This is a genomic window from Peribacillus sp. NPDC097198 (assembly GCF_044762055.1).
GTDB lineage: Bacteria > Bacillota > Bacilli > Bacillales > DSM-1321 > Peribacillus.
The window spans coordinates 343,276-458,618 of the sequence record NZ_JBIWDO010000002.1; the positions used below are offsets into that span (position 1 = coordinate 343,276).

Here is a 115,343-nt window from a genome sequence, read left to right on the forward strand (position 1 = left end):
ACAGAAGACAAGTGATTTACAAGAAAGATAAAAAAGGATATCGGTCGGCGCACGCTATGTGAAAGGAAAGGAGTGGAAATCATTGAAGCAACGGCATGTAAAGACCATGTACATATGCTCGTGAGCATCCCACCAAAAATAAGTGTAACTTCATTTGTGGGTTATTTAAAGGGAAAAGTAGTTTGAATATATTTGACTGTCATACGAATTTGAAATACAGGTATGGAAACCGAAAGTTTTGGTGTACGGGATTGTAGATACAGTTGGACGAAACAAAAAGGTATAGAAGAATACATACGGAACCAGATACAAGATGATATAGTCGCAGATCCGTTCACAGGTGAAGAGATACAGAAAAAGAAAAGGAAGTGAGTGGAAGGCCTTTTAAGGTCTGGCCAGTAAAAGTAGTACGATCAGGGGCCCTTTAGGGCCTGGTCAGTAATAAAGGCTTTCAGCCGCAGAGAAAACCACCCATTATCACGGGTGGACGTTATTATTGGAACATTATTCTTGAGTATATCCGAAAATATTCGAGATTTCTAAAAAACTCTTCCGCAAATATTTACTTAAAGGCTTTTCGGGATGATTTGGCCTTTCTTCTTGATTGAAGAGAGGTTTTTTGCTTTTAACTTTTAACTTTTAGAGTAAGCAGATTGTATAAACCCTCTGGTAGGATGGGTTGTAAAGGGTTAATAGCAGAAATTATCAATGTCCCATATAACTTTTCTTTACAAGGGAATAATAAGCAGTATAATTAAAATATAAAGGTCAAAGTTGGTCAAACATCATAAGCATTCTTTTGGAAACAATGAATGGGAGGTTTTAAGATGGATTTTAATACGATGACGGAAAGAACCCAGCAGGCATTTATAAGTGGGCAGGAGCTGGCCAAGGATAGGGAAAACCCGGAACTTACCGAGCTTCATCTATTAAAAGCCCTGATGACACAAGATGAAAGCCTACTCATTAGAATTTTGTCGGAAACGAATCAATCGCTCAGTCATTTCGATACGGAGCTGAATAAAGAAATAAATAAGTTGCCTCAAGTGAGCGGAAGCACCTCTCAAGTTTATATGTCGAATTCCCTTCAGAATGTGCTGTTGGCAGCTGAAAAGGAAATGAAGAGCTGGGAGGATGAGTATCTATCAGTTGAGCATATTTTGCTTGCTTTGTTAAAAGAAGATAAACCGAACATAAGAAAGCTATTTGCGGACTATGGGATTGACTATGGGAAAGCAAAGCAAATTATCCAAACGATAAGGGGGAATCAGAGAGTGACTAGTCAAAATCCGGAAAACACATATGAAGTTTTAAAAAAATATGGAAGAGATCTTGTTGCTGAAGTGAAGGCGGGGAATGTGGATCCTGTCATTGGCCGTGATACGGAGATCCGGAATGTCATCCGTATTTTGTCACGTAAGACAAAAAATAACCCCGTATTGATTGGGGAACCTGGTGTTGGTAAAACGGCCATTGTCGAAGGCCTGGCCCAACGAATTGTCCGAAAAGATGTACCGGAAGGGCTTAAAGATAAAACGGTGTTTTCGCTTGATATGAGTGCGTTGGTTGCCGGGGCTAAGTTTCGCGGTGAATTTGAGGAACGACTGAAAGCGGTTCTGAATGAAGTGAAAAAGAGCGATGGGAACATCCTATTATTCATCGATGAATTGCATACCATTGTCGGTGCTGGTAAAACGGAAGGGGCAATGGATGCCGGAAATATGCTGAAGCCAATGTTAGCGCGTGGTGAATTGCATTGCATTGGTGCAACCACACTTGACGAATATCGTAAGTATATTGAGAAGGATCCCGCTCTTGAACGGCGTTTCCAGCAAGTGCTCGTTCCAGAGCCAGACGTAGAAGATACCATTTCCATTTTGCGTGGTCTGAAGGAAAGGTTCGAGGTCCATCATGGGGTCAGAATACATGATCGATCCATTGTGGCAGCAGCTGTTCTATCAAATCGCTATATCACGGAACGCTTCTTACCGGATAAAGCAATAGACCTTGTGGATGAGGCTTGTGCAATGATCCGGATGGAAATCGACTCGATGCCAGCGGAACTTGATGCGATTACGCGGAAAGTCATGACGTTGGAGATAGAGGAAGCCGCCCTTAAAAACGAAGAGGATGCTCAAAGCAAAGCAAGATTGGAGGTACTCCAAAAAGAACTTTCGGAATTGCAGGATCAGGCTACCAGTATGAAAGCCAAATGGCAAATGGAGAAATCGTCCCTTCAAAAAGTCCAGGATCAGAGGGAAGAACTTGAAAAGTTAAAGCATGAGCTGGAACAGGCGGAAAATGACTATGACCTGAACCGTGCAGCTGAACTTCGACATGGGAAGATTCCACAGCTTCAAAAGGATTTGGAGGCCATGGAAGAAGAGGTGGAAAATGGGAAGCAGGAATCCCGTTTGCTCCGCCAAGAAGTGACCGAGGAAGAAATTGCCTCAATCGTTGCTAGATGGACGGGTATTCCGGTAAGTAAGTTAGTGGAAAGCGAAAGGGATAAATTGCTTCGTCTTTCGGATATTCTTCATGAACGGGTAATCGGTCAAGGGGAAGCGGTGGAACTTGTATCGGATGCTGTTTTACGGGCTAGAGCCGGGATCAAGGATCCAAACAGACCAATAGGTTCCTTTATTTTCCTTGGACCGACAGGGGTCGGTAAAACAGAATTGGTCAAAGCGTTGGCAGAGACGCTATTCGATAGTGATGAACATATGATACGGATTGATATGTCTGAGTACATGGAGAAACATTCCGTTTCCCGTTTGGTCGGGGCGCCTCCCGGATATGTAGGGTTTGAGGAAGGCGGTCAGTTGACGGAAGCGATTAGGCGAAATCCGTACTCGGTCGTGTTACTTGATGAAATCGAAAAGGCTCACCCGGAAGTCTTCAATATTTTATTGCAAATGCTCGACGATGGCAGGATCACGGACTCTCAAGGTAGAACGATCAACTGTAAAAACACGGTGATCATTATGACTTCCAATATCGGTTCACATTTCTTGCTTCAGTCCAATCGAGAAGATGGAGCCATTGAAGAAGGAATAAAAGAGCAGGTCTTCACGGAGTTAAGAGGACATTTCCGTCCTGAATTTCTAAATCGTGTGGATGATATCGTTCTGTTCAAGCCACTCACAAAACAAGAGATTGTCGGTATTGTTGAAAAGATGATTCAACAGTTGCAAGTAAGGTTGACTGAACAAGATATCACGCTTGGTGTGACGGATGCCGCTAAGGAATTTATTGCTGAACAAGGGTATGACCCAGTATACGGAGCAAGGCCATTGAAACGTTTTATCCAAAAGCATCTGGAAACGATGATTGCCCGTAAAATTATATCGGGGACGATTGGTGATCATGGAAGTATGACGATAGATTATGACCAAGAGGGATTGGTTTTGAGGTAAATGTAAGCAGTTAGTTTAGAAAATAGCTGAAAACGGTATATGAAAGAGGACATCCTAAAAGGATGTCCTCTTTTGCTTCTTAATGTTGATGTGAGTCTTTTGATGGCCCTTCAGGCATAACAGCAGGGATGATACAAACTAGAACAGCCGTAATAAGTCCTAAAATTGTTCCCTGTGTAGCATCGTATGAAACTCCGATCATGGAAGAAACAACATATACAAGCATATGCACTAATACGAATGTCCAAAGAATTGTCCAAGCATAACGCATCGAATTTCACCTCATTCCACTACAGTCTTTTTTATCTTACCATAATTAATATACAGTTAAAACGGCTTTTTCATAATAACTGATAAATAATTCATCGTTGCCCTTTCATGTCTTTTGAACGACGGGCGATATCAGTCACGAATCCAGCAGGCATGATTCCTGAAAATTAATGGAGAAAAGTAATTTAAGACTCGAAGATAGGCGTCCCCCCTTACCCTTTTGATATCTCGACATAAATTAACTAATAGTAATATTCCTAAAAGGAGTTAGTTTAGATGGAACAGAGAACTTTTCAAATCGAAGACCAATGGAATATCGTCTATTATCCAGAACAACCCAGTGGATTTTCCGTCATGGTAATTGGGGACCGAAGTTCTTTTGTAGATAAGGACAGTAGCTTTTGGCTTCAGCATCCGGGTAGGTTACGTATATTAGAATATTTGAAACAAACCGGTTACACCCTTTTTTCCTCGAATTTTTACGGGGCGAACTGGGGGAGCCCCAAAGCTCTTGATCTTTCGTTGAAGTTATATATCCTCTTTATGAAAAATGAAATAGTCAATCGGAAAATCCATGTTCTTGCAGAGGGGACAGGAGCCCTGCTGGCATTGAGACTAATGAAAGAGATGGGAAGCCAAATCCGTTCGGTTGTCCTCATTGACCCGATTTTATCTTTGAAGGTTCAAATGGAAAAAGAAAAGGATAATAAGTTCTTTTATAAAAAGTGGCTATCGGAAATAGCCGCAGCATATGAGGTAGATCCAGCTGATATGGAGAAAGAAATTTTGGATTCCAATGTGCAGGCATTCACGGAGCATATACCGGTGAAGGTGATTCTTGTTTTCGGCAGTTTTCGAAAAGAACAAGCCTCATTTTATCGGAGGATTCAGAGAACCAGGAAAGACCATTTGCAGTTAACCTATTTGCTAGCAGAAAAACGGTATAAAATCCCTTATCAAATCCAGAAGTTTTTTCATGAAAATGAAGAGTCTTTATGAGAATGGATATATTTTCGCGGTACTTTGCATACGATACAGCATCCGAAAAAACTTGCGGTGACGGATAAGCGAGCCATTGCATAAGGGGAGGCTGTATTTATGGGGACATATATTGTTGTTGGGGCTTATCAATTTGTAGGTTTTCATGTGACACAATATTTGTTGGGGCAGGGGGAAGAGGTAATCGGAATTGATTGGGAGGATACAAAGACCAATCAATATATTATAGAAGAAAAGGAGCTAGAAATAGGGCGTAACGCCAACTTTACTTATCTGCCAATTAATAAACTTCGGTTATTGGATGTTTCCGAGCCATTCACCATTCTATTATCTTTTTATGATAGTAGAAGAGGGAAAACGGCTTTAAAGGATCTTCATATAAATGATATTGTTTCTTTTCTTGAAAAATGCAAGAAAAACGGTCATGGTAATAGCCTGAAAATTGTGGTGCTCCTTCCAATCGATGCTGATACGGAAGGATTTCAGACTGTATTAAACGCTTGTGAAGGCTTCGATTCAGTCAAAACAGTATATTTACCGACGATATATGGTCCTTGGCAACCAGCAACCATGGGATTTGAAGCGGGTATCAGCCAACTAGAGCAATCAACTATCCAAGCTACACTCGCTTCAGAATACAGGGAGGATGCGCTTTTTATAGCCGATTTCATCGAGGGTCTTGAACAGCTCCTTTCTTCCACTGATAGAAGCCTTCACCTCAAAAGCAGCATTGACGACCACTGGAATACATGTGCCAAGCTCATTTTTAAACAAGAGGTGATCGACTCACTTCCCCCACAATCTCCAATCAAGGCAACGAAAGGAACCGTATATGAAGTGCCTAATAAAACGAGTCCAGAGGAAGGCATCTCCTTGCAAATCGAGCAGAATAAACGGTTAAACCTCCTTACAAAGTGGAGGATGCGCGATAAGAAGGACTAAACATTATCCAGGAGTGCCCAATGTGTGGAATTAATCAAGAAAGTCATAAAGTGAAGGGGGAACTCATACCTTTGTACCTGGGAATTGTTCTGTACTTTCAAGATGGCATATAGCATGAAGAATATTCATTCAGGCAAGTTTCGGCTTTACGAATGGACTTTGGGGAATTATGATAAGAATGAACCTGATTTTTGGTTTATGGGATACCCATTTGTAGAATCACGTTCCAAGTGTCATCAAAGGATACTAATGGTGCATTCAAAATGACCAAGTATGGTAAGGAGGCAAAAAAATGAGTTCAGATAAAACCCTTGAATTTATGGGGATTGCTATGAAGTACTTCCCGGAAGCAAAAGCAAAGTTAGAGGCAAGCGGGATTCCATTTTCAATGGACATGGCAGAGCCATTCATGGATTTATTTAAGAAAGTGATGCAAGAAGCTTATGACCTTGGCAAACAAGATGCCCAACGTTAAGTAAGAGAAGGCTGTCCGGATAATCGGGCAGCCTTCTGTTTATTCTTCTTTTTTCAGCATCTTTGAAATGATGGGGTTCACTTTCTGGATGGTAGGCTTAAATTGATCGTACAAACCCACTAATGTCTCTACGCTTGCCATCAATTGCATATAATCAATCTGGGTCTCTTCTTTCTCCGGTTCTTCTTCGGGCTCGTTGTTATGCGTGCCAAACATCATTTTGGAAAAGGGATCGTCCTGGTTCCTTCGATTGTTGCGATTAAAAATATCCATTGTGATTCCTCCCTTCTTTTACTATAATGTATGCACGCTTGCGTCCTTGGATTAGGCCCTTGTCCGACTTAAGATGCAGATTAATTAGACTTTCAAACTGATAGCTCTTGCAAGAAAGCGTATTTTTCTATAAAATTAGTACCAGGTAATAATAGATGATAATAATAACTCATTAAAATATAAGGGGTTGGCTGAAATGAATGCTGGTATATTAGGGCTTGGTCGTTACTTACCCGAGAAAATCGTCACAAATGCGGACTTAGAGAAAGTCATGGATACGTCGGACGAGTGGATTCGTACTCGGACAGGTATCGAACAAAGAAGAATAGCCAATGATGAAACAGAAACTTCCGATATGGCTTATGGCGCAGCAAAAGCTGCTTTAGATAATGCAGGCATTTCAGCTGAGGATATAGATTTAATCCTTGTCGCAACTGTTACACCCGATCGGCCTTTTCCTTCCATCGCTTGTATGATCCAGGAAATGTTGGGTGCGAAGAAAGCAGCTGCAATGGATGTTAGTGCAGCATGTGCTGGCTTCATGTATGCTATGATTACGGCGCAGCAATTTATTAAGACAGGTGCTTACAAGCATGTATTGATTGTTGGGGTTGAGAAACTATCCAAGATCACTAACTGGGATGATCGCAATACCGCTGTCCTTTTTGGGGATGGAGCTGGGGCTGCTGTCGTGGGACCTGTATCAGAAGGCAGGGGAATTCTTTCTTTTGAATTAGGTGCAGATGGATCTGGTGCTAAGCATCTATTCCAAGATGGGGAATTCATCACGATGAATGGACGAGAAGTATTTAAATTTGCTGTCCGTCAAATGGGAGAATCCAGCCTGAATGTATTGGATAAAGCAGGATTGACCAAAGAGGATGTGGATTTACTAATCCCACATCAAGCCAATATTCGAATTATGGAGGCTTCAAGAGAACGTTTGGGCCTACCCGTTGAAAAAATGACAAAGACCGTTCATAAATATGGGAATACTTCATCAGCTTCCATACCAATTGCTCTTGTGGAAGAAATGGAAGCAGGTAGAATCAAAGAAGATGACTTGCTCGTCATGGTTGGTTTTGGTGGAGGACTCACGTGGGGAGCTATTGCCCTTAGATGGGGAAAATGAAAATAAAAGAAATATTTGAGTAAAGGAAGGAGCCATTGTAATGACGAATCGTCGTGTTGTTGTAACAGGGATTGGAGCTATTTCTCCAGTTGGAAATGATGCAGAAACTGGATGGAAGAATATAATTGAGGGGAAATCAGGGATTGGGCCATTAACTCGTCTTAATGCTGATGATTTTCCTGCTAAAGTGGCTGCAGAAATAAAGGACTTTGATATCGAAACATATATTAATCGTAAAGAAGCACGCAAAATGGATCGTTTTACGCATTATGCGATTGCCGCTTCAGTCATGGCTTTAAATGACAGTAAATTAGAAATAACGGATGAAAATGCAACGCGGGTAGGAGTCTGGATCGGTTCTGGAATCGGTGGGCTTGAGACACTTGAAACCCAGCACGAAAATTTCTTGAACAGGGGCTATAAGCGGGTTAGTCCATTTTTCGTACCCATGATGATACCAGATATGGCAGCGGGCCAGGTATCCATTTTACTGGGCGCTAAAGGGATCAACTCTTGCACCGTGACGGCTTGTGCAACGGGAACGAATTCCATCGGTGATGCATTTAAGGCCATTCAGCGTGGAGATGCCGATGCCATGATTACTGGTGGTGCAGAAGCGCCGATTACAAAAATGGCAGTTGCAGGATTCTGTGCGAACACAGCTCTATCCACCAATCCAGATCCTAATACGGCGAGCCGCCCATTTGATGCTAACCGTGATGGATTTGTCATCGGGGAAGGAGCAGGTGTGATCATTCTTGAGGAGTTAGAACATGCGTTAAACCGCGGAGCGTATATTTATGCTGAAATAGCTGGATACGGAACGACCGGAGATGCTTTTCATATTACGGCTCCAGCGCCTGGTGGAGAAGGTGGGGCAAGGGCAATGAAAATTGCGATTGAAGATGCAGGGTTAACACCGGAAGACATCCAATATGTTAATGCCCATGGTACAAGCACACCTTACAATGATAAATATGAAACGATGGCGGTCAAAGAAGTATTTGGGGAGCATGCTTCTAAACTAGCATTAAGCTCTACCAAATCAATGACAGGCCATATGCTGGGTGCAGCAGGTGGTATAGAGGCCATCTTTACGATTCAAGCAATCAGGGATAGCATCTTGCCCCCTACCATCAATATAGAAACACCGGATCCTGAGTGTGACTTGGACTATGTGCCAAATCAAGCAAGGGAATGTGAAATTAAGGCAGCTATCAGTAATTCATTAGGATTTGGCGGTCATAACGCCACTATCCTATTCAAGAAATATCAATAATCAAGAGTAATGAAGAGGAAGAGCAAATCTTGGGATTTGCTCTTTTTATGTTGGGAATAAGTAATGGGAATGATGTATCACTAAGCATTTTTGGAACATACAATAAAAGAGGATGAAGTAGTGGGGGCGAAACGGATGGGAGTTATTTCAACTAATGAGTGGATGGAAAAGGATTTTGACCATCCGGTTAAGATGATGGAGAAGTTGAAAGGGGAATTCTATGAACAGGTTAAAGAAGACATGATCTACCGCCATTTACAAAACCATGGAATGTACCTGCCCAATCCAAAAACGAAAAAAACCTTCGATGAACTGAAACAAAAAAATGTATGGCTCAAAACACAAAGTTTATTTACAACTTATAAGAAATTATGGGGGGGACCCGATATCCCCATTTATATCTTTCCTCTCGTAGCCTCTGGAAGGAAGCAACCGAATGAGAGTAAATCAGGATTGGCCTTTAAAGATAAATTATTTCTTTTTTACGATATCGATATAACCGAAAAAGAGATGGAAGCAGTGCTGATTCACGAATACCATCACGTCTGCCGTTTGCACCATTTAAAAAAGGCGGAAGAAAACTATACCCTACTCGATACAATGATCATGGAAGGACTCGCCGAGAGGACAGTCGGTAAGTATTTAGGAACGAAATACCTGGCAAAATGGACACAATTATATTCAGAAGAAAAGCTCCAGCATTTTTGGGACAGCTATCTAGTAGAAAACCTGAACAAGAAACGCACGGATCCGCTACATGATGCCCTTCTTCTGGGAAAAAAAGGGTATCCGGAGATGTTGGGGTATTGCAGTGGTTTTCATTTAGTGAAACAATTCAAAAATTTCTCCGTCAAAAAATCCTTTGCTATCCAATCTGAAGAATTCATAACAGAAAAGAGTTAATTTATACGTGGTTTATTTCAAAATCTGTTTTCTGAAATAGGAATAAATTGTATGGTTCCTGCCTATACTGATTGACAAACAGAAATTTGTTTAAGTGAGGGATGGATAATGTTATATCTTCATGATGTATGGGTTAACTGGTTTGAAGGAGAGGAAAATGGTTATAATATTTGTCATTTTCATGAATGGAGGAAGGATGATGGCATTGAACTGCTAGATCAAGTTCCTCTGATGAAAGTTTCAACAACTTTGTTTCACTACATAGAAAATGACCTATCTGAATTACCGAAGGCATTACTGAACGATGTCTACCAAAAAGCATATGCAAGGAAAAATCATGAACGCATTCAGCTTGACTACTGTTTTGTCGTGACCGATGGACATGGAATACTTGCTGTGGATACAATAGGCTACCATATTCCCATCCGGAAAAGCAGAATTATTCCTCGGCAGGAACAAATTGTTTATGACATGATCGAAAATCACGAAGAAATGGATTATACTTTTACGGAAAATCCTGAAAGCGAGAAAGAATATCATATTCTGTCTCCATCGCCCTTATTTATGAATGGATTGACAAGAAAAGAAAGGCAATTGAAACAGCTCCTTTTCATGGCCATGGATCAGTTATTCACAGCAAAGAATACGGCTGAAATTCGATACTGGTATACTGAATGGGCTCCTGAGAAATATGAGAGCATTCAGGATATGGACTTTCAGATAGCGTGGCTTGAGTTATATGAGGAAATGAAAACAGGTTGGTCTGAAAAACACCTTCAGCTATGTGAAAATTTAGTGAAAGGGCAACCCTTTTTCGAAAAACTTTGGCAAGTAGAAGCCGGCGATAGTCCATCCATATTATAGGTTCACAAAAAAAGACGATCCGTTGCGGATCGTCTTTTTCCATTATCTTTTTCTTCCAAGTCCCATGCCGTTGTACATTTTTCTAATCATCTTATTGGCTTCGATATTTGCCTTCTCTGCCCCACGATCTAAAATTTCATCAAGTTCAGGGGAATCGATCAAGCTATAGTAACGCTCTTGAATGGGTAGAATCTCTCCTAGTACCACTTGAGCTAAATCACCTTTAAAGTCGCCATATCCTTTTCCTGCATACATCTCTTCAATTTCAGCGTAAGTTTTTCCACTGAAGATGGAGTAGATGGACATTAAGTTCGATACGCCCGCTTTATTTTCTTTATCATAACGAACGATGCCTTCAGAATCAGTTACTGCACTCTTAATGTTTTTCTCGATTTGTTTAGGATCGTCAAGTAGAGCAATCGTAGCTTTTTTATTAGGGTCGGATTTACTCATTTTCTTAGTCGGTTCTTGAAGCGACATTATTCGCGCTCCTGCCTTTGGAAGGCTGATTTCTGGTATTTTAAAGATATCGTTGTACCTATTATTGAATCGCTCAGCTAAATCTCGCGTTAATTCCAAGTGTTGTCTTTGATCTTCCCCAACAGGAACAACATCTGTATTGTACAGGAGAATATCTGCAGCCATCAGTGGCGGGTAGGTAAGAAGTGCAGAAGAAACGCCTTCCTTGCCGGCTGATTTATCTTTAAATTGGGTCATTCTCTCAAGTTCGCCAATATAAGCGATGCTTTGCAAAATCCAGCCTGCCTGGGCATGCGCGGGAACCTCTGATTGAATGAAGATCGTATTCTTTTCAGGGTCAATGCCGATTGCCAAATATAAGGCAGCGAGTGTTTTAATGTTTTTTCTTAATTTAAGTCGATCCTGCGGAACTGTAATTGCATGTTGGTCAACGATACAAAAGAAACAGTCATATTCATCCTGTAAGTTAACAAATTGCTTCATTGCTCCGATATAATTTCCTAATGTAACAGAACCAGATGGCTGAATGCCAGAGAAAATCCTTTTCAACTGCTAGTCACTCCTCTAAATACGTTTAATTAACTAATTGGATATTCGCTCTTCATTATTGTAAGGATAAATAGGGAAGTAATCCACTTCCTGTACAGCAAGTGTAAGAGAGCTCATTTATGTCTTGCAAGGCAGTACTCGCCAGGGAATGTCTACCTAGAGATACGAATTTTCCACTATACCTGTATTTTAGCATTTATTCTTAAGAAATGTAATCCAAACAGCATGCCCTTATTACAACTAATATATACGATGGGGTAAAAAAAGAAGGATTCGTAACTTATTGATTTTTAACCATCAATGGGGAATCGATTTTAGGGTAGGATAATGATATAGGAGATTGTTACACACCATTTTTTTTAAAAAAGTTTATTTTATAGGAATAAAGTTTTGCTGTTGTGGTATTAAACAAAAGAGTCTGTTGTAGATTTGAAGGGCGAATGAGGTGAAGATGTGAAATCGTTAAGTAAATGTATAGTGGCAGGAATGTGTTTGTTTTTGGTTCAGCAACCGGTCCATGCTGAGGATTTGGAACAAGCAAGAACTGTGGCGCTTGAGCAGAAAGAACTACCAAAGTTGGCCCCTAGATTCGTATATGATTCTGGATTGAAGTTTGATTATCCTGATGCAGTACGAGGGCTTTATGTTACAGGACATGTAGCTGGTGGAAACAAGTTAAATGAACTCATACAATATGTGGACGAAACCGATTTGAATGCAATGGTCATCGATATTAAGGATGACAGGGGGAATGTTACCTATAAACCGGAAGACAAGGATTCCCCTTATTCGAATATTGGAAAGGATTACATAAGGAAACCGGTGGACATGTTAAAAAAGCTTGAGGATAAGAAGATTTATCCGATTGCCCGTGTCGTCGTTTTCAAGGATACCCTTCTTGCAAAGGAAAAACCACAATGGTCGTTTAAAGATGGCGATAAGGTCTGGAAGAATGGACGTGGTGAATCTTTCGTGAATCCATTCCTGAAAGAGGTATGGGATTATAACGTGGGGATTGCCATAGAAGCTGCGAAGATGGGATTCAAAGAAATTCAATTCGACTATGTCCGTTTTCCTGAAGGGTTCGAGAATAAAGAGGATGACCTAAAATATGATATGGGAGAGTATGAAAAAGGCAATAAGACCCATACTGAAAAACGGGTACAGGCCGTAACCGACTTTGTGGCCTACGCAAAAAAACAATTAGAGCCATATGGTGTGGAAGTATCAGTCGATATTTTTGGCTATGCCGCTACATTACCTGAAGCTCCTGGTATTGGGCAAAATTTCTCCAAGATTTCTGAAAATGTAGATGTCATCTCTTCGATGATTTATCCAAGTCACTGGACGTCCTATTTCGGAATCGAAAAGCCGGATTTAAAACCGTATGAACTTGTTCGGGAATATGCAAAATTGGAGAACAAGAAATTGAAGGAACTAGAAACGCCGCCTACCTCTAGACCGTGGATTCAGGACTTCACTGCTTCATACTTGGGTGAGGGGAATTATCAAAAGTATGGTAAGGAACAAGTGGAAGCCCAAATTAAAGCGTTAAATGATAACGGAATTGATGAATATCTATTATGGAATGCTGCAAACCGCTATACAAAAGGGGTAGACTACACCCCATAAACCATCAGATGACCGATATGTACACAAGCGGTCATCTGGACTCCCGAAGAATCATCGCTTATGTTTCTTCCCGCCGACTTGATTCCATCCCGACTGAATTCGTTTCGATTGATTGAAAATGTGGGAATGAGTTTTACCACCAAACCACTTTTCCCCAATGGCATTCGTCAGGACACCATTTATGGCTGTGATCCCAATTACGCAGACAGCAACTAAAATTAAATCTATAAGGTAAGTAAGCATGGATACCCCCCTCAATAATTTCAATTTATTTACAGTCTATTGTAAACGATAAGCAAAAGCGTGGAAAGATAAAATTTGAAGAGGAGATGAAATCGTGAATTGGTATGATAAACTAAATCAATATTTTCCAATTGAAGAAATGAAGTCAAAAGAACATATAGAAATTTTATTGAAGGATAAACAAGACATCTATAAAAAGGATGAAGGGCCTGACCATGTTCTACTATATGTGGAAGGTAAGGAATTTATTTTCGTCGATTATTTATTCGTCGGTAAAAATGCCCGGGGTCAAGGCCTTGGAAAGAAATTGATTCATCAATTGCAAGAAAAACAAAAGACCATTTTCCTTGAAGTCGAGCCAGTGCAGGAAAATGACGTGGACACGTCAAAACGATTAAGATTTTATCAAAGAGAAGGCTTTTTACATGCTTCTTCTATCGCCTATAATAGAAAATCGTTGGCTACTGAAGAAGATACGCCGATGGAAATCCTTTATTGGCCGGCACATGATGCTGTTAAAGAAGAAGATGTATTCAATTATATGAAAAAGATTTACTCTGAAATTCATACGCATAAAGATAAGCATCTATATGGAAAATCGTATCAATCAGTAGACGAAGTATTGAATATAGAAACAGAAGTGGAAAGTGATAGGGTTTAAAAAGATATGAAATGACACAGGAGCCGACTAAATTCGTCGGCTCTTTTATATCGTGGTGCGGAATGCATATTTATTTTCCGTCCCTGTAAATGATGATTTGTATGGAGCATGCATTTAATTTAATTGATTTAAGCAGTCAAAAGGAGGGTTTTTAAGAAGGAAGAAGGAATTAAAGGATACTTAAAGAAATTATAAATGATAATCACTAGTTTATAGCTAAAAAAAGGGGGTAAATAAAAAGTAATGAGCAAATGAAAAAAATAAAGGGAAAATGAGGGGCAATTTGCAACTTAAATGAGAATAATAGGTGCATATTTTCAATTAGAAAATAGCGTTGTAATGTATTACATAAAAAAACGAAGTGCCTATAGTACAGATGAAATAGGAAGTTATAAAGGATAGTTTCAATTTTGAAAAAGGGTATTCATTTTAAATGAATTAGTGTATAATTAATTAAAAGAAATGCTTATTTAAAATTATTTCAAATTAGAATCGTAGTTGTGAATGATAATAGATTTCCCCTCATAGATCACCGATTCTATATTTAGGGAGTGTGGGTAAACATGGTAACATTATATACATCCCCAAGTTGTACGTCATGCAGAAAAGCAAAAGCATGGTTAGAGGAACATGAGATTGGTTATACAGAAAGAAATATTTTCTCGGAACCTCTTTCAATAGAGGAAATCAAAGAAATTCTACGTATGACGGAAGATGGTACGGATGAAATCATCTCAACCAGATCAAAAACGTTTCAAAAGTTAAATGTTAACTTAGAGAGCTTGCCTCTACAAGAGTTATATAAATTGATTAAAGAAAACCCTGGTTTGCTAAGACGCCCGATTATCCTTGATGAGAAGCGTCTTCAAGTTGGGTATAACGAAGATGAGATTCGTCGTTTCTTACCACGGAAAGTACGTACGTTCCAATTGCTAGAAGCACAACGTATGGTAAATTAATGAATAAGTGTTTTCCAAGCTCTGCTGAGAATAGTGCAGAGCTTTTTGTTTATACATATATCTTTTTCTTGGGGCGACAAGGCTCTTGTGACAATGGTCAGGGCGGGATTGGATAAATAAAGCATGTAAATAACCATTAACTGTATACAATATAGAATATGAATGAAATACGGCACCGTCTTCGTGAAAGTTGCATATGAACGATTTTTTTTATAAAATGAATGGAATATTAGGCAAACAATTGTTTTTATGATATTGATGTTTTTTATTTCCCTTCTTCAAGGTTTTGTCATAAAATGAGGTAAAATAGTCTGTTTTAATGTAGCATGATTTACAGTATGAACTTTTGGGTAAAGAGCTTTTAAGAGCAATTTTCGCTTGGGGGTTATTATCCCTTCAAAATGAGAAAGGAAGGGAGAGGGGAATCATGGAAATCGAACGTATTAATGATGATACAGTAAAATTTTATATATCCTATATAGATATCGAGGAAAGAGGCTTCGACCGGGAAGAAATTTGGTATAGCCGTGAGAGAAGTGAAGAACTTTTTTGGGAAATGATGGATGAAGTGCATCAGGAAGAGGAATTCATGATTGAAGGTCCGTTATGGATTCAAGTTCAAGCATTGGAAAAAGGCTTGGAAGTCTTGGTCACAAAAGCCCAACTTGCCAAAGATGGTCAGAAACTTGAGTTGCCTCTATCGGATGATAAGTTAAAAGAGTTAAGTGTAACAGACAAAGTAGATACGCTTCTTGATCAACACTTTGAAGGTAAAGATGAAGAGAGCACCATGACATTTGAAGATGGGATGATTGAATTCATCACAATATTCGAGGATTTTGAAGATGTCATTTCTTTAAGCAAGCGTTCTGGTTTGGATACCTGGACAACGAAGCTTTATGCTTATCAAAATAAATATTATCTATATATTGAATTTTCCGAAGCTGAAATTGACGAGGAAGAAATTGATAATGTCTTAAGTCTATTGTTGGAATACAGCGAGGAATCCCCAATAACGGTACACATGCTTGAAGAATACGGAAAAGTAGTCATAGAAAATGATGTACTCTCCACAGTAGATAAATATTTCGCATAATATTTTTTAGGCCGATTTCTTAGAAATCGGTTTTTTTTACCCTTGATAAGTCATGCACCTCAACAGAAGCTTTTACGTGCACCTGCGTTTTGTAATTGGAGGTAGTCATAAATGAACGGGAAGGTTGGTTTAAGTTTTCTAGTACTTGTACTCATGTTAGGTAGCCCATGGTATCTCCTACTGGAAGAAGTGGGGGTTAGGGGGTATCTAAGTCTGTTGTTGGCCCTTTCGTTGGTGATCATTGGATTTAATATTTTCATCGAAAATCGTCATCCCATTCAAACGATCACATGGATCATTGCATTTGGGGCTTTTCCTGTTATCGGGTTCATCTTTTATTTGTTGTTTGGCGGGAATTTTCGAAAAGAGAGAAAGTTTCGTAGGAAGTATTTTTTGGATAAGCATGAGTTCCTTAAACGCGGCACGGAAGTAGATACCTGGGAAAAACGGGGAGTGAAGTTGCGTCATCGAAGGTTATTTTCCCTCGCTGAAAAGCTTGGAAACAGTTCCATTTCGTTTGCATCGAAAACCCGAATACTAACAAATGGAAAAGAGACGTATGCTAGTATCCTGAAGCAACTGAGGAAAGCTAAACACCATATTCATTTGGAATATTATATTGTACGGGATGATGACAGTGGTTGCACTTTGAAGGATATCTTGATCCAAAAGGCAAAAGAAGGGGTGCGGGTACGCTTTTTATATGATGCGGTGGGATGTTGGTCCCTGGCCCGCCCTTATATTGATGAAATGAGGGATTCAGGCGTAGAGATTGTTCCCTTTGGACCCATCCATCTTCCTTTCATAAATAGTACGTTCAATTTTCGGAATCATCGAAAAATGATCATTGTCGATGGGACCATTGGTTTTATCGGTGGCCTTAATATTGGCGATGAATATTTGGGGCTTAATGCGAATTACGGGTCTTGGCGTGATACTCACCTTTTGGTAGAAGGTGAAGCGGTCCGAACGCTACAGCTCATCTTTTCACAGGATTGGTACTATAGTACAAACCAAAGCTATTTGTCGGATGCCTATATTGGTACAAGTCAGCCAGTTTTGCAGGACCTTGGTGGCGTACAAATGATAGCCGGTGGTCCTGATTGTGAATGGACGGTTATTAAGAACCTTTTTTTCAGCATGATAAATTCGGCGGAAAAGTCCATCTGGATTGCATCTCCCTATTTCGTCCCTGATGAGGATATTTTTCAGGCATTGAAGGTGGCGGGCCTGAGTGGATTGGATGTGCGAATACTGGTCCCGAGGAACCCAGATAAGTGGATTGTATTCCATGCTTCAAGAACGTACTTTTCTGAGCTCTTGGAAGCAGGGGTCAGGATATTTCAATATAATGAGGGCTTCATGCATAGCAAGATTGTCATAGTGGATAACGAATTGGCTTCAATTGGCAGCGCTAATATCGATATGAGGAGCTTTCATTTGAATTTCGAAGTCAATGCCTTCCTTTACCGTACAGAGAGTACACAGACGCTAGTAGATGATTATTTGAAGGATCTAAAGGTATCACAGGAAATACAGTTGAAAGTATTTTCCAATCGCAACTTTGGTCTGAAAGTTTTGGAATCCACTTGCAGACTATTGTCACCGCTCCTATGATGATCCATTTATGCCATCACGGCATTTTTTTTATTTTAAAGGAATTTTCCAGGCCAAGGGAGAATGGATATAGTAGGAGGGGAGGAGAAATATGCTTAGTGCAATGAAAGAGGATGGGACATGGATCACCCTTCCTGAAAAACTGACGGGAAACCAGCTCCTGGCAATGAAGGCATCAACAGGATATTTCTGTCCCTGCTGTAAAACAGAAGTGATGATCAAAGCCGGAATGATAAAAATCCCTCATTTTGCCCACAAGAATAATACTTCGTGTCATGCTTCATCGGAACCTGAATCCACTTATCATTTAATGGGAAAAAGAAACCTGTATCAATGGTTGGTATCACATAAGTTTCATGCGAAGTTAGAAGCCTATATTCCCGCAATCAAGAGAAGGACGGATATATTGCTGACAATCGATGATCAGCGCTACGCGATAGAATTCCAGTGCTCCATCATTTCCGAGGCTGACTTCCATGAACGGACAAGAGCCTATCAAAGTGTGAAAATCAAACCCATTTGGATCATGGGCGCCAAGCAATTGAAACGAAAGAGTAAATATGAATTCAGCCTATCTGCCTTTCAGTGGCTATTTGTCAGTGGTACCTATCAGCATCCATTTCTGTGGATGTATTGTCCTGAATCTCATCAACTATCCGCATTGAAAAACATGACCCCTTTCTCAAAAAGAAGCGTTTTGGCAGAACTGACCACCGCCCCTTTAAATCTTCTATCCCCCAATCAAATGACACCTCGATATTGTAATGCCTTTCCTTTTTTGATGGCTTGGAGAAAGAAACGGAAAAGCTGGTGCCTCCACCGGGTAAGAACAGCAAAAAGGAGTGATCCTTTCTTTTATGGCCTCTATACCCATCACCTTTCTCCTGCAACGATTCCCATAGAAATCGGTGTTCCAATTCAAGGCATGCACCTAATCGAGACACCGGCAATCGAATGGCAAGCTTGGCTATACATGGATGTGTTTCAAAAGAAAAAAATCGGGGAAAAAATTGAAATGAATGAAGTGCTCGGTCATTTCAATAGACGAATCAAGCTGGGGAATATCAGGCAGCGCCCTTTACCACTTATCAAGGAGAAAGATGTGGGAAACCCTGTAAGAAAGTATATTCAGTTATTAGAAAAGCTGGGATATTTAAAAGAGTGGAAAGAAGGAATCTTTACGGTTACCACTCCGTTTACTGTGCCGATTACAAGTGATCAAAGTGAGGCTTTAGAAAGAATTTTCTATCAACAGAGCAAGATTATGATAGAAAAGGCATATATCCATTATAATGAGTTATAACCACTCTATTCCTTTTGACTGGGTTGTAGCAGGATTATGATGGTGAACGCAGAATAGTATGGAGTAAGAGAAGTATCGTTTTGCATGGGAAATGCAAATGGCTCAGGAAGTAAATAAGTCGTACATGCCCTGGTAAAGATAAGGGTAATAAGGGTAAGTTTTATTAGAATGGAGAGGAATTTATTATGACACAGGAAACTAAAGTGAACACATTACCTTCAAGAAGTGAGATTCCGGCTGAAGATACATGGAGACTTGAGGATATATATGCGACGGAGGAAGATTGGGAAGCAGCCTTCAAAGATGTAAAAGAACAGCTGTTGAAAGCGGAAGCATATAAAGGAACATTGGGTGAAAGCGCTGAAAAGCTATTTGCGGCACTTCAATTCCAAGATGAAGTATTTGAAAAGATGGGTAAAGTGTATGCGTATTCACATATGCGTAACGACCAGGATACAACGAATCCCTTTTATCAAGGAATGGAAGACAGGGCGAAGGCACTGTATGCTCAGGCTGCCGCAGCCTTCTCATATATCGTTCCAGAACTGTTAAGCATTGATGAAAACAAAGTCCAGGAATTTTTGGAGGAAAAAGAAGAACTAAAGTTATATAAACATTCTTTGGAGGAAATCAACCTACAGAGACCGCATATTTTAAATGCAGAACAGGAGTCATTACTGGCTCAGGCCTCCGAAGTACTCGATAATTCCGGCAATATCTTCAGCATGTTGAATAATGCGGATTTGAAGTTCCCCGTTATTAAAGATGAAGAGGGCAATGAAGTGGAAATCACTCATGGAAGGTATATTCGTTTCCTTGAGAGCGAAGACCGCCGTGTCCGTCAAGACGCATTTAAAGGCATATACAGCAAGTATGGAGAGTTCCGTAATACATTTGCTTCTACCTTATCAGGTGAAGTGAAGAATCATAACTTCAACGCAACAGTACGTAAATATGAATCCGCGCGCCAGGCGGCATTAAGTAATAATAATATTCCAGAAAGTGTATACGATAACCTCGTTCAAACGGTCAATGACAATTTGCCATTGTTACATCGTTATCTCGACTTACGCAAAAAGGTTCTCGAGTTAGACGAGCTTCATATGTATGATTTATTCGCTCCGCTCGTAAAAGAAGTGAAGATGGAAGTGACGTATGATGAGGCGAAGGAATATGTACTTAAAGGACTTGCCCCACTTGGAGAAGACTATATAAATGTCTTAAAGGAAGGGTTTGAGAATCGCTGGGTGGATGTACAAGAGAATGTAGGGAAAAGAAGCGGGGCCTATTCCTCTGGAACATATGGAACCAATCCGTATATTTTAATGAATTGGCAGAATAACGTGAATAACCTATTCACCCTTGTTCATGAATTTGGTCATTCGGTTCATAGCTACTATACCCGTAAACACCAACCGTATCCTTATGGGAATTATTCGATTTTTGTAGCGGAGGTTGCTTCTACTTGTAACGAAAACCTGTTGAACGATTACTTGCTGAATACGATAGATGATGAAAAGAAACGTATCTATTTATTAAATCATTACTTAGAAGGCTTCCGTGGTACACTGTTCCGTCAAACGATGTTTGCCGAGTTCGAACATACCATCCATAAAAAGGCACAGAATGGGGAAGCGTTAACCGCTGATATGTTGACAAAGGAATATTATGAACTTAACAAGAAATATTTTGGAGAGAATGTAGTGATTGATGAGGAAATCGGTCTTGAATGGGCACGTATTCCACACTTCTACTATAATTACTATGTTTATCAATATGCGACAGGAATTAGTGCAGCTACTGCTCTAAGTAAACAGATTCTCACAGAAGGAGAACCAGCTGTCAAACGATATTTGGAATTCTTGAAATCAGGAAGTTCAGATTATCCGATTGAGGTATTAAAAAAGGCGGGCGTCGACATGACGAAGGCTGAGCCTGTACAAGAAGCGTTGAACGTATTCGAAGAAAAGTTAAATGAATTGGAACAGCTTTTAACAAAATAAATGGCAAAAGAGCCAACCGCCTAAAGAAAAGTCGGTTGGCTCTTTTATGTATGTTGCTATAGACCTTTAAATCGATTTCTCTGATTGAAGCTATGAAGAATAATGAAAAAAACAAAAAACAAGATGGGGGAAGTGACATACAAAGGAATGAGCTGCATGATTCCAAGTAGTTGGATGAATAAGGAGCTGATCAGGAGGATAAGTAAAATCGTACTTCTCAAAACTAGCACCTCCGCTAAATGGAATGGAAAGATGTCGGTACACTTTCTTTAAATAATATGTTTTGAAGAAAGAGGTTATTCGGAGAATATGACAATAATGTGAAATGAAGCACAATCTACTTGCACTGTTTAGATGAAATCTGATATAGTACAGATATAGAAGTTATCACATCCAACTTATACCCCTTTGTTGATTCGTGAAATTTCTCCCATCCCCTTATTCGTATAAATAGATAAAAGCCCGGCAAATTTCGCGATTTGCCGGGCTTTTATCTATTTATCAAACTCTAGAAAAGTGAGTAAGGAAAAATAAAAGAAAATGAACTTGGCTATAGAATGAAACGAGATTCATTCTCGAAAAATTTGAATTATTCACTTGTGAACAATTTGTGAAATAAGACACAAAGTAGTTGAAAGTGGGTCGCTCACCTGGTATATTACTGACATGAAGTAATTCACATCTAAACTTATACCCCTTTGTTTGATCGTGAAGATTTCTCCCATCCCCTATTGTTCGTATTAATAGATAAGAAAACCCGGTAAATTCCCCAATTTACCGGGTTTTCTTGTTGTTGGATAACTTCATTCGGTAATTTGGAAAATGGTGGATGAAAGACCGACGGAAAAAAAGTGAACAAAATGTGAAATTATGCACAAAGTGATTGAAATATGGTCTAGCTATCTGCTATATTACTAACATGAAGTAATCACACCAAACTTATACCCCTTTGTTTGATCGTGAAATTTCTCCATCCCCTTTGTTCGTATAAATATACAGAAAACCGGTGAATTCCCCAATTCACCGGTTTTCTTGTATTTAAATGGAGGAAGAAGCTATTTCTTCCGAATTCATAAAAGAAAAAGTGAACATATTGTGAACTTATGCACAAATCAGTTGATGAAATGATGGGAAATCTGTTATAGTACTAAATGAAGTGAATCACATCTAAACTTATACCCCTTTGTTTGATCGTGTAAATTTCCCATCCCCTTTTGTTCAAATATATGAATAAAAAGACAAAGCCCGGCAAATTCCCCAATTTGCCGGGCTTTTTGTGTAGATGAGAGGGGGCGTTCGATAAGACCGTCATTTCGTCGGCTTTTCGGTGTACCTCCAAAATGTTCCGTACTTAGCAGGTATTTTTTCTGCCACTTGTTTTAAAACGAGCTTTTTCATTTCCAGCTCCACGGTACTTTTACTCATATTATAGACCGTTTCAATTTCTTTGGTGGCAACTAGTTTAAAACAACGTATAAACTCCTCGAGAGAAGGTGGCTCAGCTGGGTCTGGGAGACCATTTAAGATGTCCCTCAATATCTGAACGTATACCTCATAGGAATATACCCCAGAAACCTTAATTCCTTCTTCCTCAATATTTTGATTGAAGAATACGAGTGAAGGAATTTCAGTGACCTCCATTTCACTTGTGATTTTCAAGTCACATTGAAAGCCTTTGGATGCACTGGAGGAGTTCATGTCATGAAGAAATTCTTCTACATCCAACCCTACGCTTTGAGCACATTCGGTCAGTACCTTGATATTGGAAATATCCTTTTTTCCAATGAAAACGTATTCTTGAAGCTGCCTTAAGAAACGAATGGCTAGTTTTCTACCCTGTAATTCGGCCGCTTTAATGGCTATGGATGCAGCGTAGGGAGAGGAAATGGGATTTTCGGTCCATAAGCTTCCATCACAAGACATTCCAGAACGGCTGGCTGTCTTTTCCCAAACTTGGGCGATGTTTTCGAAGTTTTTATGATTGCCGATATTTAGTGAATTAATCTTTCCACTTAAAACATGACGTAGGCTGAATAACTGGCCATATTCCACCTGCAATTTTCTTATGATTGGTTCAAGGCCCCAGCATTCAGGGCAAAGTGGATCAACAAAAACATAGATTTCTAATGGTTTCTTTCCTACATCATAACAATGTTGTGTTTTTATCCAATCGGAAATATTGAAAACTGGTTTTTGTGTGCTCAACTGTCTTCTCCTTTCCCGTCTATACCGGATGTATTGATCATATGCTGTGCTGTCAAATAGAGGCGATGGTAGAAAAATTCGCGAATTTCACCTTCAAGACCAATTTCGTCCATAGCGTGATACATGCAGGAAAGCCATGCTTTTGCACGATCTGGTGTAATTTCAAAAGGTATATGTCGAGCCCGCAACATAGGGTGACCGTGTTCCGAGGTGTATAAGGAAGGCCCCCCTAAATATTGCGTCATGAATTGTTTTTGTTTACGGACTGTCTCTGATAAATCGTCAGGAAAAATCGGTTTCAGTTCCGGATGTTGACTAACGTTGGAGTAAAATGCATCAATTAACTTGTGTAATTGTCCCTCTCCAATTAATTCATATGGTGTAGGGTTCTCTTTCGTCATGTTGATTACTCCTTTAAAAGAAAGATGTTTGATATTTAATCATATTTTAACAATCGCTTACTCATATAACAAATATCTAGCTTCAATAATACTTCCCCATAATGTTTTTTCACAAATGGAGGAGGGGAATTTTGCAGTTGTTCAAGCTGTTTTCGAAAAGATATCAACGATAAAAATAGCCGACCCAGAAGAAGGGTCGGCTAATGATTTCAGCTCATAAAGTTATTGAACACTTTCTGAACATAATTTTGAGTTTCGGAAAAAGGCGGTATGCCGTTGTATTTATCGACGTTACCCGGTCCGGCATTATAGGCTGCAAGGGCCATTTGGACATCCCCGTTATAACGGGAGAGCATCTGGCTTAAGTATTTACTCCCACCCATGATATTTTGCCTGGGATCGGTTATGTCTTCTACTCCCAGACTTCTTGCGGTCGCAGGCATCAACTGCATGAGCCCTGCTGCCCCAGCGTAGCTTGTCGCTGATGGGTTAAAATTGGATTCCTGTTTAATCACTGACTTAATCAATTTTTCCGGAAGGTTATATAGAGTCGCGGCCTCGCTGATCATATCATCAAAGTTCGTGACCGTCTCGCTTGTCTTTTTTTCTGGGAGAGCGGTTGTCAACGGGTTGTTGAGTGAATGTATCGTGTTGGATTGAAGGATGGACTTTGCCTCAGTTTCTACGTTAGACAGAAGGGACCCCAATGATTGCGATGTGTTTTCCAAAGTATCGCTTGACATGAGTCCCGTCAGCATTTCCTGAAACATTGATCGCGACGAGGATGTATTCGTGATAGTGCCTGTCGAGAATTGTTGTATGGCTTGCAAATCCATCAATGTCCTAAAGTCCTGAACTTTCAAATGTACCACCTCCATATCTATTTTTGGTCGGATTTAATCACTGAATTTCGCCCGATAGAATCTCTTTACTTTATTTTCGGTTTTCCGTACCGGAATTTGAAGTGATTCTAGAAGTTTAAAAAACTTTTTTTGCCCATCGGCCCGATCCGTCACTTCATATTCGAGCTCATAATCCTCATGTCCCAAATATGAGCTATGATCTAAAACAAGCAAACCTCCCTGGAATGGGAATTCTGAACGGTCCGTTTGTAAAGTGCCAAAACATGTGAAATCCTCTGGAATTAGATTGTTTTCTATAATCAGGTCATGGACAGGGCCTTCAGGGAAAATTCCTTCTTTTAAGAAGGAATTTGCGATATCCTTCGTGATCGCTTGATTGGTTTCCAATAGACCCTCGCTTGCGGGTTGCTTCAAGGTTAACTCATACTGGCCATTTTTCTCCCGTATACGGAGGGCTGAGTTCTGACCTTTCAATTGAAATTTTGCTGTATCAAAATAGTGATTTTGCTGAGTTTTGAAGGTTGATGAATGTACTTGAAAATGGTCCAAAAGCTGTTTGAATTCTTTTTCATTCAAAAGGTTCTTAAATTCAATTTCGATATGTTGATCCATGGTTTATCCCTCTCCAAGCTGTTATTTTAGTTTAATCATATAAGAACCATTCGAGCTGTCAAATCGAATGAATATTTTTTCATTATCATACTTGAATATTTAGGAATCAATTGCCGAATATGATAAAATATAAACATTGAGCATATAAATTAGTTCAGTATACAGCAACATCAAAATTATACATATTTTTCACTATACATATCCTTGGGGAGAAGCAGTGGTAAGAACTGCTGGAGGAACTCATACAGATGATTCGAATCGTTCTGCCCATACCAGATTTGAACAGGCGTTTCGAAAGAAGTGGGTGGTGTGGCAATGGAAAGTTGGGACGATTTCTTAGCGCCTTATATACAGGCCGTTGAGGAATTAAAAGTTAAATTAAAAGGCTTAAGAAAACAATTTGAGAGAGAGAATATTCATTCTCCCATAGAGTTCGTAACGGGTAGGGTGAAGCCGATTGACAGCATCTTGAACAAGGCTAGTCAGAAGGGTATTCCCATCGATAAGTTTGGGGCTGAGATACAAGATATCGCCGGACTTAGGATGATGTGTCAGTTCGTCGATGATATTGAACAGGTCGTAGGACTCCTGAGGAGCCGGAATGATTTTGAGATTGTAGAGGAAAGAAATTATATTTCCCATAAAAAAGCAAGTGGCTACCGTTCCTATCATGTTGTCATTCGCTATCCTGTCCAGACCATTCATGGTGAGAAAAACATATTGGCCGAGATTCAAATCAGAACCTTGGCTATGAACTTTTGGGCAACCATTGAACACTCTTTAAATTATAAATATCAAGGGGCTTTCCCCGAAGATATCCAATTACGATTGAAACGTGCTGCAGAGGCTGCGTTCCTGCTTGATGCGGAAATGTCACAAATCCGTACTGAAATACAGGAGGCACAGCGTCTTTTTTCAAGGAAAAAGGATTCCTGAAAGTGGTAAAGATAAAGACGGAAGAATTCAAACAGAGTTAGGTGGTATTGTATGAAATTTGCGATTACTTCAAAGGGAGATGCAAAATCTAATACGTTAATGCAAAGGATGAGGACGTATCTCCAAGACTTTCAATTGGAATATGATGAAGATCAGCCGGATATCGTCATTTCGGTCGGCGGTGATGGTACGCTGTTATATGCTTTTCATCGATATAAGAATCGGCTCGATAAGACGGCCTTTGTCGGTGTGCATACGGGGCACCTCGGATTTTATGCGGATTGGACTCCCGATGAAATAGAGAAACTAGTGATTGCTTTAGCAAAGACTCCTTTTCAAGTCGTCGAATATCCTCTGTTGGAAACGATTGTGCGCTATCAGCATGGTGGACGGGAAGCAAGATTCTTATCATTAAATGAATCAACGGTCAAAAGCGTCGAAGGGACATTGGTCATGGATGTAGAGATACGTGGTCAGCACTTCGAAACATTCCGTGGGGATGGACTATGCATTGCCACTCCTTCTGGAAGCACCGCTTATAATAAAGCGCTGGGAGGGGCCATCGTCCACCCTTCGATAGATGCAATTCAAATAACGGAATTGGCGTCGATTAATAACCGGGTGTTCAGGACGGTTGGATCTCCACTTTTACTGCCTGCGCATCATACGTGCATGTTCAGGCCAGTCAATGCTGTCAATTTTCAAATCACGATTGATCATCTGACTCTACTACAAGAAGATGTGAAATCCATTCAATGTCGGGTGGCGGATGAAAAGATCCGTTTTGCAAGATTCCGGCCGTTTCCTTTCTGGAAAAGGGTCCATGATTCATTCATTGCCAATTAAGGAGATTATATTACCTCATGTCTAATCAAAAATTTTCTTTAAGTTGGGCGGTTTCTGAAGAGGATTCTGGCTCTTTATTGAGAGACTTTCTCGGCAAATGCGATATCTCAAAACGGGCATTAACGGATATTAAATTTAAAGGCGGTTCCATCATGGTCAATGGTCTTGAGGTGACAGTGAGGGAGCGCATAAAAACTGGTGATGGCATCACCGTCATTTTTCCACCGGAAGAGGGAAGCGAGGGGCTATTACCTGAAGATATTCCCCTTCAAATCCGTTATGAAGACGATTATGTATTAGTCGTAGTCAAGCCTCAATCCATGAACACCATCCCTTCCCGTGAACATCCGAATGGGAGCCTTGCAAATGGATTAGCTGGTTACTATAAAAAGAGGGATATACAGGCAACGATCCATATCGTTACTAGACTTGACCGCGATACCTCGGGATTGGTCTTGATTGCGAAGCATAGGCATATCCACCATCTTTTAAGTGAACAGCAAAAGTTGGGGCAAGTTAAACGGCGCTATCAAGCGGTAGCTGAGGGTCAAATCGAGGGCCCCGTTGGAAAAGTAGAGGTACCCATCGGTCGGAAATCGACAAGTATTATTGAACGTGAAGTACGGGAAGACGGCCGTTATGCTTGTACACTCTTTGAAGTACAAGCCCACACAGAAGATCATACGTTCCTTAAGCTGGAACTTCTGACAGGCAGGACACATCAAATAAGGGTGCACATGGCCCATATTGGACACCCGCTTGCAGGCGATGATCTGTATGGCGGCCACAGGGATAGGATTGACCGTCAGGCTCTTCATTGCTATGAATTGAAGTTCCTGCATCCCTTTACAAAAAAGGTATTGAAGTTTCAGGAAAACCTACCCCTGGATATGTTGGTTCTTCTAGAAAAGAATTAGTATGAAAAAACTCAAACCCAAAAAAACTCACCAAAACCGGCGAGTTTTTTTGGTTATTTAGAAGAGGACCTGAATTTATCTGCTACATAGGGTAAAGAAGAGGGAACGCTCTGCAATTCCATTTCCGGGTAGCGAAGGGCAGTGAGCTTCCCACCAAAAACGCACCCGGTATCAATGTTGTAGGTGCGATTGACACAGATGGCTTCAGGAACGGGAGTATGGCCATACACAATCCACGCTTTCCCTTTATAGGATTGGGCCCAGTCCCTTCTGACAGGGGAACCGTCAGGATGCTTGGCCCCATTGATATCGCCATAAAGGACAAAGGTTTTTACCGTGCTGCCATATTGACCGATTAAATCGTGACGGATGCCTGCATGAGCTATAATTAAACGGCCTTCATCGATTAATTGATATAGGGGAGATTGTTCATATAAATCCATGAACTGTTTACGGATTTTCTTCTGTTCACGGTTATTCAACGCCTGGTACTCCGCTACAGTTGTCTCCAGTCCGTGAGATACCTGTACCTTATTTCCTGAAAAATACCGATACAGTTTATTACAGTGATTTCCTGGTGCATAAAGCGCAATTTTTTTGTTGATGACCAATTCGTAAACGACTTCAATAACACGGAGTGATTCAGGACCACGGTCAGTCAAATCACCCACAAATCCTAATATTCTCCCGTGGGGATGGACTGGAATTCCGCTTTCCCAGCCATAGCCCATATTCAACGTCAATTCCTTAAATTCAGTGAAGCAACCGTGTATGTCTCCGATGATATCAATCTTCATACTACACGTCCTTTGTTTGTTTTATTTATATTTATGGTATTAGTATAGTATTATTTCAAAAAATAATATATTAAGTACAAAATAAAAAAATGTTTGGGAGGTGTAACCTTGGAAGAGAAGATGGAAAGAGAAATTAATAAACAGAATAGAGACCTTTTGGTTAACGCACTTAAACATGAAAATCTGGATCAGTTCCGTATAGAGTTCCTTGATATGCATCCTTATGATCAGGCCCAATTTTATACGAGTTTAAAGGAAGAGTACCGGCCAGTATTGTATCGCTACTTATCACCGGAAGAAATGGCGGACCTTTTTGAAAATATAGAAATAGATGAAGAAGAATACGAAAACCTTCTAGCTGAAATGGATCCTTCCTATGCAGCCGATATGCTTTCCCATATGTACGCAGATGATGCGGCCGATGTCCTGAACGAAATCAACGATGAGCAAGCCGTTAGCTATTTGACGATCATGGATGATGAAGCGGCTAGTGAGATTCAAGAACTGCTGCATTATGAAGAGTCGACTGCCGGAAGTATAATGACCACCGAGTTCATTGCAATTGAAGCAAACGAAACGGCGCGTTCGGCCATGCAGATTTTAAAACGGGAAGCCCCGCAAGCAGAGACGATTTATTATGTGTTTGTTACGGACCAAGATAAAAAGTTACTTGGCGTGTTATCACTGCGGACATTAATCATTGCGGATGAAGATGCTTTGATTGGTGATTTGATGGATGAACGGGTCGTTTCCGTCCCTGTCTCAGAGGACCAGGAAGAAGTGGCGCGTAAAATTAGGGATTATAATTTTCTAGCCGTGCCGGTTGTGGATTTTCAGAACCATCTATTAGGGATTATAACCGTCGATGATATCATTGATGTCATGGACGAAGAAGCATCGGATGATTACTCCAAATTAGCAGGTGTATCCGACCTTGACCATGTAGATAAAAGTGCTTTTTCAGCTGCGAAAAAGCGATTGCCGTGGTTGGTCATCCTTTTATTTCTAGGTTTATTGACTGCGAGTCTGATCGGGAGGTTTGAAGAGACGCTTAGCCAAAAAGCCATCCTTGCCGTTTTCATCCCCTTGATTGGCGGGATGGCCGGAAATACGGGGACACAGGCTCTTGCTGTCGCGATTCGAGGAATTGCGACAGGTGATTTGGAAGAGGAAAGTAAATGGAAACTGATCATCCGAGAGGCTGGGACGGGGTTTATTACCGGTTTGACTTGTGGAATCGTTATAACGGGTATTGTCTACTTTTGGAAACACGATTTCATGTTAGGGTTATTGGTCGGCATTTCGATCTTCATTACCTTGATTGTGGCGACGCTAGCCGGATCGTTGGTCCCGTTGCTCATGCATAAAATGAAAATTGACCCTGCCGTTGCATCTGGTCCTTTCATTACAACCATTAATGATATCATCAGTATTCTCATCTATTTCGGATTGGCCACTTTATTGATGGGGTATTTATTGTAAGCGAAGGATTCGACTTTCGCTTACATTTTCAGTAGGTTAGAAAACGGTATTTTTCTTTCTTATTATTTGTTATAATGGAAATTAGTATCAGGTACTAATAACTTGTATTAATTTTAGGAGGATCATATACACATGACTTTTTCATTAGAAGGAAAAACGTTCGTCATCATGGGTGTCGCCAACAAAAGAAGCATCGCTTGGGGAGTGGCCCGTTCCTTACATAAAGCGGGTGCCAAGCTGATTTTTACATATGGGAAAGAACGTACAGAAAAAAGTGTCAAGGAGTTGTCTTCCACTTTGGAGGGCGAACCTTCAATCATCCTGCAATGCGATGTAACAAAGGATGAAGATATCGAGAAGTGCTTTGCTTCCATTAAGGAGAAGGTGGGAGTCATTCATGGTGTCGCTCATTGTGTGGCATTTGCTAATAAAGAAGAGCTAGATGGTGATTTTGTCAATACTAGCCGTGAAGGATTCTTGCTTGCACACAATATTAGTTCCTTCTCGTTAACGGCTGTGGCTAAGGCGGCGAAAGAAATCATGCCAGAAGGTGGAAGCATTGTCACCATGACCTATCTTGGTGGCGAAAGAGTCATGCCGAATTATAATGTGATGGGTGTGGCTAAGGCGTCACTTGAAGCCAACGTACGGTATTTATCAAGTGATCTTGGTAAGGATAATATTCGTGTCAATGCCATATCTGCAGGGCCAATTCGCACCCTTTCCGCCAAAGGCGTTCGTGACTTCAACACCATCTTGAAGAAAATCGAAGAAGAAGCACCGCTCCGTCGTACAACTACTCCGGAGGAAGTCGGGGACACTGCCGTTTTCCTATTCAGTGACATGTCACGCGGAATCACAGGGGAAAATATCCATGTGGATTCAGGTTACCATATTATTGGATGAGGAATAGGGGGCCTCAATAGACAATCTCGTCATTGATGCCCCCATATTGCCAGGATGCTTTCATGTATAAGCATTCTGGCTTTTTATTTTCTTATGTTTTCGACAACGATAACCTTTTATCGGTCCATATGCCCCTTATCCTTTTGGTCTTCAAAAATTGGAGTCAATTTATCCTTCCCGGTATTTTGTAGGTTCACTTCGATCTTTATCGATTTAATCGTGTCATCTTCTAATGGAATTTCTCCGTCTTTTTGAATTTCCTTCCACTTTTTAATGTCTTTTCGATAAAGGGTTTCAGAAAGTCTGAATAGATCGACTTTCTTTTCTTTTGCATATTTATAGGTGTATTTGATTTCCTTTTTGAGAATACGCTTTAATTCTCTTTCATATTCCTTAGGTGATGAATCCACCTTCATCGTCTCGATGCTCGATTTAAGTTTCATCTTGATGTGAAACCGTACCTTTCCATCCTTCTCTATAACCGGTTTCATTTTAACCTTTTTTTCGTAAACAATGACAGAAGTGTCCTGCCTGGTCCCCGGGAAAAGTGTAACACTATCGCGAACAAAGTTCTTATTTACCAGTCTTGCCCCTTTCATAGCACGAGTAGGAAAAATGGTTTTAATCTTATTTTCTGAAATGACTGCAATGCTATCCAACAGCAAGTCTTTCTTTTTTTCTTTCTGGCCGCTCCATTGTTTTGTCACTTTCATTCGGGGAATGGAAACAAAATAAGCTGGTTCGTCCATTTCAATGATAAGTTCCCTCAAGTTTATGGGTGGTATAAATGAGCTTTGCTTATAGTTCCCCTCGGGATCGCTTAATTTAGAAAAAGCCAGGGAAATATTTTCGATAGGAGCAACCAGCATTGCTTCTTTAACTGATTCCTTGGTCATATAAAAGAAAATGCGGTAACGCGTTTCACGATAGCGGTCCAGAAAATCCACTGTCTTTTTGAATCCCCCTGCATTAAGGGCTTCATCAGAAAAAATGACAAACGAAAGATGACCCCAATAAATGCGACGATCTGACGTATGATATAAATCGAAAATGGCTTCTTCCAGTGTATCCCCGGTTCCAGTTCCAACATCACTCGCATTTTGTGAACTTGGATCGCCACCCGCTTCGGTTTTAGCCAATCCCTGTAAGTTGATGATTTGAAGGTAAACGACGACCTTGCCGTCCTTATAATCGACTCCAACCCCATGGGCATATACAAGCCGTTCCGGTTCATTCGAATCCCAACACCCAGAAAGAAAGATGATAAGCACCAGTAATGGGATGAACTTGTACTTCATTTTTTTTCATCATCCCCTTTCCTCGTGGAGTCTTTTGGCGCAATGACGGTAGGCCTTCTTTTATCGAAAGTGGGGGGAACTCTAAAAAGGGTTTTAAATATATTGGTTGGACTTAAGTTAGCGGTCACTTCCAAGTAAGGGACCCCTAATATTCGGATATTACTCACGTATGCACATAAAAATAGAGCAAGAAGGAAAAAAGCGAACAGACCTAAAAAGGACGCAGAAGCAATCGAGAGAAGCCGGACCAAACTGATGACCCCTATGATGGATTGGTTAACGAGCGTGAAGGTGGCTACCGCTGAGCCTGCAATCACGACCAGCATGGCGGGGCTTGTCAATCCAGATCGGATTGCAGCATCTCCGATAATTAAGGCGCCGAGGACACTTAATGTTGGACCAATCGAACTTGGAAGGCGCATGCCGGCTTCCTTGAAGATTTCAAATACGATGACCATGGTTATGGCTTCGAGTGCAGTGGGAAGCGGTAATCCCCGCCTCGATTCAACGACAGTGGCAAGAAGGATCAAGGGAAGCTGATCTTGATGAAACGTAGTTAAGGCAACCCAAAAACCCGGTAAAAGCGCAGCAACAAAGATTCCGAAGATACGAAGTCCTCTTTCAAAGGTGGCGTAGGTTGATGTATATTCATTATCTTCTGAGGTCTTTAAGATAATAAAAAGGTTGATAGGAGTGATCATGGTATAAGCAATCCCATCGATGAGCAACAATATCCTCCCTTTTAATAGGCACTGTACCGCAAAATCAGGCTTTCCTGAATAGTGATGCCTCGGAAAAAGGATAGCAGGTTTTTCCTCGATCAATTCCATGAATTGATTCCCACTATAAATTCCGTCGACATCAAGTGATTCGATTTTCTTGGAAAGTTGATCCACCATCTCGGGATTAGAAATATCATCCATATATAAAAGAGCTACTTTGGTCAAGGTACGTCTGCCTACTTCAAAATGCTTCACACTTAAGGAATTGGTGCGCATCCGCTTCCTGATCAAAGCGACATTGACTGATAAATCCTCTATGAAATTATCCCGAGGTCCTTTAATGGTAACTTCAGCTGATGTCTCCTCGGGACTACGTTGTGGACGGTTCGCTATATTGGAAGATAATAATCGATTCGTACCTAATACATGGATGATCAATTTTCCCGAGTATATCTCGGCAAATAGTTGTTCCGTTGTCGTCAATTCTGTTAACTGTGGGAGGTGAAGGGAGGATTTTAAGTCCTCGACCGTAATCTTTCCTTTTTTATATTTCTGGAAAAAAAGAGTCAACCTCTCGAACACAAGATTATTCAATAATTCATTGTCGATCAACCCTTCACAGCCAATTAATGTGACTTTAACAGGGGCATCATCACGATAGAAAGCGTTTTGAAAAAAAACATCCTCAGAATTTCGGAAAACCTCTTTCAAATATTCTTCATCTGTACGAAGAGGCTCTTTGGTAACCGAGTCTTGCTTAATCGGTTTGGATGCTTGCTTTTCCTTTTTGTTGAACATCGGATTTGGTCCTCCTTTTTCGGCGATTTTTGAAAAAAACGAAAAGGCTCAATAGAATGGACACCGCTAAAAAGTAATAGAAAGTTCCAGGCATGATAAATGTTTTAATGATGAAATATAAATCGATATCACTGATTCTATATAAATTAGAAATGATCAAGACCAGGGAAAAAATGATGAGTAGAATCGTTTTATTCCGCTTCTTTTTAATGGAAAGGACTTCGATGGATAGAAATAGTAAAAAGGAGACCCTTATAAAAGCACCGGTTAACCATTGATAAATCGACAGAAAGTCAAGGTGCTCGATGAAGCGGCCCAATGTGACCAACCCCCATTGCTCAAATGCAGGATATTTTTGTCTGGCAGCTTCCTTCGGTCCAAACTCGGTAATCGATCCGATAAGCGGTCCCAGTATGAGTAAAGTAAGGATTAAGGCATTGAAGAAAAACACCTTATATTTTAACGGTCCATGAACTTTTTGCTGCATGAACAGAAGCGCCATCAATTCTATCAATCCGGATAAAGGATAGATGATACCGGAAAAAACGGGTTTCCACCCATGTTCCAGCACCGGTCTCAAAAGTGTATAGTCCTTGAATTGAATATTGGTGAAGGCGACAAACAATCCGAATGCAATGACTGCAGTCAATACGAAGGTATTCACGATGGCGATCGTTTGTATGTTTGTATTTGCGAGAAAAAAACATAATCCCGTGAATAGGATGATTTCAATGAAGGGAGGGGTAACCGGTAAGTAGGATACCTTGGTCCATACCACCATCTCTTTCAATGAGACTGCCGCTAATATGACGAAGAGCATGCTTAGGGAAATCGCTAGTACCTTCCCAGGCAGCTTGCCAATGTTCATTTCGACCCATTTGAAAACATTTTCATGTGCCGTGGCTTTGTGAATAAAGTACAAAAGCACACACCAACCCACAATGAGAAAAAAGGAAATAAGGACAGTGATCCACCCATCCCGTTTTGCAGCCGGTAATAAATGAGGGAGGATTGTCACATGATTCTTTAAACCGACAGCAGTCATTATGATCAAAGATAGTTGTACAGTTGAAATTTTCCCGTTTTTTCTCATCTTTGTTTACTCCTTTACTATCATTCTTCGTTTAGTTATCTCCATTTCATTCCGGAATATCCAATAGTGGACGTTTCTCCTTTTTTGGAAGAAGGTTACTTACCGAGCATAAAAAACGGAGTGCTTCATATAGATGATACATAGAGCAGATAAAAGCCTGTAGTGTGAAAAATCGGTGGGAACCCCTTTGAAATCCATTGTTGAATGAGTGAAGGAGGGAAAGTTATGGACGTGAAAAAGCGTCTGTCTTTTACCAATGGGGTGCAAACAGTATGTGAGCCTCCGGTCAAACAGATAAACCCTACCAGTAAGAGACTAGATGGTTCCTATAATACGGAGGAATTGCTGGAATTATTGGGGAGACTGCCTGCTTTTGCGCCTAAACCTGTTTGTAAGTTCACCATTAATGGCCGCACTCTATTCGGAAAGTTGGAACAAAAACAGGAATCCAGTCTTTTTATCAGGCATCATTTTGGTAAAGAGGTCGTCAAATACCATATAGAGCAGCTTCAATCCGTGGTTATCTTGAAATATTAGGAGGATTTGCATGTCAGAAAATAAAAATGATAAAAAATCAAAACCTTTACTATATGTCGATCAAGTAGAAGTGAAGGCCCAAAGAGGGAACATGCAAAGTGATTACCGGACAAAAAGAAAAAAGAAAGAAGTGTCAGCAGAGCCTGGAGTAGTCGAAGATGACCGAAAGACTCAAAAAATAGAAAAGATAAAACAGGAGTTCGGTGTGTACGAGGCAATGAAGGAAATTGAATCGGAACTGAGTGAAATAAAAAAAATAACGGACCAATACGTACCTGAACCAGAACAAGAACATGCGCCCGTAGAGACTAATGAGGAAATTCCTATAGATCTTGAACCAGAAAAGAAAAAAACCAAAAGGAAGAAAAAGGTGGAGAAGGTTTCGACAACTGACCTCATAACACGCCTTTCCCAACATAAAGGATACCCAAAACCAGTTTGTGAAGCAGTTATCCATGGTGAAACGGTTAGGTTTCAAGTCATGGGGATGAGGGGGGAGTCGGTAAAGATCAAAAGGGGGAACCATATCCGGTTCGTCAGATTGCCGGATATAATGAATGCTACTATTATTGAAGAGTCCAATTAGTGAAGGAGCAAAATATACATGTTTCTCTCGCAGTCTGATTTGACAATCGTGCTTCTATTAGGTCTAGCTTCATTTAGGCTTACTCGATTAATCGTTTTTGATAAAATAACCGAACCTTTGCGTCGTCCATTCTTTAAAGAAATTGAAGAAAAAGGTGAAGATGGGACGGCTGAAGTTTACCTAGTTCCAAAAGAAAAGGGATTGAGTGGTTGGATTGGTCAATTGCTTAGTTGTTTTTGGTGTGTAGGTGTGTGGTCCAGCCTCTTTCTGGTCATCCTTTATCTTGAGCATGTGTTCATGGGGCAAGTATTGATCTTGGTCCTTGCCGTTGCTGCAGTCGGTTCCATAATTGAAGTGATTATCAGTAAAATTATGGATATTTGACGGAGTACAACTTGTCTTTTTTATCATATAGTATGGTATAGATGATAAAGGAGGGTCACAAATGAATTATAAACAGAATCCATGGCAGTATGCTGCGAAACCAATCAAAAAAGATCAGCCTGTCAAAATTAAAAAAGATTGTGGCTGTAATAAAAGCAAAAAAAACAAAGCCTATTAAATAAACGGAACCCTTCCTCTTTGGAAGGGTTTCTTTTATTTCCTAATCCTACCATTCATAAAAAATGGGATAAACAAGAAGATAATAATAGAACGTTAAATTAGGATGTGATTCTATGTTCAGAAAACGGAGAATTTTATATGTTAGCTGGATGTCTCTAGCAGTCATTATGCTCCTATTAACTGGCTGCAGCAGTAAAGATGATGGGAAAACAGAAGGATTGGCTTTAATCAAGCGAACGAATCCGGAACCGATGGATATCATTCACGGAGAAGATGAAGAAGATGAAAAAGGACTCATTACGAAAGTTAAGGAGATGGTAAGTGATGAAGACGAAATTTATGATGTGATCGTTGTCAAAAATGGTAAGAAAATCCTCGTGGCTTATAAAGTAAAGCATCTACAGCGTTTTCATATGAAAAAAATCGATAAAAACGTGACAAAAAAATTGGAAGACAAGTATCCAAAGTATAAATTTATCATTTCCAGCGATTATAAAATCTTTTTGGAGTCAGTAAGGTTGGATGAATTGCTTAAGGAAAAAGATGTACCAGAAAAGAAAGCGAAAAAGAAATTCAAAGAAATAGTTGAGCTTCATAAGGAATTAATATAAGAAGGCGAGGTTTCAAAGTATGAGCGGAAAGGAAAAGACGACCCCACAGCAAGATGAATATAAACAGCTTCAAGGCAAGCACGAGATTAAAAGGCCTGTCTTGACCAATTGTCTAAAAGCTTTTTTGGTAGGCGGTATTTTCTGCATAGTGGGACAAGCCATTTCTTATTTCTATATTTACTTCTTTAATTTCACGGAGCAGACGGCCGGGAGCCCAACCACTGCAACCATGGTATTTCTTGCTCTTTTAATGACGGGCTTCGGATTTTATGACCGGATTGGGCAATTTGCTGGAGCTGGTAGTGCCGTACCTGTTACTGGCTTCGGTAACGCGGTCATCTCAGCGGCCATCGAGCATCGTACGGAAGGATTCGTCCTTGGTGTGGGTTCCAATATGTTTAAATTGGCGGGATCGGTCATTCTATTTGGTGTATTTTCCGCTTTCGTCGTGGCTTTAATCAAAACGATTATTCAGATGATAGGGGGTTAATCGATGCTAAAGGGGAGACAAACTTGGACGTTCGCTAATAAACCAATCATTTTAAGTACGGGTGTAACGGGCGGACCTTTTGAAGCAAATGGTGAAATTCCGGGTGACTTTGACATTCTGTACAGCGACCTGTGGATGGAGCAGGATTCGTATGAAAAGGCCCATCGTCATTTGATGGAAAAATCAGTGGAGATTGCCCTGCAAAAAGGGGGAATTGAAAAGGAACAAGTGCAATTTTTTCTGGCAGGGGATTTAATCAACCAGATTACACCCACCAGTCTGGCAGCTAGAACCAATGGGATTCCGTACTTCGGTTTGTTCGGTGCTTGTTCTACATCGATGGAAGGTCTTGCCCTGGCAGCCTTCATCACCAATTACGGTGGGGCTAACTATGTGCTGACAGGGGCGTCTAGTCATAATGCAGCCGTCGAAAAACAATTCCGTTATCCAACAGAGTATGGGGGACAGAAACCACCTACTGCTCAGTGGACGATAACCGGTGCGGGGGTAGCTTTGGTGACTCCAAATGGTACGAGGCAGGAGGCATACCCTCATGTTGTTTCCGCTACCATTGGAAGAGTCATTGACATGGGGTTGAAGGATCCTTTCAATATGGGGGGGGCAATGGCACCCGCTGCCGTAGATACGATTATCGCTCATTTCAGAGACACGGGTCTTACCCCTGACCATTATGACTTGATTGTCACTGGTGATTTAGGGCAGATAGGAAGGTCCACGGCGTTGGATCTTTTGAAGGAAAAAGGATGTAGGATCAACCAGGAAAAATTCAAAGACTGTGGATTGATCATTTATAAAAAGGATCAGCCTGTTTTAGCTGGTGGAAGTGGTGCCGGTTGTTCCGCAGCCGTGTTATACGGTCATTTATTAAATGAAATGAGTCAGGGGAAATATAAACGGATATTATTGATTGCAACAGGGGCATTATTGTCACCGTTAACGTATCAGCAAAAAGAATCGATTCCGTGTATTGCCCATGCGGTGGCCATTGAGTATGGGACAAATACATGAAAAAGGAGAGATTAGGATGTTAGCAATGTTTTTTTGGGCCTTTGTCATCGGAGGCTTGATTTGTGTAATCGGCCAGCTTTTATTCGATTTGGCTAAGCTAACCCCGGCACATACACTAAGCTTATTCGTTGTAATAGGAGCCATACTGGGAGGCTTCGAGTTATATGAACCGCTTGTAGACTTTGCAGGGGCAGGGGCGACTATTCCCATTGTTTCCTTTGGGAATTCCCTGGTGAACGGAGCCATGTTGGAAGCAGAAAAACATGGAATCGTCGGTGTCCTTACAGGAATGTTTGAAATCACAAGTTCGGGTATCTCAGCAGCTATCATCTTTGGATTTATCGGTGCTTTGGTGTTTAAACCGAAAGGATGAACCATTCATAAGAAATAGGCATGACGATTAGGACATGGCCTATACATATTGTCCCACCTTACATATATTATCAGTGAGCTCAATTTGAGAGCGAGGTGATTGTAATATGTTTGGTTATGGTGGCTACGGATGTGGTGGTTGCAATGAAGGCTATGGCTATGGATATGGAGGCGAAGCATACGGTGGCGGCGGATTTGGCGCTGGATCCACGTTCGTTTTGATCGTAGTATTGTTTATCCTATTAGTTATTGTCGGGGCTTCTTTCTGTTAGTGTAATTGGAATAGGCTGTATTTGCCTATTCCTTTTTTTATTGATTTTTATGGACCTTGCACATATCCCTCATCCTTCCATAAGATAGATACAGAAAAGGAGGGGCTTAGGCATGGATAATAATTTGTTTAAAAACATAGAAGGAAAAACGGGTGTAAACATGAAGGATGTTATGGAATTGGCAAACTCACTACAGGGTGCCAATTTTAAAGATGAAACGACTGTCAGGAATGTAATTAAAAGGGTATCTCAAATAGCCAATAAACCAGTCAACAAGGAAATGGAAGACAAAATCGTACATTCTATCGTTGCTGAGGGAAATAAACTGGATTTCGGGACAATTTCCAATATGATGAATAAAAAATAGTAAGCGAAACAGGAGCCTGCAGTATTGCAGGCTCCTGTCTGTTTCCCTGGATATCTTTAAAGATTCAAGAACCTGGATGGGTGGGCCGTCCTTCCACGTCTCGTTTGCGGGACAGAGATATAAAGATTCTTTTTGGCCCGGGTCGCCGCCACATAAAGCAATCTCCTTTCCTCTTCAAGAGGACCAAGTTCACCCTTACGATACGAATCCAATGCAAAGTCATGGGGAAGGCTGCCATCAACCGCAGCCAGAATATAAACAGATTGATATTCAAGGCCTTTAGAGCGGTGAATCGTCGTGAGCTGAATGGCATCTTTAAAGTGCTTGGATAGCTGTTTCACTTCCTGAACCATGGCAGTCATATGATCGACATGGTCGAGGAAGGAAGCGACTGTGGGAAACCGATTAGCCGCTACTTTCAAATCACGAATATCATCCGAACCTTTTTCCAAGTTGGCTTCATTTCCCCTTTTCTTTACATACTCTTGATAGCCCAAATCCTTCTCGATGACTTCTAAAGCCACGAGCGGGGACATGGTCTTTATAGAACGGATTTGTGCCGGTATTGCTTTTAACTTACGTTCTTGAAAGGCATGTCCCGTTTTTACAAAAGCAAAAGCATCGATAAAGTCACAATCTTGCAAGATCGTCTGGGCTTTTAGCTCCTGTAGGACACTCTGCTTTAAAAACAAGGAAGAAAGGACGTCAGAAGCGGCCTTGCTATCCTGAGGGTTCAGGCTTAAGCGCATGAATGCAAGCATGCCATGGATGACCCGCCGTTGATAAAAAGAATCCGCATCCTTTTCGATCACGAAGGGAAGGTTGGAAGATGCCAGTCTTTCAAAAATGGCACGCGACATCGTATGGGTCCTGTAAAGGATGGCGAAGTCACCAGGATTGGCACCCTTGGCTATTTTTTCTTGTATATCGGTCACGATCATCGTCGCTTCGAGCTCTTCATCATGCGGATAGAATAACACAGCTGGATTGCCTTGATTATGTTGTGCCCGCATCGATTTATCCATCCGATGCTGATTTCGTTTTATCATTCTATTTGCCGTAGCAACAATCTCATGGGAAGAACGGTAATTTTCGGTCAACTTCACGACTTGCGAACCAGGGAAGTCATGGTTGAAATTCAGGATATATTTTGGATCACTCCCACGGAATGAATAGATGGCTTGATCGTCATCACCAACTGCACAAACATTTTTTGTTTCCGCTGAAAGGAGTTTTATCAACTCATATTGAACTTTATTAATATCCTGAAACTCGTCCACTAAAAAATAGCGGAACCGTTGTTGATATTTAAATAACAAGTCAGGGTGGCTCTTCAAAAATACGTAGCAACCTACCAACATATCATCGAAATCATATTTACTTGTTTGTTCTTTATATGCTTCATACTTTTTATAAAGGAATAGACAGGATTTCTCCCAATCATCATTCGGTTTGACATCGTCAGGAAAAATCAATGAGTTTTTCCAGAGGCCGATTTGCTGAAGTGCCTGATCATAGGCAAATTCCTTTTCATCAAGCTCCAACTCCCGACCGGCCTGCTTCAATATTTTTTCTTTTTCCCAATTCCACTTCAACAGGAAGTCCCGTTGCCACTTTGCAGGCTCATGAAAAATCAGGATTTTATAAAAGATGCTGTGGAAGGTGCCACTAACAATTTGAGAGACGAGGGAAGGGGACATATAAGGGTAGCTGATTAGCCGCTGCTGCATCTCCTTTGCGGATTTCGCTGTAAAGGTTACAAGCATAATGCTTTTAGGATTTATTTTTTCTACAGTTAGCATATAGGCAGTCCTTACCGTCAATACTCTGGTTTTACCGCTTCCAGCCCCGGATAAAACAAGGACGGGACCTTCTATCGTTTTTACTGCTTTTAACTGTTCGTCATCAAGCATGATCCCTTTTTCAGATAGTTCCTGAAAGTAAGGGTCCAAAAGTTCTGTGCGGACGGAAGGTTTATCCAAATAGGGAGGATTGCCTGTAATGGTCCGACTTTTCAAAAATGGTTCGATAACAGTCTTCGTTTCGGTAATGGTACGTGATTTAGGAATTCTGAATCCGTTTTGTTCCATGTATTCTAAAGGTTTAGTTTCAGGTTTTGATATAGGATTTGGCATTTCACAAGCAGGTCGTGAAGGGTCACTGTGATAAAAGTAAGGTGTTTCATGAATGCCAATGAATAATTTCACTGGATTATCACATATGACACAAGAGAGCTGATCACGTTTTCCTTTTTCAAAGAGTGTCTGCAGCTCACTAGCCGAAACAGTAAGTAGATGTACGATTTCATTTCCCGATTTTGCTTGATTCATATAAATGGATACCTCAAATCTATTAAAAATATCGGCAATCTCCATTTTACCAGAGAAATAGAAAAAAAGAATCCGGAAAAGATGTTTCGTTTCATTCTGGATTGGGTATGTAAAGGACAAGAGAACCTATATAGTGAGGAGGGTTAATGATGGGATACATAGCGCCAGTAACGCAATTCGAATACATTCAATACGCAAACCGGACAGTAGAAGCGGAGAGAAAGCCAAGAATCGTTGATGGAACGACACCCATTCAGCCAATTCGTTTTGACCAAGTGCTGGAAGACGAAACGAAGCGGTCGGAAAAATTTGACCATGTCACGAATATGAATCAGGACAGATCACCTGGAGCAGGTGCGTATAAGAATCATTTACTAATGAGGGCCCAAGAGGAAATCACGGCCGAAATGACAGGAAAAGGAGGATATGTAAACGAAATGGTCTAAAGCTTCAATAGAAATACAAAAGGACACATTTATGTGTCCTTTTTGTGTTCACTCTTAAAGAACGTCTAATTCTACAATTAGAGCTAATAATAATTGTAGTAACAATTGAATGTTAACGGCGATTTGAGCATCGGTTGTAGTAATTTCGATATCACGGCTGTTTTCAACAATTGTTTTTTGACGTGTAATTTGTTTAACATTAGAAGATTGAATCAACTCTTGAGTAATGCGGTCGGCTTGGTCAGAGTCTGCAATGGAAATGCTGACGATGACAGCGATGGCTGCTTGGATTGCCGTCTGTAAAGAAAGGGCCGCTTTAACATCTGTAGAGATTACTCTTACATTACAAGAATCTTTAATGTAAACAAGCTCTTCAGATAGTTGGAGTTGCGAATTATCCTGTTTAGCTTCTTGTTCAATTTCGTTTGCAGATTCTTCACAGAATGATGTTAGGGGATGGTTGGTGTTATTGTCTAGAGCCGACCATGATCTTTCAGAATGTTTTGTTGTATTGCAATTGTTGCTATGATATACATTTTGGTTCATGTCGTTTTTTCCTCCTTAGGGTTTAATTCCCTATTAAAATATGCTATGCATGTAAATTTGGTTGGACGAATAAATCAATTCATTCGTTTATTTTCAAATATTTTTTTGAAGAGTTTGTGCGAACGGATGAAGCATCATGGAATGAAGTGTTCATAATGAATGGTAAAGAAGCAAGGTCCAGTCTGCGCTTCATACCGAAAAGAGCGTAATTGAATAGGAGGAATGTTAGTTATTTGTCTTTGATATCGGAATAACTAGTGTGGTGAGAATTTGTGACGGGATTCACATCGTTTTCTGTAATGCTTTTCTCTTGATTGATAAGCATTTCAGATTGTTTCTGTAAAAACTGTATGGTCTCTTTTAAGTGACTTCTTTCTTTATCACTCAAATCAACTTTATCCTTTTTGACACCGTGCTTTCTCAAAGTCCTTGAAACGAGTAGTTCCATTAACCTTTTTTGAGATTCATCCATGTTGAATCCATTGTTACTCATAAAATTTCCCTCCTTCTTGCTTTCTATATATAGACTATGTTTATTTGTGAATATTGACATAGAATGGGAAGGGATTTTTACGAGAATGGTATATATAAAAAAACGCTGTCCCCTGTGGAAATTCCAAGGGAACAGCGTTTTTATTAGGAAATCTTTTTTTTCATCGTTTTATGGGGAATCCCTGCATCCATAAATTCCTCGGAAATGATTTCATACCCTAATTTCGAGTAAAAGGGGATGGCATGTAATTGAGCATCGAGCTTCAATTGAGAGATGTCATGAGAAATCGCAAATTCTTCAATGGCATTCATGATCAGGGCACCAGCCCCAGTTTTACGGGAGTTAGAGAGTACACAGATGCGCTGGACCTTACCGATCCCGTCAATGATTCGAAATCTCCCCGCACCAATAGGCTGCTCTTCATCGTTATATAAAACAAAGTGGGTGGAGTCTTCTTCATATTGGTCAATCTCTTCTTCAAGTGGGACATGTTGTTCCTCTACAAACACTCTTTTTCTTATGGTGTAAGCATATCCACGTTCTTGCTCGTTTTCAACAATTTTTACAAACACGAAATTATTCAGCTCCTAAACGAAATGTTTCATATACAGTCCATGTTCCATCTTCCAATTGATACAATAAATGAATTCTTTTGACATCTTCTTCATGGCTTACATCAAGCATGCTTAATTGACCTAAAACATCCGAATGTTCGTTATCAGATAGATCTTGTGCAATCGTTATATGTGGAACGAAAGCATGTTCTGTTTCATTTTTGAAGAAATTCTCATCATGAAGCATTTCGTGTAAGTCTTCAAGTTCCTTTGACAGCTCCACTTTAAAATAAATGGTGTTGCTGACGGGTTGGAAGGATTTCGCTTTCGTCACATTTAAGGAGAAAGGCTGGAACTTCCGTGCAATGTCTTTCAAGCGTTCTGCGATTGCTGAAATTTCCGTTTCAGTCGCTTCAAACGGTTGTTTAAGTGTGAGATGTGGTGGAATGAATGCGTACTTTGTGTCATACCGTTTCCGGTAGGAGTTTGCTAAATCTTGAAGTTTTTTTGAAGGGAAAATTGCAACACCATATTTCATATTGTTACCTCCTAAGATTATAATTTAATTTTTCGAAAACTCTAGTCCAAATGCATTTTTTAACCATTCTAACCGAGATTAAAACATTTCCAGAAGGGCCCTTTTTAAGTCTGCCTGCCAAAACTTCCACGTATGATTCCCTTCAAATTCTTCATAGAAGCAAGGGAATCCTTTTTGTTTTAACAATTGATGCAGTTCCCGGTTGGGTTCTATGAAATTTGCCCGGTTCCCATCTGTAGTGGGAACGTCAGTCTCTTCGGTTCCAATCACATGATACAGTTCGAGGAGATGAGGATTCTCAAAACTACGGACAGCATTCATCACTTCTTCATTGGCAAGCGGAGACTGCATGATGCATTTACCGAATGTATGTGGATATTTAAGTGCAGCGAGCAGGGAAACCGTGCCACCAAGAGAATCCCCCATTAATGCCCGGCCATGTCCCATTTGATAGGTTGGGAATTCCTCATCTAAAAATGGAACAAGTTCATGGGCCAGAAATCGTATGTAGGCTTCGTGCTGTTCACCATCAGGATGATATTTCCGTCTACGGTCAAACCGATCTTTATAGGGAATGCCGACGATTATAATATTCTCAATCTCGCCATTTCCTAAAAGTTCATCAGTCACACGACCTATTCGACCCATTTGAAAATAATCTCGACCATCTTGAGCTATGACAAGCGTATATTTATAAAGTGGTGAAAAATTAGCCGGTAAATATACAAGTAGCTCTAATTCCTCAGATAACGCCTCACTTCTAAACATATATTCTTTTATCGTGCCTTTGCGTAAACTCATTTACCGCACCTCTATGAATTTATAATGAAAATAATGTTCTTAGTTATTTTAGCATAGCCATCCTTCTTTTTCCTGTCTGAAGGATATAGAAAAGTGATTTTTCTTTTATTTTCCAAATATTTAGAATGTTTAATGGTATAATGGAAAGATATCAAAAAAAGGGGAGGCAGATAAAATGGCAGATGTACGCGTCCATAGCAGGGAAGTTACAAGAGCGGCTAAACAAACATTACTAGATCGTGGTGTAAGTGTGGAGGCTATTGCAGAGATTGTCTTTGAACTACAATTCCCTTATAAAGCTGATTTGAAATTAGAGGAATGTATTAGAAGTGTTGAAAGGGTGCTTTTAAAGAGAGAAATTCAACATGCCATTTTAGTTGGTGTTGAACTTGATCGACTGGCAGAACAAAAGAAGCTATCGGAACCGCTTCAATCCATTGTCGAATCGGATGAAGGTCTGTTTGGAGTGGATGAAACGATTGCCTTTGGTGCCGTACTTGGTTATGGAAGCATTGCCGTGACAACCTTTGGACATTTGGATAAGAATAAAATAGGCGTCATTCACGAATTGGATAAGAAGCAAGAGGGAGTCGTGCATACCTTCCTCGATGATATTGTTGCAAGCATTGCAGCAAGCGCTGCCTCAAGATTGGCACACCGTCTAAGAGATGATGAAGAATCTTTAACTGAACAAGAAAAGGATATACAGGAAGAAGAGGAATTAATCGGATAAGTTTGGAACAATCAATGATGCGTTAGGTAGTAATCGGGATTATCCTGACCTATCATACCTGGACTTAATAAGGCGGGCAGAGAGGATGTTTTCTATTTTAAACGTTCGTTTTGTCCGCCGAAGAAAGCAAAAGGCACGGATATAACCTGAATATACTTCAAGAACTTCAATTCTGCGCTGTGTAATCTTTCCATTTTCAGATAGGTAAATGATTTCTAAAGGAACCTTTTCATCCATATGTTTCCGAATGATATATTTCATTCCGCTGGCCTCCGTTTCTATCTTTCTTGTTTATATTATATGCGAACATGCGTTTGTTATGCAAGAAAATAAAGAACGTTTGTTCTTGTCTTGTTCCATATCTTTTATTTAAAGGCAAACGCTAAACTTTTTTTAAATAATTCGTTGACTTTTGTCGAAAAGAACTTATAATAAATTATGTACTTAAGTAACAGAGCAAGCCAACTATTACATACGACTTGTTAGCTCAGTGGGAGAGCACTTCCTTGACAGGGAAGGGGTCGTGGGTTCGAATCCCTCACAGGTCATCCAACGGCGTAAGCATTGTACAATCAATGTTTTCGCCGTTTTTTATTATGGTTTTACTGGATGATCCTGAGAAACATATAGGATTCTTTTTAGAGTTCTACTGGTGGGGATGAGCTCCTCTTTCCTTCATTAATGGTGAACCGGGGAATGTAGCCATAACTAAATATTGAAAAGTGTGGTTATTGGAATAAATGGCAGGTTATAAATAAGTGTAAATCGTTGTTTTTCGCTTATATGAAGCATAGAATGAAATATCTAACGATCAATGTGTACAAAAAGAAATGAAATGTTTGTTCTTTTTTCTAAAATTTTTAATGGGAGTTTGTATAAATGAGTAAACAAATTTTTTTAGATCTTCAGGGAATTGTACATCCAAGTAATGTGAGAATGAATGAACCGCTACATCAATATACGTTTACAAAAACAGGTGGCAAGGCAGATTTCTTCGTAATGCCTACAAACTATCAAGAAGTCCAAGCGATATATCTTTATGCGCTTAACAACCATTTACCCTTAACCATCGTGGGGAATGGTTCTAATATGATTATTAAAGATGGGGGCATACGCGGTATCGTCATGACCCTTATTGATATAGCAAGCATGGAATTGGAGGGTAATAAGCTCACCGTTCAAAGTGGTGCTGCTATCATTCAAGCCTCCCGATACGCGTTACAAAATAGTCTAACTGGTTTAGAGTTTGCTTGCGGGATCCCCGGTTCTGTTGGAGGGGCTTTATATATGAATGCAGGGGCATATGGTGGAGAAGTTTCAGATGTACTACAGGAAGCCCTGGTCATCACCCGTTCTGGAGAATTGCAGACTTTGAAAAAGGATGAATTAGAACTGGGCTATCGTTCTAGCCGTTTTTCAAAAGAAAAACTACTGGTATTAGAAGCTACCTTCTTATTAAGAAAGGGAGAATACGAAGACATTAAAAGTAAAATGGATGATTTTACTTTTCAGAGGGAATCTAAACAACCGCTTGAATTTCCGTCTTGTGGAAGTGTCTTCAAACGTCCGCCTGGACACTTTGCAGGTAAATTAATCCAGGATAGCGGGTTGCAAGGGAAGCAAATCGGTGGAGCTCAAGTTTCCACTAAACATGCTGGCTTTATCGTAAATGTTGGTTCCGCGACAGCCACCGATTATTTGGAACTCATTCAATATGTTCAAGACACCGTTAAAAGTAAATTTGACGTGGAGCTTGAAACCGAAGTGAAAATAATTGGAGAAGACTAATATCCTAAAAAAGACTTTCATCAGAAAGTCTTTTTTTCTTTGTTATCAGATCCTTTGATAAAAAGGTACTAATTATAGAACGAAATGATATGTATTGATAAAGATAAAAGTGTACGAGTTACCAAAAGGGGGAAGTATACCTTTAAGTTAAGGGGAACAAGTTATAGAAGGAGAGGGATATATGTGCTTAGAAGGAAAGAAAGTAATCAGTCTTGTGCATCATGATTTCGAGGATTTGGAGCTTTGGTATCCGATTTTAAGATTGAGGGAAGAAGGGGCCATCGTCCATCTTGCCGGAGAAAAGGCAAATGAGACGTATATTGGTAAATATGGTGTGCCAGCCGATTCAGATTTTGATTATGGCAGCATCAAAGCGGAAGACTATGATGCGATTCTTGTTCCAGGAGGCTGGGCACCTGATAAGATTCGTCGGTTTCCTGAAGTAATTTCTCTGATTCAGAGTATGGAAGAAAGCAAGAAGCCGATTGGCCAAATATGCCATGCGGGTTGGGTCTTGGTTTCGGCAGGAATTTTGCAAGGGAAGAAGGTGACAAGTACGCCCGGAATCAAAGATGATATGGAGAATGCCGGGGCACATTGGATGGACGAACCTGTTGTGGTGGACGGAAACCTGGTATCGAGCAGACGTCCACCGGATCTTCCCGATTATTTACGGGAATTGATTCGGGTAATTGAAGAGAAATGAAACAAAAAAGTGGTTTTTCCTGAGGGAGAAATCACTTTTTGTTTCATATAAACTTATTAATTTATGTGATTCAAATTTGTTTTCAAGAAATTTTCGATTACATGGGCCGATACCCCTAATGAAGGGGAATAGGAAGATAAATCAGAAAAGCTGATATGCAATTTTTCTTGATTGAACTGGAGGGCATGGCTTTCAACTACCTTCACTATGGAATCCCTTAACCAGTCCTTGGCCATAGCTAGGCGGTTTCCGATAATAATCTGCTGAGGGTTGAAGGTATTGGAAATATTGCTAATGCCAATCCCAAGATATTGTCCAATTTCTTTGAAAAGGTCACGGATTCCATCATTATGGCTTGCCTGATCAACCAATGATTCAAGCGTGGTTTCTTCCAACTGGAAAAGTGATGATGCCCGTTCAATCAATGCTTTTTCGGATGCGTATAATTCCCAGCAACCCTTGCTTCCACATTTGCAGGGCTTTCCATGAACGTCAATGATCATGTGGCCCATTTCTCCGGAAAATCCATTCGCTCCGCGGTACAGTTCATTTTGCAGGATAATGCCGACCCCAATGCCCATACCCGCGCTTACGTAAACAAGATGTTCATGGCCTTTGCCGGCGCCAAATTTCTTTTCTCCATAGGCCCCGGCATTTGCTTCGTTTTCTATGATGACAGGGAGACCAAACTCTTCTTCCATGTCTTTTTTTAGGCCAACATTCTTCCAACCTAAGTTCGGAGCAAGCAAAATTTCCCCTTTGTTATTAACGATTCCAGGAATACCAATTCCGATTCCTACCACTCCGTAATAGCTTTCGGGGGCAGTTTTTATTAAAGATTGAATCATTTCTTTCATACGATCAAAAGTTTCTTGGTAGTTTGCATTATTCGTATTCCTACTAATTTCCCCTATAACGTCACCATTGAGATCAGTAAGTATACCTAACATATAATTTACTCCAAGATCTATTCCAATCGAGTAGCCGGCCTTTTCTTGAAACAACAACAGGACTGGACGTCTTCCACCGCTAGACTCTCCTGGCCCTGATTCAATGCAAAGATTAGCTTCCAATAATTCATTGACGAGAGAAGAAACAGTCCCCTTAGTGAGTCCGAGATGCTGAGAGATATCTGCCCGAGATATCGGTGCACGTTTCAGGATAGTTTCTAAAATGGCCTGCTTGTTATTCACTTTCATTAGTTGTTGGCTCCAGGTCATCTTTCTACCTCCTCTAATAATAATTCATTTTAGGTAAGTTTTATTATAACAAAAAAAAGTCAAAACACTTAGTATATTCATTAGACAAACTAAGTTATTGCTGGTATTATATTTTTATAAATAATGGAAGCGATTCCAATTTGATTCTATTTAAGGAGGAAATACAACTATGGGTTATTTTGAAACAATCAGTCAAGTAAAGTTCGAAGGTTCAGAATCTTCAAATCAATTTGCCTTTAAATATTACAATCCGGAAGAAATGATTAACGGAAAGACGATGGAAGAGTTTTTACGCTTTGCCGTTTCGTACTGGCATACATTCACTGCAGATGGTACAGATCCATTTGGACAACCAACAATGCTCCGTCCATATAATAAATTTACGGGAATGGACCTAGCAAAGGCACGTGTGGAAGCTTCCTTTGAATTTTTTGAAAAAATGGACGTTCCATTCTTCTGTTTCCATGATGTCGACGTCGCTCCTGAAGGAGACACATTGAGGGAGACAAATAAGAACATGGATGAAATTGTGGCCATGATCAAGGAATACTTGAAGACTAGCAAGACGAAATTACTTTGGAATACGGCGAATATGTTCTCTAATCCTCGCTGGGTTCACGGTGCAGCAACTTCACCGAATGCGGATGTATTTGCCTATGCGGCTGCGAAAGTGAAGAAAGGATTGGAAGTAGGGAAGGAGTTAGGTTCAGAAAATTATGTATTCTGGGGCGGACGTGAAGGCTACGATACGCTTCTTAATACGAATATGAAGTTAGAACTGGATAACTTGGCCCGCTTCTTCCATATGGCCCTGGATTACTCCAAAGAGATTGGTTTCGATGCCCAGTTCTTGATTGAACCAAAACCAAAGGAACCGACGAAGCACCAATATGACTTCGATGTCGCAACGAGTCTTGCTTTTCTACAGACGTATGGCTTGAAGGATCATTTCAAATTCAATATCGAGGCAAACCATGCAATATTGGCAGGCCATACATTCGAACATGAATTGCATGTTGCCCGTACTCACGGGATGCTTGGTTCCGTCGATGCAAACCAAGGGGATACGTTGCTTGGATGGGATACGGATGAATTCCCGACTGACTTGTATTCAACGACGTTGGCGATGTACGAAATCCTTAAAAACGAGGGTCTTGGAACAGGCGGTCTGAATTTTGATGCGAAAGTAAGACGGGGATCTTTCGATTACGAAGATTTATTCCATGCGCATATTGCTGGAATGGATAGCTTTGCGATTGGTACTAAGGTTGCGAAAAAGTTACTTGAAGACAAAGTATTGGAAGATTTCATTGCGGATCGTTACAGCAGTTACACCGCCGGAATCGGCTTGGAAATTGTTGAAGGGAAAACAGATTTTCGTAAGTTGGAAGACTATGCACTTGGTCTTGATGAAATCCAAAATAAATCGGGCAGACAAGAATACTTAAAAGGCATATTGAACAAATACATTCTTAAAGCAATTGCAGAATAAAAGGTGAATGGAGGGAGGAACTAGCATACGATTTATGATTGGATTCATGTATAGTCATATCTTCTAATTCAAGTAGAGGGGGTTATGGAGAAGGAGTTTAATTGGTGAAAGAAAAGAAACTGCTGGAATTACCTTGGCTTTTTTCTTTTACGGGTTTATTCTAACTCTATGAAACTATGAAAAAAAATCGTAACTCACTTTATATTTTTTCACTTACACTAGTAGCGGCACTTGGTGGATTGCTATTTGGATATGATACGGCTGTAATATCCGGGGCGGAAAAATCCCTAGAAGCCTACTTCATTACGAGTTTAGGTCTCGGGTCTTTAGCCCACGGGGCAACGACCTCAAGTGCATTGATTGGGTGTATCATCGGAGGTTTGCTGTCCGGGATGATCTCAAGTAGACTCGGGCGTAAGAATTCATTAATCCTAGCTTCTCTGTTATTCTTTTTTTCTGCTTTAGGGTCCGCTTATCCGGAGTTTTTATTTTTCACAAAAGGCGAACCGACGCTAGCGTTATTGCTCACGTTTAACCTATATCGGATTATAGGCGGTATTGGAGTGGGTTTGGCTTCAGCAATCGTCCCTATGTATATAGGGGAGATTGCTCCTGCTGATATCCGAGGTAAATTGGTATCCTTTAATCAATTTGCCATCATTCTTGGGATGTTAGTCGTGTACTTCGTTAACTGGGCCATCGCTAATGGGCAATCAGTAGAATGGATCAATGACATCGGTTGGAGATACATGTTCGCTTCGGAAGCAATTCCGGCTCTATTGTTTGGTCTGCTCCTGATATTTGTTCCAGAAACACCACGATATCTTGCGTTGAAACATCAAAATGATAAAGCACTGGCAATATTAACAAAGATTAATGGAGCTGTTGAGGCAAAGTCCATTTTTAATGATATTAAACAAACGGTGAATGTATCCAGTGGGAAATTATTATCTTACGGTAAACTAGTAATCGTCATAGGCATTCTCCTATCTGTTTTCCAACAATTTGTCGGCATTAATGTTGCTTTGTATTATGCTCCGCGCATTTTTGAAAGCATGGGAGCAGGAAAAGATGCTTCGATGATGCAAACCATCATTATGGGAATTGTAAACGTTATCTTTACTGTTATTGCCATCATGAACGTGGATAAATGGGGACGAAAACCATTACTCGTAGTCGGTTCCATAGGAATGGCCATAGGAATGTTTGGAGTAGCAGGAATGGCGTACGCCAATGTGATTGGGATTAGCACGTTAGTATTCATTATTGTATATACGGCTTCATTCATGATGTCGTGGGGACCTATTTGCTGGGTATTGATTTCAGAAATATTCCCGAACAAAATTCGAGGCCAGGCCGTTGCCATCGCTGTTGCAGCCCAATGGATCGCCAATTACTTAATATCTGCCACATATCCTATGATGATGGAGTACAGTGGTGCTTTAACATATGGGTTCTATGGTTTAATGAGTGTTCTTTCGGCCATTTTCGTATGGAAGTTCATACCGGAAACGAAAGGAAAGACGTTGGAGGATATGGAAAATATCTGGACGAAATCGGCTTGACAATAAAGAATACGTTTCATTATGATGTGCTGGGTCCCAAAAGGATTTCCAGCACATTTTTCTAAATTGAATAGAGGATGGTGGAACATGAAATATGTCATCGGCGTGGATTTAGGGACGAGTGCGGTAAAGGTTTTATTGATGAATCAACAAGGAAAGGTGTGCGACGAGATTTCAAAGTCATACCCCCTCATACAGGTACAACCAGGGTTCAATGAACAAGATCCCAAGGGATGGGTTGATAAGACGACAGAAGCGCTCAGTGAGTTAGTCAGGAAATTCGATGGGGACACAAATGACATTGAAGGAATTAGTTTTTCCGGGCAAATGCACGGTCTTGTTTTATTGGACCAAGAAGGGAATGTCCTTCGAAATGCGATTCTATGGAATGATACAAGAACAACGGAACAATGCCGTCAAATTTATGAATGTATTGGCGAGAAAAGGCTATTGGAAATCACAAAAAATCAGGCGCTTGAAGGATTTACCCTACCGAAATTGCTTTGGGTCAAGCAATATGAACCGGAAATCTATCATCAAGCAGATGTCTTCCTGCTACCAAAAGACTATGTTCGTTATGCGATGACAGGAAAAATACATAGTGAATATTCCGATGCTGCTGGAACTCTTCTAATGGATGTGGCAAAAAAACAATGGAGCGGTGAAATGCGTGAACTTGTCGGTGTCGACGTAACACTATGTCCGCCTTTGGTAGAATCGAGTGAGTGTGTCGGAGAAATCACAGGAGACTTTTCAGTCCAAACGGGTTTGGCGAAAAAAACAAAAGTGTTTGCCGGAGGGGCCGACAATGCATGTGGTGCAATCGGGTCGGGCATCCTTTCCGTGGGGAAAACGCTTTGCAGTATCGGTACTTCTGGTGTGGTTCTCTCCTATGAAGAAAAGAATGACCGTGATTTTGGAGGAAAAGTTCATTATTTTAATCATGGTGAAGAAAATACTTTTTACACAATGGGTGTGACCTTATCTGCAGGGCATAGCTTAAGCTGGTTTAAGGATACTTTTGCAAGTGGGGAAGAATTCGATACGGTTCTGAAGGGTGTTGCTAACGTTCCAATAGGGGCAAATGGTCTATTATTTACCCCATATATATCTGGCGAGAGGACACCATATCCCGATGCGACCATTCGTGGAAGCTTTATTGGCATGGATTCTTCTCATAAGCGAATTGATTTTGCTAGGGCTGTCCTTGAAGGCATTACTTTCTCTTTGAATGAATCCATCGACATATTCAGAAAAAACGGGAAGTTGATCGATACGGTCATATCCATTGGTGGAGGAGCAAAAAATGAAACGTGGCTACAAATGCAGGCTGATGTTTTCAATGCGACGATCGTTAAATTATCAAGTGAACAGGGCCCGGCAGTTGGTGCTGCAATGCTTGCTGCATATGGTAGCGGCTGGTATGATTCGTTGCAAGCATGTGCAGAGGTATTTATTTCAGAAGAAAAGTCCTATAAGCCGATAACGGCTAATGTCGAAAAGTATGCCTTGCTATTTGATGTGTACAAAAAGGTATATAATCAGACAAAGGAACTGAATGAAGAGCTGAAGATTTTCCGCAATCATTAGTCCAGAATGAGCGAACGAGGTCAATTCTTCCAGGAAGAGGTATTCTTTCGCTTTATATAGAAGAAAAAATGAATAATCCTGAAAGAAGTAGCTGTCATTTGATAGCTACTTCTTTTTATGTGAAAGGATGGATATGTTTACATGGTATTGAAGCATCTTCCTACCCCCATACTACTATGGAAAATGAATACCGGAGGTCTGTCTTGAGAAAGATTTGGGGAATTTTCATAGATGATATAAAAAGTATTTATAAAAATTTATTTGTGTGTATCGTTATTATTTTTCTTATGTTGATCCCTTCCATTTACGCTTGGTTTAATATTGTTGCTTCTTGGGACCCATACGCAAATACGGGAGGAATCCTCGTAGGGGTTGCCAATAACGATAGGGGAGCGGAGTTGAATGGTGAATCGATAAATATAGGAGAAGAAGTGGTGCAAGGGTTAAAGGGAAATTCAGACCTTGGCTGGAGATTCACGACGGAGGATGAAGCCATTTCAAAAGTGAAGAATGGGGATTACTACGCATCTATCATCATTCCAGAAAACTTCTCTGAGCATATAGCGACCATCATGACGGAGGATCCCATCAAGGCCGAAATCGATTATTACGTAAACGAAAAAATCAATAGCATCGCACCGAAAATGACGGCGGCAGGAGCCAATAGCATTGTGGACAATGTCAGCAAAAGCTTCGTTAAAACGGCCAGTGGAAGTATACTCTCCATTTTTAATGAACTGGGAATCACGTTGCAAAACGAGCTTCCGACGATCCAAAAAATGAAGAATATGGTGTACGTTTTAGAAGGGGAGTTGCCTGAGCTTGAACAAAGTATTAACACAGTCCATAAGCATGTGACTAAAGCTGAGGACATAATTGTAAAGGTCAACGATAGTCTGAAAGCGGTAGAAAATATTACATCACAAAAAGAACAAATGGTATCCAATGTTTCCGTTTATGTTGATTCAGCCCAAGCGGCTTTTCATGCCATTAATCCACTCCTAGAAGATGACCTTGCAATAGTAAGGAGTGATAATGAATCGGTTATAGGAATAGCCGACCGATTGAAGGAGCAAGGTTTAACCGACGATGAAGTATATGAACTGACAGAAGAAGGAAGAAGTAGACTGAAAAAGGATAGGTACTTATTAGAAAGTATCTATAATCTATTGGTGAGGGTCAATCAGTTCAATGGGAAAAACGTGTTACAACAAGAGATATATTCCGTAAATGAGTTGCGCGAAAATACGTCAAACCAACTGCAGGCATTGAATGAACAAGCCTTTGATTCACTTACTGGTCATGGGGAAAGCAACCTTAGTGTATTGAACGAACTGCAAACCGATTATCAAGAAGATACAGGGGTGAAATTTGAAAAGCTAGGGAATGAAGCACATGCACTTTTAGAAAAAGTGGAAATGACACTGGAGGAAGGGGGACAAGCCCTTCCTGAGGTTAAAGCACTATTGGGAGAGAGCAATCAAACCTTATTATCACGGATAGAGGAAATCGATAGGTTACAGAATAACTTTCCAGAGGTTGAGAACAAAATCCGAGGGCTTGCTAATAAAATGAGAGAGATAGACAAGAGTTATAATATCGAGGATGTCATTCGTTTTTTGCGAAATGATATTGAGAAAGAAAGTGACTTTTTTTCAGAACCCGTCCTTCTTAATCAACATAGTCTTTTCCCAATTCCTAACTACGGTTCGGCGATGTCGCCATTCTTCACAGCTCTTTCGCTTTGGGTAGGGGGGACAGTATTAATCTCGATACTGAGCGTGGATATTTCTCAACAAATGTATAGTCCATATCAGATATATATAGGAAGGTACATAATTTTCTTAATTATTGGATGCATGCAGGCATTAATCGTATCCATAGGGAATCTTCTTCTTCTCGAAGTATATGTTGCAGATAAATGGGAGTATGTCTTGTTTTCTGTATTGATTAGTGCAGTATTTACATTACTTGTATACACATTTGTATCCGTTCTTGGAAATGTAGGCAAAGGGATCAGCGTGATTTTGATGGTCCTTCAAATTTCAAGTTCCGGTGGGACCTTCCCCATTCAAGTGACACCGCCTTTTTTTCAACATATCAATCCTTTCTTGCCATTTACCTATGCCGTTAGCTTACTTCGTGAAGCTGTCGGTGGAATCACTTGGACTACTGCTACAAAAGATATTCTGGTGTTGTTACTCTTTATCTTGATTACCCTTTTATTGGGTGTGATCCTGAAGAAGCCTTTTCACCGTCGAACACAAAAAATGAAAGATAAATTATATCGAAGCAGACTTTTTTAAATCATCCTTTGCATATGAAATAAAGAAAAGGTTTCTGGACGCAGGAACCTTTTTTTGTATACATAGGCAGTGGATTATTATTTTAAAATAGTCGATTTACCTATAGGGGAAGTTGTTTTTCCTTGTTCATCATATGAAAAAATAGATTTTACTAAAATATGTAGTATTGTAGTATATCTCCATAATTTGGTGGGAGGCAACAAAATACAAAAAAGTTAGAATTCTTGCATTTTTATAGTTGACAAAAACGATTGGATTAATCATTATTAAGGAATAATGTATAGTCAATTAGTGTGATTTAAAAGTGGGGTGTCTTCAGTGTATTTAACAGTAGACGGAATTGAAAAAAGCTTTATGAATGAAAAGAAAGAAAGTATAAAGGTACTCGATGATATCAATATAGAGGTTGAAAAGGGAAGCTTTGTTTCAATCGTTGGGCCATCAGGTTGTGGAAAATCGACCCTTCTTTATTTAATAGCCGGTCTCGATAAAGCAGATTCAGGCGACATCCGGGTGGCTGGAAAAAAGGTTTCGAAGCCGGGACCCGAACGAGTGGTTGTGTTTCAAGAAGCAGGATTATTTCCCTGGTTGACGGTGCTTGAAAATGTCACGTACGGGTTGAAGTTGAAGAAAATGCCTAAAGAAAAAGCGAAAGAAAAGGCGTTGGATATTTTAAAAATGGTTCATCTTAGTCGCTATGTAGACTCCTATCCACATCAGCTTTCAGGTGGAATGAAGCAGAGAGTCGCCATTGCCAGGGCACTTGTGATGGAACCGGATATTCTATTGATGGATGAGCCATTTTCTGCACTTGATGAGCAGACGAGAATGGTATTGCATAAAGAGTTACTTGAAATCTGGAGAAAAACAAAAGTGACAATCTTTTTTGTCACGCATAATATTCGTGAAGCGGTTCAGCTTTCGGAGAAAATCGTAGTTTTTGCAACCCGACCGGGAAAAATCAAAGAGACGATTTCCGTTCCTTCCATGAAAGATGGGGTCATGCCGGATAGTGTGACGTTGAACACCGAACAAAGGGTATTATCGATTTTACAGGAGGAAATTGAAAAAGTGCTGAAGGAGGAAATGGGGAATGATTACAGCTTTAAGACGAATCATATTCATCGCGATGATAGCGGGGATATGGGAAGTCACATCTAGATTATCAAGCCTTCCGGATTTCATGTTTCCTAGCCTGACTCAGGTCCTTGAAACCCTGTTTAATGGAATAGTGAGTGGACAAATCACCGAAGCTGTCGGAAAGAGCATGGGACGCATCTTGATTGGGTTCACCATCGCCATCATTATCGGTCTTATTTTAGGATACTTCATTTGGCGTTATAAGCTTGTAGAAGATACGCTTGGTTTTGTTGTAACAGCCTTACAATCGATACCAAGTATCGTATGGTTCCCGTTAGCGATCATCTGGTTTGGCTTGAATGATTTTTCCATCCTTTTTATCGTTACCATCGGCGCGACCTGGACGATGACAGTCAATGCAACAAGCGGGTTCAAAAATGTGCCCCAGCTATATCAAAGAGTGGCTAAAACTTATGGTTCAAGCGGATTTCATTTCTTGAGAACCGTGATTCTGCCCGCATCTGTCCCACAAATCATTTCTGGTCTTCGAATCGCTTGGGCATTCTCTTGGCGTGCATTAATGGCAGGTGAGTTACTCGGAGGAGGCGGAGGTCTCGGGCAGCTTCTGGAAATGGGAAGATCGCTCGGTCAAATGGACCTGGTTATTTCCGTCATGATCATCATTGCGATTATTGGAACCATTGTGGATAACGTTGTTTTCTCCCGCTTGGAACGTAATGTTCAAGTTAAATGGGGAGTTAATCAAAGGTAGGTTAATAAAATAATAGGTTAAGAGGAGAGAGACAGATGCTGAAAAAATCATTATTTACTCTTATTATGTCCGTATTGTTAATTGGGATAGTAAGTGGTTGCACAGAATCTTCGAATAACGAAGAAGGAAAAGATTCAGAAAAACAAACCGTGAATATCGGGTATTTCCCTAACTTGACTCATAGTGCAACAATCATTGCGCTTGAAAAGGGCTACTTTAAAGAAGAATTCGGTGAAGATGTAACCATTAAAACGAAAACAGTGGCCAACGGTGGGCTATTTATGGAAGCGATGGCTACGAAAGCTATCGATGTCGGAACAACCGGTCCTGGTCCGTTACTTAACTTTTACGTGAAAAATCCGGAATACCACTTAATTTCCGGGGCTGTAAACGGTGGAGCAGTTCTTGTGTCAGGTGAAAGCAGTAAAATTTCGGATTTAAAAGATCTGGACGGTAAAAAAGTTGCGATTCCTGTCATCGGAAGCACACAGGATGTCATGCTTAGAAAGGCCCTTAAAGATGTTGGCCTTAAACCGACTACAAATGGTGGTACAGTGGAGTTATTTGCATCAGCACCTGCTGACACAGCAGCACTTTTTGTCCAAAAAACAGTGGATGCAGCTGCTACTCAGGAACCTTGGGGATACGTTTTGGAAAATCAAGCAAACGGGAAGCTATTGCTTAACTGGGATGAATTTGCTTGGGGCAAAGATTCACCAAACACAGTGGTGGCTGCAAGCCAGAAGTTCTTAGATAAAAAAGGTCTTTCCACTGCCTATTTGAAAGCCCACAAAAAAGCGGTTGATTTCATCCAAAACAATCCGGAAGAAAGCCAAGATCTAGTCATTAAGCATCTTAAGGACTTGACTGGAAAAGAATTAAGCAAGGAAGAGGTGGCCGCTGCCTTTTCACGCTTGGAAGTGACAACGAATGTTAATGAGGACGTCATTCAGGAAATGGCTGATATTAGTAAAGAGGCTGGATACATTCCTAGCGCCGATATTAAAGGGATGATCGATTTATCGACTCTTGAAGAAGTATCGAAATAAAAACATAACGCCCGGGCCATATGGCTCGGGCGTTTCTCTTACGCTTCTTTCACCAACCAACTCAGGGACAAACTTGGTTCAAAGCGTGTATGACCTGATCAACTGCCTCCCAAGTAGGGATGTTCGCTCCGGACGCAAAGGGATGCCCTCCCCCATTAAACATGCGTGCAACTGAATCAATCGGGGTGTTTCGTGAACGGATCCTGACCCGGATTTCTTCGGGATATTCTATGAAGAACACCCAAATCCTCACTCCTTTTAACCCGGAAAGAGTATTAATTAAATTCGAGGCTTCGGTCCGGTCTATATCATACTTGCTTAACATCTCCTCAGTCATGACGAAGTAGGCTACCCCTTTATCGGTCCTCTTATAGCTCATCATAATATCCCTTTGAAGATGGGAAGAATGCTTGGTTTTTATATTCAAGAAGTTGTGGATTCTTTCTGGCTGAAAATTATACGACCGTAATATCGATGCGATTTCTAAAGTCCCGGGAGATATTTTGCCTTTTTGAAAATTACCGGTATCACCAATGATGCCGGTATAAAAGGCACGGGCAGCTTCTTTGTTTAATTTAAGGTCATCAGGGAAACCCAAACATAGGTCAACAAGCATCTCACTTGCTGAGCTGAAAGAAGGATCCACCCACGAAGGATCGCCGAAGGACTCTTGATCGGGATGATGATCGATCTTAATCAACCTTTTCCCCATTTTGTATCGTGAATCACTAATGCGTGAAAGATTAGCGGTATCGCACACAACCACTAATGCATCTCTATAAACATCATCGGGTATAACATCCATCCTTCCAATGAATTGGAGCCGACCTACTTCTTCTCCCACTGCATGAACAACCTTGGATGGATATGAGTGCTTTATCACGTGTAGAAGTCCGATTTGAGACCCCAGTGCATCCGGGTCTGGATTAAGATGGCGGTGAATGATGATCGTTGAATATTGCTTGATGGTTTCAACGATTTCTTTCTTTATATCGTCCACTGTTAAATCCCCCTTACCATTAATGGACTTGTCGAACTAAGCGTTTATATCTTTAAATTTTATAGACAGAAGGGGAAAGAAGCAAGGCCAGAGCTTCATTCTCCATACCTTTAGTGTAAATGGGAGGAGAACAACAATCATGATAAATTTGCGAACGATCAATATCCATAAAGTGAATTTAATTATTGCAAAATTCAAATAACTATTTTATACTTAATTTACCAAACCGATGACAGCGACTTACCTTGCTGCATGGCCGGCTTGTTTTAAATGAGTATTTATAAAATTGACTTTGTTCACTTGATCTTCCTTTGTCGGAAGACAAGCCATGGATAAGAGTCAGTGAAACGTTCAATGTAATCACATTGTTTGTTTTACTGGCTCTTTTTGTATATTTCAACAATGGGAAAGGGGTGAAGGGATGAAAGGGGCCTTGGAAGGAATAAGGATTATTGACGTCTCCCGTGTATTGGCGGGACCGTTTTGTTCGATGATTCTTGGTGATTTGGGAGCGGAAGTTATTAAAGTGGAACATCATGAATCAGGAGATGAAACGAGAGGATGGGGTCCGCCTTTCGCTGAGGGAGAAAGCGCTTACTATTTATGTGCCAATCGCAACAAAGAAAGTATGACATTGAATTTAAAGTCTGAACAGGGGAAAGAAATTTTTCGTAAGCTAGTATCGACAGGAGATATTGTCGTTCAAAACTTCAAGGCAGGCACGCTGGAAAAAATGGGTGTGGGATATGAACAATTAAAAGAAGTGAATCCTCATTTGATTATGGCATCAATTACAGGATTCGGATTAACCGGTCCTAATAAAGATTTACCTGGCTATGATTATATCATTCAAGCGATGAGCGGCCTGATGAGCATCACGGGCGAGAGTGATGGAAGCCCCATGAAAGTGGGGGTGGCGATAGCTGATGTCCTGACAGGGTTATATACCTGTATTGGAATTTTATCAGCCCTGCATCATCGGAATAATACGGGTGAAGGTCAGGAAATCGACATTGCATTGATGGATTGTCAAGTCGCTTCCTTAGTGAATGTCGCCAGCAACTATTTGTTCAATGATATATCTCCTAAGCGAATGGGAAATCAACATCCCAATATCGTCCCTTATCAAGTTTTCCATGCAAGTGATGGGGAACTAGTCGTTGCTGTAGGGAATGATGAGCAATTTAAGAGATTCACGACGGTTTTAGGAAGGCCGGAATTGGCGAATCATGAACCTTTTATGCACAATAAAGATCGTTTGCAGAATAAAGAGGAATTAATACCGATTATAGAAGCTTTATTAAAAAGCAAGACGAAGAATGAGTGGAAAACGCAATTGGATATAGCCGGGATCCCTAATGGCCCTATTCAAACCATTGCCGAAATGTTCGAGGATCCTCAAATACAGGCAAGGGAAATGTTAGTGGAGATGGAACACCCAAAAGTTGACAACCTTAGAATGACTGGGTCGCCTTTAAAACTTTCAAAAACACCGGTCACGATGAGAAAGCATCCACCGCTGTATGGGGAGCATACAGAATCCATTTTAGCCGAATTGGGGTATAACCCGGAAGACATAACCAAATTCAAACAAAATAAAATTATTTAGGAGGAATTTAGATGATGCATTTCGAATTAACAGAAGAACAGAAAAGTGTAAAAAAAGTGGTAAGGAAATTTGTTGATAAGGAAATCATTCCATATATTCAAGAATGGGACCGACAAGGAGAGTTTCAACCACATATTTTAAAGAGATTGGCTGAATTGCAATTGATGGGTGTGTGCATTCCTGAAGAATATGGCGGAGTCGGCATGGATTATAATACACTCGCCATCGTGTGTGAGGAATTGGAGCGTGGCGACACGGCTTACCGGACTGCGGTGTCCGTACATACCGGGTTAAATAGCATGACACTTTTGCAGTGGGGAACCGAAGAACAAAAACAGAAGTATTTAGTGCCACAAGCAAAAGGCACGAAGATTGGTGCTTTCGGCCTCACTGAGCCTAATGCTGGGTCAGACGTTGCAGCCATGAAATCAACGGCTAAACGAGATGGTGATTATTACATTTTAAATGGATCAAAAACATGGATTTCTCTTTGCGATTATGCGGACCATTTCCTCATTTTTGCGAAAACGGATCATGACCTAGGCTCCAAAGGAATTACGGCATTTATCGTTGAGCGTACGTTTGATGGCGTTGAATCGAAAGCAATCAAAGGAAAGCTAGGGATTCGTGCCGGTAATACAGGTGAAGTCTTTTTAACGGATGTTAAAGTTCCGGTTGCCAATAGATTGGGCGAAGAAGGGGAAGGGTTTAAAATTTCCATGTCTGCCTTGGACAATGGACGGTTTACGGTAGCTGCCGGCGCAGTAGGCCTGATTGGCGCAAGTCTGGAAGCGAGCTTAAAGTATTGCCATGAGCGCAGTACATTTGGTAAAGAGATTGGGAGACATCAGCTTGTACAACAGATGATAGCCAAAATGTCGGCGAATTTAGAGATTGCAAGATTGTTGGTCTTTAAAGCAGGGACTTTAAAAAATCAAGGAAAGCGAAATACACAAGAAACGTCACTTGCTAAATGGATTTCATGTGATGCAGCAAATGAAGCGGCGAATGATGCGGTGCAGATCCATGGAGCCTATGGTTATTCAGATGAATATCCGGTGGAACGGTTCCTAAGGAATTCAAAAGCTCCGGTCATTTATGAAGGAACACGAGAAATCCATACGGTCATGCAAGGAGAATATGCATTGGGGTACAGACAGGATAAAGAACTTCGCAAGCAATTGCCTGCATGGCCATTTGAGCAGGTTTCTGTCCATTAATTACTAATAAGGAGATCAGATGATGAACACATATTTTATTGCAGGGCATGCTAAACTCCCACAAGGTATGGCGGCAAGAAATCTCTATGATTCCATCACGATCACGGTAGAACTGGACCTTAAATACGGCGTAATTGTCGATGCCTCCTGTACGCTTGCTACAGAACATGGTAGGGAATTCATCCGCCAGTTACTTCGTGGTTATTGTTTAAATGATGGAATTGACGAATTGATTGAACGCGTGCAATTGTATTATCGAGGGAAGGCAGGTCAAGCCATTCAAGCAGGTCTGAAAGATGTCTATGGTCAGTTCGAATTGATCTCCATTAAATAAGGAATGAGATGGGTTTTCCAGGTTAAGAATCTGGTAAATCCATCTTTTTTTAATGTAAGGGGTATGGCATTCAACGTTTAGGTTCATGCCTTCACTCAGCTACATATAAAACATTCAGGGAGCTCTAAGAATATGTAAAAAGAGGTGATAAAAAATCTATCACCTTTCAAAAATAAAATGGGTCTCAATGACCTGACATTACTTCTGATTAATTGCCTGTAATCAGAATTTCCATTTCCAGTTCTTGTGGAAATCGAAAGAACCTTTGCCATGGAATCTGCGGTTCCTAGTGGAACGACGATTTCTGCTAGAACGACGGTTAGAGCGGCAAGTAGAACGGTTCCGGCTAGAACGACGTGTAGAGCGGCAAGTAGAACGGTTCCGGCTAGAACGACGGTTAGAGCGGCAAGTAGAACGATTTCTGCTAGAACGACGTGTAGAGCGGCAAGTAGAACGATTCCGGCTAGTGCGACGTTGAGTGCTGCAAGTAGAGCGATTCCGGCTAGTGCGACGTTGAGTGCTGCAAGTAGAGCGATTCCGGCTAGTGCGACGTTGAGTGCTGCAAGTAGAGCGATTCCGGCTAGTACGACGACGAGTACCACAAGTAGAGCGGTTCCGGCTAGTGCGGCGTTGGGTACCACGTGTTGAACGTCTAGTACTACGCTTTTTATTATTTTTCTTGTTTTTCTTATTCTTCTTCCGTGATGACCGGTTTTTTGAACGTGGGTCTTGGAATAGGAATTCATCTAACCCAAACGAATTCACCATTTCCACCGCTTTTTGAATTTCTTTAAATTTAGTTGACATACATTCATTCCCCCTTTTCACTAGCTAAAATATGCGGCTTGTACGAAAAGTGCTTATGGTAAACACACATATTTCCAAAATAAATTGATGGCTTTAGTGGCATCCTTCGTTTTTTTTCATAAAGTAAAATGAAAATGAAAGGGAAGGTTTTAATGAATACTGACAAGAATCTACCGGTTTACCATCTTTTTATTCCCCCTGTAAACTTAATCGAGCTTCGTAGGGATATTTGGAGTAATGACCCCGTCCCTGCAAAATTATCGATAGAAAAGAAAAAATTGGATGTCGATATCGTTTATCGTGGCTCCCACATCCGGGGTTTCCGGAAGAAGTCCTATCATGTGGCTTTTTATAAACCGAGTATGTACCGAAAGGCTAAAGAAGTTCATCTGAATGCTGAATATAAGGATAAATCTCTGCTGAGGAATAAACTATCTTTAGACTTTTTCGCAGATATCGGAACTTTATCACCGAGGTCCCAATTCGTTTTCCTTAATCTTAATGGAAAGGATGAAGGGATTTATTTAGAATTGGAATCTGTGGATGAACATTACTTGAGGAACAGCAATTTGCCTGAAGGATCCATTTTTTATGCAGTGGATGGCGATGCTAATTTTTCATTGATGAGTGATTTGGATAAGGAAGTTAAGAAATCCCTGGATATCGGGTATGAAAGAAAATGTGGGACAGCTCAGGATGATTTGTACTTACACGAGCTAATCATAAAAATCAATACGATACCAAGAGCGGATTTTGAGAAGGAAATTGGAAAGTACGTCAATGTAGAAAAGTATCTCCGCTGGTTGGCAGGTGTCGTTTTTACACAGAATTACGATGGATTTGTCCATAATTATGCTTTATACCGGAATGGAGAAACGGGACTTTTCGAAATCATCCCTTGGGATTACGATGCGACATGGGGCAGGGATGTAAATGGTAAAGTGATGGAAGAAGATTATGTTGGAATCAGAGGCTTCAATACATTGACCGCAAGAATTCTTGATATAGCTGCATTCCGTAAACGGTATCAAAGTCTTCTAAAAGAGATTATGAATAACCAGTTTAACGTGAGGTATATGGAACCCATCATTCATGAAATGCATAGCTTGATCAAACCGTATATGCCAAGAGATAGATATGTCCGGGACAATATCGAGGCATTTGAGAATGAACCTAATTTTATTTTAAAATATATAGAGGCTCGGGCAAAATATATTCGTAGTCAATTGCATAAGTTAGATTAAATGAATAGTGTGAATTCGTTGGGGTTAGGCAAGGTTATTTTCCACCTTCCATTCTTACAGCAAGTGGAATGGTAACGTATTTATTAAAATAGCAGGAACACTGAAAAATCAGTATTCCTGCTATTTTTTTCATTTGCATTTCTATCCACTTACGGCTATGTTTGATAGAAAGATATAATCTTAAGTGATGAAGGATGGGAATAGTTTGAACAATGAAAGCCGTATACCGGCGTATATATATACTTTTACGTGCACTCCAGACGAACGTTCATTATGTAATATGGAAACGCGTTCGCTCTTTGGTTGTAAGACCGAAGTCAATATTTTAAAAAGTGACATCAAAATTGATCCGAGCAGAAGTCCTTTTATCAAGGGACGTGTCGATATTATGTACGAAGGGGAAAGCATATCTGAAATCGTTGAACAGGTAAAGCAACTTCCAATTACCGATTCAACATTTAAAGTCCTATTCATTAAAATAAATGATTTGAATATAGAAGACAAAATTGATTATGATGGACAACGTGCCATTGAGAGGGAAATTGGCTGGCATATCCAGAGTAAGGCAGATGTGCGCAATCCAGATCAAACTTATGGGATTGTGCCATTCGAAGGACGTTGGTACTTTGGGGAATTCGTCAAACCCGAACCGGTTTGGTTACATCATTTGAAGAAGCCCCGTGAGTATTCAACGGCACTTAGTACCCGGGTCGCAAGAGCGATTGCCAATATTGCCGTACCACATCCAGAGGGGGTAAAAGCCATTGATCCATGTTGCGGAATAGGGACGGTATTGGTGGAAGCATTATCCATGGGAATCGATATTGTTGGTCGTGACATCAACCCTCTAGTTACGGATGGGTCTAGGGAAAATATTGCTTACTTCGGACTGGAAGGCGATGTAACAACAGGACCGATTTCAGAGGTTACGGAACACTATGACGCAGCCATCATAGATATGCCGTATAATCTTTATACACATGCTACGCCGGAAGACCAACTTTCGATTCTTAAACATGCTCGTCGTTTTGCGGACAAGGTGGTTGTAGTAACCATCGATACGATGGATGATATGATTCATGAAGCGGGCTTTGAAATTGCGGATCGTTGTCTAGCGAAAAAAGGTGTATTTTCTAGGCAAATTGTGGTGTGTGTATAAAAGCCTCGTTGGATATGTAGAAGTATCCCTAATCAAGTTGTCTATTAAAGTTAATAGATAAGAAAGGAAGAGTGGTGCATACTCTTCCTTTTTTATATGTCTGTTATTCCTTAGCCATCAATCGAAAACGACCGAAATCATCGTGCTTATCGGCTGTTTTGTGTGAAGCAAATCCTTGCGTTCGATGGCATAGCCTCTAGGTTGCCAAGACCGGATGACCAGGATATTACCCTTATCTAGCGGTATAGTGAATCACATTTCCACTAGAGTATTTGTCGATTTTTCCTTGGTACTCCAAGTAATCTAAATGTCCGATGATCTCCGACATGACAAGTGGGAACTCTTTTAAATATTTTTCTTTGTAATAGTTTTTTGCTAACTCATTCCCTGTTGTTATTCCAGCTTCAATTAAAGCGAGGATTTTCTTGGATTTTGTTTCAATGTTACGGAGCCTTTTTTCTATTAATGGACCTGCTTGATGGATGATGTTTCCGTGTCCAGGGTAAAGGATATCCACCCCTAATGCCAAACAGCGCTCCAACGATTCAATATGGTCTACTAGAGTCCGCATCCTTTGGCCGTTTTCATCGGGCTCCACCAATGCATTGCTAGAGATATGTTCAATTAATAAGTCTCCAGCAAGAAGTCGGTTCTCGCTTTTATCAAGAAAGGCAATTTGGTCTGGTGCATGACCGGGAAAATGAATCACTTCGAGATTTAATAATTGGTTTTCCTTAATCTCGATGATTTCACTATTGATTTTTTGATCTTTGTTATTATTGACGGCATTGAATAAATAGGCCACTTGTTTATCTCCAAGTTCCCCACAGCCCATCTGAACGTAAAGTCGTTTATAGAACTCAATCCTCATGCTAAGAAAATCCGGATCTCGCTTTAACCTTGGTATGGATTTAGAGTGAGCATAAACAGGAATCGGGTGAGGCTCAGTGATACGGTTAACGAGTCCCACGTGATCCCCGTGATGATGGGTCAGGAGAATCTCTGTAATATCTTCAAGCTTTAGGCTATTTTCCTCTAATGTGTGTTGTAAAGCGTCCCAACAAACATCATCATTCATGCCAGCATCCACCAGCGTAAGGGACTCATTCTGTTCCACTAAATAAAAGTTTATACTTTTCAATGCGAGTGCACTTGGCGCTATAACTGGGTGAATCTTAAGTGTTGACCGGTTTTTCATGAGCATCCCTTGTTCCCCCTGAAATGAATGAACTTTTGGAAGGAAGGTTTATTCATTTATGCTGTATCAATGAATCACTCAAGCTTATAAATGAATGAACGATCCTTAAAGTTCAATTTATTAATAAACGATAGTTATACCTTTAGCTTACTATTTGTTTTATTTAAAGTAAATTCTGAAAAATGAAACATTTATATTATAATAGCAAGATAATTTTCCTGAATCGCTTATCGTACTGGTGGATTTTTTCTATAACTAAATTTACCTTTTTTATATTTTTATGTAAATTAATCTTCTCGCCATGCAAGTTTTAGTATATGGTTAATTTAACAGATTGGATGGGCATTATTCCATGTAAACTAAAAGGTGATAATCGGAATGACAGAAGAAATGAGGGCATGTATGGATCAAGATAAACAAAGGCTCAGTATTGCGGCTGCAAGACTATACTATGAATCGGATTATAGTCAACAAGAGATTTGTGCACGCCTTGGCGTGTCGCGACCAACGGTTTCTAGGTTGTTGCAATATGCGAAGGAGCAGGGCTACGTAAGTATACACATTAAAGACCCGTTAGAAGATGTGGACGAACTCTCAAAACAGTTAAAGGAACGGTATGGATTGGATCATGTAAGCGTTTCATATTCCCCACTTAATGAGTATGAGGAGATAACTAAGCATATCGGGCGGACTGCCGCCGAATTTTTACACAAAATCGTAAAAGACGGAGATATCATCGGCATTACCTGGGGTACCACATTGTTTTCAGTGGCCTCACAACTTAAAAGCAAGCGAGTGAAAGGTGTAGAAGTAGTTCAGCTAAAAGGCGGTGTAAGCCATTCGTATAGCCTTACTTACGCGGCTGAAGTTGCCAATCTATTTGCCGAAGCTTATTATACGGTCACCCGCTATTTACCTTTACCTGTTATTTTCGATAAGCCAGAACTTAAGCAGATGGTTGAGGAAGATCGGCATATAGAACGGATCATCGAAATGGGTAGACAAGCGAATATTGCATTATTTACGGTCGGTACGGTCAGAGATGATGCTTTACTTTTTAAACTTGGTTATTTAAGTGAAGGGGAGAAAGCTGATCTCCAACGTACGGCCGTAGGTGATATTTGTTCTCGTTTTTTTGATGAAGAGGGGAACATCTGTAATGAAGTTATTAATAGCCGCACGGTGGGCATTGATTTAGAAGAATTGCAAAAGAAAGAAAGAAGCATTTTAGTTGCTGGAGGCGAAGATAAGATCAAAGCCATCCAGGCAGCGTTAGTGGGAAAATATGCTAATACCCTCATTACAGATCAATTCACGGCTAAAGCTCTATTAGAGTGTTAAAAGAAAGAATATATGGTTGGCGCCTAAAAAGCGCTGACCTTATTTTTTTATGTCTATAAACATTTAGTTGAATAGGTTGTAAAAATATTTGAACAAAATTTCAAATTAAAATTTACATATGTTCCACACCGTGGTATTATTCGGTTGTGAAAGCGCTTTTCTTATTGAAAAATCAAAAAAGATAAAAAATTATAGTGAAAAATAATAGGATAAGGGGCCGTTAAAAATGAATAAGGCTAAATTAATTGACCATACACTACTGAAAGCTGACGCAACTGAAAAGGAGATTGTTAGATTAGCAGAAGAAGCCAAGGAATACGGTTTTGCTTCCGTTTGCGTGAATCCACAATGGGTGTCACTTGCAGCGAAAGAATTAAAGGGAAGTGACGTAAAAGTTTGTACAGTCATTGGATTTCCTTTAGGCGCGTCTACTACAGCAGTAAAAGTATTCGAAACGCAAGACGCTATTTCAAACGGCGCAGAAGAAGTAGATATGGTAATCAATATTGGCCTCTTGAAAGCTGGTAATGATGATGCAGTTGAAGCTGATATGAAAGCGGTTGCTAATGCTGCACATGGAAAAGCTCTTCTGAAAGTGATTATTGAAACATGCTTATTGACAGAAGAGGAAAAGGTCCGTGCATGTCAACTGGTCGTTAATGCGGGAGCTGATTATGTTAAAACATCCACCGGACTTTCTACGGGAGGTGCCACTGTCGAAGATGTAATGTTAATGAGAAAGGTCGTTGGACCGAATTTAGGTGTAAAGGCATCTGGAGGAATTCGGGATAAAAACGATTTAGAAAAGATGGCTAAGGCGGGAGCTACTCGTATTGGCGCGAGCTCAGGTGTCAAAATCATGCAGGGGGAAGCCGTTAATGGAGGCTATTAATTTAGATAGCTAGTCCCTCGTTTGAAAACCGAATGCAATTGGACTCATTAGTGGGTAAATATCAGTAGGGGTTCTTACTTGAATAAGGAGATTACAAAAATGGCAAAGACAAAAATAATTCAACTGTCGGATGGATACCTTAATCGGACTCCTATTCTACAATTCATTCTCTTATCCACATTATTTTCCATGTGGGCAGTGGCAGCTAGTTTGAATGATATATTAATTACTCAGTTCAAAAGTGTGTTCGAATTAAGTGATTTCGCTAGTGCTTTAGTACAGAGTGCTTTTTATGGAGGCTATTTCTTGGTAGCCATTCCAGCTTCGATGGTTATTAAGAAGACGAACTATAAGTTTGCCATCATAACAGGATTATGCTTCTATATCATTGGATGTTCTTTATTCTTCCCAGCGTCGCACTTGGCGACATATACTATGTTCTTGTTTGCACTTTTTGCTATTGCAATCGGTTTAGGTTTCCTTGAAACGGCAGCCAATACCTATAGTTCCATGATAGGTCCCAAGCAATATGCGACGCTCCGCCTGAATATTAGCCAAACGTTTTATCCCGTTGGATCTATTTTAGGGATTTTGCTAGGAAAATATCTAGTTTTCCAGGAAGGCGAAAGTCTTCATGTTCAAATGTCCAAAATGTCTCCTGCAGAAGCACAGGCTTTTGGAATCGAGATGTTACAGCATACACTAGAACCATATAAATATATGATTTTCATACTAATCGGAGTGCTGGTGATATTCCTCTTCACTAAATTTCCAACATGCAAACCGGAAAAAGTCGAACAAAATGGCACTAAACCGGCTCCAAATATCCTAAAAGCGTTGAAGCACCTGGCTGGAAATAAACGATTCCGAAATGGAATCATCGCAGAATTTTTATATGTGGGAATGCAAACCACGGTTTGGGCTTTCACGATCAGGTTAGCCTTACATCTAAATCCACATATCAATGAAAGAACTGCTTCAAACTTTATGATTTATAGTTTTATAGGATTTTTCATTGGGAAATTCATTGCAAACTTTTTGATTGCTAGATTTTCGTCTTCTAAAATCTTGGTCATTTATGCAGTTTTCGGATCAGCTTTATTGGCTTACGTGGCAGTCGTGCCGAATATGACTGCTGTATATGCGGCAATCGTTGTTAGTATGCTTTTTGGACCATGTTGGGCCACGATTTATGCAGAAACTCTAGCTGTAGTTGATAAGCAATATACTGAAGTGGCGGGTGCCATCTTAGTAATGTCCATTGTAGGGGGAGCCGTTATACCGGCTCTTCAAGGGTTAGTGTCAGACACTTTGGGATCAATGCAATATGCGTTTGTCGTATCCATGCTATGTTTTGTGTATATAGGCATTTACTTTTATCGAGAAATGAAAAGGTCTGCAAACATGAAAAAGGATGCAGAACAAACAAGCGAATTAATTTCTTGAAAATTAGGTTCAAGCTTTGCTTATGTCCTCAATTATATCGGCAATCATTTTTGACAAAACCAGTAAGCATAATAAGAAAAGAGGCAGGGGGCCCTGGAATGAACTCTGGATGTAACAGGGTTTCCTAAGGGGACCCTGTTAGCTGTTATTCGAAGGAAGGAAGGAAGGAAGGATAAGTATGGTAGGAACGATTGAACTACAAAGAGGATTCTTCAAAGAAAACCCTACAGTATTTTTTAGAAGTACCGAGTTTACTGTTACTTTATTTCGTTATCCATCTGGAGTTGAAGCGATAGAAGTGACAAATTCCCGTGGGAAAATGGTGGTTCTTCCTTATTTAGGTCAAAATGTTTGGGACTTAGTTTTTGATGGAATTGAACTGAAGATGAAAAATATGTTCACTCAACCGAAACAAGTAGATGAAATTGTCGATACATATGGATGTTTTGCTTTTCATTCCGGTTTGATTAGCAATGGCTGTCCAGGACCTGAGGATGATCATGTCTTACATGGTGAGATGGCCTGCGCGAATATGGACCATGCCTGGCTGGAGGTTACGGAAAATAGTGTGAAAATTGGTGGATCGACAGAATACATAAAAGGGTTTGGCCATCATTATATCGCTAAGCCAAGCGTCAAGATGATTGCTGGGGAAGCCAACATCGAAATGGGCATGTACGTGAAAAACTTATCTGGCACAGACATGCCTCTACAATACATGTGCCATACCAACTACGCCTACCTGGATCATGCAGTAATGAAGCAAAACATTCCTAATAGTGCGTTTGAGTTACGTGCCTCCATCCCTGACCATGTGAAACCTACTGAAAAGTGGTTGGACTTTAATAAAGAAATCCGTGTAGGCAAGGAACCTATATCGATTTTGGACCGTCCAGATATGTATGACCCGGAAATTGTTTTCTTTATGGATGGATTGAGTAAGCATCAGAAAGAAGCAAGTTTTGAAATGACTTCGCCGGAAGGAACTACTTTTTTCACCACGTTCTCTACGGATGAATTTAATTATGCGACAAGATGGTTACTGTTTAATGAGGACCAGCAGGTAGGAGCATTTGTATTGCCCGCTACATGCCGGCCTGAAGGGTTTTTGGCAGCCCAAGATTCAGGAAGCTTAATTAAGTTGGCCTCAGGTGAGGAAAGATCATTTACAATTGTAACTGGAAAGAAATAAGGAGGAAATAGAATATGGATATAGCAGTTATCGGATCCAATATGGTGGATTTAATTTCATACATTGACCAAATGCCAAAAGAAGGGGAAACCCTCGAGGCACCAAGTTTCGAAATTGGGTGTGGTGGAAAAGGAGCCAACCAGGCAGTGGCCGCAGCCAAAATGGGCTCTAAGGTCATGATGCTTACTAAAGTCGGAGATGATCTATTTGCAGATAATACGATTAGCAATCTAGAACGTTATGGAATAGATACTGAATTTACAAGTAAGGTCCCGGGAACATCAAGTGGTGTGGCACCGATATTTGTGGACCCACAATCGAGGAACCGGATATTAATCATCAAAGGAGCAAATGAATATCTTGTACCCGAGGATATCGACAACGCGGGGGAAAAGCTGAAAAAGTGTTCCTTAATCATTCTTCAATTGGAGATCCCCTTACCAGCTGTTTATCGTGCCATTGACTTCGGTAAGGAGAATAATATACCGGTTATATTGAATCCTGCTCCTGCCTCAAAAGAGTTGAATTTTGATTACGTTTGCAAGTGCGATTTCTTCATTCCTAATGAAACGGAACTGGAGATTTTAACCCAGATGCCAGTAGAAACGGATCAACAAGTGCAGGAGGCAGCTTTAACCCTTATCGAGCAAGGGGTGAAAAATGTTATTGTGACACTTGGAAGCCGTGGGGTGATGTGGGTTACAAAAGAAAAAGTGGAACGGATCGATGCATATGAAGTCGCCGCCATTGACACTACTGGAGCCGGAGATTCATTCATCGGATGCTTCGCCCACTTCTTTGTCAAAAATGGAGATATCCTTCACGCCATCAAGATGGCCACTGGGTTTTCTGCCTTGAGCGTAACAAAACGCGGAACGCAATCCTCTTATCCAGATCAAGACCAGTTAAAGGGATTTTTTGAGAAACAGGTTTGAATATCATAGTATTAGGGGTGCTTCCACAATTGTTGGAACACCCCTTTTTACGTTCGTGTGGAACGAGATGGGTAGAGATAAGATAAGTATAAATGAATAGGTTGAGAAGGAGATTAATGTTCAATTATCGAAATTGTAGATATGTAAGTAAAAAGTACATAACTATCAATCTGTAAGTAGGAGGGCTATTTGTGAAACCTAAAGTGTATATAACGAGAAAATTGCCAGACCAAATCGTGAATGGCCTAAGTGGAAATTTTGAGGTAACGATGTGGCAAGATGAAACGACTCCGGTTCCTAGGGAGGTCCTGGAAAAAGAGATAGTGGGGGTTGACGGTCTATTTTGCTTGTTGACGGAACAAATCGATGAATCCTTGATGGAGAAGGCGGCCAACCTAAAAATCATTGCGAACATGGCTGTGGGGTATAACAATATTGATTTACAAAGCGCGACAGATAAAGGAATCATGGTGACGAATACACCGGGGGTTTTGACGGAAACGACAGCGGACTTAACTTTTGCCTTGCTGCTTGCAACGGCCAGAAGATTGGTAGAGGCGACAGGTTATCTCAAAAGTGGTCAATGGAAAACATGGTCCCCGATGCAGTTGACTGGACAGGATGTACATGGCGCAACGATAGGAATCATCGGATTGGGAAGGATCGGTAAAGCCCTGGCGAAAAGGGCAAAAGGATTTGATATGAATCTTGTATACTATAATCGTAGCCGTAAACTTGAAGAAGAAAAAGAGTTGGGAATCGAGTTTGTATCACTTGAAGAGCTCCTTAAGATTTCGGATTTTGTCTGTGTCATGGTGCCACTCACTTCCCAAACTAGCTATATGATCGGTGCCGAGCAATTAGCCTTAATGAAAAAGACGGCCGTACTCATCAACACGGCAAGGGGCGATATCGTCGATGAAAGGGCATTGTACCAGGCTTTGGTAAACCAAGAAATTTGGGCTGCCGGCTTGGATGTATTTGAAGAAGAACCGGTTCCTTTAGATCACCCTCTCTTGACCCTACCTAATGTGGTGACACTCCCACATATCGGCAGCGCCAGCATCGCCACGAGAATGAAAATGGCAAGCCTTGCTGCAGAAAACTTGATGGCAGGCCTGACGGGCGCCCTTCCTGGCAATCTAGTGAATCCGGAACTAACAAGTGTGCAAAAAGGGAGAGGACATTCATAATGGAATTGAAAGAAACCATATATACTAGCAATAAAATGCCGACAACAAAAAAACTATGGATGGCACTTATGCTCGGTTCTTTTGCGGCAATCGGGCCTCTGTCACTTGATATGTATTTGCCTGGTCTACCAACACTTGCAGATGATCTGCAAAGCAGTACGTCTTTGGCTCAGCTCAGTTTGACCGCTTGTTTACTAGGATTGGCATTAGGACAAATATATTTAGGCCCCCTGAGTGATGCGAAGGGGAGACGGACCCCGTTAATCATCTCTTTGTCGATTTATAGTGTGTCTTCTCTGCTATGCGCCTTTGCTCCCTCCATTGAAATGCTTTTATTATTACGGTTCATCCAGGGAGCTGCAGGTGCTGGGGGAATTGTCATTTCCCGGGCCATTGTCCGCGATCTTTTTTCTGGTACGGATTTGACCAAATTCTTTTCCATGTTAATGCTTGTGAATGGGGCGGCACCGATTTTGGCACCGGTTTTAGGAGGGCAACTGCTACAATTTACATCTTGGCGGGGAGTTTTCATCGTCATTTTTGCTCTAAGTGTTATTATGGTTGCCGCTGCTTTTTGGGGGATAGAGGAAACACTCACACCAGACCTACGAAGTACAGGGGGCATAACCAATACAATACGTACATTCGGTGATTTACTGAAAAATCGTGTGTTTATGGGATATGCACTTTCTCAAGGGTTTGTAACGGCGGCTATGTTTGCTTATATCTCAGGTTCACCTTTTGTACTTCAAAATATCTATGGTATTTCTCCGCAAACATTCAGCCTGATCTTTGCGATGAATGGGATAGGGATCATTATTGCATCCCAGACAACTGGCAGACTGGCTGGGAAGATAAAAGAAGAAAAACTCCTACAAATAGGGTTGGGCCTTGCGTTATTTGGCGGGATTATTCTGCTCATGTCCATCATTCTGGGAGTTGGAATTGCGGGAATTTTAATTGCTTTATTTCTATCTGTCTCGAGTGTCGGGATCGTGGGAACGACAAGTTTCGCATTAGCTATGCAGGACCAGGGGAAAACGGCAGGGAGTGCCTCGGCTTTAATCGGTCTTCTGCCTTTCGTACTAGGTTCGCTCATGGCCCCTTTGGTGGGGATTGGTGGAGGTGATTCACCTCTGCCGATGGGAATCGTGATGGTAAGTTGTCATGTTATTGCCATGTCCTCTTATCTATTTATCGCCCGAGGCGGTTTGAGAAAAGCTGTTGCATAAGGAAAGTGGCCAACCCATTATAGGAAAAGTTCAAAGTAAGAGGGGTGGCTCTTTAAGAAAACAGGAAAAGCAATCCCACTCTCTTATGTATAATTTCTATTGGCAGGGAACAAAAAAGTTCAACTGAAAACTTTGCCCAATCTTTTTTAATTTAGTAAGAAGAGGCAGAAGTGTGGTCAAATCATACACTTCTGCCTCTTCTCAAGTCTTTAGATTCTTATAAGAGCGATTCAGCTCCGTCAATATACACTTCAGTCCCGGTAACGTGGGAGGACATGTCCGATGCAAGGAACAAAACAAGGTCTCCTGCTTGTTCAATCGTTCCGGCTTTCTTTGCAAGTGGTTGAGAACCTTCGGGATACTCAATCGGTATTTTGATTTTTTCCAAGTTTTCATCTTCAGGATAGGTATTGTCGTCGATGTTGGTGTCGATGGAGCCTGGGCAGATGATATTCACGCGTATTTTGTACTTGGCCAATTCAAGTGCAGCCATCTTGCCGAAAGCGACCTGACCGGCTTTTGATGAGCTGTATGCGGAAAAACCAAAGTTCTTGAAAAAACGGTTTCCGTTAATGGAACTGTTAATGGTGATGCTGCCGCCTGTTTCCTTCATATAGGGAATGGCGTATTTTATGGTTAGGAAGGTTCCTTTCAAGTTGATGTTGAGTGTTTGGTCCCAATCTTCCGGCTTAATATCTTCAATGGGGGCAATTACCCCGTTAATACCAGCATTGGCAAACACAAAATCAATTTTTCCAAAATGCTCGAAGGCGGCCTGGAAAGCCTTCTCAACCTGTTCGGGTTGGGAAACATCCGTTTTGATGATTAAAGCTTCTCGTCCGAGGTTTTCGACTTCTTCCTTGACCTTTTCGGCATTTTCAACTGTGCGGTCAAAAAAAACGATGTTTGCACCGTTTTCCGCAAGTTTAATGGCGGCACCCCGGCCAATTCCGGATCCTCCGCCGGTAATGATGGCGACTTTATTCTTCATCAATTCTGTCATTGATTTCACACGCTCCTTTTTAATGTACTTCCCATGAGGGAGTATGTAGAAACATCAAGTCAGTAGTAATAGGAAAAGTATAAAGGAAAATAGATTGAAAAATCCAATATAAACCAAATTTTTTAGCGTTTTTCTTTATTTTTTTGCAAAGTCTGGTTATATTGAGGACAAAGTCTGTTAATTAAAAGGAGAATCTAACGAATGATACGTTATGGGATTATTGGTACAAATTGGATTACAGAGCGTTTTTTGAATGCGGCAAAACACGTGGAAGGCTTTTCATTAAATGCGGTCTATTCGCGCACAGAAGAAAAGGCCAGGGATTTTGCAGATAAGTATGGAGTTAAACATACATTTACAGACTTGGAGGAGATGGCGAGCAGTTCCGAGATTGATGCGGTCTATATAGCCAGTCCCAATTCTCACCATAGTCGCCAGGCAGTCATGTTTTTACAGCAAAAGAAACATGTCTTATGTGAAAAACCATTGGCTTCGAACGCCGAAGAAGTGAGGGAAATGATACAGGCGGCACAGCAAAACGAAGTGCTGCTCATGGAAGCGATGAAATCAACGATCATGCCAAGTTTTGAAAGCCTAAAGGAAAACATCCATAAAATTGGTGAGGTTCGCCGTTACCAAGGAAGTTACTGTCAATATTCTTCCCGGTACGATTCGTATAAATCAGGTACCATATTGAATGCATTCAACCCTGAGTTTTCAAGCGGCTCTTTAATGGATTTAGGTATTTATGCCGTTTATCCGCTTGTCGTTCTATTCGGTAAACCGAATAAGATCCAGGCATCTGGAACATTACTAGAGTCAGGAGTTGACGGTCAGGGTACCATCCTCCTTTCATACAACGACATGGAAGCCATCGTGATGTTTTCCAAGATCACTGAATCGACTCAACCTTCAGAAATACAGGGAGAAGCAGGTACCATCCTCATCGACAAAATTTCCAGTCCGAACGAAGTGGATATTTGCTACCGTGATGGAACAAGGGAGAGTCTCTCGGTTAAACAGGAGTTCCCTCCGATGTATTATGAAGCGAAGGAGTTTGTAGAATTGATCCAGCAGGGGAAAACGGAATCGGATAAGAATACATTTGCCCATTCGTTATGGTCGATGGAAATCATGGATGAAGCTAGAAAACAGATGGGTGTCATTTTTCCCTCAGACCGAAGATAAGCATTTTATTAGACATGATTCGGCAAAAAGCGTATAAATGGATGTTACAGAATGCCTATTTTTGGGTAGATTTTTAGTACATAGAAATTTCAGATGTTGGAGGAATTAATATGAAATGCAAGATTAATCGAAATGCAGCAAAGGTCTTACAAAAGATGTTGAGTAGCGAAGAAGCGGAAGGGAAAATGATTCGGGTGTATATCACGCATATGCACGGCGATCATGCCCACTATGAGATGAAGCTTGATGTTCCGACGGAGCATGATGAAATTGTCAAGACGGATAAGGATATCGATATACTGCTGGATTCACGTGAAGAATTCTTGGACGGAGTATGGATTAAATATTTTTATGTGCCAGAAGAAGGTTTCGAAATAACCAATCCTTCGAAAGAACCTCATGGCCATCACCATCATTAAAAATTAGGGGGAATTAGGCATGACAGAATTATACGAAAAGCTTTTTCAACCATATAAATTCTCTTCTGGGGTCGAAGTGAAAAACCGTATCATGCTGGCACCGATGACGCATTATTCTTCAGATGACCAAGGATACGTGACGGAAGAGGAATTAGCTTATTATGCAGAGCGTTCGGCAGGAGTGGGTACGGTAATCACAGCATGTGCCTATGTAATTGCAGGTGGAAAAGGATTCCCTGGCCAATTCAGTGCTGATGATGATGCATTCATTCCATCACTCCGAAAAGTGGCAGAAACCATTCAAGGCAAAGGGGCCAAAGCCATTTTACAAATTTATCATGGAGGTCGCCAAAGTCCGCCGGATTTATTACCAGATAATCAACCTGTTTCTGCAAGCAGCGTTGCTTCAAGCGAGGGTGCACCTGTTCCTCGTGAAATGACGGAAGATGAAATTCAAGAAGTGATTAAAGCGTTTGGAGAGGCAACGAGAAGAGCCATCGAAGCAGGATTTGATGGTGTCGAGATTCATGGGGCGAATACATATTTACTTCAGCAGTTCTTCTCTCCTCATTCCAACCGTCGCACAGATAAATGGGGGGGAACGCTTGGAAAACGTATGATTTTCCCACTTTCCATTGTTAATGAAGTAGAAAAGACTGTGGAAGAGCATGCGAAACATCCGTTTGTCATCGGCTACCGCATTTCTCCGGAAGAGGGTAGCGAGCCTGGCATCACTTTGGATGATACGCTTCAATTCGTAGACCGGCTTGCGAATCAAAACCTGGACTACATCCATGTATCGGTAGGCCATTTCTGGAATGGCTCATTCCGTGAGAGTGATAGAACGGAATCGAGAATCGTTAAAATATATGAAAAAGTGGGCAATCGGATTCCAGTAATCGGAGTAGGGGCCCTTCATACACCTGAAGAAGTGGCGGAGGCCATGGAAACGGGCGTTCCTTTTATTGCACTTGGCAGGGAGCTGCTTATGGAACCGTACTGGATTGAAAAAATCAAGGCCGGTAAAGAAAAGGAAATACGCACGACACTTTCGAAGAAGGATCAAGATGAATTGGTCATTCCAGATCCCCTTTGGGAAAAATTAATCAATGTAAAAGGCTGGCTTCCAGTCGTGGATTGAGTATGAATAATAAATGAGCCCGTCCTTTGTTAAGGACGGGTATTTTTTTGGAAATTTATCTATCGATTGTAACCGATGAATGAGAATGAGAGCTTCTCTTCTTTTTTCTAAACATAAGCAAACCAATGATATAAATGATGAGAAAAGCTATTAAAATAATATCCGTCATTCGTATCGTGGCAACATCTGATACAATTCGACCGGTATATTGCAAAAGGTTATGGAGGAAGTGAAAGATGATCGGAATGATGATCGATTGAGTTTGAATGACGAGTAAAGCTAAGACGAGACCTATTAGTAATGCATAGAACACTTGTATGAAAATAGAAAAGGATGGATTTTGAAATGCCTGGGCAAAGTGCCCAATCCCGAAGAATAAACTTGAAATGATGATGGCCTTGATCTCTCCCTTTGGTAGGAGGATCTTCAGCATCAAGCCACGAAAAACGGATTCCTCGACAAAGGCATTTGTCATAATCCCCAAACTTAATAAGACTAGATAAGAAAAGGATTGAATGGACACTCCTTCGTTGAAGATGACAAGAAGGATTAAAAAGAAGAGCAAGGGCGTATATAAAACCCATTCCCGGACGGATAGCTTCCGGAGTGAATGAAAATAAAAGGTGCCCCATCGATTCTTTATCGTAAAATAAAAAATCAAGAGGAGTGCTAGCGGAATGAAGCCCATAAAAGGCGCAATGGGGTTACTCATCTTTGTTATTTCAGTGATGGCAGCCCCTGTTGAAACGAAAAGCAAAGTGATGATTTCAAGTCCGATAAGAGTTAAATAAGGTCGTTTGAACGTCATTTCATTTTTCATTATATAAGTCATCATCTCCCCTGGTTTGTGTTAAATATTCGTTGCTCGATTGGATTAATCCTGCTACCTTTCAGGCTGAAGATTAACATACAAGGCGCAGAAAGAAATCAGCTTATTTCTTTTGCGCCTCTTTTATTCGCATCTCTACCATCGTTACTCAATACGAAGACGACAAGCCCTTTCATTTGTCCAGTTTTTGTTTCAGGTATATGGACTCGCATTCTATCTTCCTAAAACTCATTAATAGGTCGGGCACCTAATTTACTAGTGTAGAGGGATGGTCCTATTTTGTAATCAAAACGTAATGAATTGTAAAGAATTGTTTACAATGTAAGTAATGTACAGTTTTACGTTTTACTATATAATATGGGAACATGGTTCGAAACCATGAATAAACCCGACAAAGGAGATTACATATGAGAGTTACTTCTTACAATCTATCAAATCCTCAAAGGTTTACCGTGAAAAGAAAACTCCCCTTACACTTTTTCTTTTTCTAAGATGTAAGGCGACTACGTCGCTACCCCAAAATATGTACACCTACTTTTTTTCAATAACCGTTTTCAATAGAGTGCGACTAAAAAGATGAAGGATGTGAGGGTGAATTTATGATGAAGGATAGTAGATTCCAAGGATACAACATGAAAGGATTTCAAAAAGACCTGACAGCAGGCCTGGTAGTGGGAGTGGTAGCCATTCCCCTTGGACTAGCTTTTTCCATTGCATCCGGAGTGGAGCCCATATATGGCTTGTATACGACGATCATTGCAGGAATTCTCATTTCGCTTTTGGGTGGGTCTAAGTACCAAATTGGTGGGCCGACTGGAGCCTTTGTTCCATTACTATTTGGAATCGTCATGCAATACGGTTACGAAAGTCTTCTCATTGCCGGGTTTTTAGCCGGGATTATGTTGGTGGTGATGGGACTGCTTAAATTAGGGAATATGATGAAATTCATTCCCCGCCCCGTTATCATTGGTTTTACGACAGGCATTGCGATCATCATCTTTTCCGGCCAAATTGCTAACTTCTTAGGCATGAAGGTGGAAAAGCATGAAACGTTTTTAGCTAATATGAAAGAATTGGTGGTTAAAGCAGATACGATAAATGTCTATAGCATAGGTGTGGCACTAATATGCTTTATTGTGATCCTGTTAGCACCGAAAGTACTTCCACGAGTACCAGGACCTCTTCTTGGATTACTTGTTTCCACAGTGGTAGCCTTCTATTTCTTCCCTAGTAAGGTGGCTACGATTGGATCAACATATGGAGCGATTCCAAGAGGTTTCCCTGAATTTAAAGTGCCAGAGCTTTCGGTGGAAATCATTATCAACCTTCTCCCAGTGGCGATTACAATCGCATTATTAGGTGGAATTGAATCATTGTTATCGGCAACCGTGGCAGATAACATGGGTGGATCAAAACACGATAGCAATAAGGAATTAGTCGGTCAAGGCATAGCCAACATCGCTACACCATTCTTTGGCGGAATCCCGGCTACAGGTGCTATTGCCAGAACGGCCACGAATATTAAGACTGGGGCCGTGTCACCAATGTCAGGGATTATCCATGGAATCGTGGTCTTGATGGTCCTGCTCGTCTTATCTCCTTATGCCACACATATTCCTTTAGCCAGCATGGCGCCAATCCTCATGTTTGTCGCTTGGAACATGAGTGAACGGAAGGAATTTGCCCATGTCTTAAAAACAAGGTCGGCTGATTCTGTTGTACTGTTTGTGACATTTCTTGTCACTGTTTTAACGGATTTAATCATGGGTGTCGGTATCGGTTTATTGATTGCCTTCATCACCTTTATCATTAAGATGAGCCACTCATTAAAAATCAGGGAAAGAAGTCACGAAGTTTATCCGGAAATTATTCCAACGACTGCAAGCTCGGATTCAAGAATCGATGTTTACAATTTGGAAGGCCCCTTATTCTTTGGATCCATTGATGTACTGGAATCTAATATTTTGGAAAATTTGGATAATAAGACGGGCGTTTTAGTATTGAGCATGCGAAGGGTATCCTATATGGATACGTCAGCCGAGGCCGCTCTGCTGGCCATTGTCAATCGAATAAGGAAATATAAAGGGAAATTAGTCATCTCCGGAATTCAGCAACAACCTAAGGAGTTGCTAATAAGTACCGGGTTATATCATAAAATAGAAAAACAGCATTTCTTTAAATCCAAGGAAGAAGCTTTATATTTTGCCAAGCAATATGTAAATGTCAAATCAGATCAAGTAGTCTTATAGATGTAACCCTAAAGTCATCCTTTCGGCTTTTTATGGTATAGTTACCGTAATGAGAGATTATAAAAGAAGGTGACTGTCTGGATGGATTTATATCGGATTGGCCAGCTTGCTGAACTAGCTAATGTATCAAGGAGAACCATAGACTATTATACACAATTGGGATTGCTCACCTATGAGAAGACTGGATCGAGGTATCGATATTATACGAAGGATGCGCTCAATCGACTTAGTATGATCGATCGATATAAAGAGCAAAACATGCCGTTGACCGAAATCAAGGAGCGGCTGCAGATCTGGTCCGACAAACCTGTGGATTCGGGAGAGGTACTAGCAAAAGTCGATAAGATTTCTTTAAACCTGAAAGAACTGGAGCGGGAAGTTCTTGAATTAAAGCCACTCTTGGAAAAGCTGGATGAACAGCAACTGAAGTTTGCTGTTCATCAGCTCTCCCTAAGAGGCGGATCTTTGATTAGTATCATGAACGCGCTTACATGAACAAGAGTTTTTCCTCATTCAAAAAAGACCACTTTGGTCTTTTTTTTATTTTTTCCGTAGCTTGTAAGAGTAATAAAAACTTTTTTTCGGCAAAGGGGAAGGAGATAGGGGAATGGGAAAAGAAGAACTATAATATATAGATTCAGAAAGGGTGAGTGGATGATTGGTTCAATTGTAACGACGGCAAAAGGGCACCTTCAAGGAACCGTAGAAAATGGTGTAGGCGTTTGGAAAGGCGTCAGGTATGCGAGAGCTCCAATCGACGAATTGCGTTTTCGCTCCCCGGAGCCTGTTGAAAGATGGAACGGTGTCCTGGATGCAGTCAATTTCGGCGCTGTGCCACCACAACCGTTGGAAAGGGCAGCCAGGATGGGGATGACAGGCAGTGAAGAAATGGATGAGGATTGTTTATTCCTGAATATCTGGTCTCCTAATGCTGATGATCGGAAGCGCCCGGTCATGGTTTGGATTCCAGGTGGAGCATATATTACGGGATCGGGTTCGATTGATATGTACAACGGTCATGTGTTAGCCAAAACAGGAGATGTAGTGGTTGTAAGCATCAATTATCGGTTAGGTGCTTTAGGATATTTGGATTTTACGGAGTGGAATCATGAGGAGGAACTCTTTGATTCCAACCTAGGTTTACGTGACCAAGTCGCTGCGTTGAAATGGATAAAAGAGAATATTGTAGCATTTGGAGGAGACCCGGAGAATGTTACGGTATTTGGTGAATCGGCTGGTGGCAATGCCGTTACGACTTTACTCACAGTACCTTCTGCAAGAGGGCTTTTTAAACAGGCCATTGCCCAAAGTCCTGCTCCTACTTCAGTTTACGGAAAAGGTTTTGCACGACAGTTCAGTAAGAAATTTCTCGATATTCTCGGGATTGAAGAGAATGAAGTCGATGTGTTAAAAACACTTCCCGTCCAGAAAATCGTTACAGCTTCATATGAATTATTACAGCAAAACTCTCAAGATCTCCCTGGCTCGCTTTCTTTTGGTCCAGTCGTTGATGGTGACTTTTTACCTGACTATCCATTGGAAGCCATTCGTTCAGGAGCCACTGCTGGCATTCCCCTTCTTATTGGTACAAATAAAGATGAAGCGACTTTATTTGACCAAATGGATCCCCCGTTAATTCCGACAACCGAAGAAATGATTCATAAGATGTTCGAAAATACAGATCCTGAAGCGGAGGAGCGAATCACCAACGCTTACCTAACCTTCCCTAATAAAGAGCCTACCCTAGGCTTGGGGCGTGATGCGACTTTTCATATGCCTTCGGTTTGGTATGCAGAGGCATACAGCCGTCAGGAGAAAACATGGATGTACCGCTTCGATTACCAAACCCCCTCTTTAAAGTTTAGCAAACTAGGGGCGACGCATGGGATGGAGATTTTATATGTTTTCCAGACTTTCGATTCTATAGTTGGAAAACGGATTACTGCCTTTGGCGCTAAGCGTGCTGCCTTGAAATTATCTCGACGGATGCAAGGTAACTGGATTAACTTTGCGAAATATGGGAATCCCAATCCGCCGGAGGGAGAAGTCTGGCCGAAGTATGACGAAACGAATCATTATACGATGATTTTTGATAAAAGGGATTATATAGAAAAGGATCCCAATAGGGTTCACCGGTTGGTTTGGGAGGGTGTAAGAATATATAAATGAAAGAAAACCAGCATGGAAGAAACGGAGGAAAATAAACATGGATACATATCATTTTCAGCCAACGAAAGAGTTTGCAGGAAAATTGGACCAATGTGATGCCTTAGCCATTTATCGGAAGGAATTTCACTTGACTCCCGGGACCATCTATATGGACGGAAATTCATTGGGACTATTATCGAAGCGGGCGGAAAAAAGTCTTTTGAATTCATTGGAAGACTGGAAGAGATATGGAATCGAGGGATGGACGGAAGGTGATAACCCTTGGTTTTATTTCTCTGAGAGATTGGGAGAGTTGAGTGCCCCTTTGGTGGGGGCGTCAGGTGATGAAGTAATTATGAGTGGCTCGACGACAGGGAACCTTCATCAGCTGGTGGCAACTTTCTTTGAACCGAAGGAAGGACGGAACAAGATATTGGCCGATGAGCTGACGTTTCCGAGTGATATTTATGCGCTTCAAAGCCAGCTTTTGCTACACGGGCTTGATCCGGAAACACATTTAGTGCAGGTGAAAAGCCGTGATGGTAAACTTCTTATGGAAGACGATATCATTGCCGCGATGTCAGAGGAAGTAGCCTTGGTCGTGTTGCCAACGGTTTTGTACCGCAGCGGACAGATTCTGGATATGAAACGATTAACAAAGGAAGCGCACACTAGAGGAATCATCATTGGGTTTGATGGGTGTCATTCAGTGGGTGCTGTTCCACACCAATTTGACGAGTGGGAGGTCGACTTTGCATTTTGGTGTAATTATAAACATTTGAATGGAGGACCGGGAAGTGTTGCAGGCTTATATGTCAATCGAAAACATTTCGATAAAAGGCCAGGGTTGACTGGATGGTTCGGGTCAAAAAAGGATGAACAGTTCGACATGAAACACTCATTCTCCAAGGCTGATTCAGCAGGGGCCTTTCAGATCGGAACGCCACATATATTAAGTATGGCTCCACTAGTCGGTTCGCTTGAAATGTTTGCCGAAGTGGGTATCGAACAGATTCGTACAAAATCTTTGCTTTTGACACAATATTTTATGGACTTGATTGACTCTGAACTTATGGAGTATGGGTTTTCATTCGGGAACCCTCGAGATGATTTTCGAAGGGGGGCTCATATTATCCTTGAGCACCCAGAAGCAGCACGGATATGTAAAGCGTTGAAGAATGAGGGCGTCATTCCGGATTACCGCGAACCGGATATGATCCGGCTTGCACCTGTCTCCCTCTATACCTCCTATCAGGAAGTATGGGAAACGGTCCAGGCACTAAAAAAAATCATGCAAGGGAAGTTATATGAGAGTTATGAAAATATACGGGGAATCATTGCCTAGTTTGGAAAAGAAACATGGAAAATAATAAATTGAAAAGAGAGTTATCAACCAATCAAATCACGATGATCGCAATGGGATGTGCGATTGGGACCGGCTTGTTTTTAGGGAGCGGTCTAGCGATATCGATAGCCGGTCCAAGCGTATTGATTAGCTATGCTGTCGGTGCGTTCGTTGTTTTGTTATTAATGGGATGCTTGGCGGAAATAACGGTCGCTTATCCAACTTCCGGATCCTTTGGGACGATTGCCGAGAAGTACATCAGTCCACTTGCAGGCTTTCTTGTCCGATATTCCTACTGGATAGCCAATGTCCTTGCCATTGGGGTCGAAGTCAGTGCAATCGCTGTTTATATGAAATACTGGTTTCCTGATGTACCAGGGAGTGTGTGGATTTTTCTTTTTGCCGCCTTACTCATCTATGTAAATGCAACCAGTGTCAATACTTTCGGGAATTTTGAATATGTATTTTCCTTGATTAAAGTCAGCGCCATCGTCATTTTCATCTTACTGGGAGCTTATGTTTTGATTGGTGCCGAACCAGCCTCGGGAATGGGGATGGAGAACTATGTGAATGCAGGGGGGTTCATGCCTTTTGGTTTTTGGGGATTATGGGTGGCTGTTTTCATTTCTCTCTTCAGCTTTTTAGGGACAGAAATGATTGCAGTGACTGCAGGAGAAGCCAAAGATCCTGATATCGCTGTACCACGAGCCTTGAAGGCAACCGTTTTCAGGCTGTCGACTTTTTACGTACTGACAATCGGCATCATGTTGATGATCGTTCCATGGCAGGAAGCGGGCGTTGAAGTGAGCCCATTCGTGAAGGTCATGGAAATATTAAATATCCCGGGAGCCTCCGGAATCATGAATTTTATCATTTTGACGGCAGCTTTATCAGCAATGAATAGTCAGCTGTATGCTTCCACAAGAATGATCTTTTCACTATCCGAACAAAGGCAGGCACCGCCTTTCTTTAAGAAAGTGAGTCGAAAAGGAGTACCGGTCCGCGCCTTGCTCATCTCCACATTGGGTATTTTTCTGGCTGCGGGGATAAAGGTCATTCTTCCCGATACATCTTATGCATTCATGATGGGGATATCGATGTTCGGGGCCATTTTCACTTGGTTCATGGTGTTCATCTCCCATCTGTTTTTCAGGCGAAACTGGGAAAGAACAGGGGGGCGGAAATTACCTGTCAAAATGTACGGTTATCCTTATTTAACGATACTTGGAGCGGTTTTTCTATTGGCCTTAACGGTAACAACCTGGTTTACCGAACCCTTTAAAATCGTTTTGCAGTTCGGTATTCCTTGGTTGATCTTTCTATGGCTCACATACATGTTGATGATGAGAGTAAAAAGAAGATAAAGGGAGTGACGCATGCATGGATAAGGAATCAATCGAAGAAAGTCGCTTGGAAGAAGGAATGGTAACGAATTTTGAAAAAGAGATGTCCTACGGTGACTATCTGAATTTGGACCAAGTATTATCGAGTCAGAGGTTGCTTTCCGGTCATCATGACGAAATGCTGTTTATCGTTATCCATCAAACCAGCGAGTTATGGATGAAATTGATTCTTCATGAATTGACTGCGGCTACGGAGCATATCACGGAAGGAAGATTGGAACCTTCCTTCAAGATGCTATCACGGATTTCGAGAGTTCAACAGCAGCTCGTTCAGTCATGGAATGTGCTCTCGACCTTGACCCCATCCGACTATATGGAGTTCCGGGATAAACTCGGAAACTCATCGGGCTTCCAATCCTTTCAAAACCGAATGATTGAAAGTGCAATGGGACAAAAAAACAAGCCAATCTTGGCCGTGTTTCGTCATCAGCCTGACCTTTATGAATCCCTGGTGTCCGAGTTGAATAAGCCCAGTATTTACGATGCGGCAATTGGAGCCTTGGCCGCGAGGGGGTTTCCTATTGAAGAATCGATGTTGAACAGAGATTGGTCAGAACCTTATGTGGAAAACGAGAGTGTCGAGAAAGCCTGGCTTGCGGTGTACAGGGATGTACATCAATATTGGGATCTATATGAATTGGCTGAAAAACTGGTGGATATCGGCAGTCAACAGCAGTTCTGGAGATTCAACCATATGAGCACGGTGGAGCGGATTATAGGACAGAGAATGGGAACTGGAGGTTCTACTGGCGTGAACTATTTAAAGAAGGTCGTGAATCAGCCATTTTTCCCCGAACTCTGGACACTTCGGACAAAATTGTGAACGAAATGATTGGAGAGGTAACGATGCATAAATGGAAAGATATTTCTCAGCCGCTTAATGAAAATACGCCATATTGGCCAGGAGATACACCATATTCCTATCGCTTGAATGCTGAGATAGCCAGGGGATCTTCCGTAAATGTTGGCGAAATTCGCATGAGTACACATTTAGGTACACATATTGACGCACCTTTTCATTTTGATGAAGAAGGAAAGAAAATCCTGGAGCTGGACTTGGATTTATATATCGGGGAAGCACTTGTCGTCCAGGTCGATGTCGATAGAAGTATTGGGATAGAAGCTTTAGTTGACATCGAATTGAATGGGATCGAGAGATTATTGCTGGCAACGGGGAAGTGGAAGGACCTCAGCCAATTCCCTGATGCAATTCCGGCAATCGAACCGGACTTAGCCTCCTTCTTAGCTGAAAAAGGGGTGAAATTGCTCGGATTGGATTTGCCTTCCGTCGATTATCTAGACAGTAAAGAATTACCTGCTCACCATGCCCTGGCAAGTTGCGGGATTCACATTCTTGAAGGCCTTGTTCTTCAAGGCGTAGAACCGGGTCTGTATGATTTGGCCGCACTGCCACTCGCTTTGGAGAAGGGGGATGGCAGTCCGGTCAGAGCGGTGTTGAAACGAAAGGATTAAGTGAGGAGAGATAAGGATGAGCAAAATCGGTATTTATGGATCTTCCTTCGATCCTATTACGAATGTACACTTATGGACGGCATCGACCATTGCGCATCGAGCCAAGCTTGATAAAGTCATTTTTTTACCATGTGCCAATAATCGGATTGATAAACAGATGAAAACAAGCAATGAGCACCGCTGGAATATGCTAAGTCTCGCCATCAAGGAAAATCCGTTATTTGAAGTGAGTGATTATGAAATATATGAACGAGCAGGAATCAGCAAACAGTATACATGGTATACGATGGAGTACTTTAAAGCGCAGTATCCGAAGGATGAGGTATATTTCATCATGGGGGCCGATTTGCTTCAAGATATGGATAATCAGGAATTACCGGTGCATCTTCGCTGGAAATTCAGAGAAAAATTGATTGCGAATCATAAATTCATTATCATGGCCCGAGAAGGAATAGATATGCTCAAGGTCATCTCCAAAAGCCCTTTACTGAGAAATTATGATAATGGCAATACATTTCACCTAATTGATAAAGGTCTTTCCATGGAAATCAGTTCAACATATATAAGAGACGAGTTCAGCATGGGCGGAGAGCCAAGATATTTACTGCCAGATGTTTGTTATCAGTATATTGTAGATCATGGACTCTATAAAACAACTCAAAATGTTTAAGGAAGGGGCCCAATCACTTAGGTGATGTGGGCTCTTTCCTTTTTTTATTTAACTCGTGTGATTTAGATTGAAAATGAAATTTAATCAGAATATTATAAAAAGTTGAAGCGGTGCTAAACGTAATAGTATAGGGCTTTTGGAAGGGAGCATTCTTAACGGGAATGCTTAAAACGGTCTGGAAGACAAAAAACACAGTTGACAACTTGGGATACTTTGCTTTAAGGTAGGGATACGTAAAAAAGAAAACAGAATATTTGCTGATCAGAAAACTGAAGGCATACTATTTCCTAACTTTAAATGAGGAAGTAGTATGCCTATTTTGTTTAAAGAAAGTTAAAAACAGGGGGAAAGATTATGAAAAGGTTATTGGCGTTTTCAAGTTTGGTTTTAGCATTTGGGGTGCTAGCCGGTTGTAGTTCCGAAAAGACTGAAGGAAAAGAAGGAAAGCCTAAATCCGTAGAATTACTGAACGTGTCCTATGACCCGACCCGTGAGTTGTACCAAGAATATAATAAAGCATTCGCGAAACATTGGAAGGAAGAATCAGGTCAAGATGTTACGATTCAGCAATCGCACGGAGGCTCTGGTAAGCAAGGAAGAGCGGTCATTGACGGATTGGAAGCAGATGTCGTGACGCTTGCATTGGCTTATGACATCGATGCCATCAATGAAGCCAGTAACCTTTTGGAAAAAGATTGGCAAACGCGCCTGCCGGAAAATTCAACACCTTACACGTCGACCATTGTATTCCTAGTAAAAAAGGATAATCCGAAAGGCATCAAAGATTGGGATGACTTAATCAAAAAGGATGTTTCCGTCATTACTCCAAACCCAAAAACAAGCGGGGGGGCAAGGTGGAATTATTTGGCCGCATGGGCATTTGCCGAGAAGAAGTTCAATGATGATGAAGCGAAAGTAAAAGAGTTCATGAAAAAACTTTATCAAAATGTGGAAGTGTTGGACTCCGGTGCTAGGGGTGCCACGACTACATTTGTGGAAAGAGAAATCGGTGACGTACTAATTGCTTGGGAAAACGAAGCGTATTTAACGCTTGAGGAATTCGGCGATGATAAATATGAAATCGTCAATCCTTCCATAAGTATTTTAGCCGAACCTCCAGTGGCGGTAGTCGACAAAGTGGTTGAGAAAAAGGGAACGAAGGAAGTGGCGGAAGCATATCTAGAGTATTTGTATACGGATGAGGGGCAAGAAATTGCGGCTAAGAACTTCTATCGACCAAGGGATGAAAAGGTTCTGGCAAACCATAAAGAACAGTTTGCCGACATTGACATGGTAACGGTTGATGAGAAGTTCGGCGGCTGGAATGAAGCCCAGAAGACCCATTTCAATGATGGTGGTACATTCGACGAAATATATCAACCAAAATAAGTGTAGAGGGGAAGAGGAATGTTTGATTCTTCTTCTCCTTCACTAATTAAGTAGAAAGAGCTGGGGAGATACCATGAATATTGTGACTGAAGTCAAGCGCAAGAGAAAAAGGACGATACCTGGTTTTGGGTTGGCGATGGGATTGACATTACTGTATTTATCCATCATCGTCTTGATTCCCCTATCCATGGTTTTTTTAAATACATTTTCAATGGGAATGAAGGATTTTTGGGAGACCATCACTGAACCAAGAGTTGTTGCCTCCTATAGATTAAGTTTTCTGACGGCTTTAACTGCGGCATTTGTGAACGCAGTTTTTGGCGTTTTAATTGCCTGGGTTCTGACACGTTATGAGTTTCCAGGGAAACGGATCATCGATGGCCTGGTCGACTTGCCTTTTGCCCTTCCAACGGCAGTTGCCGGCATTACGTTAACCACTTTATACTCACCGAACGGGTGGATTGGACAGTTTTTTGGATTCAAGATTGCCTTTACCCCTATCGGGATTATCATTGCCCTCATTTTTATTGGTCTTCCCTTCGTTGTACGAATGGTTCAACCCGTGCTTGAAAATATAGAAAAGGGGATGGAAGAAGCATCTGCTTCACTAGGGGCAAACCGAATGCAGACATTTATTAAAATTATTTTTCCTGAATTGATTCCCGCAATCTTGACGGGGTTTGCCCTATCATTTGCGAGGGCACTTGGCGAATACGGATCCGTCGTGTTCATTGCCGGCAATATGCCTTTTAAGACAGAAATTTCCCCTCTTATCATCATGACGAAGCTTGAACAGTATGATTACCAAGGGGCAACCGCCGTGGCGACGGTTATGCTTGTCATTACATTTCTGATTTTGCTCACCATTAATATCTTGCAATGGTGGACTAGTAGAAGATATTCCGCAAAATAGGAGGGGACCGTGTTGGCCAATCATCATCCTGTGGCTACAGAGCCAAATAAACCAGTCATCTTAACAAGAAACGCTACGAAGGAGCCAAAACTTATCCAATGGACCCTTATTTCCATTGTATTGCTATTCTTGACGCTTTTTTTGGTCGTTCCGTTGATTGCTATCTTTGTAAAAGCCTTTGAAAAGGGAGCGGAAGCGTATGTTGCGGCGATTGCTCACCCAGATTCTTTGGCTGCCATTAAATTAACGTTGATCGTTGTCCTGATCACTTTACCTTTGAATGCCATATTCGGGGTAGTGGCGGCATGGACGATTACAAAATATGAATTTAAAGGGAAGAACTTTTTAGTTACGTTGATCGATCTTCCATTTTCCGTGTCACCGGTCATTGCCGGTTTGATATTCGTCCTATTATTTGGTCTGAATGGAGCGCTTGGTCCATTTTTGCAGGCGTACGATATAAAAGTGATATTTTCCATACCGGGCATTGTCATTGCTTCCCTATTCATTACCTTCCCTTTTATAGCACGGGAATTGATTCCACTTATGCAAAGCCAGGGAACCTCTGAAGAAGAAGCCTCCCTTACCCTTGGTGCTGGCGGGTTCAAGACTTTTTGGTATGTAACGTTGCCCAATATTAAATGGGGCTTATTATACGGAATCATTTTGTGCAATGCGAGGACGATCGGGGAATTTGGAGCCGTATCGGTTGTATCAGGCCATATACGCGGCATGACGAACACGATGCCACTTCATATTGAAATCCTATACAATGAATATCAATTTTCAGCGGCATTCGCCGTGGCATCGTTAATGTCCATTTTTGCAATTATAACGTTGGTTTTAAAGAGTCTAATAGAATGGAAAACGGACCTGAAATCTACAAAAGCTAGGTAGGGGGATGTACAATGAGCATCATCATCGAAAACGTTACAAAATATTATGGGTCGTTTCAGGCCCTACAAGATATCAATCTAGAAATAAAAAGTGGGGAGCTTGTTGCGTTACTGGGTCCCTCGGGTTCGGGGAAAACTTCGTTGCTCCGCATCATAGCTGGTCTTGAACAGTCAGAAAACGGACATATATTATTTAATGAAGAGGATTACACAAACAAGCACGTGAAGGATAGGAACGTCGGTTTTGTCTTCCAGCATTATGCCCTTTTCCGAAACATGACCATTTTTGATAATGTTGCATACGGTTTAAAGGTACGGCCCAGAAAAACAAGACCTAGCAAAAAAGCAATTGAAGAAAAAGTTACGGAACTGCTCCAACTGGTTAAACTGGAAGGATATAAAGATCGCTATCCCTCTCAATTATCCGGGGGCCAGCGTCAGCGCGTGGCTTTAGCCAGGGCACTGGCCGTAGAGCCAAATATTTTGTTGCTCGATGAACCATTTGGGGCACTGGACGCCAAAGTCCGTAAAGAACTTAGGCGTTGGTTAAGAAAGCTGCATGACGAGTTCAATGTCACGAGTGTCTTTGTAACACATGATCAGGAAGAAGCGATGGATGTCGCCGATCGGGTCGTCATCATGAATGAGGGGAAAATCGAACAGATTGGAACACCAGATGAAGTATACGAACATCCAAAGAATCCATTTGTTTATGACTTTCTCGGCAGTGTTAACCTATTCAAGGGAAAGGTCCATCAAGGAAAGCTTGCAACCGGGAATGTGGAAATTCACGTACCGGATAGTGAGGACGGAGATAGCACAGGATATGTAAGATCTCATAACTTCATTATCGAAAAAGGACCATCCAATGTCGATTCTATTGAATCCGTCATCGATCATATTCATGCAATCGGACCGATTGTCCGTATTGAAGTGATTCGTCAGGACATTCAGGAACCGCTCGAAATCGAACTTACAAAAGACCAATTTAATCAGCTTTCTTTAAAAAAGGGAGATATTGTGTTTGTTCGTCCAAAAGAGTTGAAAGTTTTTGTTGACTATATGGCCGGAATCTGAAAAATGTAAGGGAATCATACTAATAAGAACTCCCTTTATGAAAGAGAAAAAATGTAAAAAATATGGTCCGGAACCGAATCAAGGTTTCGGGCCATATTCTTTTTAAAAAGTAATAAGTGCCTTTTTTTGACAACACCAAACCTATTGACTATCATAAGTTGTGGTTCTTCTATACTAATAATTGGATAGATTATCATGTGGGAGTTTGTCGTTTTACTAGAAGGAACTTGTCAAATATTGGTCTATATATCTCGTCTGAATGTCGAAAAAATATGTTTAATGTTAAAAATGAAATATAAATGTAATATTGCTATTACGTATTTGACAAAAAGCGGTGATATACTACGTATTAGGTAATGAGCTCAAAGAAATTCTGTATTTTATGTAATATGAAATCAATCCTAGAAAAGTACATAATGCTTTTAAAAAATAGAGAAGAGATTCCTGTGGTTCAATTTGATTGCTATTTTCTTAGATAGAAAGAAGTGGGTCAATTGAATTGCTAGGGAAGAAAGTAGGGGAAATGAGTTTGAAGAAAAAGTTAATCGTATTAAATACCACTATTATGCTCGGTTTAGGAAGCATTTTTGCCGCACCGATGGTCAATGCGGAATCTGTTTCAGATATTCAATCACAACGTGCCGGAATTCAATCCGATATTTCAGATGCTGAAAAAGTCATTCAGGACTTACAGAAAGAGCAAGCGAAAATGGATTCCCGGATTAAAGAAATCGTTAATGCAATGGAAGAAAACGATAAAAAAATCAAGAAAACCAATATAGAAGTAACTGAAACGGAAAAAGATATTGATTCATTGAAAAAAGAAATTACTGCTTTAGAGGAAAGAATTGCAAAACGCGAAGAAATCCTAAAGGAGCGTGCCCTTTCTTTCCAAGAGAGCGGCGGTGACGTTAATTACCTTGAAGTAGTTTTAGGATCTACTAGTTTCCGTGATCTTGTTGACCGTGTAGGAGCAGTTGCGGCTATCGTTGAAGCAGATCAGGAGATTCTTACTCAGCAAGAAGCGGATAAAGCTGAGCTAGAAGCAAAACATGAAGAAGTAGAGAAGAAATTACAAAGCCTTAAAGAGATGCAAGTTGACCTAAAAGGTATGAAATCTCAAATTAAGGAACAAAAAGCAGCTAGTGTAAAAATGAAATCTAAACTTGAAAAGAAACAGTCTGAAACAGAAGCTCTTAAAAAGGCCCTACAAAATGAAGATGCAGATTTAGCGGGCAAATTAGCAACGATTCGTGAAAACATTAAAAAAGAAGAAGAACGTAAAGCGGCTGAAAAGGCCGAACTAAACCGTGTGGCGGAAGAAGTTCAGAAAACTTCTACTAACCATGTAGATGATCATGTAGATGATCATGTAGATAGCAATGTAGCGCCTTCTACTAGTTCTTCTAAAAATGAATCTTCATCAAGTTCACCAAAAAGTTCACCAAAAAATAATGTTTCAACAACTCCAAAGAGTGAAAGCAAGGCTACAGCAGCGCCAAGCACAGCTAACGTAGGTTCTGCAATCACAGCAGGTTATAAATACATCGGTAATTCAACATATGTTTTCGGTGGCGGAAGAACGGCATCCGACATTGCTAACGGCCGATTCGATTGTTCAGCATTTGTTGCATGGGCTTACAAACAAGCGGGTGTTAATCTACCACCAAGCACTGGTGCCTTGACAGGTGCAGGAAAGCAAGTTTCAAAAAGCCAGATGCAACCGGGAGATTTAGTATTCTTCAACACGTATAAAACTGATGGACACGTTGGTATTTACGTTGGAGGAGGCAAGTTCATTGGCTCTCAAAGTTCAACAGGAGTGGCTGTTGCTAACATGAGCAGCGGATATTGGGCAAGTAAATTCAATGGCCGTGTAGTTCGGGTGAAATAATAGTGTCTTAATGGGCAGGGTGATGATCACCCTGCCCATTTTTTATAAAAAATACGGATAAAAACAAAAAAAGTGAAACTTATTTTGATTAATATCGTAAATACTATTAAGATGAAATAAGGATAGGTGATGTGGATTTAACTTGTAAACTTACTGACATTTAATGAAACAACATTCCTACTACTAAAAAATGGAGGCAAAAAACACATGATGAAAAAAATTATGGCTGCTTTACTAACTATCACATTAGCTTTCTCGCCAGTTGGTGCGTATGTATTCCAGGACCATTCACAATCCGCCGATGCAAGGGGTTATAAATCCGGGAAAAGAAGCTTCAACAATAATAACTCGAATAACAATACGAATAACAACTCGAATTTCCAAAATAAACAAACGAATAAATCCGATGCAAATACAAACAAAGCGAAAACCGATACAAAAAGCGGCAACTCATTTACTAAGGGCGGCTTAATGAAAGGAATCATGCTTGGAGGGCTTGCAGGTTTACTTTTTGGTAGCCTATTTGCCAATATGGGAGCTCTTGGTTCCATTCTTGGACTATTAGTCAACGTTATTGCGATCGTTGCCATCGTGGTCATTATCCGCAAGATTTTCGTTTACTTCCAAGATAAGAAGAAAAAAGAGGATCCAAACCCATGGAGAGGCTAAGAATTTCCGAACAAGATATCATTAATGCAGTATGTGTATACATTGCTCGTAAAAAGCAGGTCGAGCCCAATGAAGTGGAAGTTGAATTGATGTATGATGATGATTATGGCTTCTCAGCTGAAACGTTCGTTGATGGCAGGAAGCAAGTATTGATCACGATCAACTTGATCGAAGCGCTTCGATTATGGCTGGATGAATACTTAAATATCGACCCATATTCAGGCATTGAGCTTGTCTTGGATGACGAAGAAGGCATAGTCGCCTTAATAAGCGAAAGCAATAACTAAGCAAAAAAAGGATGTTCCTAGGGGAGCATCCTTTTTTTCTATTTTAGAGGCCAAGTTATATTGGAAAGAATCAGATTATGGAAAAGTGGTGAGCGTCAGTTGTCAAAAGGGTACTAGACTAGTAGGATGAGTGTAAGTATATGGAATCTAAGAGGAGGAAAGAAGATGGAATCCTATATAAAAGACCAGATGTTTTTAAATGAAGAGGCTATAATCTTTGGCAATGATATCATTGAAGCAATGATCGTTCCAGCTTTGGGAAGTAATCTACTATCGCTAAAATCCAAGAAAAAAGATGTAGATATATTGAGGACTCCAAAGTCGTTGGAAGACTATAAAAAAGTGCCAATCCTATATGGCATGCCAATCCTGTTCCCGCCTAACCGGATAGAGGATGGGACCTTTACCTATAAGGAAATAACCTATACATTTCCGGTAAATGAATGGGAAAAGCACAATCATATACATGGTTTCTTGCATGATAAGCCTTGGAAGGTCCTAAAAAGAGAGGCAGGCAAGGAGGGAGTCGTAATCGTTACCGAGTTTTTGAGCAGTGATTATCCATCCATGTATCCACATTTTCCTCATGAGTTCAAAGTGAACATGACGTATATAGTAAAGGAAGAGAGACTGGATATCCAGATGAGCATTCACAATATCGGTCGCAAGTCATTTCCGTGGGGTGCAGGGTATCATACGATCTTCAATTTTCCGTTTATAGCAAGAAATGACTATTCGGATTGCGAGATTTCTTTGCCCGTAAATAAACAGTGGGAGCTGAATGGCAGGTCATTGCCGACTGGGAAATACATCACTTTGCCAAATAAGGATGAAATTCAAAGGAGAATAATAGGAGAGGGACGGGAATATGATGACATTTTTAGCCATGATGAGGAAAACAACCGAATAAATGAAGCTGTTTTAACCGATCCGAAAGCCGGTATACAAGTGCGTTATCAAGCGGATCGTCAGTTTAAATATTGGGTACTATTCAATGAGGATGGTTTCTTGTGTCCCGAGCCTTACACCTGGATCACGAATGCCCCCAATTTGAAGTTACCAGCGGAAGTGACGGGATTGCAAGAGTTGCAACAAGGTGAATCCATACACCTGGATACAAAAATCATACTGCACGAAATATAGAAAACGCCCGGGCATATTAATGCCTGGGCGTTTTCTCGTTAAGCTCTCTTCCGCATCCAAAGCGGGTAGAGAACAAAGCCAAGAACATATAAATAGATACCTAACATGAACGTTTCCATGTCGGCTGTGCCTGTCTTGATGACCCATATGGAGTATATCAATGCCAGGAAGGTGATGATACCGTCGCGGGTCCTGGAACCCTTCATGATATCGTATGTTTCTCCAGTCAAAACCAATTTAAATTGATACAGGGTTGATACGAGATAAGGGACCAAATAAGCAAGCGTTGCAACGATCATGGAAAATTTGTATGCCACTAAGATGGTTCCCGAAATAGTGGAAAATAAGAACAGTTGTGTCATCAAATTCGTTACCGTCATGGAGCGTACCGGCGTTCCATTTTTATTTGCCTTTGCAAAGTAAGCTGGGAATATATCCGATTTCGCTGCTTGATAGGGAACCTCCGATGCAACGACGACCCAACCTATCGTGGAACCTAATAAGCAAATGACAGCAAGTGCCCCCATTAGATATGTGCCGCTGGAACCGGTCACAGTCTGTAAGGCATCGACCAGTGGTTTTTGAGATGCCCTCAATTCCTCTTGCGATAAAGCACCCATCGTCAAGATCGTAATCCCGATATAAATGGCAACAGCGATAAGCAAGCCGATGATCGTCGCCTTTTTGACATCATTTTGTGATTTCGCACGGTTTGAAAGCATAACGGCTGCCTCGATGCCGATGAATGCCCATAAGGTGGATATCGCTGCATTGTTAATTTGGGAACCTAAGGAAAATGCTGTACCCGCTTCATTATAAAATTCAGCACCGTCTCCCAGGTTAGAAGAATCAAAGATGAAAATAGTAACGATGATGAAGAATAAGAAGCCAATCACTTTTGTGACGGTTGCCACAAGGTTAAGTTTACCAGCACCATTAAAACTTCTGACTAAAATGAAATGTATGCCCCAAAGTGCCAAGCTACAAACCCCGAAGGTTAATGCCTTACCAAGTTCAAGGTCAAATGATCCTGCTGTATAGAGCACTTTCGTACTGTGCATGACGGGGAAAAACGTCGATAAATAGCCTGCGAATGATATGATGACGGAGGCTGTGGCTGCCCAGTTAGCTGCCCAATATCCCCAGGCCATGCTATATCCAGCAAATCTTCCTTTTACAGGGGATTTGAATAATGATTGTGCATAACTTTGTGGTCCTGCTTTCAAATCGGGTTTTCTCACAGCCAAGTTACCGAAAACGAGTGCTATTAAAAATACACCCAAGCCTGTGACAATCCACGCCATCGTGGCTCCCAACGGACTTGATACTTGCGCCAATTGGGCGGGAAGCATGAAGATACCGCCGCCCACCATATTGCCAACTACAAATGTGGTTAGGATCAGCAATCCCCATTTATTATTTTTCATATTTAAAATCGAACCTTTCTATAGGACAATGATTGTAATGTTCAACGTAAAACTTATTTTAAAATAGTATATCGTAAATAGTTTAGTTTGGTAAAGTGCTAAATAGAAAGAATGAAATATACGAATTAGTCGGAATATTATAAAATGACATTGACAAATAACGAAAGACGGATTATAGTAATAATACCAAGTTTGTAGGTAAGGATAATAAAGTATATTTCAGAGCCTTTTTAGCCATCATCTTTTCCTTCTTGCTATGATGACAAGTAACTCTCATAATGCCGATTAGTCAACTAAAGGCACCTTTCCATCTACTATTAGATAAAAGGTGCCTTTATCTTTGGGAAAAGAAGCGAAGGATGAATTGATTGACCGCCAGCACAGAAAGCGTTAAAGGGAGAACGTTCCTTTATCATCGGTTTTCTTCATAAACATTATTCAAGGGGGACCATTATGGAAAAAAAAGAGGAGTTAAAAATCAAACATATCATTTCCAGCTTGGAAGGACTGCAATATGGATCGGTGATCATAACCGTGCATGATGGGGAAATCACTCAAGTGGACACCACAGAAAAGAAGCGGTTTCCAATAGTGAAGGGAAGACCAATGAAAGCAAGATAAGATCATAATGTACTTGAAAAGGAGCTTTCTCATCGAATGCTCTTTTTTATTTGGATTTGATGACTTTTGGGTTCTATCTTGAAAATAAATCAATAAAGCATATATAGAAGATAGTGATGCTTTTACATGGTAGAATTAGTAAGACGTTACATAATTAATGAACCGTGAGAAGGGAAGGATTAACCATGTCTTTACAAACCATTGAACACAAGATTTTGGATGCAGTGGGAACATTTGATGGACGCATTGCTTATAAAATTGAAAATAGTGATGGGGAATTCATCGCATATCATGAGGATGAATCTTTCCAATCAGCCAGTTTGATTAAAATTCCGATGATCATTGAAGGATATCGTCAGAGCGAAGAAAAGAAGATTTACTTGAATCAGCCGGTGACGATCCCACCTGAAGAAGTGACTGGTGGTTCAGGGGTCCTGCATGTTCTATCGAATAAAATTTTTTTAACGGTTGAAGACCTTTTGTCATTGATGATTACAGTTTCCGATAATACGTCCACCAATATGATGATGACCTTGCTTGGCCAAGATGAAATTAATAAGTGTATAAAGGACCTTGGACTTAAACAGACAATGCTTCAACGGAAAATGCAGGATTTCAAAGCACTGAAAGAAGGACGGGATAATACCATCTCCGCAGCGGATACCATCACCTGTCTGAAGGCGATACATACTGGGGACTTTTTAAAGAAAGAGAACCAGGAAAAAATATTGCGTGTAATGGATAATCAGCAGTTAAGGGATAAGCTTCCGTCACAAATGGGTAAAGGTGTGAAAGTGGCAAGTAAAACGGGGGGGATTCGTGGAGTCGCCCATGATTGTGCGATCATCCGTTCAGAAAAACAAACCGTCTACGCCGCAGTCCTGACTGAGGACATGAAGACCGAGGAAGAAAGCCGTCGAGTCATCAGTCAAATAGGAAAGTGGATTTACGAAGACATGATGGGGGAAGCTTAAAGCTCCTAGTACACTTTCGATTTCCCCTTTTTGTCAGACTAATAATTTCATTGAGTGCCCACTTTTGTTGCAGCTACAAAAGTGGTGAGCGAAAAAGAAACGGAGCGGTACGATGAAAAAGTGGATAAAGCTTGGCGGTATGGGGATGGTCGTGCTACTCGTATATTTTGGAATCTTACATATGAAGATCATGGAAAGCAGCCATCAGCCAATCCCTGAAGATGCGGGATACCTTATCGTTTTAGGGGCAAGAGTAAAAGGGGCTGTTCCATCTTTATCATTACAATACCGGATTGATAGGGCAGCAGACTATTTAAAATTGAATGGAAGTACGGTGGCCATCGTCTCTGGTGGCAGAGGTCCAGGAGAAGACATTTCAGAAGCTGAGGCAATGAAACAAGGGCTTATCAACCAGGGAATTGAAGAAGGAAGAATCATCATGGAGGACGAATCTACATCAACCAGTGAAAATATTGCTTTCTCGAAAGAGTTCATTCCGGATCCTTCATCGATTGGATTGATTGTGTCGAATGATTTTCATCTTTATCGAGCCGTGAAAATGGCTGAAAGAGAAGGATTGAAAGTGACAGGGGTTCCTGCAAAGACGCCGCGAATCGCTTTAGTGAAATCATATATCCGTGAATACTTGGCCATAACAAAGTACTATTTGACCCAACTGTTTTGAGACGTTCATCCAATCTTTATGAAATGCCCCCTCGTGAAAAGGCGGGCATTTCAAATTCACTCGACTTCCACTACTATATTAGGCACCTCCCAAAACTCATTCTCTTGATAGATTTGTTCAATCGTCTTATAAACAGGGTATCCAATATAGGAAACCTCCACTTTTTCTTCAGCATCGACTTCTTCTATATCTATATCATCAACAAAACCAAGTTGATCATCGATCTCCATTAAATAAAAGCCAAGCGCTTCATAATCGCTACTGGCGGCAATGACCTTACTATCGAATCCTCTATTCGAGACCTTATAATATTTCATTAATAAACCTCCTATGTTGTTTAATCTGTACGAAAGTAAAAGAACGGTTTCTTATACTCTGATATACCCCTAATTAAAAATCTAAATCATATAATTGGAAAAAAATGTGAAAAATCAAGATAAGGGATAACTCTTAAATAATTGTTTGCTAGTAGGCATTTATAAAATAACAAATTTAATTTATCTGCAGTGTAGTTGCTATTTTTATCATTTCGTGTTATTCTAAGTAAGAATTGTTTTTGGTAATGAAAAAAGGTATTAGTATCTTCTTGAAAAATCAAAAATAGTAATACAATGTGTGTTATGCACTAGGAGGCAACAAAAATGGAACAAGGTACAGTTAAATGGTTTAATGCAGAAAAAGGTTTTGGATTTATCGAACGTGAAAACGGAGACGACGTATTCGTACATTTCTCAGCTATCCAAAGCGAAGGTTTCAAATCTTTAGACGAAGGTCAAAAAGTAACTTTTGACGTTGAGCAAGGTGCTCGTGGAGCTCAAGCAGCTAACGTTCAAAAAGCTTAATTTTAAAACTAAATCGTAACCTATATGAACAGACTCCCCTCGGGGAGTCTGTTCTTTGTCGTCATTTATACATATAAAAAAAGCCCTACTCCGTTTAAGAGTAAGGGGAATCATTGCATACGAAAAAAAGTGAAAGCTTATGCTTTCTCCAGTTCTTCTTCAAAGAAAAATGTTGTTGGATGTTCTTTGACTGTATAAGAATATCTTTTCATGTTTTTTACATATGCCCATTTACTAATTGTCACTAATTCATCAGTTTCAAGGATCGTTACGGTTTCGCCACTATTGTATTTATTACTTTTCAATTTATGCACCCTCTTTACTAATAGTATAACATATTTCACGGCAGAAAATGTGTCCAAGATATTCCAAAGGGGTCATTAGTGGAAAGAATCCTTCTATATCATGTAGACTATGAAGAACTTTACTATTTTATTCGAAGTAATTTATTCATTAGAAAGGGCATACAATTATGCTGTAATAACAGTTAGTCTTTGAGACGATCAAGGGATTTAGATGTAAAAAGAATTCTATTTATAGTCGAAATATTTAAATAATGTTTGACCTATAAGAATTATCATACTATAATTTTGTTAATTACATATCGAGTGAGCGACGAAAAGAAACCCATTAAACCGGTCTCCCTGTTATATAGAGAATCAGTGGTTGGTGAAAACTGATACAAAGACTAGGTGAATTTCATTCTTGGAGCTTTTTTATACTGCAAAAGAGAAAGTGGTATAAAACGGGTTAAACCGTTATTTTAACAAGTGGGAAACAAGTGTTGTTTCCAATTAGGGTGGTACCGCGTGAAGCCACGTCCCTATCGTTACAGATAGAGACGTGGCTTTTTTTGTCTTTGATTTGTTGATTAGGGAACCATAATAAAAAGGGATAGGTAGGGTTAGTATGCAAACAACAGAGCAATGGTCATCGAAGATTGGTTTTATTTTATCCGCAGCTGGATCAGCGATAGGGGTAGGTGCCATATGGAAGCTCCCATATGTTACTGGGATGAGTGGAGGAGGGGCATTCTTTCTTCTTTTTATTCTCTTTTCATTGTTTATGGGTTTTCCCTTATTATTGGCTGAATTTATTATAGGCAGGAGTACACAAAAGGAAGCCATCAGTGCGTATCGTAGTTTAGCTCCTCATAGCAACTGGCATTGGATTGGAAGATTAGGGGTATTCACCTGTTTTCTTCTCTTGTCTTTCTATAGCGTAATTGGTGGATGGATTGTGATCTATTTCGCCAAAGGTCTGTTCGGTGGAATAATTAGTGAGGGTGCAGATTATGGTTCAGTATTTAACGGGACAATCGGCAATCCGTTGTTGGTCCTTGTAGCTCAATTTGTCTTCCTAGCCATTACCGTATTGGTTGTAGCGAAAGGGATTCAAAATGGAATCGAAAAAGTGAGTAAAATATTGATGCCTGCTTTATTTCTTCTTTTTATTGTACTGATCATCCGCTCCCTTACATTAGATAACGCTCTAGAAGGCGTCAAATTCTTTCTAGCACCTGATTTTTCTAGCATGACTTCTCAAAGTGTCCTATTTGCGATGGGGCAGGCTTTCTTCTCCTTAAGTGTAGGGGTGTCGGTGATGGTGACTTATAGTTCCTACCTTTCAAAAAAGGAAAGCTTAATCCAACCGGCCATATCCATCGTCGCGATGAATCTATTGATTGCCTTATTAGCAGGATTGGCCATTTTCCCAGCTGTTTTTTCATTAGGGTTAGAGCCAGCCGAAGGACCGGGTTTGCTGTTCGTTGTATTGCCGGCGGTGTTTGACCAAATCGTGTTTGGAGAAGTTTTCTTATTAGGGTTTTTAGCCTTATTCCTATTTGCCACATTAACGTCGGCCTTCTCCATGTTGGAAATCATCGTGGCAGCCATCGTTAAAGGAAAAGAGGAGAAGAGAACCAAATATGCCTATATCATCGGAATCTTAATCTTTGCAGTAGGCATTCCCTCTGCATTATCCTATAGTACTTTTTCTGATCTCTTAATCTTCTCGAAGAACTTGTTCGATTCAGCCGATTATTTAGTCAGCAACATATTAATGCCGCTCGGCGTGCTATTAATCTCGATCTTCGTTTCATATAAAATTAAGAAAAGTACCTTGAGAGAGGAACTATTACAGCATTCTCGCCTAGGCGCCCAGGCATTTAATATATGGTTCTTTATCATGAGGTTCATCATTCCTCTGGTTATTATCATCGTGTTCCTTGATGTCACTGGGATACTGGATAGGGTAGTGGGGTTGTTTTAATTAGTAGGATTAATGGTTGTATGGTGCAGAACCATTCTATCTTTTCTCCCGAGGGTTAATATTATATAGAATTAATTGGTCTTTTGGTGGGTTGACGGAAATGGCAGAAGTGTACGACTCAAAATCGTGTTCCTTTTGGAGTGTCGGTTCGACCCCTGCCACCGGTATCAATACATCGCTTGCCAATGCGGTGATATCAACGTTCTCTACTTCGGTAGGGGGCGTTTTTTATTTGTCCGGAATATACTACCTGGCGCTAAATATCGTGCGCGGTCAATCATACGCGATATTTATGGCGCGTCGTAGCAATCGTTTAGAACCAAACGAAATCAAAGTTGTAGCATCCGATATTATCCCCGATAGGTTCAATTTTGACGAACTTCTGTACCTATTCCTTCACGACGCAAACCTGCGTAATTTAAGATCACATACTCTCCGTTATTGCCAAAACGAATTAACCTCGTTTAGAAAGTCGCTCGGAGAATTAGAGTTCGATTTAACCCAGCGAATATAAGGGCGGAACATATTTCTGCATTTATAGCGTATATAAAGGACGTTAAGGGGCTGAAAGTAACCTCAATCAATACGAGGCTCCGAGCAGTTCGCGCTTTCTTCAATTATGCGTATGCCAATGATTATATAGCGAAAAGTCCTTGCAGAAATCTTAAATTGCTTAGAGATAGGAGAGCAGTTATTGAGAGCTTACTCGCGAGCAAATTAATAAGATTCTCAATAAACCGGATTTAAAGACGTTCATCGGCGTTAGAGATTATACTATTCTCTTTTTATTGTTAGAAACTGGGATTATAGCGAATGAACTGATCGGTATTAGTGTGGATGACATCTGTTGTGAGGATTCTACAATCCTCATTCGCAATACTAAAGGCCACCGAGAGCGCTTAGTCCTGTTTCAATCCAAAATGAAAACGCAGTTAAAAAAGTACCTTGTAATAAGGGGCCAATGTGATACAGACTCATTGTTTGTAACGTTAGAAAACACACCACTTTCAAAGTGGCAACTCCAAAATCGTGTATCATACTACGGCAAGAAAGCGAAGATAAACAATGTTCGTGTTAGTTGTCATACATTCCGTCATACTTTCGCAAAAATTAGTGTAAAGCAGGGTGCTGGCATATTTGAGTTACAGCAAATCCTCGGACATACTTCGATGGAAATTGGTCCGAGTCTATGTGAATCTCTATTGTAATGACGTTAAAGAGAAACATAAGCAATTTTCACCGTTAAAGTATGTGCGTTAACATCAATGTTAAATACGGACAAATAAAAAAGCCACTCCCATAATGTTAAGTATTGGTAGCACTTAACGGGAATGACTTCGCCTGCATATCGACACAGGTAACTACTTCTATTATAACAAGGCCCAGCGCTTTATTTCAAGGGGTTTGTTTAGACATGAAACCGTTATCCTTCACAGGCATTTTCCCGACGTGGAAAGCCTAGTAATACGTCGTTAAACTAACCTTGACCGGTAAGCCTCCCGCCAATGCAATAAAGTGAGCGCGTCACATAAACAACGATCCTTCTGCGTTGGTGGCGGTCTAGGTGAGGACTACCAGCGAAAGCGAAAGGTCCGGGCGGGTTATCGTTGGCGTTAAGGCGCTAGGGTGCTGCGGCAGGGTTAAAACCACGTACAGGGGCGGATATTGTACGAGCTGCAGTCGGTCGAAAGATCGGAGGTCACAGAAGGGCTTTACGACGGATACCAAACGACGGTGACGTAAGTATTTCGACTTTGCTTCTATATGCCGACATTGCCTTCCGCTTTGTCTGCGTATAGGGGCGAAGACTGCTCCCATCCGTTTCCAAGCCCCAAGCCTCTGGCTCAGTAAGTTATTTCGCAGAATTATGACGAAAAGATAGATTGATCTTGGAGGAGGACAAAGCCTCGGAGCGAGCAGCGGTCAGGCAAGCGATAGCGCGGCAGGGTATTACATCGTTTGACTCTCGAAAAATAGGTGCCTTTTTGGGGACATATACGGCAAATTAGGTGCTATTTCAGGGACAAGCGAAAAGTGGCGAAAACCCTTTCGGCTGTAGGCGTGAAGACGTTTTTTGAAGTTCCCCATCTATCTTAGTCAGTAATAATAAGAGACTGCCGTCCTACCGTCCGGCCAACTTCTTTATTCGAAAAAGAGATATAAGTAAGGACCGTCGAAAAAGGGTATGGTTGGCGGACGAATGAAATGAGGACGCAAGGTTTTTCTCGTTAGTTCAGCCGGAACCCTTCGCAAGTCTTAGTCGGCAAAGTCCGCCTGTAAGCATTTTCGTATACTGGACCGTCCTAACCTTCTAAGATTACACCAGGGAAGCTACTGCGAGTAATGGACGGATTGGACGCAGATCTTAGGATAAATTAGGATTCAGTGTAAACTTCGCAAGAATCAGCTTCCAGGCTTACGGAGAGAGAAACCGTCAAGGCTCCGTCCTGTTTACATTCCGTTACATATCACTGATTAATCGCGTATTCTCCGTGGATCAACGAATCGTTCGATATACACCTACAAACTGCCTCAGATGGACATCCGGCTCAAACACTTTCACAATCCTTCAAAATCGGTAGCTTTACGGCGTTTTACCTTTTTCCTCGGAATGGAACCGGCCTTGCGGCGCCAGGATGTCGCATCTTAAAGTTACGGAAAATTAGCGCTATAATCGGCTGCTGAGGATTGAGAAAAGTTGCGATTTTTTCGCGTTTTTGGCCTAGAACATGCGCCTCAGACGAACGCCATTCAAACATTTTCGAAATCATAAAATCGTTGGTCAAAGCCGGTAGTTTTTCGAAGTCTAAATCTAAATAACTCAATATGAATGGAATTCTTTAAAATTACTAGAGTGTTGGACCTTTATTTAGATAAAGTGTAAATGTATAATATAATTAGTTAAAATAAGGTAAATGGATTTAAGTCGATAGACCTAAGTGATTACAAATATATGCAATTTGTCCAAACGATTCACAAGGCAATGGGAGATAAGTTGATGATAGGTTAGCTTAAAAAAGAGCTGGTAAAATTCGATTAAAAATAGACTGGGGCGGTTTGAATGGATAGAGAACAATTAGTTGAAAAAATAAAAGATTTAGGAATGAATCCTGATAATCTAACAAGTGATAACATGAATAAATTAATTGAAATGCAGATCAAAGGTGAATTTGGTAAAGATGTTTTTAAAGATTTTGTAAAAGAAAACAATACAACGTTTAAAACCTTTGTAGAGGGATTAGACAATATTACTAAAATACATGAGTATTCAAGTAATACATACTTACGAACGCTAAGATGGCTTGTCGAAGATTTAAGGAAAGAAGCTGTAAAAGAAAATACTACTTACGAGGAAAAAGAGAGAATTAATAAAAATATAGTTGATATACTTAATCGATTAGAAAAAGAATCCAAAGATAATAAAGAACACGGGCTCAAGTTTGGAACATTAGTGGCTGGTGTTGCCGTTGTAGGGATTGGTGCTGGTCTCTGGGTTTTTACAAAGAATCCAGAATTACTAAAAAAGGGTACTCAGATGATTGTCCAAAATACTGTTAAACAAATATTATAATATTCAGACTCATCTTCCTTTAAATGCCGATTAAATTCGGTTTTTTTATGTTCTTTTAGTGTCATAACTTAAAAGTATTGACACCGATTTGCTAACTCGCTAAAATAAAGGTATCAAAAGGTGTCGTAACTTAGGGCCATAAGTGATACCGGAATTGAGGCGGATTTTATGAAGTATGGATATGCTAGGATATCAACAGTTGGACAGGATTTGCAGGCGCAAGAGAATGCGCTGAAAGCAGAAGGTTGCGGTAAGATATACGCGGAGAAGTTCACGGGTACGAATACAGAACGCCCACAGTTCCAGGCGCTACTTAGCGAACTAAAAGAAGGAGATACGCTGGTAGTTACGAAGCTAGACCGTTTTGCTCGTTCTATGACGCAGGGGAGCGAGCTAGTAACGGAGTTAATCAATAGAGGGATACGAGTACATATATTAAATATTGGACTTATGGATAACACTCCGGCAAGCAAGCTAATTCGAAATATATTCTTCTCGTTTGCAGAGTTTGAACGTGATCTTATTATCGAACGTACGCAAGAAGGAAAGGCGATAGCAAGGCAGAGTCCTGACTTTCGCGAAGGAAGACCAAAGAAGTATGGAAAGAAACAGATTGAGCATGCTTTAAGTCTGCTAGAAACACATTCATATAAGCAAGTCGAAACAATGACAGGAATTTCGAAGAGTACGTTAATAAGGGCGAAGAGGGGACGTTGACAGGGCGGCCTCTTTTTTTCGTGATTCTCCCAAAGCCCCGCCCTAAATGCTCTTTTTCTGCTGCCAGACTAACGCCGACACCGAAAAATCACTTTCACTTTACACTGCTTCACACAAAATTAACGCATCCAGAAACACATGGTTCTATCCTCTGGTGAAAGAAAACAGTCGAGGAGATAACGATTTGCAAGTTGTGTATCAAGGGGAAAAGTAGGATATTAATTCCTATAAGAGTTAATGATGGGAAAAATGTTTTATTGATAGTATAATAAACCTATTATACGGGGGTGAAGGGTATGTCATTGATAGCAGAGTTACAAGATATGAAAAACTTATATACAAAATTAAGAGAGCATCTATATTCCTATCCGGATCATTATACTGCTTCTGAGGAAGAGTATTTGATGAGGACTCCATGGATTGATTCAACCGTTTACAAACAATTTAGAGAGGGTTTGGCTGATATTAACGATTATTTAGATTCAACTTTATTGGCCGATATCCTAGACCTTTTAGACGAAAGTTCTAATTTAAGCAAGTATGTGGCTTTTAATTCTCAAAGTTACCAGATGGATTTTATCCAAGAGCAAATGGATGCGTATGAAGAGAAATTAGATGCCTACCAAGAACAGGCGGCTAGTTTAGCCTCAGAAAAAGAACAAGAAATTTGGGATGAAGCTGAGCAGGATGTTCGAGCACTTTTCGAAGACTTATTGCCAAAAATATTTTAACTTTATGCCGAGGTGAGAGCCTCGGCTTTCTTTTTTGTCGTCCGTGTGACATCGAACTCACAAGGCGTTAGGGTTCCGTGAACTGAAAGGCTTCGCCCGTCCAGCCGTCGAAAAGGTACGGAAAGGAGGTCGGTCGTATGAAGGAGATAACGCGAGGAAGATGCTGCTCATTCTGCGGTAGGACGTTAGAGGACGGCGACCCGGTGATTGTAAATGAATTGAGGATTGTTACACACGTTAGTTGCCCGATTCCGGTCTTGAGCTGATTCGGTCGGAAGGTACGGGGATGAATAGGCTCTGTTAAAGGTAAGGGTTGATTTTTCGTAGGGTGCTATCGCCGGTAGAAGTTTGTAAAGAATTGTACTTTAATTATCGGCTGCTTTAGCTTATTAATAGTAAGACAATAAGTCGATAGAAAATCTATTGGCTTTTTCTACGTATTCGGAAGATTATACGCAACACAGGTCGCCCTCACCGGCGGTCTTTTTATTTATACGAAAGGAAGGGCGTGCAACGAGGCTGACGGAATTTGGGGTGCCATTCGAAAAAGGCGATCGTGCTATTCGAAGGCCTATGATGCGAAGGAGCTGCCGGAGCTTAATTCGGAAAAATCAACGGGCTCGCTTCGGCGGGCCTTTTTAATTTAAGGAGGAAAACGGAATGGATAAATCAGAATTAATTAAGGCGGTTGCGGCGGACACCGGACTGACGCAGAAGGACGTTCGAAAAATGGTGGCGTCGCTTGAGAAAACAATTACCGAAACGCTGGAGGCCGGCGAAGAAGTTCGTCTGATCGGCTTCATGACAGTAAAGCCGGTAGCAAAGAAAGCTCGTAAGGGGCGCAATCCTGTTAGTGGGGCTCCGGTAAATATTCCGAACAAGCTCGGTCTGGCTATAGAGGCAGGGCAAAAACCTAAAGGACGCTGTTAGCGCGTTGAAGTACGAGGGTTACCAAAAAATAGGATGTTTCTGAGGACGATTTCTCGCGAATTAGAAAAGTTTCGCGGGTAGTCGTCCATTAATTGCGTTCTGATAGCCTAAAGTTTGTTGAATATATACTAAAATTAAAGTAAAATATAGTGAAAAAGTAGGATATGCGATTTAGTCGAAATAGGAGGCTTATCTATGGATACGAGACAGGAAACGATTAAACTTGCGGGCTGGGGTCGTAAAAAGGCAATGCAGAAACAGATAGAACTTATTGAGAACGGATTGGCGGACGGTGAAAAGTTATTAGGTGTAGCAGCTTCTTTTCCTAAGCCTGTCGAGCAGCTTTACGTCACAGATAAGAGAATAATCGCTCATAAAATTGTGAGCATTATCCAGAACGATAAAATAGACATACCTTTATCTAATATTAGTTCGATTAATACCCGCGTAAAAGGCTTGAAAGCTAGTATCGAAATTGTAACGTCTAACAATGCGGCGGAAATCCAGGGAATGCACATCCACATTGCGAATGAGATAAAGACGTTAGTTGACTCGCTTATCGCAGGTAATTCTAAACCCGCAGTGCAGAGCGACTTTGCCGATCAGATTAAAAAGCTGGCGGAACTGAGGGATAGCGGAATATTGACCGAAGCAGAGTTTAGTGCCAAAAAGTCACAGTTACTCGGCCTTTAAAAAGGAGCTTTCCATTACGGTGAGCTCCTTTTTAATAGAATAATTATTCTAGCAACTCGGCAAAGTGTGCGAAGATTTAAGTTGCATTTCGGTGTCCGGGCATGTAAAATTGCGTATAAGTGATACAATCGTATGTAATGAATTTATTCCGAAAATAATTCCGAATTATATAATGTTGATATCATCGTTCTCTACATGGTTAGGGTTACGGAGATATTTACCGACACGACTCAAAATCGTGTCCCTCTGGAGTGCCGGTTCGACCCGACCACCAGTATCAAAACTTTCGTTTGGTATATCATCAATTAAACGAATATAATATACCGTCAAAAAAAATGTTTCTCACATTGTGGGAAGCGTTTTTTTCTTTGTCTATTAAAAAGTTATATTAATACCTTATAACTTTACCTAGGAACAAATACAAGAACATGGAATTCGTTATGCATACTTACAAGGGCATAAAGGTTGTTTCTATCAATACACGTTTAAGGGCATTACGAAAGAAGAAATATATTTCTATTTCCATAGTTGATATTCAATGGGAAGAAAGACTTTTGAGGATAAGAAACGCTAAGACATTTAGAGAAAGGCTTGTACCGATTCAAAGCGAAATGAAGAAGCAGTTAAAAAAATATATTGTAGTAAGGGGAAGCCTAGATAGTGCCGCTTTGCTTGTTTCTATCGATGGTAAACCTATTACTAGGAAAGGTATTCAACAAAGAATCCGTATTTATGTGGAAAAGTCCAAGATAAAGGGATATTCGGTTTAGTCCTCATACGTTCCGACATACATTGCAAAATTAAGTGTTCAGCAAGGGGTAAATATATTTGAACTACAAATGATTTTAGGACACACAAGCATGGAAAAATGTAAAAGTGTACGTTAACCTTTTTGGAAGTGAGGTAAGAGAACGACATTAGGATTTCACACCATTAAAAGTGCTAGTAAAAAAAATAGATAAATAGAAAAAGCCACGCGTTTGCACCTCGTGTAATCTGATTAATTCAGATTTAGGACGACCTTAAAGTCAACACATTGTTACCTAAATTTGGTATATTTATTAAAGGAATATTTAACTAGATAGTAACAAAAAATAAAAGTTGGTGAGTTACCTTGAATGAATGGATGCCTCTTGTAAGTGCAGGAATTGGCGGGCTAGTTGCTATTATTGTAGTTTTAATTAACCAAGTAATGACACATATAAGATGGAAAGAAGGATTAAAGAGAAAAGGAGAAGATAAGTACATTGATAAGAAATTAGAGGTGTTACATGAGTCTGTGATTGAATTTTTCATAATGGCAAATAAATCATTAGAACTCTCCAGAGTAATAGAAAACGGGGGTAGGAGAAACGTTAGGAAAGATATTAATATTTTAGATAATGAAGTAAGAACCAGAATTGCAAATTCATCTCCATACTTAGATTCTGATTTAGAAGAAAGAGTACACAATGTTTATGAGATTCTTGTCACACTCAGATGGATTGAAGTTGAAGACAAAAGTAATGAAGAAGAAATCATAACAAATTTATTGTGGCTTAATGAAGAACTTCATCTTCTCAAAGAAGATCTGGAAAATATCATGAAGGGATTTCACTCTAAAAAGAAGGATTCCAATGAGCTAAATTGGTTTGTGATATTTTCAACAATACTAAACTTAATACTATTAACTTATATTTTTATATAGTTGTTTGAATTGCATGAGGATGGAGGAGAAAACGTATGATTTTGATATTACAAACTTTGAAGGTATTGTGAAATCTCTCGCTATGTATTTGGAGATAGACGATAGAAAAATTGTTTATTATATAGAGAAAACGACTGTTGCGTCATATTAATGATGTTGTAACGGGGGGAAGCATTGGCGAATGTTTTTCATATGTAAAATCCAAAGTAAGGATAACCCCTTCCAATATCACGAAAATTCACAATGAAGATGAATACATTAATGAGTATATAATCTGAAATTGCTTTAAATATAGTACTTAATAACAAAAGAACCTTAGCTTGAATTTTATGCTAAGGTTCTATTACTTTTCTTTTGCGTTATAAAGCATTATTGAAGCAAGATTTCATAATTGAAAAGATAAGTATAGCCACGTGCTTCCCAGTATGCAGGAACACGTGGCTGATGAGCTTGATAAGCTGTTTAATTTTTATTGATGTGACCAAAACTGTGACCACTCAAAGTTATAGACGCTCAACCCCCATATATATCAGTGAATTTATTAAAACGCCCAATCCCCATTACGGAAGACAGGTTCTGAAGTGCCGTCCTGTTTGATACCATCGATATTCATTTTATCCGAACCAATCATGAAGTCAACATGGGTTAGACTTTCGTTCAGGCCATGTTCCGCCAGTTCTTCGGGGCTCATGTTTTTCCCGCCTTCAAGACAGAATGCATAAGAGCTTCCGATTGCTAAGTGGTTGGATGCATTTTCATCAAATAATGTATTAAAGAATAATACGTTTGATTGGGAAATGGGCGAATTGAATGGGACCAGTGCCACTTCTCCTAGGTAGTGCGAGCCTTCATCCGTTTCGACCAATTGTTTCAGTATTTCTTCTCCTTGTTCAGCCTTCACTTCCGTGATCCGGCCGTCCTTGAACGTCACGGAGAAATGATCGATGATATTGCCGCCGTAACTAAGTGGTTTGGTGCTTGAAACCGTTCCGTTTACGCCTGTTTTCAGTGGAACCGTGAACACTTCTTCCGTTGGCATGTTAGCCATGAATTCATGTCCTTGCTCATTGATGCTGCCAGCTCCGCACCAAAGGTGTTTCTCAGGCAATTCGATGGTTAAATCCGTACCTGGTGCCGTGTAGTGCAATTTTTGGTAATGCTTTTCATTTAAATAATCGACTTTTTCATGAAGCGTATCGTCGTGTTTCTTCCAGGCTTCGACAGGTTCTTTTACATCAACCCGGACTCCTTTAAAGATCGCTTCCCAAAGGGCATCGATGCGTTTCTCTTCAGCTACTTCAGGGAAGACTTTATCAGCCCAAGCTTGTGAAGGGACTGCAACAATGGACCAACTCACTTTATCGGACTGCATATATTGACGCCATTTTTTCAGTGCGGTACCCGATGCCTTTTGGAAGTTGGCGATCCGTTCAGGTTGAACATTTTT

At 40.7% G+C, this 115,343-nt stretch carries 115 protein-coding genes, 1 tRNA gene, 2 pseudogenes and 1 other annotated feature (2 of these 119 only partly in view); of the genes and pseudogenes, 88 read left to right on the plus strand and 30 right to left on the minus strand.

Annotation, left to right across the window (positions count from 1 at the left end; genetic code table 11):
• A pseudogene (gene tnpA / locus ACIQXQ_RS04730) lies at window positions 1-372 on the plus strand (IS200/IS605 family transposase); it begins 73 nt to the left of the window's first position.
• Window positions 373-827: 455 nt separating this feature from the next.
• The gene (gene clpB / locus ACIQXQ_RS04735; RefSeq protein ID WP_402955856.1) at window positions 828-3,416 is read left to right on the plus strand and encodes an ATP-dependent chaperone ClpB; all 2,589 of its coding nucleotides are present in this window, start codon (window positions 828-830) and stop codon (window positions 3,414-3,416) included.
• Window positions 3,417-3,495: 79 nt separating this feature from the next.
• Here the strand turns inward: clpB and ACIQXQ_RS04740 are convergent, their stop codons facing one another.
• On the minus strand, window positions 3,496-3,687 hold the full coding sequence (locus tag ACIQXQ_RS04740; RefSeq protein WP_402867780.1) for a YjzD family protein: 192 nt from the start codon (window positions 3,685-3,687) through the stop codon (window positions 3,496-3,498).
• A gap of 275 nt (window positions 3,688-3,962) precedes the next feature.
• On the opposite strand from ACIQXQ_RS04740, the gene ACIQXQ_RS04745 reads away from it, so the two are divergent.
• From ACIQXQ_RS04745 to ACIQXQ_RS04755, 3 genes are all read left to right on the plus strand, one after another.
• Window positions 3,963-4,685 carry a hydrolase gene (locus ACIQXQ_RS04745; RefSeq protein WP_402867781.1) on the plus strand — a complete coding sequence of 241 codons (723 nt, stop codon included), beginning with the start codon at window positions 3,963-3,965 and terminating at the stop codon, window positions 4,683-4,685.
• A 99-nt stretch (window positions 4,686-4,784) separates the two neighbouring features.
• Complete coding sequence (locus tag ACIQXQ_RS04750; protein ID WP_402955859.1) at window positions 4,785-5,627, plus strand: hypothetical protein; 843 nt, start codon at window positions 4,785-4,787, stop codon at window positions 5,625-5,627.
• 292 nt (window positions 5,628-5,919) lie between these two features.
• The gene (locus tag ACIQXQ_RS04755) at window positions 5,920-6,102 is read left to right on the plus strand and encodes a ComZ family protein (RefSeq protein WP_402867783.1); all 183 of its coding nucleotides are present in this window, start codon (window positions 5,920-5,922) and stop codon (window positions 6,100-6,102) included.
• Between the two features lie 39 nt (window positions 6,103-6,141).
• On the opposite strand, the gene ACIQXQ_RS04760 is transcribed toward ACIQXQ_RS04755, so the two are convergent.
• Window positions 6,142-6,375, minus strand: a complete 234-nt coding sequence (locus tag ACIQXQ_RS04760; RefSeq protein ID WP_402955862.1) for a hypothetical protein — start codon at window positions 6,373-6,375, stop codon at window positions 6,142-6,144.
• A 196-nt stretch (window positions 6,376-6,571) separates the two neighbouring features.
• Here ACIQXQ_RS04760 and ACIQXQ_RS04765 point away from each other — a divergent pair, with 196 nt between their 5' ends.
• The 4 genes from ACIQXQ_RS04765 (at window position 6,572) to ACIQXQ_RS04780 (ending at window position 10,553) form a co-directional block, all read left to right on the plus strand.
• Window positions 6,572-7,507: a beta-ketoacyl-ACP synthase III gene (locus ACIQXQ_RS04765; RefSeq protein ID WP_402867785.1), complete on the plus strand. Its 936-nt coding sequence runs from the start codon at window positions 6,572-6,574 to the stop codon at window positions 7,505-7,507.
• Window positions 7,508-7,547: 40 nt separating this feature from the next.
• Complete coding sequence (fabF, locus tag ACIQXQ_RS04770; RefSeq protein WP_402867786.1) at window positions 7,548-8,786, plus strand: beta-ketoacyl-ACP synthase II; 1,239 nt, start codon at window positions 7,548-7,550, stop codon at window positions 8,784-8,786.
• Window positions 8,787-8,921: 135 nt separating this feature from the next.
• A complete protein-coding gene (locus tag ACIQXQ_RS04775; RefSeq protein ID WP_402955867.1) occupies window positions 8,922-9,689 on the plus strand; it encodes a DUF2268 domain-containing putative Zn-dependent protease in 768 nt (255 codons plus the stop codon).
• 108 nt (window positions 9,690-9,797) lie between these two features.
• Complete coding sequence (locus ACIQXQ_RS04780) at window positions 9,798-10,553, plus strand: YjbA family protein (RefSeq protein WP_402867788.1); 756 nt, start codon at window positions 9,798-9,800, stop codon at window positions 10,551-10,553.
• A gap of 42 nt (window positions 10,554-10,595) precedes the next feature.
• Here ACIQXQ_RS04780 and trpS read toward each other — a convergent pair whose 3' ends face one another.
• Window positions 10,596-11,582, minus strand: coding sequence for a tryptophan--tRNA ligase (gene trpS, locus ACIQXQ_RS04785; RefSeq protein WP_402867789.1), 987 nt, complete (start codon window positions 11,580-11,582; stop codon window positions 10,596-10,598).
• 453 nt (window positions 11,583-12,035) lie between these two features.
• On the opposite strand from trpS, the gene ACIQXQ_RS04790 reads away from it, so the two are divergent.
• Complete coding sequence (locus ACIQXQ_RS04790) at window positions 12,036-13,214, plus strand: putative glycoside hydrolase (protein WP_402867790.1); 1,179 nt, start codon at window positions 12,036-12,038, stop codon at window positions 13,212-13,214.
• A 51-nt stretch (window positions 13,215-13,265) separates the two neighbouring features.
• On the opposite strand, the gene ACIQXQ_RS04795 is transcribed toward ACIQXQ_RS04790, so the two are convergent.
• The gene (locus ACIQXQ_RS04795) at window positions 13,266-13,457 is read right to left on the minus strand and encodes a hypothetical protein (protein WP_402955871.1); all 192 of its coding nucleotides are present in this window, start codon (window positions 13,455-13,457) and stop codon (window positions 13,266-13,268) included.
• A gap of 94 nt (window positions 13,458-13,551) precedes the next feature.
• On the opposite strand from ACIQXQ_RS04795, the gene ACIQXQ_RS04800 reads away from it, so the two are divergent.
• The 6 genes from ACIQXQ_RS04800 (at window position 13,552) to pepF (ending at window position 21,096) form a co-directional block, all read left to right on the plus strand.
• Window positions 13,552-14,118 (plus strand): GNAT family N-acetyltransferase, encoded by a 567-nt coding sequence (locus ACIQXQ_RS04800; protein ID WP_402867792.1) that lies wholly within the window; start codon window positions 13,552-13,554, stop codon window positions 14,116-14,118.
• A 563-nt stretch (window positions 14,119-14,681) separates the two neighbouring features.
• Window positions 14,682-15,077, plus strand: coding sequence for a transcriptional regulator SpxA (gene spxA / locus ACIQXQ_RS04805; protein WP_402867793.1), 396 nt, complete (start codon window positions 14,682-14,684; stop codon window positions 15,075-15,077).
• 427 nt (window positions 15,078-15,504) lie between these two features.
• Window positions 15,505-16,173: an adaptor protein MecA gene (gene mecA / locus ACIQXQ_RS04810; protein ID WP_402955874.1), complete on the plus strand. Its 669-nt coding sequence runs from the start codon at window positions 15,505-15,507 to the stop codon at window positions 16,171-16,173.
• Window positions 16,174-16,284: 111 nt separating this feature from the next.
• Window positions 16,285-17,790, plus strand: coding sequence for a cardiolipin synthase (gene cls / locus ACIQXQ_RS04815; protein ID WP_402955877.1), 1,506 nt, complete (start codon window positions 16,285-16,287; stop codon window positions 17,788-17,790).
• A gap of 91 nt (window positions 17,791-17,881) precedes the next feature.
• Window positions 17,882-19,093: a competence protein CoiA gene (locus tag ACIQXQ_RS04820; RefSeq protein WP_402955880.1), complete on the plus strand. Its 1,212-nt coding sequence runs from the start codon at window positions 17,882-17,884 to the stop codon at window positions 19,091-19,093.
• 185 nt (window positions 19,094-19,278) lie between these two features.
• Window positions 19,279-21,096 (plus strand): oligoendopeptidase F, encoded by a 1,818-nt coding sequence (gene pepF, locus ACIQXQ_RS04825; protein ID WP_402955883.1) that lies wholly within the window; start codon window positions 19,279-19,281, stop codon window positions 21,094-21,096.
• A gap of 1,308 nt (window positions 21,097-22,404) precedes the next feature.
• Here the strand turns inward: pepF and ACIQXQ_RS04830 are convergent.
• The 4 genes from ACIQXQ_RS04830 to ACIQXQ_RS04845 all read right to left on the minus strand — a co-directional run bounded on the left by ACIQXQ_RS04830 (window position 22,405) and on the right by ACIQXQ_RS04845 (window position 25,177).
• Window positions 22,405-23,301 (minus strand): ClpXP adapter SpxH family protein, encoded by an 897-nt coding sequence (locus ACIQXQ_RS04830; protein WP_402955886.1) that lies wholly within the window; start codon window positions 23,299-23,301, stop codon window positions 22,405-22,407.
• A complete protein-coding gene (locus tag ACIQXQ_RS04835) occupies window positions 23,298-23,702 on the minus strand; it encodes a globin domain-containing protein (RefSeq protein WP_402867799.1) in 405 nt (134 codons plus the stop codon). Before ACIQXQ_RS04835 ends, ACIQXQ_RS04830 begins: the two co-directional genes overlap by 4 nt.
• 209 nt (window positions 23,703-23,911) lie before the next feature.
• Window positions 23,912-24,574: a lytic transglycosylase domain-containing protein gene (locus ACIQXQ_RS04840; protein ID WP_402955889.1), complete on the minus strand. Its 663-nt coding sequence runs from the start codon at window positions 24,572-24,574 to the stop codon at window positions 23,912-23,914.
• A 24-nt stretch (window positions 24,575-24,598) separates the two neighbouring features.
• Window positions 24,599-25,177, minus strand: coding sequence for a CYTH domain-containing protein (locus ACIQXQ_RS04845; RefSeq protein WP_402867800.1), 579 nt, complete (start codon window positions 25,175-25,177; stop codon window positions 24,599-24,601).
• Window positions 25,178-25,492: 315 nt separating this feature from the next.
• On the opposite strand from ACIQXQ_RS04845, the gene yjbM reads away from it, so the two are divergent.
• The 3 genes from yjbM to ACIQXQ_RS04860 are packed head-to-tail and all read left to right on the plus strand — an operon-like array spanning window position 25,493 to window position 27,876.
• Window positions 25,493-26,113 (plus strand): GTP diphosphokinase, encoded by a 621-nt coding sequence (gene yjbM / locus ACIQXQ_RS04850; protein ID WP_402867801.1) that lies wholly within the window; start codon window positions 25,493-25,495, stop codon window positions 26,111-26,113.
• Between the two features lie 51 nt (window positions 26,114-26,164).
• Complete coding sequence (locus ACIQXQ_RS04855) at window positions 26,165-26,959, plus strand: NAD kinase (protein WP_402867802.1); 795 nt, start codon at window positions 26,165-26,167, stop codon at window positions 26,957-26,959.
• A 17-nt stretch (window positions 26,960-26,976) separates the two neighbouring features.
• Window positions 26,977-27,876, plus strand: a complete 900-nt coding sequence (locus ACIQXQ_RS04860) for an RluA family pseudouridine synthase (protein WP_402955892.1) — start codon at window positions 26,977-26,979, stop codon at window positions 27,874-27,876.
• A 53-nt stretch (window positions 27,877-27,929) separates the two neighbouring features.
• On the opposite strand, the gene prpE is transcribed toward ACIQXQ_RS04860, so the two are convergent.
• Window positions 27,930-28,673 carry a bis(5'-nucleosyl)-tetraphosphatase PrpE gene (prpE, locus tag ACIQXQ_RS04865; RefSeq protein ID WP_402955894.1) on the minus strand — a complete coding sequence of 248 codons (744 nt, stop codon included), beginning with the start codon at window positions 28,671-28,673 and terminating at the stop codon, window positions 27,930-27,932.
• 120 nt (window positions 28,674-28,793) lie between these two features.
• On the opposite strand from prpE, the gene mgtE reads away from it, so the two are divergent.
• Both mgtE and fabI read left to right on the plus strand, forming a co-directional pair.
• The gene (gene mgtE, locus ACIQXQ_RS04870) at window positions 28,794-30,155 is read left to right on the plus strand and encodes a magnesium transporter (RefSeq protein WP_402868540.1); all 1,362 of its coding nucleotides are present in this window, start codon (window positions 28,794-28,796) and stop codon (window positions 30,153-30,155) included.
• Between the two features lie 132 nt (window positions 30,156-30,287).
• Window positions 30,288-31,061, plus strand: coding sequence for an enoyl-ACP reductase FabI (gene fabI, locus ACIQXQ_RS04875; protein WP_402867805.1), 774 nt, complete (start codon window positions 30,288-30,290; stop codon window positions 31,059-31,061).
• Window positions 31,062-31,177: 116 nt separating this feature from the next.
• Here the strand turns inward: fabI and ACIQXQ_RS04880 are convergent, their stop codons facing one another.
• Genes ACIQXQ_RS04880 through ACIQXQ_RS04890 form a run of 3 tightly spaced genes read right to left on the minus strand, consistent with a single transcriptional unit; the run spans window position 31,178 to window position 34,972 of the window.
• Window positions 31,178-32,359, minus strand: a complete 1,182-nt coding sequence (locus ACIQXQ_RS04880; protein WP_402867806.1) for a Ger(x)C family spore germination protein — start codon at window positions 32,357-32,359, stop codon at window positions 31,178-31,180.
• Complete coding sequence (locus ACIQXQ_RS04885; RefSeq protein ID WP_402955896.1) at window positions 32,356-33,879, minus strand: spore germination protein; 1,524 nt, start codon at window positions 33,877-33,879, stop codon at window positions 32,356-32,358. Before ACIQXQ_RS04885 ends, ACIQXQ_RS04880 begins: the two co-directional genes overlap by 4 nt.
• Window positions 33,839-34,972, minus strand: a complete 1,134-nt coding sequence (locus ACIQXQ_RS04890; protein ID WP_402955898.1) for a GerAB/ArcD/ProY family transporter — start codon at window positions 34,970-34,972, stop codon at window positions 33,839-33,841. The genes ACIQXQ_RS04885 and ACIQXQ_RS04890 overlap by 41 nt, the downstream gene beginning before the upstream one ends.
• A gap of 225 nt (window positions 34,973-35,197) precedes the next feature.
• On the opposite strand from ACIQXQ_RS04890, the gene ACIQXQ_RS04895 reads away from it, so the two are divergent.
• The 9 genes from ACIQXQ_RS04895 (at window position 35,198) to spoVIF (ending at window position 39,800) form a co-directional block, all read left to right on the plus strand.
• Entirely contained in the window at window positions 35,198-35,509 is a 312-nt protein-coding gene (locus tag ACIQXQ_RS04895) for a hypothetical protein (protein WP_402955900.1), read from the plus strand.
• Between the two features lie 10 nt (window positions 35,510-35,519).
• A complete protein-coding gene (locus ACIQXQ_RS04900; protein WP_402955902.1) occupies window positions 35,520-36,095 on the plus strand; it encodes a hypothetical protein in 576 nt (191 codons plus the stop codon).
• A gap of 18 nt (window positions 36,096-36,113) precedes the next feature.
• On the plus strand, window positions 36,114-36,479 hold the full coding sequence (locus ACIQXQ_RS04905; RefSeq protein WP_402867811.1) for a DUF1360 domain-containing protein: 366 nt from the start codon (window positions 36,114-36,116) through the stop codon (window positions 36,477-36,479).
• 293 nt (window positions 36,480-36,772) lie between these two features.
• A complete protein-coding gene (locus tag ACIQXQ_RS04910) occupies window positions 36,773-37,270 on the plus strand; it encodes a YhcN/YlaJ family sporulation lipoprotein (protein ID WP_402867812.1) in 498 nt (165 codons plus the stop codon).
• A gap of 19 nt (window positions 37,271-37,289) precedes the next feature.
• On the plus strand, window positions 37,290-37,760 hold the full coding sequence (gene spoVAC / locus ACIQXQ_RS04915) for a stage V sporulation protein AC (RefSeq protein WP_402867813.1): 471 nt from the start codon (window positions 37,290-37,292) through the stop codon (window positions 37,758-37,760).
• Between the two features lie 3 nt (window positions 37,761-37,763).
• Window positions 37,764-38,789 (plus strand): stage V sporulation protein AD, encoded by a 1,026-nt coding sequence (spoVAD, locus tag ACIQXQ_RS04920; RefSeq protein WP_402867814.1) that lies wholly within the window; start codon window positions 37,764-37,766, stop codon window positions 38,787-38,789.
• Window positions 38,790-38,805: 16 nt separating this feature from the next.
• Window positions 38,806-39,162 carry a stage V sporulation protein AE gene (spoVAE, locus tag ACIQXQ_RS04925; RefSeq protein ID WP_402867815.1) on the plus strand — a complete coding sequence of 119 codons (357 nt, stop codon included), beginning with the start codon at window positions 38,806-38,808 and terminating at the stop codon, window positions 39,160-39,162.
• Between the two features lie 106 nt (window positions 39,163-39,268).
• Window positions 39,269-39,433, plus strand: a complete 165-nt coding sequence (locus tag ACIQXQ_RS04930; protein WP_402867816.1) for a YjcZ family sporulation protein — start codon at window positions 39,269-39,271, stop codon at window positions 39,431-39,433.
• 112 nt (window positions 39,434-39,545) lie between these two features.
• On the plus strand, window positions 39,546-39,800 hold the full coding sequence (spoVIF, locus tag ACIQXQ_RS04935) for a sporulation-specific transcription regulator SpoVIF (protein ID WP_402867817.1): 255 nt from the start codon (window positions 39,546-39,548) through the stop codon (window positions 39,798-39,800).
• 56 nt (window positions 39,801-39,856) lie between these two features.
• On the opposite strand, the gene ACIQXQ_RS04940 is transcribed toward spoVIF, so the two are convergent.
• Complete coding sequence (locus ACIQXQ_RS04940; RefSeq protein WP_402955904.1) at window positions 39,857-42,130, minus strand: ATP-dependent helicase; 2,274 nt, start codon at window positions 42,128-42,130, stop codon at window positions 39,857-39,859.
• A 149-nt stretch (window positions 42,131-42,279) separates the two neighbouring features.
• Here ACIQXQ_RS04940 and ACIQXQ_RS04945 point away from each other — a divergent pair, with 149 nt between their 5' ends.
• A complete protein-coding gene (locus ACIQXQ_RS04945; protein ID WP_402955906.1) occupies window positions 42,280-42,576 on the plus strand; it encodes a hypothetical protein in 297 nt (98 codons plus the stop codon).
• Between the two features lie 54 nt (window positions 42,577-42,630).
• On the opposite strand, the gene ACIQXQ_RS04950 is transcribed toward ACIQXQ_RS04945, so the two are convergent.
• The 5 genes from ACIQXQ_RS04950 to ACIQXQ_RS04970 all read right to left on the minus strand — a co-directional run bounded on the left by ACIQXQ_RS04950 (window position 42,631) and on the right by ACIQXQ_RS04970 (window position 45,508).
• Window positions 42,631-43,122: a spore coat protein gene (locus ACIQXQ_RS04950; RefSeq protein ID WP_402955908.1), complete on the minus strand. Its 492-nt coding sequence runs from the start codon at window positions 43,120-43,122 to the stop codon at window positions 42,631-42,633.
• Between the two features lie 229 nt (window positions 43,123-43,351).
• Window positions 43,352-43,615 (minus strand): hypothetical protein, encoded by a 264-nt coding sequence (locus ACIQXQ_RS04955; RefSeq protein ID WP_402955910.1) that lies wholly within the window; start codon window positions 43,613-43,615, stop codon window positions 43,352-43,354.
• A 143-nt stretch (window positions 43,616-43,758) separates the two neighbouring features.
• Entirely contained in the window at window positions 43,759-44,187 is a 429-nt protein-coding gene (locus ACIQXQ_RS04960) for a GNAT family N-acetyltransferase (RefSeq protein WP_402867822.1), read from the minus strand.
• A 4-nt stretch (window positions 44,188-44,191) separates the two neighbouring features.
• Window positions 44,192-44,707, minus strand: coding sequence for a YjcG family protein (locus tag ACIQXQ_RS04965; RefSeq protein WP_402867823.1), 516 nt, complete (start codon window positions 44,705-44,707; stop codon window positions 44,192-44,194).
• Between the two features lie 78 nt (window positions 44,708-44,785).
• Window positions 44,786-45,508, minus strand: coding sequence for an alpha/beta hydrolase (locus ACIQXQ_RS04970; RefSeq protein ID WP_402867824.1), 723 nt, complete (start codon window positions 45,506-45,508; stop codon window positions 44,786-44,788).
• A gap of 175 nt (window positions 45,509-45,683) precedes the next feature.
• Between ACIQXQ_RS04970 and ACIQXQ_RS04975 the strand changes: the two genes are divergently transcribed.
• A complete protein-coding gene (locus ACIQXQ_RS04975; RefSeq protein ID WP_402867825.1) occupies window positions 45,684-46,241 on the plus strand; it encodes a phosphatidylglycerophosphatase A family protein in 558 nt (185 codons plus the stop codon).
• Window positions 46,242-46,280: 39 nt separating this feature from the next.
• Here ACIQXQ_RS04975 and ACIQXQ_RS04980 read toward each other — a convergent pair whose 3' ends face one another.
• The gene (locus ACIQXQ_RS04980; RefSeq protein WP_402867826.1) at window positions 46,281-46,502 is read right to left on the minus strand and encodes a hypothetical protein; all 222 of its coding nucleotides are present in this window, start codon (window positions 46,500-46,502) and stop codon (window positions 46,281-46,283) included.
• A gap of 215 nt (window positions 46,503-46,717) precedes the next feature.
• Between ACIQXQ_RS04980 and ACIQXQ_RS04985 the strand changes: the two genes are divergently transcribed.
• From ACIQXQ_RS04985 to ACIQXQ_RS04995, 3 genes are all read left to right on the plus strand, one after another.
• Window positions 46,718-46,789 (plus strand) — tRNA-Val (locus tag ACIQXQ_RS04985).
• Between the two features lie 331 nt (window positions 46,790-47,120).
• Window positions 47,121-48,029: a UDP-N-acetylmuramate dehydrogenase gene (gene murB / locus ACIQXQ_RS04990; RefSeq protein ID WP_402955912.1), complete on the plus strand. Its 909-nt coding sequence runs from the start codon at window positions 47,121-47,123 to the stop codon at window positions 48,027-48,029.
• Between the two features lie 181 nt (window positions 48,030-48,210).
• Window positions 48,211-48,735: a type 1 glutamine amidotransferase domain-containing protein gene (locus ACIQXQ_RS04995; RefSeq protein ID WP_402955914.1), complete on the plus strand. Its 525-nt coding sequence runs from the start codon at window positions 48,211-48,213 to the stop codon at window positions 48,733-48,735.
• A gap of 56 nt (window positions 48,736-48,791) precedes the next feature.
• Here ACIQXQ_RS04995 and ACIQXQ_RS05000 read toward each other — a convergent pair whose 3' ends face one another.
• Window positions 48,792-49,955: an ROK family protein gene (locus tag ACIQXQ_RS05000; RefSeq protein ID WP_402955916.1), complete on the minus strand. Its 1,164-nt coding sequence runs from the start codon at window positions 49,953-49,955 to the stop codon at window positions 48,792-48,794.
• 169 nt (window positions 49,956-50,124) lie between these two features.
• Between ACIQXQ_RS05000 and xylA the strand changes: the two genes are divergently transcribed.
• From xylA to ACIQXQ_RS05035, 7 genes are all read left to right on the plus strand, one after another.
• Window positions 50,125-51,447 carry a xylose isomerase gene (gene xylA / locus ACIQXQ_RS05005; protein WP_402955918.1) on the plus strand — a complete coding sequence of 441 codons (1,323 nt, stop codon included), beginning with the start codon at window positions 50,125-50,127 and terminating at the stop codon, window positions 51,445-51,447.
• A gap of 176 nt (window positions 51,448-51,623) precedes the next feature.
• Window positions 51,624-53,012: a D-xylose transporter XylE gene (gene xylE / locus ACIQXQ_RS05010; RefSeq protein ID WP_402867831.1), complete on the plus strand. Its 1,389-nt coding sequence runs from the start codon at window positions 51,624-51,626 to the stop codon at window positions 53,010-53,012.
• Between the two features lie 87 nt (window positions 53,013-53,099).
• Window positions 53,100-54,602, plus strand: coding sequence for a xylulokinase (xylB, locus tag ACIQXQ_RS05015; RefSeq protein ID WP_402955920.1), 1,503 nt, complete (start codon window positions 53,100-53,102; stop codon window positions 54,600-54,602).
• Window positions 54,603-54,805: 203 nt separating this feature from the next.
• The gene (locus ACIQXQ_RS05020; protein ID WP_402955922.1) at window positions 54,806-56,908 is read left to right on the plus strand and encodes a YhgE/Pip family protein; all 2,103 of its coding nucleotides are present in this window, start codon (window positions 54,806-54,808) and stop codon (window positions 56,906-56,908) included.
• Window positions 56,909-57,226: 318 nt separating this feature from the next.
• Complete coding sequence (locus tag ACIQXQ_RS05025) at window positions 57,227-58,069, plus strand: ABC transporter ATP-binding protein (protein WP_402955924.1); 843 nt, start codon at window positions 57,227-57,229, stop codon at window positions 58,067-58,069.
• Entirely contained in the window at window positions 58,002-58,760 is a 759-nt protein-coding gene (locus tag ACIQXQ_RS05030) for an ABC transporter permease (protein WP_402867835.1), read from the plus strand. The genes ACIQXQ_RS05025 and ACIQXQ_RS05030 overlap by 68 nt, the downstream gene beginning before the upstream one ends.
• Window positions 58,761-58,795: 35 nt before the next feature.
• Complete coding sequence (locus ACIQXQ_RS05035; protein ID WP_402867836.1) at window positions 58,796-59,809, plus strand: aliphatic sulfonate ABC transporter substrate-binding protein; 1,014 nt, start codon at window positions 58,796-58,798, stop codon at window positions 59,807-59,809.
• Between the two features lie 61 nt (window positions 59,810-59,870).
• On the opposite strand, the gene ACIQXQ_RS05040 is transcribed toward ACIQXQ_RS05035, so the two are convergent.
• Window positions 59,871-60,809, minus strand: coding sequence for a DHH family phosphoesterase (locus ACIQXQ_RS05040; RefSeq protein WP_402955926.1), 939 nt, complete (start codon window positions 60,807-60,809; stop codon window positions 59,871-59,873).
• A 421-nt stretch (window positions 60,810-61,230) separates the two neighbouring features.
• Here ACIQXQ_RS05040 and ACIQXQ_RS05045 point away from each other — a divergent pair, with 421 nt between their 5' ends.
• The 3 genes from ACIQXQ_RS05045 to ACIQXQ_RS05055 are packed head-to-tail and all read left to right on the plus strand — an operon-like array spanning window position 61,231 to window position 63,972.
• Window positions 61,231-62,418 (plus strand): CaiB/BaiF CoA transferase family protein, encoded by a 1,188-nt coding sequence (locus ACIQXQ_RS05045; RefSeq protein WP_402955928.1) that lies wholly within the window; start codon window positions 61,231-61,233, stop codon window positions 62,416-62,418.
• Window positions 62,419-62,432: 14 nt separating this feature from the next.
• A complete protein-coding gene (locus ACIQXQ_RS05050; RefSeq protein ID WP_402868543.1) occupies window positions 62,433-63,638 on the plus strand; it encodes an acyl-CoA dehydrogenase family protein in 1,206 nt (401 codons plus the stop codon).
• A 22-nt stretch (window positions 63,639-63,660) separates the two neighbouring features.
• Window positions 63,661-63,972 carry a DUF3870 domain-containing protein gene (locus ACIQXQ_RS05055; protein ID WP_402867852.1) on the plus strand — a complete coding sequence of 104 codons (312 nt, stop codon included), beginning with the start codon at window positions 63,661-63,663 and terminating at the stop codon, window positions 63,970-63,972.
• Between the two features lie 95 nt (window positions 63,973-64,067).
• On the opposite strand, the gene ACIQXQ_RS05060 is transcribed toward ACIQXQ_RS05055, so the two are convergent.
• Window positions 64,068-64,613: a hypothetical protein gene (locus ACIQXQ_RS05060; protein ID WP_402868580.1), complete on the minus strand. Its 546-nt coding sequence runs from the start codon at window positions 64,611-64,613 to the stop codon at window positions 64,068-64,070.
• A gap of 88 nt (window positions 64,614-64,701) precedes the next feature.
• A pseudogene (locus ACIQXQ_RS05065) lies at window positions 64,702-64,779 on the minus strand (CotG/ExsB N-terminal domain-containing protein); the annotation flags it as partial.
• A gap of 152 nt (window positions 64,780-64,931) precedes the next feature.
• Here ACIQXQ_RS05065 and ACIQXQ_RS05070 point away from each other — a divergent pair.
• Entirely contained in the window at window positions 64,932-66,023 is a 1,092-nt protein-coding gene (locus ACIQXQ_RS05070) for a CotH kinase family protein (RefSeq protein WP_402867853.1), read from the plus strand.
• A gap of 187 nt (window positions 66,024-66,210) precedes the next feature.
• Entirely contained in the window at window positions 66,211-67,182 is a 972-nt protein-coding gene (locus ACIQXQ_RS05075) for a TRM11 family SAM-dependent methyltransferase (protein WP_402867854.1), read from the plus strand.
• A gap of 232 nt (window positions 67,183-67,414) precedes the next feature.
• Here ACIQXQ_RS05075 and ACIQXQ_RS05080 read toward each other — a convergent pair whose 3' ends face one another.
• Complete coding sequence (locus ACIQXQ_RS05080) at window positions 67,415-68,386, minus strand: MBL fold metallo-hydrolase (protein WP_402867855.1); 972 nt, start codon at window positions 68,384-68,386, stop codon at window positions 67,415-67,417.
• Window positions 68,387-68,782: 396 nt separating this feature from the next.
• Here ACIQXQ_RS05080 and ACIQXQ_RS05085 point away from each other — a divergent pair, with 396 nt between their 5' ends.
• From ACIQXQ_RS05085 to ACIQXQ_RS05115, 7 genes are all read left to right on the plus strand, one after another.
• Entirely contained in the window at window positions 68,783-69,721 is a 939-nt protein-coding gene (locus ACIQXQ_RS05085) for a DNA-binding transcriptional repressor DeoR (protein ID WP_402868545.1), read from the plus strand.
• Window positions 69,722-69,947: 226 nt separating this feature from the next.
• Window positions 69,948-70,613, plus strand: coding sequence for a deoxyribose-phosphate aldolase (gene deoC / locus ACIQXQ_RS05090; RefSeq protein ID WP_402955930.1), 666 nt, complete (start codon window positions 69,948-69,950; stop codon window positions 70,611-70,613).
• A 99-nt stretch (window positions 70,614-70,712) separates the two neighbouring features.
• Window positions 70,713-72,059, plus strand: a complete 1,347-nt coding sequence (gene fucP, locus ACIQXQ_RS05095; RefSeq protein ID WP_402867857.1) for an L-fucose:H+ symporter permease — start codon at window positions 70,713-70,715, stop codon at window positions 72,057-72,059.
• Window positions 72,060-72,237: 178 nt separating this feature from the next.
• Window positions 72,238-73,251: an aldose 1-epimerase family protein gene (locus tag ACIQXQ_RS05100; RefSeq protein ID WP_402955932.1), complete on the plus strand. Its 1,014-nt coding sequence runs from the start codon at window positions 72,238-72,240 to the stop codon at window positions 73,249-73,251.
• 14 nt (window positions 73,252-73,265) lie between these two features.
• Entirely contained in the window at window positions 73,266-74,186 is a 921-nt protein-coding gene (rbsK, locus tag ACIQXQ_RS05105) for a ribokinase (RefSeq protein WP_402867859.1), read from the plus strand.
• A gap of 191 nt (window positions 74,187-74,377) precedes the next feature.
• Window positions 74,378-75,379: a 2-hydroxyacid dehydrogenase gene (locus ACIQXQ_RS05110; RefSeq protein WP_402955934.1), complete on the plus strand. Its 1,002-nt coding sequence runs from the start codon at window positions 74,378-74,380 to the stop codon at window positions 75,377-75,379.
• Window positions 75,379-76,611 (plus strand): multidrug effflux MFS transporter, encoded by a 1,233-nt coding sequence (locus ACIQXQ_RS05115; protein WP_402867861.1) that lies wholly within the window; start codon window positions 75,379-75,381, stop codon window positions 76,609-76,611. The genes ACIQXQ_RS05110 and ACIQXQ_RS05115 overlap by 1 nt, the downstream gene beginning before the upstream one ends.
• Window positions 76,612-76,828: 217 nt before the next feature.
• Here ACIQXQ_RS05115 and ACIQXQ_RS05120 read toward each other — a convergent pair whose 3' ends face one another.
• Window positions 76,829-77,614, minus strand: a complete 786-nt coding sequence (locus tag ACIQXQ_RS05120; RefSeq protein WP_402867862.1) for an SDR family oxidoreductase — start codon at window positions 77,612-77,614, stop codon at window positions 76,829-76,831.
• A gap of 201 nt (window positions 77,615-77,815) precedes the next feature.
• On the opposite strand from ACIQXQ_RS05120, the gene ACIQXQ_RS05125 reads away from it, so the two are divergent.
• The 3 genes from ACIQXQ_RS05125 to ACIQXQ_RS05135 all read left to right on the plus strand — a co-directional run bounded on the left by ACIQXQ_RS05125 (window position 77,816) and on the right by ACIQXQ_RS05135 (window position 80,362).
• Window positions 77,816-78,802: a Gfo/Idh/MocA family protein gene (locus ACIQXQ_RS05125; RefSeq protein ID WP_402867863.1), complete on the plus strand. Its 987-nt coding sequence runs from the start codon at window positions 77,816-77,818 to the stop codon at window positions 78,800-78,802.
• A gap of 110 nt (window positions 78,803-78,912) precedes the next feature.
• Window positions 78,913-79,221 carry an iron-sulfur cluster assembly accessory protein gene (locus ACIQXQ_RS05130; protein WP_402867864.1) on the plus strand — a complete coding sequence of 103 codons (309 nt, stop codon included), beginning with the start codon at window positions 78,913-78,915 and terminating at the stop codon, window positions 79,219-79,221.
• 19 nt (window positions 79,222-79,240) lie between these two features.
• Entirely contained in the window at window positions 79,241-80,362 is a 1,122-nt protein-coding gene (locus tag ACIQXQ_RS05135; protein ID WP_402867865.1) for an NADH-dependent flavin oxidoreductase, read from the plus strand.
• Between the two features lie 55 nt (window positions 80,363-80,417).
• Here the strand turns inward: ACIQXQ_RS05135 and ACIQXQ_RS05140 are convergent, their stop codons facing one another.
• Entirely contained in the window at window positions 80,418-81,197 is a 780-nt protein-coding gene (locus ACIQXQ_RS05140) for a CPBP family intramembrane glutamic endopeptidase (RefSeq protein WP_402955936.1), read from the minus strand.
• Between the two features lie 593 nt (window positions 81,198-81,790).
• Between ACIQXQ_RS05140 and ACIQXQ_RS05145 the strand changes: the two genes are divergently transcribed.
• From ACIQXQ_RS05145 to ACIQXQ_RS05220, 16 genes are all read left to right on the plus strand, one after another.
• The gene (locus tag ACIQXQ_RS05145) at window positions 81,791-83,440 is read left to right on the plus strand and encodes a SulP family inorganic anion transporter (protein WP_402955938.1); all 1,650 of its coding nucleotides are present in this window, start codon (window positions 81,791-81,793) and stop codon (window positions 83,438-83,440) included.
• A gap of 81 nt (window positions 83,441-83,521) precedes the next feature.
• A complete protein-coding gene (locus ACIQXQ_RS05150; RefSeq protein WP_402955940.1) occupies window positions 83,522-83,935 on the plus strand; it encodes a MerR family transcriptional regulator in 414 nt (137 codons plus the stop codon).
• A gap of 159 nt (window positions 83,936-84,094) precedes the next feature.
• Window positions 84,095-85,609 carry a carboxylesterase/lipase family protein gene (locus tag ACIQXQ_RS05155; RefSeq protein WP_402955942.1) on the plus strand — a complete coding sequence of 505 codons (1,515 nt, stop codon included), beginning with the start codon at window positions 84,095-84,097 and terminating at the stop codon, window positions 85,607-85,609.
• Between the two features lie 37 nt (window positions 85,610-85,646).
• The gene (gene kynU / locus ACIQXQ_RS05160) at window positions 85,647-86,933 is read left to right on the plus strand and encodes a kynureninase (protein ID WP_402955944.1); all 1,287 of its coding nucleotides are present in this window, start codon (window positions 85,647-85,649) and stop codon (window positions 86,931-86,933) included.
• Between the two features lie 14 nt (window positions 86,934-86,947).
• Entirely contained in the window at window positions 86,948-88,297 is a 1,350-nt protein-coding gene (locus ACIQXQ_RS05165; RefSeq protein ID WP_402867871.1) for an amino acid permease, read from the plus strand.
• A gap of 16 nt (window positions 88,298-88,313) precedes the next feature.
• Window positions 88,314-89,159 carry a tryptophan 2,3-dioxygenase gene (gene kynA / locus ACIQXQ_RS05170; RefSeq protein WP_402955946.1) on the plus strand — a complete coding sequence of 282 codons (846 nt, stop codon included), beginning with the start codon at window positions 88,314-88,316 and terminating at the stop codon, window positions 89,157-89,159.
• A gap of 23 nt (window positions 89,160-89,182) precedes the next feature.
• Window positions 89,183-89,809 (plus strand): arylformamidase, encoded by a 627-nt coding sequence (kynB, locus tag ACIQXQ_RS05175; protein ID WP_402955948.1) that lies wholly within the window; start codon window positions 89,183-89,185, stop codon window positions 89,807-89,809.
• Window positions 89,810-89,825: 16 nt separating this feature from the next.
• Complete coding sequence (nadD, locus tag ACIQXQ_RS05180) at window positions 89,826-90,479, plus strand: nicotinate (nicotinamide) nucleotide adenylyltransferase (RefSeq protein WP_402867874.1); 654 nt, start codon at window positions 89,826-89,828, stop codon at window positions 90,477-90,479.
• A gap of 354 nt (window positions 90,480-90,833) precedes the next feature.
• On the plus strand, window positions 90,834-91,868 hold the full coding sequence (locus tag ACIQXQ_RS05185; RefSeq protein WP_402955950.1) for a sulfate ABC transporter substrate-binding protein: 1,035 nt from the start codon (window positions 90,834-90,836) through the stop codon (window positions 91,866-91,868).
• A gap of 73 nt (window positions 91,869-91,941) precedes the next feature.
• Window positions 91,942-92,781 carry a sulfate ABC transporter permease subunit CysT gene (gene cysT, locus ACIQXQ_RS05190; protein ID WP_402867876.1) on the plus strand — a complete coding sequence of 280 codons (840 nt, stop codon included), beginning with the start codon at window positions 91,942-91,944 and terminating at the stop codon, window positions 92,779-92,781.
• Between the two features lie 57 nt (window positions 92,782-92,838).
• Entirely contained in the window at window positions 92,839-93,678 is an 840-nt protein-coding gene (cysW, locus tag ACIQXQ_RS05195; RefSeq protein WP_402868547.1) for a sulfate ABC transporter permease subunit CysW, read from the plus strand.
• Between the two features lie 11 nt (window positions 93,679-93,689).
• Window positions 93,690-94,754 carry a sulfate/molybdate ABC transporter ATP-binding protein gene (locus tag ACIQXQ_RS05200; protein WP_402867877.1) on the plus strand — a complete coding sequence of 355 codons (1,065 nt, stop codon included), beginning with the start codon at window positions 93,690-93,692 and terminating at the stop codon, window positions 94,752-94,754.
• Window positions 94,755-95,277: 523 nt separating this feature from the next.
• The gene (locus tag ACIQXQ_RS05205) at window positions 95,278-96,648 is read left to right on the plus strand and encodes a C40 family peptidase (protein WP_402956040.1); all 1,371 of its coding nucleotides are present in this window, start codon (window positions 95,278-95,280) and stop codon (window positions 96,646-96,648) included.
• Between the two features lie 210 nt (window positions 96,649-96,858).
• Complete coding sequence (locus tag ACIQXQ_RS05210; protein ID WP_402956042.1) at window positions 96,859-97,317, plus strand: hypothetical protein; 459 nt, start codon at window positions 96,859-96,861, stop codon at window positions 97,315-97,317.
• On the plus strand, window positions 97,305-97,604 hold the full coding sequence (locus ACIQXQ_RS05215; protein ID WP_402867878.1) for a YxcD family protein: 300 nt from the start codon (window positions 97,305-97,307) through the stop codon (window positions 97,602-97,604). Before ACIQXQ_RS05210 ends, ACIQXQ_RS05215 begins: the two co-directional genes overlap by 13 nt.
• Before the next feature lie 165 nt (window positions 97,605-97,769).
• Complete coding sequence (locus ACIQXQ_RS05220; protein ID WP_402955952.1) at window positions 97,770-98,747, plus strand: aldose 1-epimerase; 978 nt, start codon at window positions 97,770-97,772, stop codon at window positions 98,745-98,747.
• A gap of 38 nt (window positions 98,748-98,785) precedes the next feature.
• On the opposite strand, the gene ACIQXQ_RS05225 is transcribed toward ACIQXQ_RS05220, so the two are convergent.
• Window positions 98,786-100,174 carry an amino acid permease gene (locus ACIQXQ_RS05225; RefSeq protein WP_402955954.1) on the minus strand — a complete coding sequence of 463 codons (1,389 nt, stop codon included), beginning with the start codon at window positions 100,172-100,174 and terminating at the stop codon, window positions 98,786-98,788.
• Window positions 100,175-100,627: 453 nt separating this feature from the next.
• Here ACIQXQ_RS05225 and ACIQXQ_RS05230 point away from each other — a divergent pair, with 453 nt between their 5' ends.
• The 3 genes from ACIQXQ_RS05230 (at window position 100,628) to ACIQXQ_RS05240 (ending at window position 102,454) form a co-directional block, all read left to right on the plus strand.
• Window positions 100,628-100,795, plus strand: coding sequence for a YezD family protein (locus tag ACIQXQ_RS05230; RefSeq protein WP_402955956.1), 168 nt, complete (start codon window positions 100,628-100,630; stop codon window positions 100,793-100,795).
• 185 nt (window positions 100,796-100,980) lie between these two features.
• Complete coding sequence (locus ACIQXQ_RS05235) at window positions 100,981-101,769, plus strand: serine hydrolase (protein ID WP_402955958.1); 789 nt, start codon at window positions 100,981-100,983, stop codon at window positions 101,767-101,769.
• 112 nt (window positions 101,770-101,881) lie between these two features.
• Entirely contained in the window at window positions 101,882-102,454 is a 573-nt protein-coding gene (locus ACIQXQ_RS05240; RefSeq protein ID WP_402955960.1) for a YdcF family protein, read from the plus strand.
• A 56-nt stretch (window positions 102,455-102,510) separates the two neighbouring features.
• On the opposite strand, the gene ACIQXQ_RS05245 is transcribed toward ACIQXQ_RS05240, so the two are convergent.
• Window positions 102,511-102,771 (minus strand): hypothetical protein, encoded by a 261-nt coding sequence (locus tag ACIQXQ_RS05245; RefSeq protein ID WP_402867884.1) that lies wholly within the window; start codon window positions 102,769-102,771, stop codon window positions 102,511-102,513.
• Between the two features lie 324 nt (window positions 102,772-103,095).
• Here ACIQXQ_RS05245 and cspC point away from each other — a divergent pair, with 324 nt between their 5' ends.
• The gene (cspC, locus tag ACIQXQ_RS05250) at window positions 103,096-103,296 is read left to right on the plus strand and encodes a cold shock protein CspC (RefSeq protein WP_010331195.1); all 201 of its coding nucleotides are present in this window, start codon (window positions 103,096-103,098) and stop codon (window positions 103,294-103,296) included.
• A gap of 137 nt (window positions 103,297-103,433) precedes the next feature.
• Here cspC and ACIQXQ_RS05255 read toward each other — a convergent pair whose 3' ends face one another.
• Window positions 103,434-103,601, minus strand: a complete 168-nt coding sequence (locus tag ACIQXQ_RS05255; protein WP_402955962.1) for a hypothetical protein — start codon at window positions 103,599-103,601, stop codon at window positions 103,434-103,436.
• Between the two features lie 301 nt (window positions 103,602-103,902).
• Window positions 103,903-104,124: a binding site (T-box leader), on the plus strand.
• Window positions 104,125-104,205: 81 nt separating this feature from the next.
• Between ACIQXQ_RS05255 and ACIQXQ_RS05260 the strand changes: the two genes are divergently transcribed.
• The 11 genes from ACIQXQ_RS05260 (at window position 104,206) to ACIQXQ_RS05310 (ending at window position 113,896) form a co-directional block, all read left to right on the plus strand.
• The gene (locus ACIQXQ_RS05260) at window positions 104,206-105,567 is read left to right on the plus strand and encodes a sodium-dependent transporter (RefSeq protein WP_402955964.1); all 1,362 of its coding nucleotides are present in this window, start codon (window positions 104,206-104,208) and stop codon (window positions 105,565-105,567) included.
• Window positions 105,568-105,667: 100 nt separating this feature from the next.
• Entirely contained in the window at window positions 105,668-106,081 is a 414-nt protein-coding gene (locus ACIQXQ_RS05265) for a hypothetical protein (RefSeq protein ID WP_402955966.1), read from the plus strand.
• Between the two features lie 50 nt (window positions 106,082-106,131).
• Entirely contained in the window at window positions 106,132-106,314 is a 183-nt protein-coding gene (locus tag ACIQXQ_RS05270; RefSeq protein WP_402956044.1) for a hypothetical protein, read from the plus strand.
• Between the two features lie 8 nt (window positions 106,315-106,322).
• The gene (locus tag ACIQXQ_RS05275) at window positions 106,323-106,775 is read left to right on the plus strand and encodes a tyrosine-type recombinase/integrase (protein WP_402956046.1); all 453 of its coding nucleotides are present in this window, start codon (window positions 106,323-106,325) and stop codon (window positions 106,773-106,775) included.
• 1,853 nt (window positions 106,776-108,628) lie between these two features.
• Window positions 108,629-109,138: a hypothetical protein gene (locus ACIQXQ_RS05280; protein ID WP_402955969.1), complete on the plus strand. Its 510-nt coding sequence runs from the start codon at window positions 108,629-108,631 to the stop codon at window positions 109,136-109,138.
• Window positions 109,139-109,306: 168 nt separating this feature from the next.
• On the plus strand, window positions 109,307-109,855 hold the full coding sequence (locus ACIQXQ_RS05285) for a recombinase family protein (protein WP_402955972.1): 549 nt from the start codon (window positions 109,307-109,309) through the stop codon (window positions 109,853-109,855).
• A gap of 296 nt (window positions 109,856-110,151) precedes the next feature.
• Window positions 110,152-110,586: a hypothetical protein gene (locus tag ACIQXQ_RS05290; protein ID WP_402955974.1), complete on the plus strand. Its 435-nt coding sequence runs from the start codon at window positions 110,152-110,154 to the stop codon at window positions 110,584-110,586.
• 660 nt (window positions 110,587-111,246) lie between these two features.
• Entirely contained in the window at window positions 111,247-111,516 is a 270-nt protein-coding gene (locus tag ACIQXQ_RS05295) for an HU family DNA-binding protein (protein ID WP_402955976.1), read from the plus strand.
• A gap of 195 nt (window positions 111,517-111,711) precedes the next feature.
• On the plus strand, window positions 111,712-112,209 hold the full coding sequence (locus ACIQXQ_RS05300) for an SHOCT domain-containing protein (RefSeq protein ID WP_402955978.1): 498 nt from the start codon (window positions 111,712-111,714) through the stop codon (window positions 112,207-112,209).
• Window positions 112,210-112,637: 428 nt separating this feature from the next.
• Window positions 112,638-112,979, plus strand: coding sequence for a tyrosine-type recombinase/integrase (locus ACIQXQ_RS05305; protein WP_402955980.1), 342 nt, complete (start codon window positions 112,638-112,640; stop codon window positions 112,977-112,979).
• 344 nt (window positions 112,980-113,323) lie between these two features.
• On the plus strand, window positions 113,324-113,896 hold the full coding sequence (locus ACIQXQ_RS05310) for a hypothetical protein (RefSeq protein WP_402955982.1): 573 nt from the start codon (window positions 113,324-113,326) through the stop codon (window positions 113,894-113,896).
• A gap of 541 nt (window positions 113,897-114,437) precedes the next feature.
• Here ACIQXQ_RS05310 and ACIQXQ_RS05315 read toward each other — a convergent pair.
• On the minus strand, window positions 114,438-115,343 hold the 3' portion of the coding sequence (locus ACIQXQ_RS05315) for an aminopeptidase (RefSeq protein WP_402955984.1). It continues 327 nt past the right edge of the window; only the last 906 of its 1,233 coding nucleotides appear in the window; its start codon lies beyond the right edge, outside the window; it ends in the stop codon at window positions 114,438-114,440.

Bases quoted from the DNA above. Each gene is read 5' to 3' on its own strand.
- ACIQXQ_RS05240 (WP_402955960.1), top strand. From the start codon at position 101,882: ATGAAAAAGTGGATAAAGCTTGGCGGTATGGGGATGGTCGTGCTACTC.
- ACIQXQ_RS04750 (WP_402955859.1), top strand. From the start codon at position 4,785: ATGGGGACATATATTGTTGTTGGGGCTTATCAATTTGTAGGTTTTCAT.
- ACIQXQ_RS05295 (WP_402955976.1), top strand. From the start codon at position 111,247: ATGGATAAATCAGAATTAATTAAGGCGGTTGCGGCGGACACCGGACTG.
- ACIQXQ_RS05245 (WP_402867884.1), bottom strand. From the start codon at position 102,771: ATGAAATATTATAAGGTCTCGAATAGAGGATTCGATAGTAAGGTCATT.
- rbsK (WP_402867859.1), top strand. From the start codon at position 73,266: ATGGATATAGCAGTTATCGGATCCAATATGGTGGATTTAATTTCATAC.
- ACIQXQ_RS05280 (WP_402955969.1), top strand. From the start codon at position 108,629: ATGGATAGAGAACAATTAGTTGAAAAAATAAAAGATTTAGGAATGAAT.
- kynB (WP_402955948.1), top strand. From the start codon at position 89,183: ATGCATAAATGGAAAGATATTTCTCAGCCGCTTAATGAAAATACGCCA.
- spoVIF (WP_402867817.1), top strand. From the start codon at position 39,546: ATGGATAATAATTTGTTTAAAAACATAGAAGGAAAAACGGGTGTAAAC.
- xylB (WP_402955920.1), top strand. From the start codon at position 53,100: ATGAAATATGTCATCGGCGTGGATTTAGGGACGAGTGCGGTAAAGGTT.
- murB (WP_402955912.1), top strand. From the start codon at position 47,121: ATGAGTAAACAAATTTTTTTAGATCTTCAGGGAATTGTACATCCAAGT.
- kynU (WP_402955944.1), top strand. From the start codon at position 85,647: ATGGATACATATCATTTTCAGCCAACGAAAGAGTTTGCAGGAAAATTG.
- pepF (WP_402955883.1), top strand. From the start codon at position 19,279: ATGACACAGGAAACTAAAGTGAACACATTACCTTCAAGAAGTGAGATT.
- ACIQXQ_RS05100 (WP_402955932.1), top strand. From the start codon at position 72,238: ATGGTAGGAACGATTGAACTACAAAGAGGATTCTTCAAAGAAAACCCT.
- ACIQXQ_RS04945 (WP_402955906.1), top strand. From the start codon at position 42,280: ATGGGATACATAGCGCCAGTAACGCAATTCGAATACATTCAATACGCA.
- ACIQXQ_RS04760 (WP_402955862.1), bottom strand. From the start codon at position 6,375: ATGGATATTTTTAATCGCAACAATCGAAGGAACCAGGACGATCCCTTT.
- ACIQXQ_RS04880 (WP_402867806.1), bottom strand. From the start codon at position 32,359: ATGAAGTACAAGTTCATCCCATTACTGGTGCTTATCATCTTTCTTTCT.
- ACIQXQ_RS04780 (WP_402867788.1), top strand. From the start codon at position 9,798: ATGTTATATCTTCATGATGTATGGGTTAACTGGTTTGAAGGAGAGGAA.
- ACIQXQ_RS05210 (WP_402956042.1), top strand. From the start codon at position 96,859: ATGAAAAAAATTATGGCTGCTTTACTAACTATCACATTAGCTTTCTCG.
- ACIQXQ_RS04910 (WP_402867812.1), top strand. From the start codon at position 36,773: ATGTTCAGAAAACGGAGAATTTTATATGTTAGCTGGATGTCTCTAGCA.
- ACIQXQ_RS04970 (WP_402867824.1), bottom strand. From the start codon at position 45,508: ATGAGTTTACGCAAAGGCACGATAAAAGAATATATGTTTAGAAGTGAG.
- ACIQXQ_RS04855 (WP_402867802.1), top strand. From the start codon at position 26,165: ATGAAATTTGCGATTACTTCAAAGGGAGATGCAAAATCTAATACGTTA.
- clpB (WP_402955856.1), top strand. From the start codon at position 828: ATGGATTTTAATACGATGACGGAAAGAACCCAGCAGGCATTTATAAGT.
- spxA (WP_402867793.1), top strand. From the start codon at position 14,682: ATGGTAACATTATATACATCCCCAAGTTGTACGTCATGCAGAAAAGCA.
- fabI (WP_402867805.1), top strand. From the start codon at position 30,288: ATGACTTTTTCATTAGAAGGAAAAACGTTCGTCATCATGGGTGTCGCC.
- ACIQXQ_RS04765 (WP_402867785.1), top strand. From the start codon at position 6,572: ATGAATGCTGGTATATTAGGGCTTGGTCGTTACTTACCCGAGAAAATC.
- ACIQXQ_RS05220 (WP_402955952.1), top strand. From the start codon at position 97,770: ATGGAATCCTATATAAAAGACCAGATGTTTTTAAATGAAGAGGCTATA.
- ACIQXQ_RS04940 (WP_402955904.1), bottom strand. From the start codon at position 42,130: ATGAATCAAGCAAAATCGGGAAATGAAATCGTACATCTACTTACTGTT.
- ACIQXQ_RS04745 (WP_402867781.1), top strand. From the start codon at position 3,963: ATGGAACAGAGAACTTTTCAAATCGAAGACCAATGGAATATCGTCTAT.
- ACIQXQ_RS04775 (WP_402955867.1), top strand. From the start codon at position 8,922: ATGGGAGTTATTTCAACTAATGAGTGGATGGAAAAGGATTTTGACCAT.
- ACIQXQ_RS04980 (WP_402867826.1), bottom strand. From the start codon at position 46,502: ATGAAATATATCATTCGGAAACATATGGATGAAAAGGTTCCTTTAGAA.
- spoVAE (WP_402867815.1), top strand. From the start codon at position 38,806: ATGTTAGCAATGTTTTTTTGGGCCTTTGTCATCGGAGGCTTGATTTGT.
- ACIQXQ_RS04885 (WP_402955896.1), bottom strand. From the start codon at position 33,879: ATGTTCAACAAAAAGGAAAAGCAAGCATCCAAACCGATTAAGCAAGAC.
- xylE (WP_402867831.1), top strand. From the start codon at position 51,624: ATGAAAAAAAATCGTAACTCACTTTATATTTTTTCACTTACACTAGTA.
- ACIQXQ_RS05230 (WP_402955956.1), top strand. From the start codon at position 100,628: ATGGAAAAAAAAGAGGAGTTAAAAATCAAACATATCATTTCCAGCTTG.
- ACIQXQ_RS05305 (WP_402955980.1), top strand. From the start codon at position 112,638: ATGGAATTCGTTATGCATACTTACAAGGGCATAAAGGTTGTTTCTATC.
- prpE (WP_402955894.1), bottom strand. From the start codon at position 28,673: ATGAAGATTGATATCATCGGAGACATACACGGTTGCTTCACTGAATTT.
- ACIQXQ_RS05155 (WP_402955942.1), top strand. From the start codon at position 84,095: ATGATTGGTTCAATTGTAACGACGGCAAAAGGGCACCTTCAAGGAACC.
- ACIQXQ_RS05145 (WP_402955938.1), top strand. From the start codon at position 81,791: ATGATGAAGGATAGTAGATTCCAAGGATACAACATGAAAGGATTTCAA.
- ACIQXQ_RS05135 (WP_402867865.1), top strand. From the start codon at position 79,241: ATGACAGAATTATACGAAAAGCTTTTTCAACCATATAAATTCTCTTCT.
- ACIQXQ_RS05075 (WP_402867854.1), top strand. From the start codon at position 66,211: ATGAAGGATGGGAATAGTTTGAACAATGAAAGCCGTATACCGGCGTAT.
- ACIQXQ_RS05215 (WP_402867878.1), top strand. From the start codon at position 97,305: ATGGAGAGGCTAAGAATTTCCGAACAAGATATCATTAATGCAGTATGT.
- ACIQXQ_RS05120 (WP_402867862.1), bottom strand. From the start codon at position 77,614: ATGACAGAATTGATGAAGAATAAAGTCGCCATCATTACCGGCGGAGGA.
- spoVAC (WP_402867813.1), top strand. From the start codon at position 37,290: ATGAGCGGAAAGGAAAAGACGACCCCACAGCAAGATGAATATAAACAG.
- fabF (WP_402867786.1), top strand. From the start codon at position 7,548: ATGACGAATCGTCGTGTTGTTGTAACAGGGATTGGAGCTATTTCTCCA.
- mecA (WP_402955874.1), top strand. From the start codon at position 15,505: ATGGAAATCGAACGTATTAATGATGATACAGTAAAATTTTATATATCC.
- ACIQXQ_RS05200 (WP_402867877.1), top strand. From the start codon at position 93,690: ATGAGCATCATCATCGAAAACGTTACAAAATATTATGGGTCGTTTCAG.
- nadD (WP_402867874.1), top strand. From the start codon at position 89,826: ATGAGCAAAATCGGTATTTATGGATCTTCCTTCGATCCTATTACGAAT.
- ACIQXQ_RS05055 (WP_402867852.1), top strand. From the start codon at position 63,661: ATGAACACATATTTTATTGCAGGGCATGCTAAACTCCCACAAGGTATG.
- ACIQXQ_RS05235 (WP_402955958.1), top strand. From the start codon at position 100,981: ATGTCTTTACAAACCATTGAACACAAGATTTTGGATGCAGTGGGAACA.
- ACIQXQ_RS05000 (WP_402955916.1), bottom strand. From the start codon at position 49,955: ATGACCTGGAGCCAACAACTAATGAAAGTGAATAACAAGCAGGCCATT.
- yjbM (WP_402867801.1), top strand. From the start codon at position 25,493: ATGGAAAGTTGGGACGATTTCTTAGCGCCTTATATACAGGCCGTTGAG.
- ACIQXQ_RS04845 (WP_402867800.1), bottom strand. From the start codon at position 25,177: ATGGATCAACATATCGAAATTGAATTTAAGAACCTTTTGAATGAAAAA.
- ACIQXQ_RS04905 (WP_402867811.1), top strand. From the start codon at position 36,114: ATGTTTCTCTCGCAGTCTGATTTGACAATCGTGCTTCTATTAGGTCTA.
- ACIQXQ_RS04900 (WP_402955902.1), top strand. From the start codon at position 35,520: ATGTCAGAAAATAAAAATGATAAAAAATCAAAACCTTTACTATATGTC.
- ACIQXQ_RS05300 (WP_402955978.1), top strand. From the start codon at position 111,712: ATGGATACGAGACAGGAAACGATTAAACTTGCGGGCTGGGGTCGTAAA.
- cysT (WP_402867876.1), top strand. From the start codon at position 91,942: ATGAATATTGTGACTGAAGTCAAGCGCAAGAGAAAAAGGACGATACCT.
- ACIQXQ_RS04950 (WP_402955908.1), bottom strand. From the start codon at position 43,122: ATGAACCAAAATGTATATCATAGCAACAATTGCAATACAACAAAACAT.
- ACIQXQ_RS04995 (WP_402955914.1), top strand. From the start codon at position 48,211: ATGTGCTTAGAAGGAAAGAAAGTAATCAGTCTTGTGCATCATGATTTC.
- ACIQXQ_RS05030 (WP_402867835.1), top strand. From the start codon at position 58,002: ATGATTACAGCTTTAAGACGAATCATATTCATCGCGATGATAGCGGGG.
- ACIQXQ_RS05125 (WP_402867863.1), top strand. From the start codon at position 77,816: ATGATACGTTATGGGATTATTGGTACAAATTGGATTACAGAGCGTTTT.
- ACIQXQ_RS05085 (WP_402868545.1), top strand. From the start codon at position 68,783: ATGGATCAAGATAAACAAAGGCTCAGTATTGCGGCTGCAAGACTATAC.
- fucP (WP_402867857.1), top strand. From the start codon at position 70,713: ATGGCAAAGACAAAAATAATTCAACTGTCGGATGGATACCTTAATCGG.
- ACIQXQ_RS05165 (WP_402867871.1), top strand. From the start codon at position 86,948: ATGGAAAATAATAAATTGAAAAGAGAGTTATCAACCAATCAAATCACG.
- ACIQXQ_RS05070 (WP_402867853.1), top strand. From the start codon at position 64,932: ATGAATACTGACAAGAATCTACCGGTTTACCATCTTTTTATTCCCCCT.
- ACIQXQ_RS05260 (WP_402955964.1), top strand. From the start codon at position 104,206: ATGCAAACAACAGAGCAATGGTCATCGAAGATTGGTTTTATTTTATCC.
- ACIQXQ_RS04755 (WP_402867783.1), top strand. From the start codon at position 5,920: ATGAGTTCAGATAAAACCCTTGAATTTATGGGGATTGCTATGAAGTAC.
- ACIQXQ_RS04965 (WP_402867823.1), bottom strand. From the start codon at position 44,707: ATGAAATATGGTGTTGCAATTTTCCCTTCAAAAAAACTTCAAGATTTA.
- cls (WP_402955877.1), top strand. From the start codon at position 16,285: ATGAACGGGAAGGTTGGTTTAAGTTTTCTAGTACTTGTACTCATGTTA.
- ACIQXQ_RS05290 (WP_402955974.1), top strand. From the start codon at position 110,152: ATGTCATTGATAGCAGAGTTACAAGATATGAAAAACTTATATACAAAA.
- xylA (WP_402955918.1), top strand. From the start codon at position 50,125: ATGGGTTATTTTGAAACAATCAGTCAAGTAAAGTTCGAAGGTTCAGAA.
- ACIQXQ_RS05130 (WP_402867864.1), top strand. From the start codon at position 78,913: ATGAAATGCAAGATTAATCGAAATGCAGCAAAGGTCTTACAAAAGATG.
- ACIQXQ_RS05265 (WP_402955966.1), top strand. From the start codon at position 105,668: ATGGCAGAAGTGTACGACTCAAAATCGTGTTCCTTTTGGAGTGTCGGT.
- ACIQXQ_RS04975 (WP_402867825.1), top strand. From the start codon at position 45,684: ATGGCAGATGTACGCGTCCATAGCAGGGAAGTTACAAGAGCGGCTAAA.
- ACIQXQ_RS04890 (WP_402955898.1), bottom strand. From the start codon at position 34,972: ATGAGAAAAAACGGGAAAATTTCAACTGTACAACTATCTTTGATCATA.
- ACIQXQ_RS05185 (WP_402955950.1), top strand. From the start codon at position 90,834: ATGAAAAGGTTATTGGCGTTTTCAAGTTTGGTTTTAGCATTTGGGGTG.
- ACIQXQ_RS05035 (WP_402867836.1), top strand. From the start codon at position 58,796: ATGCTGAAAAAATCATTATTTACTCTTATTATGTCCGTATTGTTAATT.
- spoVAD (WP_402867814.1), top strand. From the start codon at position 37,764: ATGCTAAAGGGGAGACAAACTTGGACGTTCGCTAATAAACCAATCATT.
- ACIQXQ_RS05150 (WP_402955940.1), top strand. From the start codon at position 83,522: ATGGATTTATATCGGATTGGCCAGCTTGCTGAACTAGCTAATGTATCA.
- ACIQXQ_RS05285 (WP_402955972.1), top strand. From the start codon at position 109,307: ATGAAGTATGGATATGCTAGGATATCAACAGTTGGACAGGATTTGCAG.
- cspC (WP_010331195.1), top strand. From the start codon at position 103,096: ATGGAACAAGGTACAGTTAAATGGTTTAATGCAGAAAAAGGTTTTGGA.
- mgtE (WP_402868540.1), top strand. From the start codon at position 28,794: ATGGAAAGAGAAATTAATAAACAGAATAGAGACCTTTTGGTTAACGCA.
- ACIQXQ_RS05080 (WP_402867855.1), bottom strand. From the start codon at position 68,386: ATGCTCATGAAAAACCGGTCAACACTTAAGATTCACCCAGTTATAGCG.
- ACIQXQ_RS05045 (WP_402955928.1), top strand. From the start codon at position 61,231: ATGAAAGGGGCCTTGGAAGGAATAAGGATTATTGACGTCTCCCGTGTA.
- ACIQXQ_RS04820 (WP_402955880.1), top strand. From the start codon at position 17,882: ATGCTTAGTGCAATGAAAGAGGATGGGACATGGATCACCCTTCCTGAA.
- ACIQXQ_RS04895 (WP_402955900.1), top strand. From the start codon at position 35,198: ATGGACGTGAAAAAGCGTCTGTCTTTTACCAATGGGGTGCAAACAGTA.
- kynA (WP_402955946.1), top strand. From the start codon at position 88,314: ATGGATAAGGAATCAATCGAAGAAAGTCGCTTGGAAGAAGGAATGGTA.
- ACIQXQ_RS05225 (WP_402955954.1), bottom strand. From the start codon at position 100,174: ATGAAAAATAATAAATGGGGATTGCTGATCCTAACCACATTTGTAGTT.
- ACIQXQ_RS04860 (WP_402955892.1), top strand. From the start codon at position 26,977: ATGTCTAATCAAAAATTTTCTTTAAGTTGGGCGGTTTCTGAAGAGGAT.
- deoC (WP_402955930.1), top strand. From the start codon at position 69,948: ATGAATAAGGCTAAATTAATTGACCATACACTACTGAAAGCTGACGCA.
- ACIQXQ_RS04795 (WP_402955871.1), bottom strand. From the start codon at position 13,457: ATGCTTACTTACCTTATAGATTTAATTTTAGTTGCTGTCTGCGTAATT.
- ACIQXQ_RS05140 (WP_402955936.1), bottom strand. From the start codon at position 81,197: ATGATGACTTATATAATGAAAAATGAAATGACGTTCAAACGACCTTAT.
- ACIQXQ_RS04955 (WP_402955910.1), bottom strand. From the start codon at position 43,615: ATGAGTAACAATGGATTCAACATGGATGAATCTCAAAAAAGGTTAATG.
- ACIQXQ_RS04740 (WP_402867780.1), bottom strand. From the start codon at position 3,687: ATGCGTTATGCTTGGACAATTCTTTGGACATTCGTATTAGTGCATATG.
- ACIQXQ_RS05050 (WP_402868543.1), top strand. From the start codon at position 62,433: ATGCATTTCGAATTAACAGAAGAACAGAAAAGTGTAAAAAAAGTGGTA.
- ACIQXQ_RS04835 (WP_402867799.1), bottom strand. From the start codon at position 23,702: ATGACGAAAGAGAACCCTACACCATATGAATTAATTGGAGAGGGACAA.
- ACIQXQ_RS05115 (WP_402867861.1), top strand. From the start codon at position 75,379: ATGGAATTGAAAGAAACCATATATACTAGCAATAAAATGCCGACAACA.
- ACIQXQ_RS04930 (WP_402867816.1), top strand. From the start codon at position 39,269: ATGTTTGGTTATGGTGGCTACGGATGTGGTGGTTGCAATGAAGGCTAT.
- ACIQXQ_RS05205 (WP_402956040.1), top strand. From the start codon at position 95,278: ATGAGTTTGAAGAAAAAGTTAATCGTATTAAATACCACTATTATGCTC.